The sequence below is a fragment of the Neoroseomonas lacus genome (assembly GCF_014644535.1).
Lineage (GTDB): Bacteria > Pseudomonadota > Alphaproteobacteria > Acetobacterales > Acetobacteraceae > Neoroseomonas > Neoroseomonas lacus.
In genome coordinates this window covers 1-113,262 of the sequence record NZ_BMKW01000001.1, presented here as the reverse complement: position 1 = coordinate 113,262, position 113,262 = coordinate 1, and the positions used below count along the sequence as shown (strand labels likewise).

107 protein-coding genes, 3 tRNA genes and 4 pseudogenes (1 of these 114 only partly in view) are annotated in these 113,262 nt (G+C 68.7%); 72 read left to right on the top strand and 42 right to left on the bottom strand.

Annotated elements, in window-relative coordinates:
* Nucleotides 1–606, bottom strand: the 5' portion of a protein-coding gene (locus IEY36_RS00565; protein WP_188964965.1) for an alanyl-tRNA editing protein. The gene continues 117 nt to the left of window position 1, outside the view; 606 of the gene's 723 nt are visible here — the first part of the coding sequence; its start codon is at nt 604–606; the stop codon falls past the left edge of the window.
* Nucleotides 606–1,247 (bottom strand): NUDIX domain-containing protein, encoded by a 642-nt coding sequence (locus IEY36_RS00560; protein ID WP_188964964.1) that lies wholly within the window; start codon nt 1,245–1,247, stop codon nt 606–608. Before IEY36_RS00560 ends, IEY36_RS00565 begins: the two co-directional genes overlap by 1 nt.
* A 121-nt stretch (nt 1,248–1,368) precedes the next feature.
* Here IEY36_RS00560 and IEY36_RS00555 point away from each other — a divergent pair, with 121 nt between their 5' ends.
* Nucleotides 1,369–2,277 carry a DMT family transporter gene (locus IEY36_RS00555; RefSeq protein ID WP_188964963.1) on the top strand — a complete coding sequence of 303 codons (909 nt, stop codon included), beginning with the start codon at nt 1,369–1,371 and terminating at the stop codon, nt 2,275–2,277.
* A 751-nt stretch (nt 2,278–3,028) separates the two neighbouring features.
* Here the strand turns inward: IEY36_RS00555 and IEY36_RS00550 are convergent.
* Genes IEY36_RS00550 through parA form a run of 3 tightly spaced genes read right to left on the bottom strand, consistent with a single transcriptional unit; the run spans nt 3,029 to nt 4,558 of the window.
* Nucleotides 3,029–3,466 (bottom strand): GNAT family N-acetyltransferase, encoded by a 438-nt coding sequence (locus IEY36_RS00550; RefSeq protein ID WP_188964962.1) that lies wholly within the window; start codon nt 3,464–3,466, stop codon nt 3,029–3,031.
* Nucleotides 3,463–3,924, bottom strand: coding sequence for a CopD family protein (locus tag IEY36_RS00545; protein ID WP_188964961.1), 462 nt, complete (start codon nt 3,922–3,924; stop codon nt 3,463–3,465). The genes IEY36_RS00550 and IEY36_RS00545 overlap by 4 nt, the downstream gene beginning before the upstream one ends.
* A gap of 1 nt (nt 3,925) precedes the next feature.
* Nucleotides 3,926–4,558 (bottom strand): ParA family partition ATPase, encoded by a 633-nt coding sequence (gene parA / locus IEY36_RS00540; protein WP_188964960.1) that lies wholly within the window; start codon nt 4,556–4,558, stop codon nt 3,926–3,928.
* Between the two features lie 99 nt (nt 4,559–4,657).
* On the opposite strand from parA, the gene IEY36_RS00535 reads away from it, so the two are divergent.
* The 3 genes from IEY36_RS00535 (at nt 4,658) to IEY36_RS00525 (ending at nt 8,369) form a co-directional block, all read left to right on the top strand.
* Nucleotides 4,658–6,103, top strand: coding sequence for an NAD(P)H-hydrate dehydratase (locus tag IEY36_RS00535; RefSeq protein ID WP_229680994.1), 1,446 nt, complete (start codon nt 4,658–4,660; stop codon nt 6,101–6,103).
* 217 nt (nt 6,104–6,320) lie between these two features.
* On the top strand, nt 6,321–6,830 hold the full coding sequence (locus IEY36_RS00530; RefSeq protein ID WP_188964959.1) for a hypothetical protein: 510 nt from the start codon (nt 6,321–6,323) through the stop codon (nt 6,828–6,830).
* A gap of 123 nt (nt 6,831–6,953) precedes the next feature.
* Nucleotides 6,954–8,369, top strand: a complete 1,416-nt coding sequence (locus IEY36_RS00525; RefSeq protein ID WP_188964958.1) for a malonyl-CoA decarboxylase — start codon at nt 6,954–6,956, stop codon at nt 8,367–8,369.
* Between the two features lie 153 nt (nt 8,370–8,522).
* Here the strand turns inward: IEY36_RS00525 and IEY36_RS00520 are convergent, their stop codons facing one another.
* Nucleotides 8,523–9,734: a polyhydroxyalkanoate depolymerase gene (locus IEY36_RS00520; RefSeq protein ID WP_188964957.1), complete on the bottom strand. Its 1,212-nt coding sequence runs from the start codon at nt 9,732–9,734 to the stop codon at nt 8,523–8,525.
* A gap of 107 nt (nt 9,735–9,841) precedes the next feature.
* On the opposite strand from IEY36_RS00520, the gene IEY36_RS00515 reads away from it, so the two are divergent.
* The gene (locus tag IEY36_RS00515; protein WP_188964956.1) at nt 9,842–10,498 is read left to right on the top strand and encodes a glutathione S-transferase; all 657 of its coding nucleotides are present in this window, start codon (nt 9,842–9,844) and stop codon (nt 10,496–10,498) included.
* 375 nt (nt 10,499–10,873) lie between these two features.
* Here the strand turns inward: IEY36_RS00515 and IEY36_RS00510 are convergent, their stop codons facing one another.
* Entirely contained in the window at nt 10,874–11,317 is a 444-nt protein-coding gene (locus IEY36_RS00510; RefSeq protein WP_188964955.1) for a cupin domain-containing protein, read from the bottom strand.
* Between the two features lie 418 nt (nt 11,318–11,735).
* Here IEY36_RS00510 and IEY36_RS00505 point away from each other — a divergent pair, with 418 nt between their 5' ends.
* On the top strand, nt 11,736–14,114 hold the full coding sequence (locus IEY36_RS00505) for a 1-deoxy-D-xylulose-5-phosphate synthase N-terminal domain-containing protein (protein WP_456307038.1): 2,379 nt from the start codon (nt 11,736–11,738) through the stop codon (nt 14,112–14,114).
* A gap of 44 nt (nt 14,115–14,158) precedes the next feature.
* On the opposite strand, the gene IEY36_RS00500 is transcribed toward IEY36_RS00505, so the two are convergent.
* Both IEY36_RS00500 and IEY36_RS00495 read right to left on the bottom strand, forming a co-directional pair.
* Nucleotides 14,159–14,509, bottom strand: coding sequence for a DUF2171 domain-containing protein (locus IEY36_RS00500; RefSeq protein WP_229680992.1), 351 nt, complete (start codon nt 14,507–14,509; stop codon nt 14,159–14,161).
* 58 nt (nt 14,510–14,567) lie between these two features.
* Entirely contained in the window at nt 14,568–14,756 is a 189-nt protein-coding gene (locus IEY36_RS00495) for a DUF3008 family protein (protein WP_188964954.1), read from the bottom strand.
* A gap of 150 nt (nt 14,757–14,906) precedes the next feature.
* On the opposite strand from IEY36_RS00495, the gene IEY36_RS00490 reads away from it, so the two are divergent.
* The 4 genes from IEY36_RS00490 (at nt 14,907) to IEY36_RS00475 (ending at nt 19,366) form a co-directional block, all read left to right on the top strand.
* The gene (locus IEY36_RS00490; protein ID WP_373290279.1) at nt 14,907–15,815 is read left to right on the top strand and encodes a DUF6502 family protein; all 909 of its coding nucleotides are present in this window, start codon (nt 14,907–14,909) and stop codon (nt 15,813–15,815) included.
* Nucleotides 15,816–15,927: 112 nt separating this feature from the next.
* Nucleotides 15,928–17,175: a DUF5666 domain-containing protein gene (locus IEY36_RS00485; RefSeq protein WP_188964953.1), complete on the top strand. Its 1,248-nt coding sequence runs from the start codon at nt 15,928–15,930 to the stop codon at nt 17,173–17,175.
* A 341-nt stretch (nt 17,176–17,516) separates the two neighbouring features.
* Nucleotides 17,517–18,734, top strand: coding sequence for a rhamnan synthesis F family protein (locus IEY36_RS00480; protein WP_188964952.1), 1,218 nt, complete (start codon nt 17,517–17,519; stop codon nt 18,732–18,734).
* 209 nt (nt 18,735–18,943) lie between these two features.
* Nucleotides 18,944–19,366 (top strand): YciI family protein, encoded by a 423-nt coding sequence (locus IEY36_RS00475; protein WP_188964951.1) that lies wholly within the window; start codon nt 18,944–18,946, stop codon nt 19,364–19,366.
* 159 nt (nt 19,367–19,525) lie between these two features.
* Here the strand turns inward: IEY36_RS00475 and IEY36_RS00470 are convergent, their stop codons facing one another.
* Nucleotides 19,526–19,939: a DUF1801 domain-containing protein gene (locus IEY36_RS00470; protein WP_188964950.1), complete on the bottom strand. Its 414-nt coding sequence runs from the start codon at nt 19,937–19,939 to the stop codon at nt 19,526–19,528.
* Nucleotides 19,940–20,150: 211 nt separating this feature from the next.
* On the opposite strand from IEY36_RS00470, the gene IEY36_RS00465 reads away from it, so the two are divergent.
* The 13 genes and pseudogenes from IEY36_RS00465 to IEY36_RS00405 all read left to right on the top strand — a co-directional run bounded on the left by IEY36_RS00465 (nt 20,151) and on the right by IEY36_RS00405 (nt 33,732).
* A complete protein-coding gene (locus IEY36_RS00465) occupies nt 20,151–21,350 on the top strand; it encodes an RNA polymerase sigma factor (RefSeq protein WP_188964949.1) in 1,200 nt (399 codons plus the stop codon).
* 176 nt (nt 21,351–21,526) lie between these two features.
* Nucleotides 21,527–21,611 (top strand) — tRNA-Leu (locus IEY36_RS00460).
* Nucleotides 21,612–21,657: 46 nt separating this feature from the next.
* Nucleotides 21,658–22,074 (top strand): annotated as a pseudogene (locus tag IEY36_RS00455) (trigger factor); the annotation flags it as partial.
* 636 nt (nt 22,075–22,710) lie between these two features.
* Nucleotides 22,711–23,505, top strand: a pseudogene (gene tig / locus IEY36_RS00450) (trigger factor); the annotation flags it as partial.
* Nucleotides 23,506–23,839: 334 nt separating this feature from the next.
* Nucleotides 23,840–24,610: an ABC transporter ATP-binding protein gene (locus IEY36_RS00445; RefSeq protein ID WP_229680988.1), complete on the top strand. Its 771-nt coding sequence runs from the start codon at nt 23,840–23,842 to the stop codon at nt 24,608–24,610.
* Nucleotides 24,603–25,346 carry an ABC transporter ATP-binding protein gene (locus IEY36_RS00440; protein ID WP_188964947.1) on the top strand — a complete coding sequence of 248 codons (744 nt, stop codon included), beginning with the start codon at nt 24,603–24,605 and terminating at the stop codon, nt 25,344–25,346. Before IEY36_RS00445 ends, IEY36_RS00440 begins: the two co-directional genes overlap by 8 nt.
* A 60-nt stretch (nt 25,347–25,406) precedes the next feature.
* Nucleotides 25,407–26,648 (top strand): ABC transporter substrate-binding protein, encoded by a 1,242-nt coding sequence (locus tag IEY36_RS00435; RefSeq protein WP_229680987.1) that lies wholly within the window; start codon nt 25,407–25,409, stop codon nt 26,646–26,648.
* A gap of 47 nt (nt 26,649–26,695) precedes the next feature.
* Nucleotides 26,696–27,934, top strand: a complete 1,239-nt coding sequence (locus tag IEY36_RS00430; RefSeq protein WP_188964945.1) for an ABC transporter substrate-binding protein — start codon at nt 26,696–26,698, stop codon at nt 27,932–27,934.
* Nucleotides 27,935–28,008: 74 nt separating this feature from the next.
* Nucleotides 28,009–29,235, top strand: coding sequence for an ABC transporter substrate-binding protein (locus IEY36_RS00425; RefSeq protein ID WP_188964944.1), 1,227 nt, complete (start codon nt 28,009–28,011; stop codon nt 29,233–29,235).
* Between the two features lie 63 nt (nt 29,236–29,298).
* Nucleotides 29,299–30,531: an ABC transporter substrate-binding protein gene (locus IEY36_RS00420; RefSeq protein ID WP_188964943.1), complete on the top strand. Its 1,233-nt coding sequence runs from the start codon at nt 29,299–29,301 to the stop codon at nt 30,529–30,531.
* A 76-nt stretch (nt 30,532–30,607) separates the two neighbouring features.
* Nucleotides 30,608–31,825: an ABC transporter substrate-binding protein gene (locus IEY36_RS00415; protein WP_188964942.1), complete on the top strand. Its 1,218-nt coding sequence runs from the start codon at nt 30,608–30,610 to the stop codon at nt 31,823–31,825.
* Between the two features lie 17 nt (nt 31,826–31,842).
* Nucleotides 31,843–32,739 (top strand): branched-chain amino acid ABC transporter permease, encoded by an 897-nt coding sequence (locus tag IEY36_RS00410; RefSeq protein WP_229680985.1) that lies wholly within the window; start codon nt 31,843–31,845, stop codon nt 32,737–32,739.
* A gap of 3 nt (nt 32,740–32,742) precedes the next feature.
* Nucleotides 32,743–33,732, top strand: coding sequence for a branched-chain amino acid ABC transporter permease (locus tag IEY36_RS00405; RefSeq protein WP_188964941.1), 990 nt, complete (start codon nt 32,743–32,745; stop codon nt 33,730–33,732).
* Nucleotides 33,733–33,763: 31 nt separating this feature from the next.
* Here the strand turns inward: IEY36_RS00405 and IEY36_RS00400 are convergent, their stop codons facing one another.
* Complete coding sequence (locus IEY36_RS00400) at nt 33,764–34,099, bottom strand: hypothetical protein (protein WP_188964940.1); 336 nt, start codon at nt 34,097–34,099, stop codon at nt 33,764–33,766.
* A 225-nt stretch (nt 34,100–34,324) separates the two neighbouring features.
* Between IEY36_RS00400 and IEY36_RS00395 the strand changes: the two genes are divergently transcribed.
* Nucleotides 34,325–35,632 carry an NtaA/DmoA family FMN-dependent monooxygenase gene (locus IEY36_RS00395; protein WP_188964939.1) on the top strand — a complete coding sequence of 436 codons (1,308 nt, stop codon included), beginning with the start codon at nt 34,325–34,327 and terminating at the stop codon, nt 35,630–35,632.
* Nucleotides 35,633–35,651: 19 nt separating this feature from the next.
* Here IEY36_RS00395 and IEY36_RS00390 read toward each other — a convergent pair whose 3' ends face one another.
* Nucleotides 35,652–36,125 (bottom strand): Lrp/AsnC family transcriptional regulator, encoded by a 474-nt coding sequence (locus tag IEY36_RS00390; RefSeq protein ID WP_229680984.1) that lies wholly within the window; start codon nt 36,123–36,125, stop codon nt 35,652–35,654.
* 114 nt (nt 36,126–36,239) lie between these two features.
* On the opposite strand from IEY36_RS00390, the gene hppD reads away from it, so the two are divergent.
* From hppD to IEY36_RS00350, 8 genes are all read left to right on the top strand, one after another.
* Complete coding sequence (hppD, locus tag IEY36_RS00385) at nt 36,240–37,340, top strand: 4-hydroxyphenylpyruvate dioxygenase (RefSeq protein ID WP_188964938.1); 1,101 nt, start codon at nt 36,240–36,242, stop codon at nt 37,338–37,340.
* A 145-nt stretch (nt 37,341–37,485) separates the two neighbouring features.
* Nucleotides 37,486–38,601: an ABC transporter ATP-binding protein gene (locus tag IEY36_RS00380; RefSeq protein WP_188964937.1), complete on the top strand. Its 1,116-nt coding sequence runs from the start codon at nt 37,486–37,488 to the stop codon at nt 38,599–38,601.
* Entirely contained in the window at nt 38,598–39,656 is a 1,059-nt protein-coding gene (locus tag IEY36_RS00375) for an ABC transporter ATP-binding protein (RefSeq protein ID WP_188964936.1), read from the top strand. Before IEY36_RS00380 ends, IEY36_RS00375 begins: the two co-directional genes overlap by 4 nt.
* The gene (locus IEY36_RS00370) at nt 39,653–41,176 is read left to right on the top strand and encodes an ABC transporter substrate-binding protein (RefSeq protein WP_188964935.1); all 1,524 of its coding nucleotides are present in this window, start codon (nt 39,653–39,655) and stop codon (nt 41,174–41,176) included. The genes IEY36_RS00375 and IEY36_RS00370 overlap by 4 nt, the downstream gene beginning before the upstream one ends.
* Nucleotides 41,176–42,123: an ABC transporter permease gene (locus IEY36_RS00365; protein WP_188964934.1), complete on the top strand. Its 948-nt coding sequence runs from the start codon at nt 41,176–41,178 to the stop codon at nt 42,121–42,123. The genes IEY36_RS00370 and IEY36_RS00365 overlap by 1 nt, the downstream gene beginning before the upstream one ends.
* 6 nt (nt 42,124–42,129) lie before the next feature.
* Nucleotides 42,130–42,738 carry a hypothetical protein gene (locus IEY36_RS00360; RefSeq protein ID WP_188964933.1) on the top strand — a complete coding sequence of 203 codons (609 nt, stop codon included), beginning with the start codon at nt 42,130–42,132 and terminating at the stop codon, nt 42,736–42,738.
* Nucleotides 42,735–43,610, top strand: coding sequence for an ABC transporter permease (locus IEY36_RS00355; protein ID WP_188964932.1), 876 nt, complete (start codon nt 42,735–42,737; stop codon nt 43,608–43,610). Before IEY36_RS00360 ends, IEY36_RS00355 begins: the two co-directional genes overlap by 4 nt.
* On the top strand, nt 43,607–44,320 hold the full coding sequence (locus IEY36_RS00350) for a metallophosphoesterase (protein WP_188964931.1): 714 nt from the start codon (nt 43,607–43,609) through the stop codon (nt 44,318–44,320). Before IEY36_RS00355 ends, IEY36_RS00350 begins: the two co-directional genes overlap by 4 nt.
* On the opposite strand, the gene IEY36_RS00345 is transcribed toward IEY36_RS00350, so the two are convergent.
* Entirely contained in the window at nt 44,321–45,064 is a 744-nt protein-coding gene (locus IEY36_RS00345; protein WP_188964930.1) for a DUF3592 domain-containing protein, read from the bottom strand.
* Nucleotides 45,065–45,577: 513 nt separating this feature from the next.
* On the opposite strand from IEY36_RS00345, the gene IEY36_RS00340 reads away from it, so the two are divergent.
* A complete protein-coding gene (locus IEY36_RS00340) occupies nt 45,578–46,552 on the top strand; it encodes a Bug family tripartite tricarboxylate transporter substrate binding protein (RefSeq protein WP_188964929.1) in 975 nt (324 codons plus the stop codon).
* 254 nt (nt 46,553–46,806) lie between these two features.
* Here IEY36_RS00340 and IEY36_RS00335 read toward each other — a convergent pair whose 3' ends face one another.
* Entirely contained in the window at nt 46,807–47,736 is a 930-nt protein-coding gene (locus IEY36_RS00335) for a 3-hydroxyacyl-CoA dehydrogenase (protein WP_188964928.1), read from the bottom strand.
* A gap of 63 nt (nt 47,737–47,799) precedes the next feature.
* Here IEY36_RS00335 and IEY36_RS00330 point away from each other — a divergent pair, with 63 nt between their 5' ends.
* From IEY36_RS00330 to IEY36_RS00295, 8 genes are all read left to right on the top strand, one after another.
* Nucleotides 47,800–47,955 (top strand): hypothetical protein, encoded by a 156-nt coding sequence (locus IEY36_RS00330; protein ID WP_188964927.1) that lies wholly within the window; start codon nt 47,800–47,802, stop codon nt 47,953–47,955.
* Complete coding sequence (locus tag IEY36_RS00325; protein ID WP_188964926.1) at nt 47,952–48,668, top strand: hypothetical protein; 717 nt, start codon at nt 47,952–47,954, stop codon at nt 48,666–48,668. The genes IEY36_RS00330 and IEY36_RS00325 overlap by 4 nt, the downstream gene beginning before the upstream one ends.
* 74 nt (nt 48,669–48,742) lie before the next feature.
* On the top strand, nt 48,743–49,279 hold the full coding sequence (locus IEY36_RS00320; protein WP_188964925.1) for a hypothetical protein: 537 nt from the start codon (nt 48,743–48,745) through the stop codon (nt 49,277–49,279).
* Nucleotides 49,280–49,840: 561 nt separating this feature from the next.
* A complete protein-coding gene (locus tag IEY36_RS00315; RefSeq protein ID WP_188964924.1) occupies nt 49,841–50,377 on the top strand; it encodes a hypothetical protein in 537 nt (178 codons plus the stop codon).
* A 40-nt stretch (nt 50,378–50,417) separates the two neighbouring features.
* The gene (locus IEY36_RS00310; RefSeq protein ID WP_229680983.1) at nt 50,418–50,687 is read left to right on the top strand and encodes a glycine zipper domain-containing protein; all 270 of its coding nucleotides are present in this window, start codon (nt 50,418–50,420) and stop codon (nt 50,685–50,687) included.
* A 58-nt stretch (nt 50,688–50,745) separates the two neighbouring features.
* A complete protein-coding gene (locus tag IEY36_RS00305; protein WP_188964923.1) occupies nt 50,746–51,543 on the top strand; it encodes an alpha/beta hydrolase in 798 nt (265 codons plus the stop codon).
* Between the two features lie 310 nt (nt 51,544–51,853).
* Nucleotides 51,854–52,387, top strand: coding sequence for a hypothetical protein (locus IEY36_RS00300; protein WP_188964922.1), 534 nt, complete (start codon nt 51,854–51,856; stop codon nt 52,385–52,387).
* A gap of 179 nt (nt 52,388–52,566) precedes the next feature.
* The gene (locus IEY36_RS00295) at nt 52,567–53,637 is read left to right on the top strand and encodes an alcohol dehydrogenase (protein WP_188964921.1); all 1,071 of its coding nucleotides are present in this window, start codon (nt 52,567–52,569) and stop codon (nt 53,635–53,637) included.
* A gap of 606 nt (nt 53,638–54,243) precedes the next feature.
* Here the strand turns inward: IEY36_RS00295 and IEY36_RS00290 are convergent.
* Nucleotides 54,244–54,747: a cupin domain-containing protein gene (locus tag IEY36_RS00290; RefSeq protein ID WP_188964920.1), complete on the bottom strand. Its 504-nt coding sequence runs from the start codon at nt 54,745–54,747 to the stop codon at nt 54,244–54,246.
* A gap of 69 nt (nt 54,748–54,816) precedes the next feature.
* Here IEY36_RS00290 and IEY36_RS00285 point away from each other — a divergent pair, with 69 nt between their 5' ends.
* A complete protein-coding gene (locus IEY36_RS00285) occupies nt 54,817–55,407 on the top strand; it encodes a cysteine dioxygenase family protein (RefSeq protein WP_188964919.1) in 591 nt (196 codons plus the stop codon).
* 60 nt (nt 55,408–55,467) lie between these two features.
* Here IEY36_RS00285 and IEY36_RS00280 read toward each other — a convergent pair whose 3' ends face one another.
* From IEY36_RS00280 to IEY36_RS00250, 7 genes are all read right to left on the bottom strand, one after another.
* Nucleotides 55,468–56,244, bottom strand: coding sequence for a CHAP domain-containing protein (locus tag IEY36_RS00280; protein ID WP_188964918.1), 777 nt, complete (start codon nt 56,242–56,244; stop codon nt 55,468–55,470).
* 331 nt (nt 56,245–56,575) lie between these two features.
* Nucleotides 56,576–56,926, bottom strand: coding sequence for a RidA family protein (locus IEY36_RS00275; RefSeq protein ID WP_188964917.1), 351 nt, complete (start codon nt 56,924–56,926; stop codon nt 56,576–56,578).
* Nucleotides 56,927–57,047: 121 nt separating this feature from the next.
* Nucleotides 57,048–57,275, bottom strand: a complete 228-nt coding sequence (locus IEY36_RS00270; protein ID WP_188964916.1) for a hypothetical protein — start codon at nt 57,273–57,275, stop codon at nt 57,048–57,050.
* Between the two features lie 76 nt (nt 57,276–57,351).
* The gene (locus tag IEY36_RS00265) at nt 57,352–58,392 is read right to left on the bottom strand and encodes a Gfo/Idh/MocA family protein (RefSeq protein ID WP_229680982.1); all 1,041 of its coding nucleotides are present in this window, start codon (nt 58,390–58,392) and stop codon (nt 57,352–57,354) included.
* A 10-nt stretch (nt 58,393–58,402) separates the two neighbouring features.
* The gene (locus IEY36_RS00260) at nt 58,403–59,656 is read right to left on the bottom strand and encodes an MFS transporter (protein WP_188964915.1); all 1,254 of its coding nucleotides are present in this window, start codon (nt 59,654–59,656) and stop codon (nt 58,403–58,405) included.
* 18 nt (nt 59,657–59,674) lie between these two features.
* Nucleotides 59,675–60,052 (bottom strand): hypothetical protein, encoded by a 378-nt coding sequence (locus tag IEY36_RS00255; RefSeq protein ID WP_188964914.1) that lies wholly within the window; start codon nt 60,050–60,052, stop codon nt 59,675–59,677.
* Nucleotides 60,049–60,543, bottom strand: coding sequence for a hypothetical protein (locus IEY36_RS00250; RefSeq protein ID WP_229680981.1), 495 nt, complete (start codon nt 60,541–60,543; stop codon nt 60,049–60,051). Before IEY36_RS00250 ends, IEY36_RS00255 begins: the two co-directional genes overlap by 4 nt.
* Nucleotides 60,544–60,914: 371 nt before the next feature.
* Here IEY36_RS00250 and IEY36_RS00245 point away from each other — a divergent pair, with 371 nt between their 5' ends.
* Nucleotides 60,915–62,174 carry an amidase gene (locus IEY36_RS00245; protein ID WP_188964913.1) on the top strand — a complete coding sequence of 420 codons (1,260 nt, stop codon included), beginning with the start codon at nt 60,915–60,917 and terminating at the stop codon, nt 62,172–62,174.
* Between the two features lie 487 nt (nt 62,175–62,661).
* On the opposite strand, the gene IEY36_RS00240 is transcribed toward IEY36_RS00245, so the two are convergent.
* From IEY36_RS00240 to IEY36_RS00215, 6 genes are all read right to left on the bottom strand, one after another.
* Nucleotides 62,662–64,314, bottom strand: a complete 1,653-nt coding sequence (locus IEY36_RS00240; RefSeq protein ID WP_188964912.1) for an NTP transferase domain-containing protein — start codon at nt 64,312–64,314, stop codon at nt 62,662–62,664.
* On the bottom strand, nt 64,311–65,051 hold the full coding sequence (locus IEY36_RS00235) for an XdhC family protein (protein ID WP_188964911.1): 741 nt from the start codon (nt 65,049–65,051) through the stop codon (nt 64,311–64,313). Before IEY36_RS00235 ends, IEY36_RS00240 begins: the two co-directional genes overlap by 4 nt.
* A complete protein-coding gene (locus IEY36_RS00230) occupies nt 65,048–65,380 on the bottom strand; it encodes an XdhC family protein (protein ID WP_188964910.1) in 333 nt (110 codons plus the stop codon). The genes IEY36_RS00235 and IEY36_RS00230 overlap by 4 nt, the downstream gene beginning before the upstream one ends.
* Complete coding sequence (locus tag IEY36_RS00225) at nt 65,377–66,630, bottom strand: vWA domain-containing protein (RefSeq protein ID WP_188964909.1); 1,254 nt, start codon at nt 66,628–66,630, stop codon at nt 65,377–65,379. The genes IEY36_RS00230 and IEY36_RS00225 overlap by 4 nt, the downstream gene beginning before the upstream one ends.
* 90 nt (nt 66,631–66,720) lie before the next feature.
* Nucleotides 66,721–67,602, bottom strand: coding sequence for an AAA family ATPase (locus IEY36_RS00220; protein ID WP_188965475.1), 882 nt, complete (start codon nt 67,600–67,602; stop codon nt 66,721–66,723).
* A gap of 2 nt (nt 67,603–67,604) precedes the next feature.
* Nucleotides 67,605–68,249 carry an SRPBCC family protein gene (locus IEY36_RS00215; protein WP_188964908.1) on the bottom strand — a complete coding sequence of 215 codons (645 nt, stop codon included), beginning with the start codon at nt 68,247–68,249 and terminating at the stop codon, nt 67,605–67,607.
* Nucleotides 68,250–68,420: 171 nt separating this feature from the next.
* Between IEY36_RS00215 and IEY36_RS00210 the strand changes: the two genes are divergently transcribed.
* From IEY36_RS00210 to IEY36_RS00200, 3 genes are all read left to right on the top strand, one after another.
* A complete protein-coding gene (locus IEY36_RS00210; RefSeq protein WP_229680979.1) occupies nt 68,421–69,803 on the top strand; it encodes a sodium:proton antiporter in 1,383 nt (460 codons plus the stop codon).
* A 10-nt stretch (nt 69,804–69,813) separates the two neighbouring features.
* On the top strand, nt 69,814–70,734 hold the full coding sequence (gene prpB, locus IEY36_RS00205) for a methylisocitrate lyase (protein ID WP_188964906.1): 921 nt from the start codon (nt 69,814–69,816) through the stop codon (nt 70,732–70,734).
* A 284-nt stretch (nt 70,735–71,018) separates the two neighbouring features.
* Nucleotides 71,019–72,104 carry an OmpA family protein gene (locus tag IEY36_RS00200; protein ID WP_188964905.1) on the top strand — a complete coding sequence of 362 codons (1,086 nt, stop codon included), beginning with the start codon at nt 71,019–71,021 and terminating at the stop codon, nt 72,102–72,104.
* A gap of 113 nt (nt 72,105–72,217) precedes the next feature.
* Here the strand turns inward: IEY36_RS00200 and IEY36_RS00195 are convergent, their stop codons facing one another.
* Entirely contained in the window at nt 72,218–73,630 is a 1,413-nt protein-coding gene (locus IEY36_RS00195) for an AAA family ATPase (RefSeq protein ID WP_188964904.1), read from the bottom strand.
* A gap of 172 nt (nt 73,631–73,802) precedes the next feature.
* On the opposite strand from IEY36_RS00195, the pseudogene IEY36_RS00190 reads away from it, so the two are divergent.
* The 3 genes and pseudogenes from IEY36_RS00190 to IEY36_RS00185 form a co-directional block, all read left to right on the top strand.
* A pseudogene (locus tag IEY36_RS00190) lies at nt 73,803–74,651 on the top strand (acetoin utilization protein AcuC); the annotation flags it as partial.
* Nucleotides 74,652–74,728: 77 nt separating this feature from the next.
* Nucleotides 74,729–74,929 (top strand): hypothetical protein, encoded by a 201-nt coding sequence (locus IEY36_RS30480; RefSeq protein WP_229680976.1) that lies wholly within the window; start codon nt 74,729–74,731, stop codon nt 74,927–74,929.
* Between the two features lie 8 nt (nt 74,930–74,937).
* Nucleotides 74,938–75,417, top strand: coding sequence for a DUF192 domain-containing protein (locus IEY36_RS00185; protein ID WP_229680974.1), 480 nt, complete (start codon nt 74,938–74,940; stop codon nt 75,415–75,417).
* A gap of 45 nt (nt 75,418–75,462) precedes the next feature.
* Here IEY36_RS00185 and IEY36_RS00180 read toward each other — a convergent pair whose 3' ends face one another.
* Nucleotides 75,463–76,086, bottom strand: coding sequence for a Hint domain-containing protein (locus IEY36_RS00180; RefSeq protein ID WP_229681066.1), 624 nt, complete (start codon nt 76,084–76,086; stop codon nt 75,463–75,465).
* 749 nt (nt 76,087–76,835) lie between these two features.
* Between IEY36_RS00180 and IEY36_RS00175 the strand changes: the two genes are divergently transcribed.
* From IEY36_RS00175 to IEY36_RS00145, 7 genes are all read left to right on the top strand, one after another.
* Nucleotides 76,836–76,909: transfer RNA gene (locus IEY36_RS00175), tRNA-Pro, on the top strand.
* Between the two features lie 23 nt (nt 76,910–76,932).
* Nucleotides 76,933–77,256 carry an ETC complex I subunit gene (locus tag IEY36_RS00170; RefSeq protein WP_188964901.1) on the top strand — a complete coding sequence of 108 codons (324 nt, stop codon included), beginning with the start codon at nt 76,933–76,935 and terminating at the stop codon, nt 77,254–77,256.
* 30 nt (nt 77,257–77,286) lie between these two features.
* Nucleotides 77,287–77,363, top strand: a tRNA-Arg gene (locus IEY36_RS00165).
* A gap of 151 nt (nt 77,364–77,514) precedes the next feature.
* The gene (locus IEY36_RS00160) at nt 77,515–78,618 is read left to right on the top strand and encodes a serine hydrolase domain-containing protein (RefSeq protein WP_229680972.1); all 1,104 of its coding nucleotides are present in this window, start codon (nt 77,515–77,517) and stop codon (nt 78,616–78,618) included.
* Nucleotides 78,619–78,986: 368 nt separating this feature from the next.
* A complete protein-coding gene (locus IEY36_RS00155) occupies nt 78,987–79,601 on the top strand; it encodes a Hint domain-containing protein (RefSeq protein ID WP_188964899.1) in 615 nt (204 codons plus the stop codon).
* Between the two features lie 45 nt (nt 79,602–79,646).
* On the top strand, nt 79,647–80,819 hold the full coding sequence (locus tag IEY36_RS00150; RefSeq protein WP_188964898.1) for an acetyl-CoA acetyltransferase: 1,173 nt from the start codon (nt 79,647–79,649) through the stop codon (nt 80,817–80,819).
* Nucleotides 80,820–81,014: 195 nt separating this feature from the next.
* Nucleotides 81,015–82,718, top strand: a complete 1,704-nt coding sequence (locus IEY36_RS00145; RefSeq protein WP_229680970.1) for a putative bifunctional diguanylate cyclase/phosphodiesterase — start codon at nt 81,015–81,017, stop codon at nt 82,716–82,718.
* A gap of 79 nt (nt 82,719–82,797) precedes the next feature.
* Here the strand turns inward: IEY36_RS00145 and IEY36_RS00140 are convergent, their stop codons facing one another.
* From IEY36_RS00140 to IEY36_RS00130, 3 genes are all read right to left on the bottom strand, one after another.
* Entirely contained in the window at nt 82,798–83,514 is a 717-nt protein-coding gene (locus IEY36_RS00140; RefSeq protein WP_188964896.1) for an HD-GYP domain-containing protein, read from the bottom strand.
* Nucleotides 83,515–83,628: 114 nt separating this feature from the next.
* Complete coding sequence (gene ispD / locus IEY36_RS00135; protein ID WP_188964895.1) at nt 83,629–84,780, bottom strand: 2-C-methyl-D-erythritol 4-phosphate cytidylyltransferase; 1,152 nt, start codon at nt 84,778–84,780, stop codon at nt 83,629–83,631.
* 36 nt (nt 84,781–84,816) lie between these two features.
* A complete protein-coding gene (locus IEY36_RS00130; RefSeq protein ID WP_188964894.1) occupies nt 84,817–85,206 on the bottom strand; it encodes a DoxX family protein in 390 nt (129 codons plus the stop codon).
* Nucleotides 85,207–85,348: 142 nt separating this feature from the next.
* Here IEY36_RS00130 and dusB point away from each other — a divergent pair, with 142 nt between their 5' ends.
* From dusB to greB, 12 genes are all read left to right on the top strand, one after another.
* Complete coding sequence (dusB, locus tag IEY36_RS00125) at nt 85,349–86,410, top strand: tRNA dihydrouridine synthase DusB (protein WP_188964893.1); 1,062 nt, start codon at nt 85,349–85,351, stop codon at nt 86,408–86,410.
* A gap of 53 nt (nt 86,411–86,463) precedes the next feature.
* Entirely contained in the window at nt 86,464–87,543 is a 1,080-nt protein-coding gene (locus tag IEY36_RS00120) for a two-component system sensor histidine kinase NtrB (RefSeq protein ID WP_229681065.1), read from the top strand.
* Nucleotides 87,540–88,982 (top strand): nitrogen regulation protein NR(I), encoded by a 1,443-nt coding sequence (gene ntrC / locus IEY36_RS00115; RefSeq protein ID WP_188964891.1) that lies wholly within the window; start codon nt 87,540–87,542, stop codon nt 88,980–88,982. The genes IEY36_RS00120 and ntrC overlap by 4 nt, the downstream gene beginning before the upstream one ends.
* Before the next feature lie 18 nt (nt 88,983–89,000).
* Nucleotides 89,001–91,352, top strand: a complete 2,352-nt coding sequence (locus IEY36_RS00110) for a sensor histidine kinase NtrY-like (RefSeq protein ID WP_229680968.1) — start codon at nt 89,001–89,003, stop codon at nt 91,350–91,352.
* Nucleotides 91,342–92,760: a nitrogen assimilation response regulator NtrX gene (ntrX, locus tag IEY36_RS00105; protein WP_188964890.1), complete on the top strand. Its 1,419-nt coding sequence runs from the start codon at nt 91,342–91,344 to the stop codon at nt 92,758–92,760. The genes IEY36_RS00110 and ntrX overlap by 11 nt, the downstream gene beginning before the upstream one ends.
* Nucleotides 92,761–92,770: 10 nt before the next feature.
* A complete protein-coding gene (locus IEY36_RS00100) occupies nt 92,771–93,643 on the top strand; it encodes a D-amino-acid transaminase (RefSeq protein ID WP_188964889.1) in 873 nt (290 codons plus the stop codon).
* Entirely contained in the window at nt 93,640–94,056 is a 417-nt protein-coding gene (locus tag IEY36_RS00095) for an ester cyclase (RefSeq protein ID WP_188964888.1), read from the top strand. Before IEY36_RS00100 ends, IEY36_RS00095 begins: the two co-directional genes overlap by 4 nt.
* Nucleotides 94,053–94,703 carry an HAD family hydrolase gene (locus tag IEY36_RS00090; RefSeq protein WP_188964887.1) on the top strand — a complete coding sequence of 217 codons (651 nt, stop codon included), beginning with the start codon at nt 94,053–94,055 and terminating at the stop codon, nt 94,701–94,703. Before IEY36_RS00095 ends, IEY36_RS00090 begins: the two co-directional genes overlap by 4 nt.
* Nucleotides 94,704–94,795: 92 nt before the next feature.
* Nucleotides 94,796–95,113: an RNA chaperone Hfq gene (gene hfq / locus IEY36_RS00085; RefSeq protein ID WP_188964886.1), complete on the top strand. Its 318-nt coding sequence runs from the start codon at nt 94,796–94,798 to the stop codon at nt 95,111–95,113.
* Nucleotides 95,085–96,416 carry a GTPase HflX gene (gene hflX / locus IEY36_RS00080; RefSeq protein ID WP_229680966.1) on the top strand — a complete coding sequence of 444 codons (1,332 nt, stop codon included), beginning with the start codon at nt 95,085–95,087 and terminating at the stop codon, nt 96,414–96,416. Before hfq ends, hflX begins: the two co-directional genes overlap by 29 nt.
* Nucleotides 96,413–97,240: an inositol monophosphatase family protein gene (locus tag IEY36_RS00075; RefSeq protein ID WP_188964885.1), complete on the top strand. Its 828-nt coding sequence runs from the start codon at nt 96,413–96,415 to the stop codon at nt 97,238–97,240. Before hflX ends, IEY36_RS00075 begins: the two co-directional genes overlap by 4 nt.
* Nucleotides 97,237–97,791: a transcription elongation factor GreB gene (gene greB, locus IEY36_RS00070; RefSeq protein WP_188964884.1), complete on the top strand. Its 555-nt coding sequence runs from the start codon at nt 97,237–97,239 to the stop codon at nt 97,789–97,791. Before IEY36_RS00075 ends, greB begins: the two co-directional genes overlap by 4 nt.
* An 18-nt stretch (nt 97,792–97,809) precedes the next feature.
* Here greB and IEY36_RS00065 read toward each other — a convergent pair whose 3' ends face one another.
* Genes IEY36_RS00065 through IEY36_RS00030 form a run of 8 tightly spaced genes read right to left on the bottom strand, consistent with a single transcriptional unit; the run spans nt 97,810 to nt 106,693 of the window.
* A complete protein-coding gene (locus tag IEY36_RS00065; protein WP_229680964.1) occupies nt 97,810–99,021 on the bottom strand; it encodes a TIGR03087 family PEP-CTERM/XrtA system glycosyltransferase in 1,212 nt (403 codons plus the stop codon).
* Nucleotides 99,014–100,060, bottom strand: a complete 1,047-nt coding sequence (locus IEY36_RS00060; RefSeq protein WP_188964883.1) for a FemAB family XrtA/PEP-CTERM system-associated protein — start codon at nt 100,058–100,060, stop codon at nt 99,014–99,016. Before IEY36_RS00060 ends, IEY36_RS00065 begins: the two co-directional genes overlap by 8 nt.
* A 2-nt stretch (nt 100,061–100,062) precedes the next feature.
* Nucleotides 100,063–100,935, bottom strand: a complete 873-nt coding sequence (locus tag IEY36_RS00055) for an XrtA system polysaccharide deacetylase (RefSeq protein ID WP_188964882.1) — start codon at nt 100,933–100,935, stop codon at nt 100,063–100,065.
* Nucleotides 100,932–101,918 carry an ExeA family protein gene (locus IEY36_RS00050; RefSeq protein ID WP_188964881.1) on the bottom strand — a complete coding sequence of 329 codons (987 nt, stop codon included), beginning with the start codon at nt 101,916–101,918 and terminating at the stop codon, nt 100,932–100,934. The genes IEY36_RS00055 and IEY36_RS00050 overlap by 4 nt, the downstream gene beginning before the upstream one ends.
* A gap of 8 nt (nt 101,919–101,926) precedes the next feature.
* Complete coding sequence (locus IEY36_RS00045) at nt 101,927–103,699, bottom strand: TIGR03016 family PEP-CTERM system-associated outer membrane protein (protein WP_188964880.1); 1,773 nt, start codon at nt 103,697–103,699, stop codon at nt 101,927–101,929.
* Complete coding sequence (locus IEY36_RS00040) at nt 103,656–104,594, bottom strand: P-loop NTPase family protein (protein WP_188964879.1); 939 nt, start codon at nt 104,592–104,594, stop codon at nt 103,656–103,658. The genes IEY36_RS00045 and IEY36_RS00040 overlap by 44 nt, the downstream gene beginning before the upstream one ends.
* Nucleotides 104,591–106,060 (bottom strand): XrtA system polysaccharide chain length determinant, encoded by a 1,470-nt coding sequence (locus tag IEY36_RS00035; RefSeq protein WP_188964878.1) that lies wholly within the window; start codon nt 106,058–106,060, stop codon nt 104,591–104,593. Before IEY36_RS00035 ends, IEY36_RS00040 begins: the two co-directional genes overlap by 4 nt.
* Nucleotides 106,061–106,063: 3 nt before the next feature.
* Nucleotides 106,064–106,693 (bottom strand): XrtA/PEP-CTERM system exopolysaccharide export protein, encoded by a 630-nt coding sequence (locus tag IEY36_RS00030; RefSeq protein WP_229680962.1) that lies wholly within the window; start codon nt 106,691–106,693, stop codon nt 106,064–106,066.
* Between the two features lie 463 nt (nt 106,694–107,156).
* On the opposite strand from IEY36_RS00030, the gene IEY36_RS31230 reads away from it, so the two are divergent.
* The 4 genes from IEY36_RS31230 to asnB all read left to right on the top strand — a co-directional run bounded on the left by IEY36_RS31230 (nt 107,157) and on the right by asnB (nt 112,659).
* Entirely contained in the window at nt 107,157–108,161 is a 1,005-nt protein-coding gene (locus IEY36_RS31230) for a sugar transferase (protein ID WP_188964877.1), read from the top strand.
* Nucleotides 108,158–109,432: a glycosyltransferase gene (locus tag IEY36_RS00020; protein WP_188964876.1), complete on the top strand. Its 1,275-nt coding sequence runs from the start codon at nt 108,158–108,160 to the stop codon at nt 109,430–109,432. Before IEY36_RS31230 ends, IEY36_RS00020 begins: the two co-directional genes overlap by 4 nt.
* A complete protein-coding gene (locus tag IEY36_RS00015; RefSeq protein WP_188964875.1) occupies nt 109,429–110,397 on the top strand; it encodes an NAD-dependent epimerase/dehydratase family protein in 969 nt (322 codons plus the stop codon). Before IEY36_RS00020 ends, IEY36_RS00015 begins: the two co-directional genes overlap by 4 nt.
* A gap of 102 nt (nt 110,398–110,499) precedes the next feature.
* Complete coding sequence (gene asnB / locus IEY36_RS00010) at nt 110,500–112,659, top strand: asparagine synthase (glutamine-hydrolyzing) (RefSeq protein ID WP_229680959.1); 2,160 nt, start codon at nt 110,500–110,502, stop codon at nt 112,657–112,659.
* A gap of 153 nt (nt 112,660–112,812) precedes the next feature.
* On the opposite strand, the pseudogene IEY36_RS00005 reads toward asnB, so the two are convergent.
* A pseudogene (locus tag IEY36_RS00005) lies at nt 112,813–113,180 on the bottom strand (transposase); the annotation flags it as partial.
* Nucleotides 113,181–113,262 lie beyond the last annotated feature (82 nt).

Sequence of the window (113,262 nt, the reverse complement as noted above, 5' to 3'; positions counted from 1 at the left end):
CTGCAGATCCACCGGCGCGCCATCGCCGCCAATGCGCACTAGGCGAATGCGCCCCGACCCGCGCGGCGGCTGCACCGACAGCGTGCGCACCATGCCCGGATTGGCATCCAACTCCGCGTCGGTGATCCAGTTGTCTGTCACCGGATGGTTGGCCGCGACCAGCGCGTTCAGCTTCTCGGTCAGGCTTTCCTTGGTCGGCGGTTCCGGCAGGTCGAAATCGAGCCGCGCCTTCTCCACCGCGATCTGCCCGCCCGTCACCCCGGCACCGGGGATCAGGCTGCACAGCAGATGCATCGTCGTGTGCAGGCGCATGAAGCGATACCGGCGCTCCCAATCGAGCACCGCGGTCACCTCGGCACCTTCCGGCGGCAGCGATGCGCCCGCGACGGGCACATGCAACACGGTGTCGTCCGGCCCCTTGATGGCCTCGCCCACGGCCATCTCGCCACCGGCCCAGCGCAATACGCCGGCATCGCCCGGCTGGCCGCCGGCGCGTGCATAGAACACGGTGCGGTCGAGTACGATGCCCTCGGCCGCGGCGGAGACGACGCGCGCGCCGATCTCCCGCGCATAGGCGTCGTCACGATAGGCGAGTTCCGTCGGCATCAGTCTCTCCACTCCTTCAGCAGGCCCGCGCGCCGACGGGCGAACTGCGCCAGACACAGCGCGCCGGTCGCATTGGCGATGCGGTTGTCGTCGAACATGGCGATCGCCTCATCGGCATCGAGCACCATCAGGCGGATGTCTTCATGCTCGCTCTGCAGGCCGTGGGTGCCGACATGGCCGGCTTCGCCCAGCCGCGTGCGAGCGAGGAACAGCGTGATCACCTCGTCGCTGTTGCCCTGGTTGAGGATGTAGCGGCCGATCCGCATCAGCCGGTCGGCGACGAGGCCGGTCTCCTCGGCCAATTCGCGCCGCGCCGCCTCGGCCGGGTCCTCATCGGCCTCGAGCAGGCCGGCCGGGCATTCGGTCATCACCGGATCCATCCCGGCGGCGAGCGCCGGCAGGCGGAATTGTTCGATCAGCGCGACGCGATCGGTCCAGGGGTCCCAGGGCAGGATCGCCACCGCCCCGCCGCGGCGAACCAATTCCCAGGTGAGCACGCCGCCTTCGTCGCCGTCGAAGCGACGGTGGCGGAAGCGGACGCGTTGCAGCGGAAACCGCCCGTCCCAGACCACCTCGTCCGCGAGAACCGTCAGGCCGGGAAAATCGGGGATGGGCTTCGCCTTGGGAGGTCTGGCGCTCATGAAGGCCGGACCCTAGCCTTGGCGGCCGAGTCCGTCCATGCACCGGACCGGTCCGGGAAGGGGTGCGGCGCGTGATAGAACAGGTCCGCCACGGCGGCCACGCCAGGACCCGGCGGCACCCATGAGCGATATCGGGGCGGACCCGCAGGCGCGCGCGCGTGCCCAGCGGCGGGGCATCATCCTGCTGCTGATCGCCTCGGCGACCTTCGCGCTGTCGGCCGCCTTCGCCAAGGCGATCGGCGGACGCATCCCGGTCGCCGAGGTCATCCTATTCCGCAATGCCTTCGCGCTGCCGGCCCTGTTGCCGGTGGTGCTGGCCAGCGGCGGCCTCGCCGGCCTGGCGACGCGTAACCCCATGAGCCACGCCGCGCGCACCTTGTTCGGGCTGATGGGCATGGTCGGCGCCTTCTACGGCTACGTTCACCTGCCGATCGCGACGGTCACCGCGCTCGGCTTCACCATGCCGCTGTTCCTCACCGTGCTCTCGGTGCCGCTGCTGAACGACAGGGTCGGCTGGCGGCGAGGCATGGCGGTGCTGGTCGGCTTCCTTGGCGTGGTCATGATGGTCCGCCCGGGCGGCGAGGGCATGCGCGATGCGGGTCTTGCCGTGACGCTCTGCCTGCTGGGCTCGGTCGGCTGGGCGCTGGCGATGATCACTATCCGCAAAATGGGCGAGGCTGGCGAGAGCGCGGTCGCCATCGTCTTCTGGTTCGCGGCGGGCTCGGCGGTGCTGGCCGGGATCGCCGCGGTGCCGGTCTGGGTCTGGCCGACGCCGGTCGAATGGGCGTTGCTGGCCGGCATCGGCCTGGTCTCGGCGCTGGCGCAGGTGCTGATGACGGTCGCCTATCGCACCGGGGAGACGACGCTGCTCGCCCCCTTCGAATACTCGGGCATTGTCTGGACCACCGCGCTCGGCGCCTTCATCTGGGCCGAATTGCCAGAGGGGTGGGACTTCGCCGGGATGGCGGTGCTGGTGGGCGCGGGCCTCTATATCTGGCACCGAGAGGTGACGCTGGGCGTGCGGCGATAGCCGCGCCGCCGCAAGGCCCGCTGCCGTCCGCGCAGGGGTCACGGGCCATCGCCCCGCATGTCGGTGCCCGGGTCCAGGAGCTCCGCCGGCGTGGCGGCCGGGATCGCCGTCACGGGCGCCCCGGAGATCGGACCGAGGCATGGGCACTGCTCGCCCGGTACGGTCGGGCGACGTGCTGGCTTTCGCCCTTTGGTGGCGCTTGGCGCATGTTCCCGCCGGAAGGCACCGGCTCGGCATAGGAAACGGGGGAAATGACATGAAAATTGAGACGATTTACGGCGTTTGCATGCAACCACGCGTCGCAAAGATGCCCATAGTATCGCTTTTGATGCAGTTTTGACGGACGGTTATTCCCCGAAGTGACGTATCCCTTCCGCCCATGGAAACCTCAAACGGATCAGGCCCAAATCTGAGCGGCGGCTCGTTCCCGTCGCCGAAATCCGTTCTGGCGACGGCGTCGGCAGAGCAGGCGGCTGCGTCACGGTGCAACGACGATGCCGATGAATTGGCGCGCTCGATGCATGCCGTCATCGCACTGCTGGACGGTCACCGGCACTGACTGACCTTGGCCTGCGGCTAGCGTACCGGTAGCGCCGCGCGCCTGCACCGATGCCGCGCGGCCTTGAGCGGCCCAGTTCCTGCACGAACGTCATTCACCGATGCGACGTCGCCTCCCCCGCTCGCTTGGGAGGGCGACGGGCCACGTTCACCGCGTCGGGCGACTGCGTGGCATGGATAGGACTCGCCCGGGCTATAGCACCTTGCGGAACCACACCCGCGCATGCCCCGCCGGCATGCCGTCGAGCCGGCCGAACTCCACATAGCCATTGCGCTGCCAGAAGCCCGGCGCCTGGAAGGAGAAGGTGTCCGTATAGGCGTTGGTGCAGCCACGCTCGCGCGCCACCGCCTCGGCGCGCAGCAGCAATTCGGCGCCGACCCCCTTGCCGCGCATCTCCGGCGCGAGCCACAGCCAGTCGATGAACAGCCAGCCCCAGAAGGTCAGGCCGAGCAGTCCGCCGAGCGACTTGCCCTCGGCATCCTGCACCAGCAGCGTCACCGGCTCGCGGTCATAGGGGCCGCCCATCGCCTGGTTGAAATCGTGCAGGCCGCGCTGGATCGCGCCCACCGCCTCGAATTCCGGGGCGGCGTCCTCGACGATCTCGATGCCATCGCGCAGTGCCGTGCTCATCCGCCGAAGCGTCCCCAGGTGGCGACGGCCACGGTCGCCAGTCCGATCACCATGTTCACCAACACACCTTTCCGTATCGTGTCGAGCGCCGCCGCCGCCGCCGGGCCATTGCCGGCCGCCAGCGCCGCCCTCATCCGACGCCACGGCACCAACGCGACGAAGACGAAGATGCCGGCCATCACCAGCCCGGTCGTATGCATCAAATGCACATGCCATATGCTGGCGCCGAAGCCCCAATACCAGCCGAACAGCATGCCCCAGCCGCTGAGCAGCACCAGCGGCACGACGTGCCACAGCAGGCGGAAGAAGCGGCGGAAGACGCCTTCCATCAGCGCCAGACGCTGCGGGCCTTCCAGCGCCGCATGCGCGGCTGGGCGCAGCACCGCCATGGCGAAGACCATCCCGCCGACCCAGACCACCACGCACAACACATGCGCGACATAGAGCAACGTCGCCATCTCAATCCCTTTTCAGGGCGGCTAGCGCCGCCGCCAGCGCGCGCGCCTCGCCCGCCGCCGCACCTTTCGGTGCCGATTCCACCGCGCCCAGCCCGGCCATGAAGGCCTGCGCGAAGGCGGTGCGGTTGCCCAGCACCGGGTCAAGCAACGGCAGGCCGCGTTCCTGGATCATCGCGGTGATTTGTTCGCGCAGCTTGCCCGCCGAGGGCACGCGGTTGAGCACCAGCGCGACCTGCCGCCCTTCTTTCTTGGCGAGGTCGAGCGTGCCGTCCATCGACCACAGATCGGCCGCGGAGGGTTGCAACGGCACCAGCACGAGGTCGGCCGAGCGGATCGCGACGCGCGCATCGGTGTCGTCATGCGGCGCGGTATCCAGCAGCACGATGTCCTGGTCGCGCCGCAGGCGGTCGAGCACGCCGGGCACCCGCCAGCCCGTCGGCGCCTCGAAATGCAGCGGCCTCGCCTTGGAAGACTGGCCGCGCAGCGCGTCCCATCGTTGCAGGGAATGCTGCGGGTCGATGTCGAGCAGCGCGACGCGGCGGCCTTCCTCGGCGAAGGCCGTGGCGAGGTTGGCGGCGATGGTGGACTTGCCCGCGCCGCCCTTGCGCTGCGCCACGGCGATCACATAGGCCATGCGCGACTCCTGAAATGCCGCATGAGCATAGCAGACCGCACTCCATCGCCATCCGTCTGATGCCTTGTTCACCGCCGCGCGGGCGCGGATGCTCCCGGCATGGAACCCGCCCCCGGCCATCTCGCCCTGCTGACCCCCGAGGAAATGGCCCGCGCCGACGCCGCCGCCATCGCCGCCGGCATCTCCGGCGAGCGCCTGATGGCCGCCGCCGGCCGCGCCGTCGCCCGCGCCGCGATGCGCCGGTTTCGCCCCTGCCGGACGCTGGTGCTGGCCGGGCCGGGCAATAATGGCGGGGATGGGTATGTCGCGGCGCGGCTGCTCAATCAGGCCGGCTGGCCGGTCGCGGTCGCCGCGCTGGCGCCGCCCCGGCCCGGCAGCGATGCGGCCGGTGCGGCGGCGCGCTGGGGCGGCGCGATGCTGCCCTTCGCCCCGGCCGAGGCCGCGCGCGCCGGCCTGGTGATCGACGCGGTGTTCGGCGCCGGACTCGCCCGGCCGGTCGAGGGGCTGGTGGCCGAGACGCTCGCCGCTGCCGGCGGGCCGGTGCTGGCGGTGGATGTGCCCTCGGGCCTCGACGGCGCGACCGGGCAGGTGAGGGGCTTCGCGCCCCACGCCGCGCTGACGGTCACCTTCTTTCGCGCCAAGCCGGGCCATTGGCTGATGCCCGGGCGCGAACGCTGCGGCGAGGTGCTGGTCGCCGATATCGGTCTGCCGGCGAGCGTTCTGGCGGGTGTGGCGCCGCGGTGCTGGGCGGCGGCGCCGGGCCTGTGGCGGCTGCCCGCACTTGGCCCCTCGGCGCACAAATACAGCCGCGGCCACGTCACCATCCTGGCCGGCGCGGGGATGACCGGGGCCGCACGTTTGGCCGGCGCCGGCGCGCGGCGGGCCGGGGCGGGGCTGGTGACGCTGCTCGCGCCCGACCGCGCCAGCGGCGATGTGTTGCGGGGCGGCGCACCGGGCCTGATCGTCAGCGAGGCCGGCTGCGCTGCGCTGCTGGCGGACCCGCGCCGCGCGGTCTGGGTGGTTGGCCCCGGCCTCCCGGCGGAGGCCGCGACGCTCGACACGCTGGCGATGATCCTCGCCGCCGGGCGCATGGTGGTCGCCGATGCCGGGGCGCTCGCCGCGGCGGCGGGCCAGCCGGTGCGGCTGCGCGGGGCCGCCGTGCTGACGCCGCATGAGGGCGAATTCACCCGGCTGTTTGGCGCGATCGGCGGAGACCGGCTGGCCGCCACCCGCCGCGCGGCTGCGCTGACCGGCGCGGTCGTGCTGCTGAAGGGCCCGGACACCGTGGTCGCCACGCCGGACGGCCGGGCGGCGATCAACCGCCATGCGCCAGCCTGGCTGGCCACGGCGGGCAGCGGGGATGTGCTGGCCGGCATCATTGCCGCGCTGCTGGCGGCCGGCATGCCGCCCTTCGAGGCCGCCGCCGCGGCTGCCTGGCTGCATGGCGAGGCGGCGTTCCGCTGTGGTGCCGGCCTGCTGGCCGAGGACCTGCCGGGGGCCATTCCCGCGGCGCTGGCGGTAGCTGCTACGGGTCAGTCGCATTAATAATCTCATGCTGCGTATTTTGGTGGTCGGCTCTGCCGATGGCGCGGGCCGCGGCCTACTGGAAGGTCCAGACGCGACAAGATATGGTAATTTCACACAACTCACGGGCACTAAATGCAGTAGTAGAGGAATTCTGAGATCTTTGGCGCATACTGTGTTGAATTCACTATTTCTGTAGACGTAACCTCCGGCCCAGCAAGGGGTGGTCGAGGGGTAATTGGGCAGCAATCTTGTTTCGGTACTCCACCTGGAGGAGCGTCCGATCGTCGCCGAGCTTCGCGCGTCGAAGGCGTTCCAGCGGCTTGAGGCCATTCGCCGGTTGCTGGCGCTGTATGACCCGCAGCCTTCGTTTGCCACCGGCCTCGACGCACCGCAGGGCGCCGAACCCGACCGAGCCAGCGGGGAGGTCATCCACCTAGCCAGCGCCGCCGCGCCGGCGCCGCTGACCACGCCCACCGCGGTTACCGCCAAGCCCGCCCCGACGGCCAGCACCATCGCGCTGGCCGGGCCGGCCCCGAAGCCGGCGCCCGCCCCGCGCGTCGCGGCCGTCGCCGAGGCCGCCGTCGCCAATGTGGCGATGCGCGCCCCGGCGCCCGCGCCGCGCAGTGAATCGGAAACCTCCAGCGTGGTATCGAGTGTACGCGCCGCCTTGCTGGGTATCGGCAAGGGCAGATTGGTCTTCCACGACGACCGGCGGCGGCCGGGCCGCCAGGGGGCATTGTCGTGACCGCGGCGGCGCCCTTTTCTCTCTGACCGACGAGCGGGTCACGCCTACGACAGCCCGCACGACGACACTGGCATTTCACCATCTGTTTCCGTAAGTTTCAGGCAGTCACGAACGGGGTGGGGTATGCAGGAAATCGCCGTCCAGGCCGGATTGCTCGATCGCGCATTGCGCCGCGTCTCGTCGTTGTGGCGCGACATGGCCTCCGTCGTTGGTTCGAACGGCGAGGTCGCCGACATCACCGCCCGGCTGCGCGACGCTCTCGACGCGCGCGGCGGCGAGGTCTCGGCCCGCAACCGCGCGGCGAGCCTTGCCGAGGCCTATCGCACCCTGGATGAGACCGGCCGCAGCGATTTCCTGCACGCGTTGGCCTCCTTCGACTCCGACCCGGCGGCCGTCGCCCAGGCGATGGAAGCGGTCGCCGCCGCCGCCGACGTGGCTGAGCGCGCCGTGGCTACCGCCCGCCTGCGTCGCGCGTTGGAACCACCGCGCATCCGCCTGCTGACCGCCTTCGCCGCCATTCCGGACGGCGTGAAGTTCCTCGTCGACATGCGCGCCGAGCTGATGGCCCGGCGCGACGACGACAAGCTGCTGCAAGCGCTGGAGACCGACCTCAAGGCGCTGCTCGCCGCCTGGTTCGATGTCGGCTTCCTCGAGTTGCGCCGGATCGACTGGCATTCTCCGGCGCTCCAACTCGAACGCCTGGTCGAATATGAGGCGGTGCATCGCATCCGCGGCTGGCGCGACCTCAAGAACCGGTTGAAGGCGGACCGTCGCTGCTACGCCTTCTTCCACCCGCGCATGCCGGACGAACCGCTGATCTTCGTCGAGGTCGCGCTGGTGCAGGGCATGGCCGACAGCGTGCAGCGGTTGCTCGACCAGAAGGCGCCGACGCTCGACCCCGCCAAATCTGATACCGCGGTGTTCTATTCCATCAACAACTGCCAGCGCGGGCTGGACGGCATCTCCTTCGGCAATTTCCTGATCAAGCGAGTGGTAACGCTTCTGGCCGATGAGTTTCGCAATATCAAGACGTTCTGCACATTGTCTCCCATTCCAGGTTATCGTCGCTGGCTCGAAGCCATTCTGGCAGGCACCGACAGCCCGCTGACGGATGAGGAACGCAAGACGCTGCGCGACGTCGCCCCGCTGCTGCCCGAAACCGTCCCCGGCGACGCGACTGCGGAGGAGATCCTGCGCGCCATGATCGCCCGGCGCGGCGTGCTGCGGGTTGAGGAAGCGCAGCGCGCGCTGGAGCCGATCCTGAGCCGCCTCTGCGCCCGCTACCTAGTGAAGGAGGAAGCCCCGGGTCGCCCCGGCCGCGCGCGTGACCCGGTGGCGCATTTCCACCTATCGAACGGCGCGCGTACCGAGCGGCTGAACTGGCGGGCGGACACCTCGGAGAACGGGTACAAGCAATCCTTCGGGCTGATGGTGAACTACCTCTACGATCCGGAGCGGATCGAGGAGAACCACGAGCTCTACATGGGCGAGGGCCGGCGCGCGGTCTCGCCGGCACTGCGCAAACTCGCGCGGGGATGAGGCGAATGACCCTCGACCCGATGCCTCGCATCGGGCCGGGAGCGCACGGCGCGTATGCACTCAGACCAGCAGTGGCTGCCAGCGTGACGGTGCGCGGCGCGCAGGCCAGGCAAGGCACGCCGATGCGTGCACCGGCGCTTGAGGCTCACGGAATTACCGGTATCCCTGCATCATCGCTCGCACCCGCGGGTAGATCTCGTGCTGCCAGCGCCGCCCAGCAAACACGCCGTAATGCCCGACGCCGGTCTGCAGGTGATGGCTGCGCATCGTCGTCGGCAGTGCCGAGCACAAGTCGAGCGCCGCCATCGTCTGGCCGATGCCGCAGATGTCGTCCTTCTCGCCTTCCACCGTCATCAGCCCCATACGGCGGATGGCGCGCGGCTGCACCGGCCGATCGCGATAGCGCAACGCGCCGGTCGGCAGGTCGTGGGTCTGGAACACACGCTCGACGGTCTCGAGGTAGAATTCTGCCGGCAGGTCCATCACCGCGAAATACTCGTCGTAGAAGCGTCGATGCGCCTCCGCCGCGTCGCGTTCCCCGCCGGCGAGGTTGCGCCAGTAGGTCTCATGCGCCGTGATATGCCGCGCAAGATTGAGCGACATGAAGGCGGTCAGCTGGGTGATGCCCGGATAGACCCGCCGCCCGGCGCCCCGGCTGCCGAAGGGCACGGTCGCAATCATGTTCTTCTCGAACCAGGCCATCGGCTTGCCCGAGGCGAGCTTGTTCACCTTGGTCGGGTTCAAGCGCGTGTCGATCGGCCCGGCCATCAGCGTGACCGATCGCGGCCGCGTGGGCTCGCGGTCCTCATGCATCAGCGCGGCCGCCGCCAGCACCGCAACCGAGGGCTGGCACACCGCGAGCAGGTGCACGCCATCGCCCGTGGCGCGCACGTACTGCATGATGTGCTCGACGAAATCGTCGAAGCCGAAGCGTCCGGCAGAGAGCGGCACGTCGCGCCCGTTGTGCCAGTCGGTCACGTGCAGGTCGAAATCGGGCAGCAGCGTCTCGGCGGTCTGCCGCAGCAGCGTGGCGAAATGGCCCGACATCGGCGCCACCAGCAGCAGAGGCGGCTGGCGCACCGGGCTGTCCTTGCGGAAGCGCAGCAGCGTGCCGAAGGGGGTGGTGAGCACCGCCTCCTCCTCGACCGCCACCACCTGGTTGCCCACCACCGTCCGCTCCAGGCCGAAGGAGGGCCGCTTGTGGGTGATGCGCGCGCTGGAGAACAGGTCGAGGCCCGCCATCAGCCGCCGCAGCGTGGGCGAAGCCTCGCCGCCGATGCCGCGCATCACCGCGGTAAGCCATTCCGCCTGGCCGCGGATGGGGGCGAGCGCGCGCGCATGGCTGTCGTACAACGTGTAGATCATCGTTCGAAGCCACCCCTATGCCGAATGGCTGGTCCGCCATCCGCGCATGGTACTAATGTTGCACCGCGATTTCGCATTGCAGCAACACCCAGTGCATGGAGCGCGGCATGGCCGAGGCGACTCTCCTGATCACCAGCCGCAATTATTCCTCCTGGTCGCTGCGGGGTTTCCTGCTGGCGCGCCTGTCGGGGCTGGATTTCGTGGCCGAAACCATCTCTCCCGACGACCCGGGCGCGCGGGAGGAATTGCTGCTGCGTTCCTCCTCCATCCGCTACCCCTGCCTGGTGCATGACGGGGTGCGCGTGTGGGACGTGCTGGCGATTGCCGAATACCTGAACGAGATCCGCCCCGAGGCGGGCATGTTGCCCAAGGAACGGCACGCGCGCGCGTTGTGCCGGTCGATCTCCGGCGAGATGCATTCGGGCTTCGCCGCGCTGCGTGCCTCGCTGCCGATGAACCTCAAGGCGCATCGGCCGGGCTTCGCCATCTGGTCCGGGCCGCGCGCCGATATCGATGCGATCGAGGCGATCTGGGATGACTGCCTGGAGCGCAGCGGCGGCCCCTGGCTGTTCGGCCGCGCGCCGACCATCGCCGATGCGATGTACGCCCCGGTCGCGACCAGGCTCCGCACCTATGATGTCAGCCTCGGCGCCAAGGCCACGGCCTATATGCGTCATGTGTTGGCCTGGCCGGACTTGGCCGAATGGACGCTCGAGGCGGCCGCCGAGCCGGAGGAGATCGCCGAGCTCGAAGTCGAGTTCTGAGAGCCCGTTTGGAATCGCGCCGTTTGGCGCGTTTTCCGGCCGGAGCCAGACGTTCCAAACGGCCTCCGAGACATGCCAACCGTCCGGCTGTCGGGAGTCTTTCCTGATTCCTTCGACCGGCCGGCTTATCGTGACGTGATACGCAGGCGCGACGGTGGGTGTGCGTGGCGCAATCGCGCCGTCGCACTCACGCATCGGGGCAGGGTTTCGCTCCAGCCGGCCGACCTTCGCGCCACGTACGGGCATACCCGCGGCGCCGGGTCGTCCTGGCGCCGTCGCGTAATCGCCCGCGCGGATCGAAGCCTCGCCTCGATCCACCCGGCCCAGCCATGCCATGCCCGGTACCGGCGCACCCAGCGGTGGCACCGGCGCGCGTCAGCCGACCTTCGCCCCTTCCGGCCAGGGCTCGGGGGCCGGCACCGCGCAGGGGCCTTCCGCATCAGCGCTGCCGAAATTCGCCGGCCCGACGACTTCGAGATATTCCATGTCGGGCGAGTAATCGTACAGGTAATGCACGATCCCCGGGCGCTGATGGACACAGTCCCCGGCTTCGACCAGCGTTACCTGGTCCTCGTACATGAACTTGGCCCAGCCCTTGGTCATCAGCACGATGTGGAAATCGGCCTGGTGGGTGTGCCAGCCGGTGCCTTTCTCCGGCGCCTCATTGGCGCGCACCAGATGGGCGATGACGCGCCCCCCGGTCGCCGCCGCGATGCCGAGGTCGCGATAGGCGAAGAAGGAGCGGAGCCCATCGGTCCGCCACGGCACATCGCCGGATTTCACATGGGAAAACAGATTGACGACGGGCGCATCGAGCATGGCGCGGCTCTCCTGCTGGGCGCCTGGCCATCTGGCCGGGACGCCGGGGAATTGTGCCGTCGATTGGCTCTTCCTCGCGGCATGCAGTGTCGCGCTCGGTACGACCAGATCGCAAGCATTTTGCCGCGTTGCGCAACAGGATGGCAGTTCGCGAGGGGGGGTGATCCACCGCACCGCGGCCGCTGGCGCCATGGCGCATCCTGCCGGGACCCGAGACCGACGGATCAAGCCCGCCATGATCGAGTTCCTGCTGCTGCTATCCGCCTTGCTCGCGCTGTTCCTGCGCGCGACGCATCGCCCGGCCGCGGCGCGGCGTGTCGACCCGCGGCACCGCCCGCGCTGACAGGCCGGCCTTCTCTCCGCAGGCCGGAAACGCCATAGTCCGGACCAGAATGCGTGGGAGCGTCCGGAGATGAGCGTGCAGGGAAAAGCCAAGCGGCAGGACACGCCCGACGCGGCGCGCCGCGTCGAGATGCTGCACGCGATCGAGCGCAAGCTGCTCTGGCTGTCGGCCTGGATGATCCACCATGCCAACCACATCCGCCCCAACCGGGACGGGCTGAAGGTGGGCGGGCACCAGGCGTCCTGCGCGTCGTCGGTGTCGATCCTGACGGCGCTGTATTTCTCAATCCTGCGCCCGGCCGACCGCGTCGCGGTGAAGCCGCATGCCGGGCCGGTCTTCCACGCCATCAACTACCTGTTCGGCCGCCAGGAGCGGGACAAGCTGTCCACGCTGCGCGCCTTCCACGGCATCCAGCCCTATCCGTCGCGGGTGAAGGACGGGCCCGAGGTGGATTTCTCCACCGGTTCGGTCGGCCTCGGCGTAGCACTCGCCTCTTTCGGCTCGCTGGTGCAGGACTATGTCCATCTGCACAATCTCGCCCCAGAAGGCCTGCCCGCCGGCCGGCACGTCGCCGTGGTGGGCGACGCCGAACTCGACGAGGGCAACATCTACGAGGCCCTGCTGGAAGGCTGGAAGCACGACATCCGCAATGTCTGGTGGGTGATCGACTACAATCGCCAATCGCTCGATTCCGTCGTCCCCGACCGGCTCTTCGGCCGCATCGAGGGGCTGTTCCGCGACATGGGCTGGAACGTCGTCACCATCAAATATGGCCGCAAGCTGGAAGCCGCCTTTGCGCGGCCCGACGGTGAGCATCTGCGCCGCTGGATCGATGATTGCCCCAACAGCCTCTATGCCGCGCTGACCTTCCAGGGCGGTGCCGCCTGGCGCTCCGCGGTGCTCGCCGAACTCGGCCGCATCCCGGGCATCCGCGCCATCATCGACCCGCTGACCGATGACGAACTCGGCACGCTGATGACCAATCTCGGCGGCCACGACATCGAGACGCTGACCGATGCCTTCCGCGCCCAGGATGCCGAGGGCGACCAGCCGACCTGCTTCATCGCCTATACCGTGAAGGGCATGGGCCTGCCCTTCGCAGGCCACAAGGACAACCATTCCGGCCTGATGACCAAGGAGCAGATGGGCAGCTTCCGCGAGCTGATGTCCATCCGCCCCGGCCATGAATGGGATTTGTTCGAGGGCCTCGACATCCCCGAGGCGGAACTGCGGGACTTCATCGCCGCCGTTCCCTTCGCCGAGAAACTGACCCCGGAAGGCCGCTGCCTGGTTTCGCCGACCATCCCTGTGCCGGCGACCTTCACCGCGCCGAAGGTGGGGGAGGGCCGCAAGCAATCCACCCAGGCTGCCTTCGGCGATATCCTAGCCGAGATCGGCCGCGGCCAGGGCGAATTCGCCGAACTGTCCAAGCGCATCGTCACCACCAGCCCCGATGTGACGGTCTCGACCAATCTCGGCCCCTGGGTGAACCGGCGCGGCATCTTCGACCGCCACAAGAAGAACGACGTGTTCCGCGACGCCAAGCTCGCCTCCGCGCAGCGCTGGGGCATGTCGCCGGAGGGCCAGCATGTCGAACTCGGCATCGCCGAGCAGAACCTGTTCCTGGTTCTGGCCGGGCTTGGCCTGGCCGACCGGCTCTATGGCGCGCGACTGCTGCCGATCGGTACGGTCTATGACCCCTTCGTCAACCGGGGCCTCGATGCGCTGATCTACGCCTGCTACCAGGATGCGAGATTCCTTCTGGTTTCAACGCCATCCGGGCTGACTCTCGCACCGGAAGGCGGCCAACACCAATCGGTCAACACGCCGCTGATCGGCATGGCGGCGGATCGTCTGGCCAGTTTCGAGCCGGCCCACGCCGACGAACTCGCCATCCTGCTGCGCCATGCCTTCGACCATATGCAGAAGCCCGATGGCTCGGCGGTCTGGCTGCGCCTGTCCACCCGCGGGCTGGAACAGCCGGCCCGCGCACTCGACCCCGCGGCGGTGATCGCCGGCGCCCATTGGGTGGTGCCGCCGGCGCCGGGGGCGCGCATCGCCATCGCCTATCAGGGCGCCGTGGCCCCCGAGGCAGTCGCCGCCTTCGAGGAATTGCGCAGCGAGGAACCGACGGCTGGCCTGCTCGCCATCACCAGCCCGGACCGGATGCATGCCGAATGGCTGGCGGCGCGGCGCGGTGTGCGCAGCGGCGCGCCTCGCCTGTCGCATATCGAGACCATCCTCGCCCCGCTCTCACGCGACGCGGCCCTGGTCACCGTGCTGGACGGCCACCCGGCGGCGCATGCCTGGATGGGCGCCGTGCGAGGCCAGCGGGTGGTGCCGCTCGGCGTCGACCGCTTCGGCCAGGCGGGGGACCTGCCCGACCTCTACCGGGAATACGGCCTCGACAGCGACGCCATCCTCGATGCCTGCGCGGAGGCGCTGCTGGGCTGAACGGCCAAGGGGGGCGCGACCTGCCGGGCTGCGCCCCGTCCGGCTCAATGCCTGCGGTGCGGTGTGCCGGCGGCGTCGCCCGCCACCAGCGTGGACGTGTTCCGGGCCCGCGCCGCCGACATGGTCAACCGGACCTTGTCCCCCGACACGGCTTCCACCGCCTTGAGCGGCAGGAAGTGATGGTCGCGGCCGGTGCCGCTGGGGTCGTCGCCCTTCACCAGCCTGATCTGGTCGCCTTCGACCCTGTCCACTGTGCCGACATGGCCGCCGTCATTGCCGACGATTTCCATGTGTTCGCGAATGGCCGGTGCCTGTGCGCTCATCCGTCGTTCTCCTTGGTTGAAGCCCTTGCCGGGCCCGTCGAATGAACGCTTCGGCGGGCCGAACGGCTGCACGGCGGGGCACTGCCGCCGTCTCACGTCCCGGTGTGAGGGCGGCCGGGCGCGACGTCGCTCAGTCCCCGCCGGCGTATTTCGGCAGCTTCCTGCGGCTGACGCTCGCCATCTTCTCCAACTCGGCCTCGGTCATCGATTCCGCCATGCTCTTCGACGCGCCCTTGAGCGCCGATTTGGGCGTCTCCCCGCGCTTGGCGGACAGCGCCGCGCCGGCGGCCTTCTGCTGCTGCTGCGATTTGGCTGGCATGGTTCGGCTCCTCCCTTGCCCTGTTCCGTGATGCCGTAACGCCTGAAGGACACGGAAGGCTGCGCGTCTCGGCCAGCACCGCCGTCGCCCGGCCTGAGTGTGGCGGCGCGACCACGGAACGGCGATTTTCACCGTGGGCGCTTTTCCCACTTGGGCGTAAGCTTATATGCTTCAAGGCATCGTCACACCCAGGACCCCCTCATTCCCGCCACCCCACCTGACCCCGGCCAGCCGCCGCCCCCCCAGCTTCTGCTCACCGCTCTGGCGCGGATGTTGCGGCCGCTGGTGCGCCTGCAGATCCGCAGCGGCGTCACCTTCCCGGTCCTCGCCGACCTGCTGCGCGGCCTCTATGTCGAGGTCGCGCGCGACGACCTGTTGCCCGACCCGCGCAGTCGCACCGACAGCCGCATCAGCCTGATGACCGGCGTCCATCGCAAGGAACTGCGCCGCCAGCGCGGCCCGCAGCCGGCCGAAGAGCCGGCCATCGTCACGCTGAACAGCCAGGTCCTCGCCTTGTGGCTTGGCGCGCCCGACTACACCGACGCCGCCGGCAAGCCCCTGCCGCTGCCGCGCAATGGCCCGGCGCCCTCCTTCGACACCCTGGTCGCCACGGTCACCCGCGACGTCCGCCCGCGTGCCGTGCTCGATGACTTGCTGGCGCAGGGGTTTGTGACGCTCGACGCCGAGGGCATCGTCCGTCTCAAGGCCGAGGCCTTCCTGCCGCGCGAGGGCAGCGAGGCCCAGCTGTTCTATTTCGCCCGCAACCTGCACGACCATGTCGCGGCGGCCTCGGCCAATGTGGCCGGGCAGGGGGTGCGGCCCTTCCTCGACCGCAGCGTGCATTACGACCGCCTCGGCACCGAGGCTGCCGCCGCCCTCGAAGCCGTGGCACGCGAGGCGGCGCAGCGCCTGCTGATCGAGGTCAACCGCCAGGCACTGGCCATCGCCGAACGGGATGAGGCCGAGGCCGCCGCCAACCCCGACCGGCCGACGCGCCGCGTCAATCTCGGCGTCTATCTCTACGCCGAGGATGAAGCGCCCGATGCGCCCAAGGCATAGGGCGCTTTCCGCCCTGCCGCCGGCGGCTCCCAACCGGTCGCCCCAGGGCACGCCGCCGGATGGTGGTGTGGGCCGCTCGCCTCGGCTCGGGCGATGGTCCGGGGCCATGGGCTTGGCCGGCCTGCTCCTGCTGGGTGCCTGCGCCGCCAGCGTGCCGCCACCGATGACGACCACGGCGGGCCTGTGCCGGCTCGGCCCCGATGACGGCCCGCCGCTCGCCGATCGCGGCATTGGCGGCACCGGGGCGCCGATTGCCATCGCCGACCGCGGGATCGGCGGCACCGGCGCGCCCGCGCGGATCGCCGACCGTGGCATCGGCGGTACCGGCATCGTCGCCGTCATCACCGGCTTTGCCAGCATCTGCCTGGGTGGGGTGGAGGTGGCGCTGGACCCCGCCGTGCCGGTGACGCTGGACGGCCAGCCCATTGCCCCCAGCGCGCTGCGGGCCGGCCAGCTCGCCGTCATCGATGCCGCAGGCAGCGGCATGGCGCTGGCCGCGCGCAGTGTCGAATTGCGCCAGGAGGTCTCCGGTCCGGTCGAGGCGGTCGGCACCGATGGCCGGCTGCGCGTCGCCGGCCAGCCGGTGCAGCTTGCCGCCACGACCCTGGGCGAGCGGCACCCGGTGGTCGGCCAATGGCTCTCGGTCAGCGGCCTGCGCGGGCCGGATGGCGTGGTGCAGGCCACGAGGCTGGACCGACGCGCGCCGGGGGAGGTGCTGGTGCGCGGCCAGGCGACGTTGCGCGACGGCCGGCTGCGGATCGGCGGCCTGGACCTGCAGCCCAACGGGCCGGTCGAGGCGAGCGGCTTCGCCACCGCCACCGGCCGCTACCGCGCCGGCGCGCTGGCCGATGCCCGATTGCAACCCGACCGGCTGGCGAGCGACCCGGCGGCGGCCTTCCCGGCGACGACCCGGCGGATCCTCGTTGAATCCTATGCGGTGGCGGTGGCGGGCGGGGTACGGCTCGGGGCCGGCCCGCTGTTGCCGGGCGAGGCGGGCCTTGGTGCGGCGGCGCCGCGGCGCGCCGTAGTGGAATTCGAGCGCCAACCCGGCGGTGGCTTCCGCGCCACCGGCCTGCGGCGGGAAGGACCTGGCCCGGCGCTTTCCATGGGGGCGGACCGGAGCGGCGGCCCCGGCGGAATGCCTGGTCATGCGGGCCAACCCGCCCCGGTGCCGGGCAGCGGGCCGATCCGTGATGGCGGTCGCGGCGCAGCGGCGCCGGGCAGTGGCCGCGGCGCATTGCCGATGGGGCGTGGGAACCGGCCTTCCCGGTCCGGCGACGCGCCCTCCTTCCCGCCACTCCAGCCCAGCGGTGGCGGCCTGTCCCTGCCGCCCGGTGGAGCGGCCCCGCCACCGCGCTGACACCACGGCGCGCATTGGCCCCGCTGCCGGGCCAAGTCATTGTCCGACCGGGCAGCACCGGCGCGCCCCAGCCCGACGGGCCGATCGGCGACATCGTGCCGGTTCGGCGGCCCGATTGCCTGTGAACCGGTGCCGGACCTCTCAAGCAGCCTCCCCCGACAGTGGCCTCGCACGAATGCCGTGCAGCGTAACGCGCGCCATCCGGGCGGCCTGAGCGGCGCCGTGTCCGCCTGCGCCGAAGGGTTACGAAGTGTGAGCGGCGCGCCTGTTCAATAGACGTGGGAAAAAGTCCCACGTATAACAACCTCGCTCCCTGACAGATCGAGGCCCCTTCGATGGACATGCCGACCAGCTCCCTCTTCAGCACCGCGGACCGCCTGCCCTGGGCTGAGCCGCTGCCGCTCGCCGACGGGTCGGCGCTCCCGAAACGCGGCCTCTCGCCCGTGGTCGACCGTCCCGACCGCCGCATCTCCCCCTGGCTGCGGGCGCGCTCCTTCCTGCGGCGGCCGCGCTTCGAGGGCTCGGTGCTGCGTGCCGGTCTCGCCGCGCTGCGCGAGGAGCTCGCGGCCCTGCGCGCCGACCTCGCCGAGGCGGTCAACGACACGCCGCGACTGCTCGCCATCCACAACGGCGCGCCGGGGCTCGCCCGGGCCCCGTCGGTCGCGGCCTTCGTGCATTACGCCCCGGTCGCCGCGGTCAGCGGCATGGTCCTGCGGCGGATCGAGCAACTGCGCGCCAACGGATTTGCTGTGGTCTTCATCAGCTCGGCGCCGGGCGTCCCGCCAGTGGCGCTGGCGCGGCTGCGCGCGCTTTGCGCGCTGGTGGTGGTGCGGCGCAATCACGGGCTCGATTTCGGTGCTTGGCACGACGTGGCGCCGCTGCTGCGCCGGACCGCGCCAATGATGCAGGAGCTGCTGCTGGCGAATGACAGCGTCTGCGGCCCGTTCCGCGACAAGGCGCCAATACTCGCCGCCATGCGCGCGGCCGGCCACGGCCTGTTCGGCCTGACCGAGAACCTGGCGCCGCGGCCGCATCTTCAGTCCTACTTTCTGCTCGCCCGCGGGCGGCCGGTGGTGGCCGACCTGCTGCGCTTCCTCGACGGCTGCACCGTCACGGCCAGCAAGCGCCGCACCATCCGCAATGGCGAGGTGCGCCTCAGCGCCTGGATGCGTCGCCGGGGCCATGCGGTGGCGGCCTGGTGCGGCTATGAGACGATCGAGCGTGCCGCCTTGCAGCAGGATTCGGCTCGGCGCCGGCTCCGCGCGCTCTACCCCTTCCTGTTCCGCGACATCCCGCGCGACAGCCCGGCCGAGGCGGCAATGATGGGCTGGGCGCTGCACCGGCGGCCAGTCAATGCCACCCACGCGTTCTGGCGCGAATTGGTCGAGGAGATGGGCTTCCCCTACCTCAAGACCGACCTGTTGCTGCGCAACTCGATTATCGAGGATGCCGCGGGCTGGCGCCGCCTGCTGGCCGACCGCGACGAGGCGATGAATGTCGTCATCTCCTCCCACCTCGCGACCATGTCGGTTGCGCGGCGCCGGGATCCCGGCGCGTGATGGCGGTGGATGTGATGCTGTGGCGCTGCGCCGGGATGGCGCTTCGGCAGTTGCTAGGCCTCGGGGCGGCCTGCCTGCGGTCGCGGCGCCCCGGATCGGCCAGCACGGGCCGTTGATTCTTTTCGTCCCGGCTGTCGATCCGGCCGCCCGCCATTCGTCGTGTGGGCAGGACGGCCGTGGCGGCCGCCCGCCGACAAGGAGACACCCCGATGCGTGTGATGGTGATGGTGAAGGCGACGACCGACAGCGAGGCGGGCATGATGCCCTCGACCGACCTGCTCGAGGCGATGGGCCGCTTCAACGAGGAGCTGGCCAAGGCCGGCCTCATGCTGGCCGGCGACGGTCTGAAGCCGAGCGGGCAGGGAAAGCGCGTGGCCTTCGACGGGCCTGCACGCCGGGTCATCGACGGGCCCTTCGCCGAGACCCGCGAATTGGTGGCCGGTTACTGGATCTGGGAGGTCAAGGACATGGCCGAGGCGGTCGAATGGGTGAAGCGCTGCCCCAACCCGATGCCCGGCCCGAGCGAGATCGAGATCCGCCCGCTCTACGAAATGGCCGATTTCAGCGAGGCGCTGACGCCCGAGGTCGCCGAGATCCACGACCGCGCCCGCGATTCCATCGCCCGGCGTTGACCGGGGCACGGCGCGCATGCGTCGCCCCGTGTGTCGCTTCCGACCTCCGGGCGACCCCCCCGACGCCCGGAGGTGGGCGATCGCCGGTCCCGCTGCCTGCGGGACTGACGGCGCCCGTGTCGCGGCCGGGCAGGGTAGCCCGGCCGGCCCCGCCGCGATTCACCGCTTCGGCTTCGCCAGGTTCAGCGCGATGGCGGCGCGGACCAGCGCCTGCAACGCCTCCTCATTGATCGAATCGACCTCACGGAGGTCTATTGCGCGCCGGGTGTTGCCCTCCAGGCTGGCATTGAACAGCCCGGACGGGTCCTCCAGTGACGCGCCCTTGGCGAAGGTCAGCTTCACGACGGCCTTGTAGGTCTCGCCGGTGCAGATGATCCCTGCGCGCGACCAGACCGGCACGCCGCGCCACTTCCACTCCTCGACCACGGCCGGGTCGGCCTGCCTGATGAGCCGGCGCACCCGCGCGAGCATCGCGCCCCGCCAGTCGCCCAGTTCCCTGATCCGGGCATCGATCAGGTCGGAGGGGGAGGCGATCGGCCCCGATTCCGGCGCCTCGGTCGTCCTCGCTGTCATGCTGGCCTCGCCTTCATGGGTGTTGAACCCCGCAGGGTGGGAATTGCTGCACCCGTGGCGTCCGTCCTGTCATCTCACCCCGCCGTGACTCGCCGGAAGCGGGCCTGGGCGCGGTGCCGCGTCAGCGAAAATGGGCTAAACCGGCGGCGTGGCGGAGACGGATATCCAACAAGCCATCGAGGCGGTCTTCCGAATCGAGCGTGCGAGGTTCATGGGCGGCCTCGTTCGCTTGGTCCGCAGCCTCGACCTCGCCGAGGAACTGGCCCAGGACGCGCTGGTGACGGCGCTCGCCGAATGGCCGCGCAGCGGCGTTCCGGACCGGCCCGGGGCTTGGTTGATGGCCGCGGCCAAGCGCCGCGCCATCGACCGCCTTCGCCGGCAGCGCATGCTGGTACGCAAACATGCCGAGATCGCCCGCGACATCGAACAGGAGCGCGACACCACTACTGAGGCGATGGAAGCAGCCCTGGACGACGACTATGGCGACGAGCTGCTCGCGCTGGTCTTCACCGCCTGCCATCCGCTGCTCGCCGCCGAGGCGCGCGCGGCCCTCACCCTGCGCTTGGTTGGCGGGCTCACCACGGCGGAGATCGCCCGCGCCTTCCTCTCGAACGAGGCGACGATCGCCCAGCGCATCGTGCGGGCGAAACGGACGCTCGCCGACGCGGGCCTGCGCTATGCGGTGCCGCGCGGCCAGGAGCGCCACGGCCGCCTCGCCTCGGTGCTTGAGGTGCTCTACCTGATTTTCAACGAAGGCTACGCCGCGACGGCGGGCGACGACCTGATCCGCCCGGCGCTGTGTGCCGAGGCGGCCCGGTTGGGTCGCATCCTGGCCGGCCTCATGCCGGAGGAACCGGAGGTCTTCGGCCTGCTCGCCCTGATGGAGTTGCAGGCGTCGCGCCTGCCGGCGCGAACGGCGGCCGATGGCGCGCTGGTGCCGCTGCCGGCGCAGAATCGCACCCGCTGGGACCGGCCGCTGATCAGCCATGGCCTGGCCGCGCTCGACCGCGCCGAGGCGCTGGGCGGCGGGGAGGGGCCTTATGCCCTGCAAGCCGCGCTTGCCGCCTGCCACGCCAGGGCGGCGAGTGCCGAGGCGACCGACTGGTCGCGCATTGCCGGCCTCTATGACCGGCTGGCGGTGGCGATGCCCTCGCCAGTGGTCGACCTGAACCGGGCCATTGCCCACAGCATGGCCTTCGGCCCGCCGGCCGGGCTGGCCTTGCTGGCGGCGATCGAGGCGGAGGGCTCGTTGCGCGACTACGCACCGCTGCCCGCCGCAAAAGGCGACTTCCTGTTCCGTGCGGGCCGCTTCGCGGAGGCCCGGGCCTCGTTCAGCCGTGCCGCCGGCCTGACCCGCAATGCGCGCGAACGGGCCTATCTGGAGCAGCGTGCCGCGGCCTGCTGCGGTTGAACGCCACGCCGCGCCGAGGGTGTGTCAGGCTCCGTTCCGGCGCGAATGCGGCCCGGCGCCCGGTCTCGGCAGGGGGCCGGCGAGGCCTTTTGGGCTGTCATCGTGCAGCCATGCCTTGGAAAGCCGAGCGTCCTGCGCTACATCCCGCGCCTCTCCGCCGCGCGGCGCCTCCGTGGGCGGGCGTGGTGGAACTGGTAGACACGCTGGATTTAGGTTCCAGTGGCGCAAGCCGTGGGGGTTCGACTCCCTTCGCCCGCACCAATCGGCGCCGCTGGTTTTCTCTAGCCTTTTGGATGGACGTCCCTCGATGCAGGTCACCGAGCTCGCGAATGACGGGCTGAAGCGCGCCTACTCCGTCACTGTCACCGCGGCGGATATTTCCGCCTCGCGCGACAAGCGGCTCGCCGAGATCGCCAAAACGGTCACCATGCCCGGGTTCCGCCCCGGCAAGGTGCCGATGTCGGTGGTCAAGCAGCGCTATGGCTCCGCCGTGCTGGGGGAGGTGCTGGAGCAGTCTGTCACCGACACCTCGCGTCAGGTGGTCACCGATCGTGGCCTCAAGCCCGCGATGCAGCCGAAGATCGAACTGACGAACTTCGCCGAGGGCGCCGACCTTGAATACCGCATGGATCTCGAGGTCCTGCCGGATGTGCCGATGCCCGATTTCTCCGGTATCGCGCTCGAGCGCCTGAAGGCCGAGCCGACCGACGAGGTGATCGACAAGACCCTCGCCACCATCGCCGAGCGTAATGGCGAGCTGGCCGATGCCGAGCCGCGCCCGGCCACTACCGGTGACGTGCTGGTCTGCGACTTCACCGGCCGCCTGCCGGCCGACCTGCTGAAGAACGGCCCCGGCCTTGGCGCGCGTCCCGGCAAGCCCGGCGAGGTGCCGACCGGCTGGACGCTCGAGGTCACCAGCGGCCTCGAGAGCGAGATCGCGGCGATCGGCAGCGAGGCCGGGCGTCCCTATTTCGACGTGAAAGTGACGGGCACGCCCGATGAGAAGGGTGTCCTGCGCCTGCGGCCCGGCAGCGCCACCGATGTGCCGGTCAAGGCCGCCGACGTGCTGACCATGGTGACGCGGCTGCGGATCGTCGACGGCGCGCTGCCGGCGGCGGGCGTCGTCCGCTTCGGCTTCAACGAGGCCGCCGAAGGGTGCGACGTCGTCTATCACCACAAGAAGTCGGCGCTCGGCAGCGACGATGACGGCATCACGGCGACGCTCGCCGACGGGCCGGCCCCGGTGCAGGTGCAGCCGATCATCATCGCGCAGCTGCCGGCCGGCGTGCCGGTCGACATGACGCTGCGCGTCGGCCCGGTCCGGGTCTTCGCCGGCGCCGAGGAGCCCGAGGCGCGCATCTTCGCCGGCGGCACGGCCACCGACATGCCCATCGAGGTCGGCGGCCAGGGCTTCATCCCCGGCTTCACCGAGCAGATGGACGGCATGGCGCCGGGCGAATCGCGCGACATCAATGTGGTGTTCCCGGGCGACTACGGCTCGGCCGAACTGGCCGGCAAGCATGCCCGCTTCACCATCGACGCCAAGGCGCTCAAGACCCGCACCCCGCGCGCGGTCGACGACGAGCTGGCCAAGACCGTCGGCATGGCCGACCTCGCCGCGCTGAAGGAGGCGATCCGCTCCTCGCTGCAGCGCGAATATGACGGCCTGGCGCGGCTGAAGCTGAAGCGCGCCCTGCTCGACAGCCTGGCCGAGAAGGCCAGCTTCCCGGTGCCTGAGAGCATGGTGGAGGCCGAGTTCACCCAGATCTGGCAGCGCGTCGAGGCCGACCTCAAGGCCGGCCGCCTCGACGAGGACGACAAGGGCAAGGACGAGGAGACGCTGAAGGCGGAATACCGCACGATCGCCGAGCGTCGTATCCGCCTGGGGCTGATGCTGTCGGAGATCGGCCGCACCAACAATGTCCAGGTCGGCCAGGAAGAGATGCAGCGTGCTGTGTTCCAGGAAGCCTCGCGCTATCCGGGCCAGGAGCAGCAGGTGCTGGAGTTCTTCCGCAAAAACCCGCAGGCCGCCGAGAATCTCCGCGCCCCGCTGTTCGAGGAAAAGGTCGTCGATTTCATGATCGAACTGGCCAAGGTCACCGACCGCCAGGTGACCGCCGAGGAACTGAACGCCGAGGCGACCGCGGCCGCGTAAATGCCGGTCGGAGAAGGCGCCATCGGGCGCGTTCTCCGGCGCCGGCCGGGTCGGACGCCGGACTGATCTAGCGGCCACTGAACTCTCGCCAGGCGCCGGTGTACGCTTGGCCCGATAAGCCGGGGATCTCCCGGCCGCTGATTCGACAGGGGTAGCCCACCAGGCTGCCCCTTTTTCATGCATTTCGCCCGCCATTCATTCTCCGACCAGCGGTAACGCAGGAAAAGTGCGGCTTTCATCTCGCCCGCCTTGCGCGCTCCACCGCGCCTCGCCTACATCGACGAACAGAACACGAGCGGCCAGCCGGACCGCCGATATGGGGAGAGGTTCAAGGGTGTCTGATGCCATCCTGCAGACAGTCGGACTGACGAAGGAGTTTCGCGGCTTCGTGGCCGTGAACGACGTCAACCTGTCGATCCGCCGCGGCACGATTCACGGCCTCATCGGCCCGAACGGTGCCGGCAAGACCACCTGCTTCAATCTGCTGACCAAGTTCCTGCAGCCGACCCGCGGGAGCATCCGTTACGATGGGCGCGACATCACCGGCATGAAGCCGGCCGAGGTGGCGCGGCTCGGCCTCGTGCGGTCGTTCCAGATCTCGGCGGTATTCCCGCATCTGAGCGTGCTCGAGAATGTCCGCGTCGCCCTGCAGCGCCAGCGCGGCGGGTCGTTCGATTTTTGGCGCTCGGATTCGCTGCTGCGGCAGTATGACGCCCGTGCGCGCGAACTGCTCGAGGATGTCGGCCTGACCGCCTATGCCGGCCTGACGGCGGGCGAACTGCCCTATGGCCGCAAGCGGGCGCTGGAAATCGCAACAACCCTCGCGCTCGACCCGGTAATGATGCTGCTCGACGAACCGACCGCGGGCATGACGCATGACGATGTCGGGCGCATCGTGCAGTTGATCCGTCGCGTCTCGGCCGGCCGCACCGTGCTGCTCGTCGAACACAACCTCACCGTCGTCTCCGGCCTGTGCGATTTCATCACCGTGCTGGCCCGCGGCAGCGTGTTGGCCGAGGGTGACTATGCAACCGTCGCGCGCAACCCCGATGTCATCGCCGCCTATCTCGGTGACGAAGCGTCCACGGAGGCCGCCCATGGCTGAGACCCTCACCGATCGGCCGGCCACGGGGCAGGGGGGCGCGCCGCTGCTGACTGTCCGAGGGCTCCAGGCCTGGTACGGCGAAAGCCATGTGCTGCACGGCGTCGACATCGACATCCATGCCGGCGAGGTGGTCACCCTGCTCGGCCGCAACGGCGCGGGCAAGACGACGACGCTGCGCTCGATCATGGGCGTAGTCGGGCGGCGCAGCGGCTCGATCACCTATGGAGGGCGCGAGCTGGTCGATGCGCGCTCGGACGTCATCGCCCGCGCCGGCATCGCCTGGTGCCCGGAGGAACGCGGCATCTTCGCCTCGCTCGACGTCACCGAAAATCTGATGCTGCCGCCGGTCGTGCTGCCCGGTGGCCTGCCGATCGAGGAAATCTACACGCTGTTCCCCAACCTCAAGGAACGTGCGCGCAGCCAGGGAACCAAGCTGTCGGGCGGCGAGCAGCAGATGCTCGCCATCGCGCGCATCCTGCGCACCGGGGCGAAGTTGCTGCTGCTCGACGAACCTTCGGAAGGCCTCGCCCCGGTCATCGTGCAGCAGATCGGCCACACCATCCGCGCGCTGAAGCAGCGCGGCTTCACCGTGCTGCTGGTCGAGCAGAATTTCCGCTTCGCCCAGACTGTCGCCGACCGGCACTACGTCATGGAACACGGCAAGGTCGTGGACATGGTCCGCAATGATGAACTCGCCGGATCGATGGGCCGCCTGCACGAATATCTCGGCGTCTGACCGCATCAATGACGACCGCCGCGCCAGGACGTGGCGCGACGGTTCCACAGGAGGATGAACATGACCGAAACATCTCGCCGCGGTGTTCTCGCCGGCGCCGCCGCCGCCGCGACCTGGGGTGCCCTGCCGATCGCGCGCGCCCGCGCCCAGGCCGCCAACACCATCAAGATCGGTGTGCTCGGCGATGCCTCGGGCACCTATCGTGACCTTGGCGGGCCCGGTTCGACCATTTGCGTGCGCCAGGCGGTCCAGGAATTCGGCGCCCAGGGCTTCAATGTCGAAGTCGTCGAAGCCGACCACCAGAACAAGCCGGACGTCGGCTCGACCATCGCGCGCCAGTGGTTCGACCGTGATGGCGTCGACATGATCACGGACGCGACCACCTCCTCGGTCGCGCTGGCGTTGAACCAGCTGGTCAAGGAAAAGAACAAGGTCATGCTGAATTCGGGGGCCGCGACCTCCGACCTGACCGGCGCGGCCTGCACCGCCAACACCATCCACTGGACCTACGACACCTGGATGCTGGCACACAGCACCGGCGCGGCGATGGTGCGCGCGGGCGGCGACACCTGGTACTTCATCACCGCCGACTACGCCTTCGGCCACGCGCTGGAACGCGACACCTCGGAATTCGTGCGCGCCGCCGGCGGGCGGGTGCTGGGCAATGTCCGTACGCCATTTCCGGGGACGACGGATTTCTCCTCCTTCCTGCTGCAGGCGCAGACCTCGCGCGCCAAGGTGATCGGCCTCGCCAATGCGGGGGCGGACACCACGAATTGCATCAAGCAGGCGGCGGAATTCGGCATCACCTCGCGCGGAGTGAAGCTTGCCGGCCTGCTGGTCTTCATCACCGACGTGCATGCGCTTGGCCTGCAAACGGCCAAGGGTCTGGTGATGACCGAGACCTTCTACTGGGACCTGAACGACAAGACCCGCGCCTTCACCGGCCGCGTGCGGCCGCGCATGCCGGCGAATGCGCCGCCCTCCATGGTGCAGGCCGGCTGCTACTCCGCCTCGCTGCATTACCTCAAGGCGGTCAAGGAGATGGGCGCCGCCGCCGCCAAGGCCGATGGCGCCGCGACGGTCGCGCGCATGAAGGCGATGCCGGTGGTCGACGACGCCTTCGGCGACACCTCGATCCGCGCCGATGGCCGCCGCATCACCCCGGCCTATCTGTTCGAGGTCAAGGCACCGGCCGAGAGCCGCGCGCCCTACGACTACTACAAGCTGCTTCAGACCACCCCGGCGGATGAGGCCTTCCGTCCGATGGCCGCCGGCGGCTGCCCGCTCGTGCGCAGCTGACAGCGCGGAACCACACCGGATCGACAAGCATGAGCAGGGAGACAGGAATGACCGGAATTCATCGTCGCGGCCTTCTCGCCGCCGGGGCCGCCCTCGGCGCGCTGCCGCTGCATCGCGCGCGCGCGCAGGCGACCAATACCGTCAAGATCGGCGTGCTGAACGACCAGTCCGGCCTGTACCGGGACGTGAATGGCCCGGGCTCGGTGGCCTGCGTGCGCCAGGCCATCGCCGACCTGGGTGCCACGCTGCGCGGGTTGAATGTGGAAGTGGTGGTCGCTGACCACCAGAACCGCCCCGATGTCGGGGTGAACATCGCGCGGCAGTGGCTCGACCGCGACGGCGTGGACATGATCATCGACGTGCCGACCTCCTCGGTCGCACTCGCCGTGAACCAGGTCGTGCGGGAGAAGAACAAGGTCTACATCAACTCCTCGGGCGCCACCTCGGATCTCACGGGGTCAGCCTGCTCGCCCAACACCATCCACTGGACCTACGACACCTACATGCTCGCCAAGAGCACGGGTGGTGCGATGGTTCGCGCGGGCGGCGACACCTGGTTCTTCATCACCGCCGACTACGCCTTCGGCCATGCGCTGGAACGCGACACCGGCAATTTCGTGAAGGCGGCCGGCGGGCGTGTGCTCGGCCAGGTGCGCACGCCGTTCCCCGGCACGAGCGATTTCAGCAGCTTCCTGGTGCAGGCGCAGGCCTCGCGCGCCAAGGTCGTCGGCCTCGCCAATGCCGGCGGCGATACCATCAATTGCATCAAGCAGGCGGCGGAATTCGGGCTGACCCGCCGCGGCGTTAAGCTTGCGGCCCTGCTGATGTTCATCTCCGACGTCCACGCGCTGGGGCTGCAAACCGCCCAGGGCCTTGTCTGCACCGAGACCTTCTACTGGGATCTCAACGACAACACGCGCGCCTTCACCGCCCGCGTGCTGCCGAACATGCCGCAGCAGCTGCGCCCGGGCATGGCGCAGGCGGGCTGCTATTCGGGGGCGATGCACTACATCAAGGCGGTGCTGGAACTGGGGGCCGAGGCGGCCAAGGCCGATGGCGTGGCAACCGTCGCGCGCATGAAGGCGATGCCGGTGCAGGACGACGCCTTCGGCGCCACCTCGATCCGCGCCGATGGGCGCCGGATCATGCCGGCCTACCTGATGGAGGTGAAGGCGCCAGGCGAGAGCCGCGGCGCCTGGGACTACTACAAGGTGCTGCAGACGACGCCGGCGGACGAGGCCTTCCGCCCGCTGTCCGAAGGCGGCTGCCCGCTCGTGCGCGCCTGATCCGAATACCCCCGGCGGGGCAACGACCCCCGCCCGGCAACGACAAGCAAACCAATGATGGAGGATTTCGCCCGATGGAATTGACCCGACGCTCCGTGCTCGCTGGCGCTGCCGCCGCTACCGCCATCGCGCCGTTGTCGCGTGCGCGCGCGCAGGCCAACACCATCAAGATCGGCGTGCTGACCGACATGTCCGGCACCTATCGCGACAACACCGGGCCGACTTCGGTTGCTGCGACGAGGGAAGCGGTCGCCGAATTCGGCACCAGCCACGGCTTCACCGTCGAGGTGCTGGACGCCGACCACCAGAACAAGCCCGACGTCGGCTCCAACATCGCACGGCAATGGTATGACCAGGGCGTCGACCTGATCCTCGACGTGCCGACCTCCTCCGTCGGGCTCGCGGTCAACCAGATCGCCAAGGAGAAGAACAAGGCCTACATCAATGTCGGCTCCGCCACCGCCGACCTGACCGGCGCGCAATGCGCCGCGACCACGATCCACTGGGCCTACGACACCTACATGCTGGCGAAGTCCACCGGCGGCGCGATGGTGCGCGCAGGCGGCGACAGCTGGTACTTCATCACCGCCGACTACGCCTTCGGCCATGCGCTGGAGCGCGACACTATGGCCTTCGTGCGCGCCGCCGGTGGGCGCATCCTGGGCAATGTCCGCACGCCCTTCCCGGGCACCTCGGACTTCTCCTCCTTCCTGCTCCAGGCGCAGGCCGCGCGGCCGAAGGTGATCGGCTTGGCCAATGCCGGCGGTGACACCGCCAATTGCGTGAAGCAGGCAGCGGAATTCGGCATCACCCGCGGCGGCATCAAGCTCGCCGCGCTGCTGCTGTTCATCAACGACATCAACGGCATCGGCCTGCAGACCGCCAAGGGCCTGATCTGCACCGAGACATTCTATTGGACGATGAACGACAAGACGCGCGCCTGGACCCAGCGCGTGGTGCGTCGCACGCCGACCAACTACCCGAACATGATCCATGCCGGCTGCTATTCGGGCGCGCTGCACTTCCTCAAGACCGTCGCCGACATGGGCGTGCCGGCCGCCAAGGCTTCGGGCGTCGACCTGGTCAACCGCATGAAGGCGCGCCCGTCGGAGGACGACCTGTTCGGCCGCTGCGAGATCCGCGCGGATGGTCGCCGCCTGCTGCCCTCCTACCTGCTCGAGGTGAAGTCGCCCGAGGAGAGCACCGGCCCGTGGGACTACTACAAGGTGGCCCAGACCACCCCGGCGAACGAGGCCTTCCGCCCGCTCGCCGAAGGCAATTGCCCGCTGGTACGCGGCTGAGGTCGCTGCCGACCACCCAGCGCGCAACAAGACGCGTCAACAACGATAGGGGAGGTACAAAGAATGACAGAGATCAGCCGCCGTAGCGTCCTTGCCGCCGGTGCCGGGTTTGGTGCGATGCCTTTTTCGCAGGCCCGGGCACAGGCGGCGAATACGATCAAGATCGCCCTGCTGTGCGATTTCTCCGGCACCTATCGCGACGTCACGGGCCCGAACGAACTGGCCTGCGTCCGCCAGGCCGCGGCCGAATTCGCCAATCGCGGCTTCAATATCGAGGTCGTCTACGCCGACAACCAGAACCGCGCCGATGTCGGTTCCAACGTCACGCGCGCCTGGTTCGACCGCGACGGGGTCGATGTGGTGGTCGATGGCGGCGCCTCCTCCGTCGCGCTCGCGGTCAATGACGTCGTGCGCGACAAGAACAAGGTCTTCCTGAACTCATCCTCGGCGACCTCGGACCTCACCGGGAGGGCCTGTTCGCCGAACCTGGTCCATTGGACCTACGACACCTTCATGCTGGCGAAGTCGACCGGTGGGGCGACAGTTCGCGCCGGTGGCGACAGTTGGTATTTCATCACCGCGGACTACGCCTTCGGTCATGCGCTGGAACGCGACACGGCGAATTTCGTCCGCGCAGCCGGCGGGCAAGTGCTGGGTCAGGCGCGCACGCCTTTCCCGGGAACCACCGACTTCTCGGCCTTCCTACTCCAGGCGCAGGCGGCGCGGCCCAAGGTGATCGGCCTCGCCAACGCCGGCAGCGACACCATCAATTGTATCAAGCAGGCCTCCGAATTCGGGCTTATCCGGCGCGGTATCAAGCTCGCCTCGCTGCTGATGTTCATGCCGGATGTGCATTCCCTCGGTCTTGCCACCACGCAGGGGCTGATCTGCACCGAGACTTTCTACTGGGACCTCAATGACCGGACGCGCGCCTTCACCCGCCGCGTCCAATCCGAACTGCAGCCGAATGTGCCGCTCTGCATGAACCATGCTGGCGGTTATGCATCGGTGGTCCACTACCTGAAGGCGGTCGCCGACATGGGCGTCGCGCGTGCCAAGGCCAACGGCGCCGAGGTCGTCGCCCGGATGAAGGCGATGCCCTGCGACGACGACTGCTTCGGCCCTGGGCGCATCCGCGAGGACGGGCGGAAACTGCACCCCGCCTATCTTTTCGAGGTGAAGACACCGGCCGAAAGCACCGGCCGGTACGATTACTATAAACTGCTGCAGACAACCGCCGGCGACGAGGCGTTCCGCCCCCTCGCCGAGGGCAATTGTCCGCTGGTGCGTGGCTGAACCAGGCCGGCGGCCGGCGGGACGGGGAAACGCCCCCGCCCGCCGATCGCCCTACGCCGACAAGGAGAATGGGGACATGGAAATCAATCGCCGTAGCCTTCTCGCCGCCAGCTCCCTTGCCGCGGTCGCGCCGCTCTCGCGCGCCCGCGCGCAGGGGCAGACCATTCGCCTCGGCGTGCTGACCGACATGTCCGGTCCGTACCGTGACAGCACCGGCCCCGCCAGCCTGCTGATGACCCAGGTCGCCGCCGAGGAATTCGCGGGTCGCGGCTTCACCGTCGAGGTGATCGGCGCCGACCACCAGAACAAGCCTGATGTCGGCGCCAACATCGCCCGCCAATGGTACGACCAGGGGATGGACGCGATCGTCGATGTGCCGACCTCCTCGGTCGCCTTCGCCGTCAACCAGATCGCCAAGGAAAAGAACAAGGTCTTCCTGAATTCAGGCGCGGCATCCTCCGACCTCACCGGGTCGCAATGCAGCCCGAACACGGTGCACTGGACCTACGACACCTACATGCTGGCCAAGGGCACCGGCGGCGCCATCGTGCGCAATGGCGGCGACACCTGGTACTTCGTCACCGCCGACTACGCCTTCGGCCACGCCCTGCAACGCGACACCTCGCGCTTCGTGGAGGCCGCCGGCGGACGCGTGCTTGGCGCCTCGCGCTATCCCTTCCCGCAGACCACCGATTTTTCCGCCTTCGTGCTGCAGGCCCAGGCCTCGCGCGCCAAGGTGCTCGGCATGGCCAATGCGTCGGGCGATACCATCAACACCATCAAGGCGGCGCGCGAATTCGGCCTGCACCGCACGATGAAGCTCGCCGCCCTGCTGATGAGCAGCACCGACATCCACGCCCTCGGCCTCGATGCCGGGCAGGGGCTGCTGCTGACCGAGGCCTTCTATTGGGACCTCAACGACCGCACCCGGGCGCTGTCCAGCCGCGTGCGCGCCCGCAACCAGGACCGCCCGCCCAGCCAGGTGCCGGCGGGCTGCTACGGCGCGGCGCTGCACTACCTCAAGGCCGTCGCCGACATGGGCGCCGCCGCGGCGAAGGCCGATGGCCGCGCCGCCGTCGCCCGCATGAAGGCGATGCCGACCGATGACGACGCCTTCGGCCCCGGCCGCATCCGCGAGGACGGGCGCAAGCTGCACCCCGTCTATCTGTTCGAGGTGAAGACACCGGCCGAATCCTCCGGCCCGTGGGACTACTACAAGGTCGCCGCCACCACCCCGGCGGAGGAGGCCTTCCGCCCCCTCGCCGAGGGCGGCTGCCCCTTCGTGCATTCGTGACAAGGACCTGATCGTCAATGCTCGAACTCATCGAGACCATAACCGGCGTCCCGGCGCCGCTGCTGTTCGGGCAGGTTCTGCTCGGGCTGATCAACGGCGCCTTCTACGCGATGCTCTCGCTGGGCCTCGCGGTGATCTTCGGGCTGCTCAACATCATCAACTTCACCCATGGCGCCCAGTTCATGATGGGCGCCTTCGTGGCGTGGATGCTGCTCGCCTGGGCCGGGCTCGGCTATTGGTGGGCGCTGATCCTCGCTCCGCTGATCGTCGGCTTCACCGGCGTCGTCATCGAGCGTTTGATGATCAGCCGGCTGTACAAGCTCGACCACCTCTACGGCCTGCTGCTGACCTTCGGCATCGGCCTGATCATCGAGGGCGTCTTCCGCAACCAGTTCGGCTCATCGGGCCTGCCCTACCGCATTCCGCCTGAACTCTCCGGGGCGTGGGATCTCGGCTTCATGTTCATGCCGGTCTATCGCGGCTGGGTGGTGATCTCCTCGCTCGTCGTCTGCCTGGCGACCTGGCTGGTGATCGAGAAGACCCGCCTGGGCGCCTATCTGCGCGCCGCCACCGAAAATGCCGCCCTGGTGCAGGCCTTCGGCGTCAACGTGCCGCGCATGATCACACTCACCTACGGCGCGGGCGTCGCACTCGCCGCCCTCGGCGGCGTGCTGGCCGCCCCCATCTACTCGGTCAATCCGCAGATGGGTACGAACCTGATCATCGTCGTCTTCGCTGTCGTCGTCATCGGCGGCATGGGTTCGATCCTCGGTTCCATCATCACCGGGTTCGGCCTCGGCATCGTCGAGGGCCTGACCAAGGTCTATTGGCCAGAGGCTTCGGCCACCGTGATTTTCGTCATCATGGCGATCGTGTTGCTGACACGACCCGCCGGTCTGTTCGGGAGGGCTTGAGCCATGGCATCCGAGTCCACCGCCGGGCCGATGCCGGCCGCCATCGCCGAGGCACAGGGCATGTGGGGCTACAGCCGAGCGCAATTCGTCGCGCTGATCATCCTGGTCGCCGCGCTGATCGTCGGGCCGTATTTCCTCTACCCCGTCTTCCTGATGAAACTGCTGTGCTTCGCGCTGTTCGCCTGCGCCTTCAACCTGCTGATCGGCTATGTCGGCCTGCTCTCCTTCGGCCATGCCGCCTATTTCGGCATGGGCGGCTACATCGCCGGCTATACCGCCAAGGCCTGGGGCTTCACGCCCGAGGTCGCGGTCATCGCCGGTGCCGTCATCGCCGGCCTGCAAGGCTGGGTGTTTGGCTGGATCGCCATTCGCCGGCAGGGCATCTACTTCGCCATGATCACGCTGGCGCTGGCGCAGATGGTCTATTTCGTCTGCGTCCAGGCGCCCTTCACCGGCGGCGAGGACGGCATCCAGGCGATCCCGCGCGGCCGCCTGCTCGGCATGTTCGACTTGAACGAGGACATGGCGATGTACTGGTTCGTCGCCGCCGTCTTCCTGGCTGGCTTCCTGATGATCCACCGCATCATCCATTCCCCCTACGGCCAGGTGCTCAAGGCGATCCGCGAGAACGAGCCGCGCGCGACCTCGCTCGGCTACCGCACCGACGACTACAAGCTGGTGGCCTTCATCCTTTCGGCGACGCTCGCCGGCGTGGCGGGTGGCGTGAAGTCGCTGGTCTTCGGCATCGCGACGCTGACCGACGTGCATTGGTCGATGTCGGGTGAGGTGGTGCTGATGACGCTGGTCGGTGGCCTCGGCACGGTGTTCGGGCCGGTGGTGGGCGCCGCCGTCATCGTCGCCATGCAGAACTACCTGGCCGAGATGGGCGCCTGGGTCACCGTGATCCAGGGTGCCATCTTCGTCACCGTGGTGCTCGCCTTCCGCCGCGGCCTGGTGGGCGAGATCGCCAACCTGCTGAAGGTGAAGCTGTAAGGAACGGGGAGGGGGCGCTCGCCCCCTCCGCCTACCGCCGCGCCAGCACGATGGTGGCGGCGGCGTGATACAGGATGGCCGGCCATAGCAGCGGCCCGCCAAGCGCGGTGAACAGCGCCACACCCACCAGCGGCACCGCCACCAAGGGTTGAAGCAACCACATCGCGCGCCGCCCAACCGGCTCCGACCAGCGCCAGCAGGCGATGGCGAAGCCGATAAGCGCAACCCCCGCGATCCGCGCAGCCCCCGCGCCGGCCGGTGTGGCGTCCTGGCCAAGCAGCAGCCAGGCGACGAGGTTCGGGCACGCCGCCATTGCCAAGCCTGTCAGCAGTTCCACGGCGATGGCGGGGAAGAACATCCGGGTCACCGATGGCCTCGTTTCGGGGTGAGCGGCGGCAGTGTCGCCCGTCGCGGCACGGCCTGGGCGTCGCCGCTCCGGCCGATGATGCTGCCATCGCTACCCCGGGCGTGTCACATACTGCCTTCGCGGCGGGCAATGCCGGGTTCCGGGGCGCACAAATCGGCCCCAGCCCGCCTTGCCCAATCCGCCCCCCCGCGCGAGCCTGCGCAAAGCACTGATCGTGGGGCACACATGGCGCGTCAATTCCACCTCGGCTGGTTCCTGCAGGGCTCCTCCGCCCAGGCATGGGGCGAACCCTGGACCGGCAATATCGGCACCGAATGGATGGTGCCCGACTTCTTCATCGAGATGACGAAGAACCTCGAACGCGCCTGCTTCGACTATGTGCTGCTCGAGGACAGTTCGTATATCGGCGAATCCTACGGCGGCTCGCGCGAGATCTACCTTCATCACGGCCTGTCCACGCCGCGCCAGGACCCTTCCATCGTCGCCGCCCTGCTGGCGCGCGAGACCAAGCGCATCGGCATTGTCACCACGCTCGGGACCTTCGCCTACCCGCCCTATCTGCTCGCCCGCCAAATCGCGTCGCTGGACCAGATCTCCTCCGGCCGCATCGGCTGGAACGCCGTCACCGGCTCGTCGGATTACGCCGCGCGCAATTTTGGCCTGGATGGCATGCCGCCGCATGACGAGCGCTACGACATCGCTGACGAATACATGGAAGTCGTGCGCAAGCTGTGGGGCTCCTGGGAACCCGGCGCCATCATCGCCAACCGCGACACCGGCGTGCTGGTCGACCACACCAAGGTCCACGCCATCGACCATGTCGGCAAGCACTTCAAGGTGCGCGGCCCGCTCAACTCCGGCCCCTGCGTGCAGGGCACGCCAGTCATCGCTCAGGCCGGCGGTTCGCCGCGTGGCCGTGCCTTCGCCTCGCAGCACGCGGACACCATCGTCGCGATGGTGAAGGGCACGGCGGGGATGAAGGCCTATCGCGACGACATCCGCGCCCGCATGGTCGCGCACGGCCGCAACCCTGATGACTGCAAGGTGCTCTTCCTGGTCTCCCCCGTCCTCGGCGATACCGAGGAGGAAGCGCGCGCCAAGCACAAGCGCCGCCTCGCCACGACCGAGGACAAGATCGCCGTCCGCCTCGCGCATCTGTCGAAGATCACCAACCTCGATTTCGGCGCCCTGCCGCTCGACGAACCGCTCGGCAAGCTGACCACCAACGGCCACCAGCAGTCGCTCGACGAGTTCCTCAAGAAGGCCGGCAACAAGACGCTGCGCGAGGCCGCCGAGATCTATTCCGATGCCGGCTCCATCCCGCTGGTCGGCACGCCCGACCAAGTCGCCGACCAGATGGGCGCGGCGATGGAGGAGATCGGCGGCGACGGCTTCCTCATCACCACCAACGAGACCTCGCGCCGCATCATCGCCGAGATTGCCGACGGTTTGGTGCCGGCCTTGCAGCAGCGCGGCCTGACGCGCCGCTCCTACGAACACGCGATGTTCCGGGAGAACCTGCTGGCGTTCTGAACTCTCGCCGGCGGGGCCGCTACACCGGCAACCCCGCCGGCGGCTTCACCGTCCGCAGCACGAAGGCGCTCTTCGTATCCTTCACCCCCGGCAACCGCAGCAGCCGCCTGGTCGCGAATTCGCCATAGGCCTCAAGGTCAGTCGCGACGACCTGCAGCAGATAATCCGTCTCCCCGCTCATCGCCCAGGCCGCGAGCACTTCCGGCATCCGCCCGATCGCCGCGTGGAATGCTTCCACCGTCTCCTCCGAGCGCGACGCCAGGCTGACCTCGACGAAGGCGGTCAGCCCCAGCCCCAGCCGCGGCGCGTCCAACACCGCGCCATAGCCGGCGATGATGCCGGCCTCCTCCATCCGTTTCAGCCGTCGCTGGCAGGGCGTCGCCGACAGCCCGACCCGTTCGGCCAACGCCACCACCGAGGCACGCCCGTCGCGCTGCACCTCGCGCAACAGCTTGCGGTCGATCGCATCCAGATCAATGGCGGAATTTGTCATGCGGAAACCACTCCGTAGCGGAATCCCCTCAGCATACGGCATCTCAGGCCACACTTCGCCGAAAGTCCCCCGCCGCCCGAGGCGATCCTTCTCCCCTCGCAGGAGTAACGCGCCATGGATGTCCCGCCCGACCGCACCGCCATCGCCGGCGCCATCTCGGACGCCAACCCGATGGGCACTGACGGCTTCGAATTCGTCGAGTTCGCCGGCCCCGACATAGCCCATCTCGAAGCGGTCTTCACCAGCCTCGGCTTCATCCCCGTCGCCCGCCACCGCTCCAAGCAGGTGACGCTGTGGCGCCAGGGCGACGTGAATTTCGTGCTGAATGCCGAACCGACGTCCTTCGCACAGGGTTTCGCCCGCGTTCACGGCCCCGGCGCCTGCGCCATGGCCTTCCGCGTCGCCGACGCCGCCGCCGCCTTCGAGCGCGCCATCAGCCTCGGCGCGCGCCCTTTCCATGGCCGCGTCGGCCCGATGGAACTCAACATCCCCGCCATCGAGGGCATCGGCGGCAGCCTGATCTACCTGGTCGACCGCTACGGCGCGCAGGGCTCCATCTGGGACATCGATTTCCGCTGGATCGAGGGCGTCGAGCACAACCCCAAGGGTGCCGGCCTCACCGTCATCGACCACTTGACCCACAACGTCCATCGCGGCCGCATGGATGCCTGGTCGGGCTTCTACGAGCGCCTCTTCAACTTCCGCGAAATCCGCTACTTCGACATCGAGGGCAAGCTGACCGGCCTGAAGTCCAGGGCCATGACCAGCCCCTGCGGCCAGATCCGTATCCCGATCAACGAAAGCAGCGACGACCGCTCGCAGATCGAGGAATACCTGCGCGCCTACAATGGCGAGGGCATCCAACACATCGCCATGGGCACCAACGACATCCATGCCAGCGTGGAGGGCCTCGCCGCCAACGGCGTCCGCTTCCTCGACACACCCGACACCTATTACGAACTCCTCCCCCAGCGCCTGCCCGACACCGGCGAGGACATGGCCCGCCTCCAGCGCAACCACATCCTGATGGATGGCTCGCCCACCGGCGGGCGGCTGCTGCAGATCTTCACCAACACGGTGATCGGCCCGATCTTCTTCGAACTCATCCAGCGCAAGGGCGACCAGGGTTTCGGCGAGGGCAATTTCCGCGCGCTCTTCGAATCCATCGAGCTCGACCAGCTGCGCCGCGGCGTCCTCAAGCCGGCCGCCGAATAGCGTCCCCAGGCGGCGCCGCACAACCCGCCGCCTGACCATCCGCGCGCCAGCACTGCGCAGCATTTGTGCAGGCCGCAGCCAAACGGTGCCGTTCCGTCCTGCCTTCCCCCTTGCGCCACCGCACCCGGCGCGGGTTACTGCCGCCATGGCATCAGGAACCGTCACAGCGCTGGCCGCACCGGACCCATCCTCCGTACCCGCCCTCGAAGTCGTCGGCCTCACCCTCGACTTTCGCCAGGACGGCCGCCAGATCCGCGTCCTCGACGGCGTCTCCTTCCGCGTCCACCCCGGCCGCACCCTCGCCATCGTCGGCGAATCCGGCTGCGGCAAATCTGTCACCTCCCTCGCCATCATGGGCCTGCTGCCCGCCACCGCGACCATCGGCGGCGCCATCCGCCTGGCCGGCCGCGAACTCACCGCCATCTCCGCCGAGGAACGCCGCAAGCTCCGCGGCGGTGAGATGGCGATGATCTTCCAGGAACCCATGACCAGCCTGAACCCGGCCTTCACCGCCGGCGAACAGGTCGCAGAAGCCCTCCGCCTGCATCAATCCCTCGACCACGCCGCGGCCTTCGCTGAAGCCACCCGCATGCTCGACCGCGTCCGCATCCCCGACGCCGCCCGCCGCGCCCGCCAATACCCGCACCAGCTCTCCGGTGGCATGCGCCAGCGTGTGATGATCGCCATGGCGCTCGCCTGCAAACCCAAGCTGCTCATCGCCGACGAACCCACCACCGCACTCGACGTCACCGTCCAGGCGCAAATCCTCTCCCTGCTCGACGACATGAAGCGCGAGACCGGTACCGCCGTCATCCTCGTCACCCACGACCTCGGAATCGTCGCCGACCACGCCGACGACGTCGCCGTCATGTACGCCGGCCGCATCGCCGAACAGGCCCCGGCCGCCACCCTCTTCGCCATACCCGAACACCCCTACACCGCCGGCCTGCTCGGCGCGGCACCAGGGGAGGGGACTCCGGGCGAGCGCCTCGCCAGCATCGACGGCACCGTCCCGGACCTACGCAACCCACCCCCGGGCTGCCGCTTCGAACCGCGCTGCCCCTTCACCATCGCGCGCTGCGCCACAGAGGCCCCGCCACTCGCCGAGGTCGCGCCCAGTCACCTTTCCGCTTGCTGGCGCGCGCCGCTCGACAGCGTGCTGAAGGAAGAAGCGGGGGAGGGAACTCTCCCGGACCCCCTCCTTCTTTCGTCTGTCAGCCGGACAACGCCGGCCCAAAGCGCCGGCCCATCAAGCCGATGAGCGAACCGCTGCTCCAACTCGACGGCCTGACCAAGAAATTCCCGGTCAGGGACGCCCTCGGCCGCAAGGCCGGCGCCGTGCACGCCGTAGACGGCGTCTCCCTCTCCATCACCGAAGGCGAGACGCTCGCCATCGTCGGCGAATCAGGCTGCGGCAAATCTACCCTCGGCCGCCTGATGCTCAACCTCATCACCCCCGACACCGGCACCGTCCGCTTCGCCGGGCAGGACCTCACCAAACTCTCCGCCTCCGCCCTGCGCGCCCGCCGCCGCGACATGCAGCTCATCTTCCAGGACCCCTTCGCCAGCCTCGACCCGCGCATGACGGTCGAACAGGCCGTCGCCGAACCCCTCCGCCTGCACTCCATCGTCCCCCGCAGCGAGGAACGCGCCCGCGTCGCCGACCTGCTCTCCCGCGTCGGCCTGCGCCCCGAACTCGCCCGCCGCTGGCCCCACGAATTCTCCGGCGGCCAGCGCCAGCGCATCGCCATCGCCCGCGCGCTCGCCTCCCAACCGAAACTCATCATCGGCGACGAACCCGTCTCCGCGCTCGACGTCAGCGTACAGGCCCAGGTGGTGAACCTGCTCTCGGACCTAATCCGCGACCTCGGCCTGACCTTCGTGCTGATCAGCCATGACCTCGGCGTGGTCCGCCACATCGCCGACCGCGTCGCCGTCATGTATCTCGGCCGCATCGTCGAACTCGGCCCGGCCGCCGACGTCCTGTCGGCGCCGAAGCACCCCTACACCCGCGCCCTGCTCGCCGCCGTCCCTGGCCACGGCACCAAGGCCCCGCCCATCGAGGGCGACGTGCCATCGCCCATCTCGCCGCCCTCGGGCTGCCGCTTCCACACCCGCTGCCCCTTCGTGGAAGACCGCTGCCGCGTCACCTCGCCCGACCTCGGCAGCGCCGCTCACGCCGTCGCCTGTCATCTGGACGGCCGCCTGCCGCCCGCCACCCCGGCGCCCGACCGCCTGGCCGGTGGGCAAAGGCTGCGCCGCCTGCAATCCTTCTTCCGGGCCCCGAGCCCCCAACCGGGAGTGCCACAACAATGAAGACGACGATCCGCACGGTCATCGCCGCCGCCGCGCTGCTGATCCCCGCCATGGCCCCCATGGGGTCTGCCCAAGCCCAGAACCTGCGCATCGGCCTGCGCGAGGACCCCGACATCCTCGACCCGACCCTCTCGCGCACCTATGTCGGCCGCATCGTCTACATGGCGATCTGCGACAAGCTCTTCGACATCAACGAACGGCTGGAGGTCGTCCCGCAACTCGCCACCGCCCATCGCTGGGAAAACCCGACCACCCTCATCATCACGCTCCGCGACGGCGTCCGCTTTCACGACGGCGAGCCGATGGATGCCGAGGCCGTCCGCTATTCCATCAACCGCCATCTCACGATGCAGGGCAGCTTCCGCCGCTCCGAAATCTCCGAGATCGACCGCGTCGAGGTGGTGGACCCGCGCACCGTCCGCATCATCCTCAAGACCCCCTCGGCCTCCTTCCTCTCCGCGCTGACCGACCGCGCCGGCATGATCGTCAGCCCCAAGGCCGCCGAGGCCGCCGGCCGCAATTTCGGCAACCGCCCGGTCTGCGCCGGCCCCTTCCGCTTCGTCGAGCGCGTCGCCCAGGAACGCATCGTCGTCGAACGCTTCCGCGAATACTGGGACGCCGCCAACATCCACTTCGACCGCGTCACCTACCTGCCCATCCCGGACAACACGGTGCGTCTGGCCAACCTGCAATCCGGCGCCGTCGAATTCGTCGAGCGCATGGAACCCGACGACATGGCCACCATCGGCCGCACGCGGAACCTGCGCGCCATCGCGGTGGATGAACTCGGCTACCAAGGCATCACCATCAACAACGGCAATGGCGAACGCGCCAACACCCCGCTCGGCCGTGACGCGCGGGTGCGCCAGGCGCTCGAACTCGCCATCGACCGCGCCGCCATCAACCAGGTGGTCTATGAGGGCATGTACACCCCTACGCGGCAGCCTTTCCCGCCCGCCAACCCCTTCCATGTCAGCGACTTCCCGCCCACCGAGCGCAATGTGGACCGCGCTCGCGCCCTGCTGCGCGAGGCCGGCGTCACCACGCCCTTCCCGGTGGAACTGACCGTCCCCAACAACCCCGACCTGCGCCAGGTCGGCGAGGTGATCCAGTCCATGGCCGCCGAGGCCGGCTTCGCCGTCACCCTGCGCGCGATGGAATTCGCCTCCTCCCTCCAGGCCGCGACGCGCGGCGAGTTCCAGACCTACCTGGTCGGCTGGTCCGGCCGCGTCGACCCGGACGGCAACATCTTCACCTTCACCCGCACCGGCGGCGGCCAGAATGACGGCCGCTACTCCAACCCGGAGGTCGACCGCCTGCTCGATGCCGCCCGCATCGAACTCGACGTCGAAAAGCGCCGCGACCTCTACGCACAGGCGGTGCGCCTCGCCTTCGGCCAGGATGTCAGCCGCATCTACCTGTGGCATCGCAAGAACATCATGGCGCATGCGGCGCGGCTGACCGGCTACCGGCCCGTCTCCGACGGCATGATCCGCCTGCAGGGCATGCGGTTCCAGTAATGGGCATCTGGCTGCTGCGCCGGGTGGGGCAGATCATCCCCACCCTGCTGATCCTCTCGATCCTGATTTTCGGGTTGCAGCAGCTCATGCCCGGCGATCCGGCCGAGATCATGGCCGGCGAGGAACGCGGCGACCCGCAGGTCATCGCCCAGATCCGCGCCGAACTCGGCCTCGACCGCTCCATCCCCGAACAATACCTGCGCTGGATCGGCAAGGTCGTGACCGGGGATTTCGGCTTCTCCTGGCGCATCCGCGTGCCGGTCACCGAGCTCATCCTCACCAAGCTGCCGGTGACCTTCCAACTCGCCTCGATGGCCTTCATCATCGCCATCCTGATCGGCGTGCCGCTCGGCATCATCTCCGCGGTGCGCAAGGACACGCCGGCCGACTGGGCGGCCAATGGCGCGGCGCTGTTCGGCATCTCCACGCCGAATTTCTGGCTCGGCATCATGATGATCCTGTTCTTCAGCGTCGAACTCGGCTGGCTGCCGCCCTCCGGCTACGTGCCGCTGCTCGAAGACCCGGTGCAGTCGCTGGCGACCACCATCATGCCGGCCTTCGTGCTTGGCACCGGCGTCGCCTCTGTGCTGATGCGGCACACCCGCGCGGCGATGCTGACGGCGCTGTCGCAGGACTACGTTCGCACCGCCCGCGCCAAGGGGCTGAAGGACCGCGTCGTCATCTGGAAACACGCGCTGCGCAACGCGCTGATCCCGGTCGTCACCCTCGGCGCCATCGAATTCGGCCGCCTGCTCGCCGGCGCCGTGCTGACCGAGCAGATCTTCACCATCCCCGGCTTCGGCAAGCTGATCGTCGATGCCGTGTTCAATCGCGACTACCCGGTGGTGCAGGGGGTGGTGATGGCGACCGCGCTGATCTTTGTCGTACTGAGCCTGCTCACCGACCTGCTCTACATGATGATCAATCCGCGGCTGCGGCAGGCCTAGGCACGCATGTCCCTCCTTGGCCCCAGCTTCACCGCCCGCATGCCGCGTTCGCTGCGCCAATCGGGCTTCCACGGCGCGACGGTGACGGTCGTGCTCACCGGCGACCTGGTCGGTCTGGTCGGCGCCGAGGGCGGCGACCGGCCTGTCCCGATCGGCCACATCGCCGGCCTGCGCGCCGGATTCGGCCAGACCGGGCGCGGGCTCCATCCCGAACTCCGCTTGTTCCTCACCGATGGCAGCACGCTGCGCCTCGACCCGATGGCGGATCCGGGGGACGCCGCGGCCGCGCGGCGCTCCTACCCTGACTTCGTGCGCAGCCTCGCGGCGCGGCTGGCCGGGGCAGGGCGGCTTGCCGGCATCGAGATCGGCGTCAGCCGAGGCTGGACCGCCATCTTCACCGCTCTGCTCGCGCTGCCAGCCCTGGCCATGGCGACGATCGCCGCCTGGGTCTGGCTGGACCCGCCGCGCGATGTTGTCGAGCGCTGGATCGCCCGCGCCTTCACCAGCCTTCTTGCGCTGCTGCTGGTTGCCTTCGTCGGCTGGTTCTGGCGGGCGCAATGGCCGCGCGGCGTCGCTGACCTCGCCGCGCTCGAAGCCGGGCTGCCGCGCCGATGAGTGCGAACGCCACCGCCATCCCCATCGGCGAAAGCCCGACCCGCCGCGCCATCAAGCGCTTCCTGCGTCATCGCCTCGCCGTCTTCGGCCTGTTCGTCGTCGTGTTGTTCATCCTGGTCGCGATCCTCGCCCCGCTGATCGCCCCGCACGACCCGCTGCAAACGTCCTGGACGCGCATCCGCAAGCCGCCCTCCTGGGGTTTCTGGATGGGCACGGACGAGAACGGTCGCGACGTCCTCTCCCGCGTTATCTGGGGCGCGCGCGCCTCGCTGATGGCCGGCGTGGTCTCGGTGATGGGCGCGCTGATCCTCGGCGTCCCGCTCGGCCTGCTCGCCGGCCTGGCCGGCGGCTGGACCGACACCATCATCTCCCGCGTCGCCGACGCGATGCTCTCCGTGCCCTTCCTGATCCTCGCGATCGCCCTCGCCGCCTTCCTCGGCCCAGCGCTGGAAAACGCGATGCTCGCCATCGCCATCACCGCCTCGCCGGTCTTCGTGCGCCTCGCGCGCGGCATGGCGCTCGACGCCAAATCCACCGATTGGATCGAGGCCGCCCGCGCCCTCGGCAACCCCGCCTGGCGCATCGCATTCGTCCATGTCCTGCCCAACATCATCCCGCCATTGCTGGTGCAGGCGACTCTCGCCATCGCCGAGGCCATCATCGCCGAGGCCGCGCTCTCCTTCCTCGGCCTCGGCATGCAGCCGCCCAACCCGTCCTGGGGGTCGATGCTCAATTCCTCGCAGCGCTTCCTGACCCAGGCACCCTGGCTGTCGGTCTTCCCCGGCGTTACCATCATGGTCGTGGTCCTCTCCTTCAACCTGATGGGCGACGGGTTGCGCGACGCGCTCGACCCCCGCGCCGAGAAAACATGATCGAACTCCGGCAAGCCCCCGGCACGCTGCCGCGCGGCCGACGCATCTACGTCATCGGCGACATTCACGGCTCCATCGGCAAACTGCGCGACCTGCACGGCCAGATCGCCGCCGACCTCAAGGCCCGCCCGGTCGCCTCCGCCCTGCTGCTCCATCTCGGCGACTTCGTGGACAAGGGCGGCGACAGCCGCGCCGTACTCGACTACCTGATCGAGCGGGACCCGGTCCCCGGCATCGAGATGCTGAACCTCACCGGCAACCACGAGGAAACCATGCTGGCCGCCCTCGACGGCGACGGCGCCGCGGCGGCCGACTGGCTCTGGGGTGGCGGCCGCGCAACGCTCGACGCCTGGGGCGTGCCCGCCGACGCCCCGCGCGAAGCCTGGCTGGAACACTTCGCCCCGCAGCATCTGCGCTTCCTGCGCCGGCTGCACCTGCATCACCAGGAAGGTGGCTACCTCTTCGTCCATGCCGGCATCCGCCCCGGCATCGCGCTGGAGGACCAGTCGCGCGAGGACCTCATCCGCATCCGCCACGACTTCCTCGGCTCCGAGCGCGACCATGGCGTGGTCGTCGTCCACGGCCACACGGCCGGCTTCCAGCCGGTGGTGCGCGACAACCGCATCTGCCTCGACACCGCCGCCTGGTCGGGCGGCCCGCTCACCTGCGGCGTGTTCGAGGCCGACCGCCTCGGCTTCCTGCAGGCCTGATCAGCCCCGCCGCACTGGACCCGCTGATGGCGCCGGCGCGGCCGCCGGCGCCACCAGGAAGGAAAGGTCCATCGCATAGGCGCTGGCCGGGTCGCCCGGGTCGAAGGTCACGTTCACGCTCGTCATGCTGCGCATCTGGGGCACCGGGTCGAAGGGAATGGCCGGGCTTTCGAACAGCCGCTGCACGCCGCTGCGCGGGTCCGACCAGCGCGCCTGCAGGACCCACCCCATCGCGTCCCGCCGTAACCCCACCAGTGGCACCTGGAACGTCATCGCATTGGCCGGGGCGGCGATCGGCCCGCCGGCCACCACCACGCCACCGGGCCGCCCAAAGCCCCAGATCGCCTTGCTGACCAGCGCGAACACCAGCCCCATCCCGCCCAACAGCGTCGCGACGAACCAGCTTTCCATGAAGCCGGTCATCTGGGCGTGCTCGGGCGCCTCGGGCCGGTAGCGGATGCGGATCGTCTCGCCCACCGTGCAACACGGCGGGTTGGACGCCACGCCGCCCTCGACCCGCCGCTTCGTCCCATCCGGCAGGGTAAACACGAAGACCGGGACGTAGGTGTAGCTGGTGGTCCGGCGATCGCGGTCGCGGCTCGACCGGGTGAGCATCTCGACCACCTGGGCATCGGTCTCCACCGCGCCGCGGCGGAAGTTGACCTCCGACCAGATGGCGAATCCCGACCCGGCGAGCAGCGCCAGGCCAATCAGCAGGAACAACGCGGGAAGGATGCGGCGCATCGCCTATCGCCCCCGAACCATGGCTCGATCGCCGCCGATGCCCGTCATGCCGCATTCTCCCATCCCAGCCGCAGCATCGCCCAGCCCGGGGCGTTCGATCCAGCCCGCATCATGGTTTTTCGACCTGGCCGCCAAACCGCGACCCCAACCCGACGGGGCGACCGCCAAGCTCCATCGGCACGCCTCGGCCGGCCGATATGTCCCCGGCCCGCACGACGCAGTGCGGCGAGGTGCGGTCGATGCGCATCGCGCGCGGGAGGCGGCAACCCGAGTGGCACGCCTCGACCTCGACGCATCGGCCTGGCCCTTGGCCATCGGAACTCGGCCGCGTCGCTTCTGACCCATAAAGCGCAAGGAGCCGGCCCGTCCCGACGCAAAGCGAGCCGCGGATACGGCCCTGGCGCCCTTCGGCGGAGGGGCTGAACGGTTCGGCGCCGCAACTCCGTGCTTGCGTACCGATGCGGGACCGGCCTGAATTCCGGGCAGAGAAAAACAACCAGGGAGGCCCGTATCATGGACCGTCGCGGATTGCTGCTCTCCGCTCCGGCAGTCGCCGCCGCGCTCGCCTCCGCCCCCGCCCGGGCGCAGGCATGGCCAAGCCGGCCGATCCGCCTGATCGTGCCTTTCCCGCCCGGCGGGCCGAATGACATCATCGCCAGGCTCTACGCACCGCAACTCACCGCGCTGCTGGGCCAGCCGGTCGTCGTCGAGAACCGTGCGGGCGGCGGCGGCGTCGTCGGCACCGACGCCGCGGTGCGTGCGGCCCCCGACGGCTACACGCTGGTCATCACCAACGGCGGCTCCCTCGTCATCAGCCCGCATGTCAGCGCCAACGTGCCCTACAAGGTCCCGGACGACACCGGGCTGATCAGCATCGTCACGCGGGTGCCGGAGGCGCTCGTGGCGTATCCCGGCCTCGGCGTGCGGACGCTGCCCGAATTGCTGGATCTGGCGCGCCGCCGGCCCGGCCAGCTCAATATCGGCACCGCCGGCGCCGCGGGGCTGTCGCACCTCACCGCGGAACTCTTCAAGGCACAGACCGGCCTCGACGTGGTGGTGGTGCCCTATCGCGGCGCCGCGCCTTCGGTAACCGACCTGGTCGGCGGCCAGATCCAGCTGCTGTTCGCCGACCTTCCCGTGCTGATGCCGCATATCCGTGGCGGCACGCTCACCGCGCTGGCGATGGCGAGCGCGCGGCGCAGCCCGGCGCTGCCCGACCTGCCGACGACAGGAGAGTTGGGCCTCCCCGAGCTGCTGGCGGACAACTGGTACTGCCTGGTCGGCCCGGCGGGATTGTCGGCGCCGATTGTCACGCGGCTGAACGAAGCCGCCCGGCGGGCTTCGGAAGCGCCGGAGGTGCGCGACGGCCTCGCGGCCCAGGGGGCCGAGGCAACCGCGACCACACCCGAGGAATTCGCCACCTTCGTCAGGATGGAGTCGGAGAAGTGGCGGCGCGTCGCCGAGGCCGCCGGGGTGCGCGTCGACTGACGGCCGCCGTATGGCCTGATCCGGGAGCGTCCGATCGGCGCCTCCCGGCCTCGCCTCCAACGGCTTGCCGGCGAGCGCCCACCCATGCCCATCGGGCACGCGTCGCGGACAGGACGCCTGGGGCGAGATTGGCCTGCGTCACACGGCGGCGGCGCAGACCGCTCCAATCCTTGTAAGGTCGAGCATCGTCACGCGCCTGACCAAGGAACCTCAGGCGCGATCCGCCCCAAACGGATGGATCCGCCGCGCTGAACTCAGCGCGGCTGCGCCTTCTTGTGCACCGCCAGCGCCATCAGCCGCCGGTCCCGCCAGGCCGACCGCTCGGCGATCGCGCCCTGCGCCAGCGCCCCGCGCCGCGCCTCGGTCACCCGCTCGACCGTCGGCGCGTCATATCGGTACGGCGTCTGCTCCTCCGTGATCCCGCCCATCAGCGGCCCGAACCGCTCGACGTAGTCCGCCACACCGCCGGGCGCATTCAGGTCGATCGTCTCGAACGGCCCCATGAAGGACCAGCGCAGCCCGAGCCCTTCCTTCACACACGCATCGACATCCTCGACCGACATCACCCCGTCGCGCACCAGCCGGAAGCCCTCGGCGACCAGCGCCGCCTGCAACCGGTTCAGCACGAAGCCGCGCGTCTCCTTCAGCGCCACGACCGGCACCTGGCCGACGCCATCCATCAGCACCCGCGTGCGCGCCACCGCCGCCGGGTCGGTCCAGGGCGCCCCGACCAATTCGACCAGCGGCACCAGATAGGGTGGGTTAACCGGATGCGCGACAAGACACCGCGCCCGCCCCGCCAACCCCTCGGTGAACGCGCTCGCCGGAATGCCCGAGGTTGACGACGCCAGCACCACCGCCGCCCCGCAAAGCGCATCGAGCCTGGCGAAGGTCTCCCGCTTCACCTCGACGCGTTCCGGCCCGTTCTCCTGCACATGCGCGGCGCCATCGAGGCAATCCTCCAGCGTCGCCGCCACCGAGACGCGCGCGGCCACCACCTCCGCGGTTTCGCTGATCAACCCGGCGGCATGCAGGTCGGCCAACCGCGCCCGCACCACCTCCATCACCGCCTCGGAAGCCCCCGCCGCCGGGTCCCAGATCCGCACCGGATGCCCCGCCCGGGCGAACACCATCGCCCAGGCGCTGCCGATCAGCCCCGCACCCACCACCGCAATCCGTTGCATCCGGCCGTCCTTCCCATCGCCGGCGCCTTGAACGCGCCGGTCCCTTGAGCGATCTAAGTCCCCGTGAGCGAACACCGCAACGCACCCTACGTCGCCCCGCCGACCACGCCGCCGCCGCTCGGCTCGCGCATGCTCGGCTTCTTCCTGCTGGGCGGCACCATGTGGGTGGCCGGGCTGCTCGCGCTGTTCCGCGCCATCTTCGCCCTGGTGAAGCCGTGATCTCGGCCTTCTGGCGGCGCTGGCTGCTACCCTTCACCGCCCTGCCGCTGCTGCCGGCAACCCTGGTCAACCTCTTCGCCGGGCGCGAATGGGCGCTGCTCGGCTGCGTCGCCGGCATCGTCCTGCCGATGGCCGCGACCTGGCTGATGCGCCGCGGCCGGGCAGGGGATGCGCAACTCGCCGCCGCCGCGATGGGTGCCGCCGCCATGCTGGTCACCTTCCTCGGCGCCGATGCCGGCCCGGTCGCCGCCCTGCTGCTCGGCGCTGGCGCCTGGGGCGGCACGCGCCTCCTCTATACCGGCGTCATCGAGGCCGCCCCGCCACCACCGCCGCCCGAACCGCTGCCTCCCGGCCCGCTCGACGATGCCCGCACCCGGCTCGTGGCCATCATCGACACCGCTCGCCGTGTCGAGCAGCCGCGGCTGATCCCCGTCGCCGTCGCGATCGGCGCCGTGCTCGACGAATTCGAACGACGCCCCGAACGCCTCGCCGAGGCACGCCGCTTCCTCGGCGTGAACCTCGACGGTCTGGAACGCATCGCCGGCCGCCTGTCCGCCGGCGCCGAAGCCCCGCCCGGCCTGCCCGCGCTGCTGCGCGACATGGAGGAAGCCGCCCGCGACCTGCGCACCCGTCTGCGCGAACAGGAAAGCGCGGCCCTCGCCGTACAGGTGAAAGTGCTTGGCGACCGGCTGCGGCAGGAAGGCTACGGTTGACATGGCGCAAAGCAGCCCGTTCCGCATATGTTATCAAAATGTAATATGAGGCATTTCCATCGGAGAACGCGTCCATGATCCGCCGCTCCGCCATCCTCCTCACGCTCCTCGCGACGGCTGCCTGCACCCAGCCCGAACGCACCACCCTGCCTGAAGGGCTGGGCCCGCAGGGCGCCGTTTCACGCGATCCCTCCGTCGCGGTGGGCCAGGAAATCGTTGACTTCTTCCGCACCCCCCAGCCGAACCAGCCCGCCGCCGCCGCGCGTGCCATCGCCGAGCTCGAATGGCTCGCCGATACCCTGCCGAGCAACCCTCGCTACCAGACCGCGAGCGCCACCGGCTTGAACGAGCTCGCGCAGGCGCGCTCGGAAGCCCGCACCGCGCTCGGCATCCCGCGTGCTGCATCGAACCAAGCGGTGATCAACGGCCTCGCCGGCGCGGCTCGGGCCATCGAGGCCGGCAACCAGCAGGCGCTGGCTGCGGCCTTGCCGCGCAACGTCTTCACACTCGGTCCGCAGGCGACGGTGCAGCGCCTGTCGCAGCCGCCTTCCGTACCGAGCGTCATGCACGCATATTGGGCGCTTTCCGGCGGCGCCATGCAGCGTCACTGAACGCCATGATCCAGTCCGATGGGCTGGCGAACGATGAGCCATGAGTGGCGTCATGGCGCCGCCGGCATCGTGTCCTGGCGGGTTTCTGCGGGGGAGGGCGGCGGGTCGCACGCTCCCTCCCCGATCACGCGGCCGCCGATGCCCTGATTGGAGCGACATCTGCGACCCTGCCAGTGCCGTGACGGAGAAAGGATCGCCGACCGGCGATCGGTGCGACCACAGCCCGATCGATACCGGAGCCGTCGAAGACGCCCCCGCCGAACCGAGCCAGCGCGATCAGGCCAACGGCGCCCATATTCGTCTGGTCGCGTTCATCAATTAACCGCGCCGCGTCGCCGAACCGCTTCCCCCGGCCTGCCCGCCCCGCCCCGCGGCTTGCAAGCCGCCACCCGGAAACCGCGCGCATGCGTCCACAGGAGAGATGCTGGCCTTGTCATTCAACTAAAAGTGCTTGGCGATGGCCCATGGACGGCCAGCCGCCCCTGACGCTGGGCCACGCCAGCCGGGCGAATCTGTGGTTTTATCGGGCTAGATACGTAACAGTATTGGGAGACGACGCCGATGATCCGCCGTTCAGCCATCTTGCTCGCCCTCGTGGTTGGGGCGTGCGCACCTCAAGGTCCGCCGCCGACCCTGCCCGGCGCCTCCAACGCCATGGTCGGGCGCGACCCGATCGTCGTGGTCGGTCAGAGTGTCGTCGGCTTCTTCCGCCAGCCACAGGCCAATCAGCCGGCCGCCGCCGCCCAGGCCATCGCCGAACTCGAATGGCTGGCCGACACAATGCCGCGCAACCCGCGCTGGCAGACGGCAAGCGCCACCGGCCTGAACGACCTCGCCCAGGCCCGCTGGGAAGCCCGCCGCGCGCTGGGCATTCCCCAGAACGCGCCGGCCCAGGGGGTGATCAACGGCCTGTCCGCGGCGTCCACCGCGATTTCGGCGAACAACCAGACCGCCCTCGCCGCCGCCCTGCCGCGCAACATCTTCACGCTCGGCCCGGCCGCAACGGTGCAGAAACTCTCCGAACCACCCTCGGTGCCGAGCGTGATGCAGGCGGCCTGGGCGTTGTCGGGTGGCGCCACCCCGGGCAATCGCCGCTGACGACCACGTTCCGGCCCGATTGCTGGGCGAGCATCAGGCCATGCGCTTGGTCCTGATGCTGCCGCCCCTGCTGATCGCCCTCGCGGGCTGCGTCGTCGTGCAGCCCGTGCCGCTCGCCATCCCAGCCACGCCGGTCTGCGAGGACCCGGGCGCCGCCGCGGCCTATGGCGCGGCGATCGGTGCCGGGATCGGCGCCCTTGCCGGCTCCGCCAGCGCCGATGCCGGGCGAGGGGCCCTGATCGGCGCCGGGGTCGGCGCTCTCGCCGGCGCGGCGATCGGCACGCAACCGTGCGACGGCGGGCCGAAATGAGCACGGCACACGCCGCCCCAATATCCCTGGACGGTGTCGCGCAATCCATGCCGAAGCCATGCGCTGGGTGTTGATCCTGCTCGGGCTGGCCATGGCCGTGCCGATTCTGGTCGGCGGCAGCATCTGGGCCAGGCAGGAACACTTGATCTTCCGCCCCGCCGGCGGCCCCATCGTCGCGCCGCCCGGCTGGTCGCGCGAGACGTTCCGCAGCACGGACGGTCTGGAACTCGCCATGCTGGTCGCGACGGGGGCGACGGGAAGGCCGATCATCCTGCATTTCCATGGCAATGGCGGCAGCGCCGAGGACCGCATCCATCTTGGCGTCGTCTTGAACAACGCGGGCTATGGCGTTGTTCTTGCAGAATATCGGGGCTACGGCGGCAATCCCGGTAGCCCTGCCGAAACCGCCTTCGCCCGCGATGCCGCCACGCTGCTCGCCTGGATCCATCAGCGCTTCCCGGACTGCCCGGTCGTGCTATGGGGCGAGAGCATCGGCACCGGTGTCGTCACCCGCCTCGCCGAGGGCCGGCCCGACGTCGCTGCTGTGATCCTGGAAAGCCCCTTCACCTCGGTCGCCGCCCTGGCCGCCGAAGCTTATCCCTGGCTACCGACCGATTGGCTGCTGCGCCACCGCTTCGAGAACCTGGCCCGCATGCCGGCGATTACCGTCCCGGTGCTGGTCATCGCCAGCGAGGGCGACCGCCTGACCACGGCGACCCAGGCCCGGCGTGTTGCCGCCGGCGCGCCCGATGCAAGGATCGTCCTGCTGCCGGGCGGCCGGCATCCGGCCGTGCTGAACGACGAGAGCGGGCAGGGCATGCCGGTGGTGCTGCGGTTCCTCGCTGCGCTGCCCTGATCGGCAGGCGACGCGCCGCCGGCTCGATCCGCGCGGATCAACCGGGCGGCGGCGCTCACGCGGCCACCCCCGCGAAATCCCCTCCAGGCCATGGTTCTGTCGCACAGCGTCACCGGATCGGCCGATTCCACCGGATGGCATTTGCTGCGGCCGACCCGATCGCGGCCCATCGCGGAATGCCGCTCCGGGCGTCGGCCGGTGCGCCATTCTCACGGCGCTCTCACTCCCGGGTAGCATTGACCATGCTAGGCTCGCCGCCACGCGGCGGTCGCGCGGGCCGAAGCGTCACCGACATCAAAAGGAGTACGCCATGCACCGACGTTCCGCCCTTCTGCTGGTCCTGCTGACCGCCGCCTGCGCACCGCAGTCACCGGCGCCGACCCTGCCCGGCACCACCGCCGCCGGTGCCGCCGACCCGGTCGTGCCGGTCGGCCAGGCCATGGTCGCCTTCTTCCGCAGCCCGCAGCCCAACCAGCCGGCCGTGGCCGCGCGCGCCATCGCCGACCTCGAATGGCTGGCCGACAGCCTGCCGCGCAATCCGCGCTGGAACCAGGCGAGCAGCGTCGGCCTGAACGGCCTGCAGCAGGCGCGCTGGGAAGCACGCCGGGCCCTTGGAATTCCCGAACGCGCGGCCGCCCAGGCGGTGATCAACGGGCTGTCGGCGGCGGCCCAGGCGATCGAGGCGAATGACCAGGCGGCGCTGGCCCGCGCCCTACCGCGCAGCGTCTTCCCGGTCGGCCCGCGGGAGATGGTCAGCCGCCTGTCGGCGCCACCGCAGATCAGCGGCGTGGTCTCGGCCTATGAGTCGGTCGCCAATGACCGGGTGCAGGGCATGGTGCACTGACCTGGGCGCGCCGCTGCGCCAGGGCAGGGGCGTTCCCCTCCTGACGTGGCGGCCCTTGGGACCGCCGGCTTCGGCCGGCCCGCCCGGGTGAACGCTGGGTCATCTCGTCCCGCCACACCTTGACCCCGCCGCCACCCCTTGGTCCGATGCGCCACACGGACCAAACCGGAGGAACCACCATGCGCGCCTGGGCAGTCATCGAAACCGGCAAGCCCCTTCAGGAAATCGAGCTGCCGACGCCCGAACCCACGGGCAAGCAGGTTCTCCTCGAAATCACCCATGCCGGCGTCTGCCATTCGGACCTGCATATCTGGGAAGGCGAATACGACCTCGGCAGCCGCGGCAAGATGCGCCTGACCGACCGCGGCGTCGTGCTGCCGCTCGCTATGGGCCACGAAATCGTCGGCAAAGTGCTTAAATGGGGCCCGGAGGCGAATTCCGCCGGCCTCAAGGTCGGCGACCACATGATTGTCTTCCCCTGGGTCGGCTGCGGCAAATGCGCCGAATGCCTGGCCGATGAGGACAATATGTGCCGGGTCAAGCCGGCCTCGCTCGGCGTCTACCAGAATGGCGGCTACGCGACCCACGTCGTCGCCCCCGAGCCACGCCACCTCGTGCCGCTGGGCGGCCTCGACCCATCGCTGGCGGCGACCTACGCCTGCTCGGGCATCACGGTGTTCAGCGCCATCAACAAGGTGATGCCGATGCCGGCCGATGAGCCGATCGTCATCGTCGGCGCCGGCGGCCTCGGGCTGAACGCCATCGCCGTGCTGAAGGCCAAGGGCCACAAGCGGATCGTTGTGGTCGATGTCGCGCAGGGCAAGCTCGACGCGGCGATGAAGGAGGGCGCCTCCGACACGGTGCTCGCCGACGGCCCCGATACCGCCAAGCGCATCATCGAGGTCGCCGGCGGCCAGGTCGGCGCCATCGTCGACCTGGTGAATGGCACCGACACTGCGCGCTTCGCCTTCGACGCGCTGCGCAAGGGCGGCAAGCTGGTGCAGGTCGGGCTGTTCGGCGGCGAGATGAACATCCCGCTGCCGCTGATGCCGATCCGCGCCCTGACGATCCAGGGCAGCTATGTCGGCAATGTGAAGGAGCTGCGGGAACTGGTGAAGATCGCCCAATCCGGCGCGCTGCCGGCGATCCCGATCACCAACATGCCGTTCAACCAGGCCGATGCCGCGCTGAATCGGCTGAAGGACGGCAAGGTGGTCGGGCGCATCGTGCTGTCGGCCACCGCGGCCTGAGGCGAGGGCGCCGTCTACTGGCGCGCGGGGTTGAGGGGCATTGCTCCTCCAATCCACCCCACCAAAGGCCCCAGGGGGGCCTTTGGAAACCAATACTTGGCGCCTGGCATCAGTCCCACGGCATGGGGCTGTGACTCACGCCGAGGGCGCGACTGCGGTCCGCCGACACGCCGGAGGCCTGCATGCCGCATGACGCGTTTGATGGCACGGAGACGTGCACACCGGCGGTCGCGAACATTATGCGTTGGTAACAGAGCAGATCGCGCCTGACTGGAATCAGGCAGACGCGTGACGACGCTCGATCAGACAATGGCCTACAGCGATTTGCGTGAGCGCAGTCGCACGCAACCCCCCCAAGGTCACGACAGGCGCCGGGAGCCGGTTCCGTGCCCATGGTTTCGCAGGGCGGTCCCTCCAACGCCGAGTGACGGACTCGAGAGGCACGTTCGCCTGATACGACGAGCGGCCATGCGCGAGCCGCCCAGCCGCGTCTGCAAGACGAAGGCGCGCATCACGGCGCCCGATGCCCATCGAAGGCGTTCCAAGGTGCCCGGCACCTTGGCGGGGTGGTCCGGAGAGGGGCGGCGCCCCTCCGGCCTGTGCCCCTCAACCGGCCGGATACGCCCCGCCCGAGACCGGATCCGTCAGCGGGTCCGCCGTCGCCGCAATCGCGCGCAGCGCCCGCTCCACTTCCTCCGGCGCCCCATGCAACTGGTCCGGTGGCGCGGACCCTTCAGGATAGGCGCCCACCACCAGCAAGCCATCCTCCGCGCCGAGGTTCCGATGCCCGCTCCCGGCCGGCAGCACGACCACGTCGCCTGCCGACAGCTCCACCTGCGGACCGGACTCGCCGCCGAGTTGCACGCGCACCGCGCCGTCGATGATGGCGAGCGCCTCATGCGCATTGGAATGATAGTGGTGCCAGTCATGGATGCCGTTGCGCCATGCAGGTCGCCATCCATGGCGCCGGAATAATGCCTCGGCGGCGGCGGCGTCGCAGGGGGTGACCGCGCCGCGATGCAGCAGTACGGGCAGTCGCGGATTGTTGGGGATGGCATCTCCGGCAGGGAGAAAAATCAACTCCGCGCCATCGCGACGGTGCTCATGCATGCTGTGGTGACCTTGTTCGCTGGAATCTCTTTGCCCATCATGCGTGAACGGTGCGGAGGACCCCAGCATATGACCGACATCACCCCGTTGCGCGATTTCATTCGCGACATGACACGCCTGGCCAATGAGGGCGCGACCGAATCGCGCTGGCTGACCGAGGGTGCCGGCCTGCTGCGTCGGCTCGTCGCCACCGATGGTTGGCTGCCGGAAGCCTATGCCGAGGCCGGACCGCGCTATCGCCAATACCTGCTGCATTGCGACCCGCTGGAACGCTTCTGCGTCGTCTCCTTCGTCTGGGGCCCGGGGCAACGCACGCCGATCCACAACCACACGGTCTGGGGCCTGGTTGGCATGCTGCGCGGCGAGGAAATCTCGACCGAGATGCGCGCCGGCGCCCCGATGCTGCCCGGCCAGGTGGACCGGCTGCGGGAAGGGGAGGTGGTGGCGGTCAGCGCCGACACCTACGACATCCATGTGGTTGAGAACGCGCTGGCCGACCGCGCCAGCATCAGCATCCATGTCTATGGCGGCAATATCGGCGCTATTGCGCGCTCGGTCTTCGACGGCGAGACCGGCGCCACGAAGCGCTTCATCTCGGGCTACGACAATGAAGCGGTGCCCAACCTGTGGGACCGCAGCAAGGAAATGGTGGCGGCCTAAACGCGAAAGGGCCGCCCCAATCGGGACGGCCCTTCGCAACCCCGCCGCTGGTCCGGCCGTTCAGCGACGCGCGCGGCGGCCGGCAGCCGGGGCCTCGGCCACTTCCTCGAGCGCGAGGGACGCCGCCTGTGCCGCGCCACCGCGCAGCTGCGTCCCGGCGAACATCGCCCCGCCGGTCGTGTCCGGGCGGTTGTGGATGAAGCCGTAGGTCGAATAGGTGCGGCCGTAATTCTCATTGCTGTAGCCGACCTGCACGCGCACCTGCGTCCAGTCATTGTTCGGCGAAGCGTCGACCACAGAAACACCGCGCATGATCGAACCACGGCGGATCCCCGGCCCACCCCAGTTGGCGTGGTGGATCAGCACCTCGCGCGAGGAGATCACGCGCTCGACCACCGCGACATGGCCGGCACGCATGCCACCCGAGCTGCGGAAGGCCATCACGGCGCCGGGCTCTGGCCGGTTGTCGCGGGCGTAGAGACCGGCGGCATTGTACCACCACTCACCGCCATTGCCGCTGATCGCCATGCCGGTCGCCTGGCGGGCATAGGGCACGCAGGAAATGCCGCCGCCGTAGCCGCCGGCATAGGACCGGCCGCCACCGCGCCGGTCGCGACCGCCACGCGAGGCGACCGCGCTGCGCGCCCCCGTCGCGTCACGGCGCTGGTTGGCACTGCGCTGCGTGGCGTTGTTGCCGCGGGAATGTGTTGCCGCGGCTGCCCGTGTCGTCGAAGCCGGCGCAGCCGCGCGCGTCGTCGGTTTGGCATGGCGATTGTCGGGAACCCTGGCTTCAGCGCCCTGCGCCAGCACACCAAGCCCGCCAAACAGGATCGCCATGGCGATCGCAGCCCCCGTTGCCCTCATATGCCCCCACTGCCCCCTGGAAACGCTGTAGCGGAGTTTTCAACCCGCGTTGAAATCTTGGGTAACAATGGGGTGGGGGTGCCGCAAGCCGATCAACGCGTGACCAGGGTCACGAGGTGTGATTTGCCGATGGCCATGCCGTTTCAAGAGGCAGAACCGGACTATTTTCTTACGAATACGGCGAGAATTGGAACAAGCCACAGTGTGGTGGCCGGAAAACAACAACGCCCGACACATCGTGCCGGGCGTTGCGGGTAGAGTCGATGAAACATTTCCTGTCCGACATCTTGCCGGACATCATGATTCAGCGGCAGGCGGTGACCATGATCTCAACCAGGTGGCGAGGATCAGCCATGTTCGCCTCAACGCAGGCGCGCGCCGGGGCGGCACCGGGCGCCAGCCACGGGGTCCACAGCTCGTTCATCGCGCCGCGATCGGCGATGTGCTTCACCCAGATGGTCGCCGTCAGCAGGCGGGTCTTGTCGGTGCCATTGGCTTCCAGCGCGGCGTCGATCTTGGCGAGCACCTCTGCCGTCTGGCCCTTGATGTCCTTCGACAGGTCGTCGGCGGTGATGCCGGCGAGGTAGACGAAGTTGTGATACTCGACCGAGGTCGAGAGGATCGCATTGGTGCCCTGGCGGGTGATCTTGCTCATTGCGGCCGCTCCTTGAGATTCCGCGCCGCTGGCGCGGGCGCTGCTATCGCGCCTGTGGCGCGGCCCGGTTCTAGAACAGGATCGACAGGTCGGGAATGACCCCCGGCCGGTCAGGCCGGCGTCACTTGTCGCCCATCAGCCGGTTCATGCCGCCGCAGAACGGGCAGCGCGACCCGGTGGCGAGCGGCAGCATGTCGCGCAACGCCTCGCAGGCGATGAAGCTGCCACCCGGATCGCCGCAATTGCGCGTCGCCGGCGCCGGCGTCGCCACGGCGGTGGCAAGGCCCGCCGCGCGCGGCAGCGCCATCATGGGCACGATGGCAATGGGCAGCAGGCGGCGCGTCAGCATGGGCGACCCCTCGTTTCCACCGCGCAGCCTAACCGGACATTCGCGCGACCGAAATGTACCGATTCGTGACACCGCGTCAGGCGACGCGATAGGTGCTGCCCGACGCCGCCGCCCCGATCATCGCCTCATAGACCGCGACCCCATGGATCGCCTCCTCGAGCGGCAGCGGATAGGGCGCGCCGCCGGCCACCGCGGTGGCGAAGGCGGTCAGCTCAGCCGCCTCGATATCCGTTACCGGGAACATCCGTGTCTCCGGCGTGCCGTCGCGCGGGCACACGGTCAGCGATTCATGCCCATGCAGCACCGCCCAGGCATCGGTGCCGAACAGCCCGACCCGCCAGAAGCGCGGCGCCAGCGCCAGGGTGGCGAAATTCGCCGTCGCCCCGCTCTCGAAGCGGAACAGCCCGGCGGTGGTGTCGTCGAGCCCGTTGTCCAGCACCCGCGCATGCGACTGCACCGTCACCTCGGCGATCCGCCCGGCCAGGTTGATGAACATGTCCACCATGTGGATGCCCATCCCGCCCATGCCGCCGAGCGGGCTCTCGGCCCGGTTCGCCCGCCACATCCCTGGCGTATAGCCGGCCGCCCCCGGCCCGCTGAACTGCCCCTCGACATGCAACAGCGTCCCCAGCCGCCCATCGGCCAGCATCGCCTTCATCTCGGCGATGGCGGGCAGGAAACGTCGGTTATGGCCGAGCGCCATCACCACCCCGGCGGCGCGGCAGGCAGCCACCGCGGCCTCCGCACTGGCCTTGGTCATGGTGAAGGGCTTCTCGATGAAAACGTGCTTGCCGGCGCGCGCCGCGGCCATCACCTGCTCGGCATGCATCTGATGCGGGGAGGCGATGACCACCGCCTTCACCGCCGGGTCCGCCAGCACGGCCGCGAAGTCGGGCAGGATACGGATGCCCTGCCGCGCGGCCCAGTCGGCGGCGCGCTCCGGCCGGCCGGTGCAGCCGGCGACGAAGCGCAGGCCAGCCGGCGCCAGATGACCGGAGGGTGCAGCCCGGAGGTCTGAATCGGACGCCCCTTCAAAGGAGTTCTTCCCCTGGACGCTGTCCACCAGCGTCCGGCCCCACTTCCCCATTCCCACGATCGCGGTGTCGAGCATCGTCATTCCTGCATCTTCAACGGTTGGTATGGTCCGGCGGGGGGCCTTCGAGCACCGCCGCGATACGATCGAGCCTGGCAAGCCCCCAGGCAACCACGAGCAGCGACAGCAGCACTGCCAGCAATGTCGGCCAGCGCAGCCCGAACAATTCGGCCCCCGCGCCCAGCAGCAGCGCGCCAAGCGCCGGGCAAGCGCGGGTGATCAACCCCCACAGGCTCAATACCCGCCCGCGCATCGCGGGCTCCGACGCGCTCTGCGCCAGCATCTGCACGCCGATCCCATGCACCGACCCGGCCGCCCCCATCAGCGCCGCACAGAATACACCGAAGGGAAACCAATTGGTCGCCGCGAACCCCGCCGTCGAGACCGCCAGCGCGCCCACGCCCAGGATCGACAGCCGCGTCGTGCCGGCCAGCCGCCCGCGCGCGGCCACCGCCAGCCCGGCGACCAGCGCGCCGACGCCGAACGCCGCCGTCAGCACCGCGAGCGATTCCGCCCCGCGCCCGAAGGCCCGCTCGACATAGGGCGGCAGGATCTCCTGCACGCCGCGCAGCAGCACCGCCGACACCGCCGAAAACCAAAGGATTGGGCCCAGCCCCGGATGGCGCGCCGCATAGCGCACGCCGTCCAGCACCTCGCCCCACAGGCTGGCCGTCGCCGCATGGCCGCGCCGCTCCGTCGCGTCGATCACCAACATCGGCGTCGTCACCGTGGCGAACAGGTAGGCGAGGGCATTGAGGGCGATCACCGGCCAGACCCCGGCCAGGGCGATGATCGGCCCGGCGATCGCCGGCCCGATGAAGCGCGCCACGTTGAAGGTCAGCGAATTCAGCGCCACCGCCGCCGGCAGGTCGGCCGCCGGCACCAGCCCCGGCATGAACGACTGCCGCGCCGGCTGCGCGAAGGAGGCCGCGATGCCGCCCAGCACGCTCAGCACCAACAGGATGCCGATGGTCATCATCTCGGTCGCCACCAGCGCCGCGGTGGCGGCCGCGAGCAACCCGATCGCCGCCTGGCTCTGCATGGTCATGCGCAGCCGGTCCGACCGGTCGGCCACCGCACCGGCGATCGGGCTGACGATGACCGCGGGCGCGAGGTCGCAAAACGCCAGCGCGCCGACCCACAACGCGCTGCCGGTCAATTCCCAGGCGAGCCAGGAGACCGCGATGCGCTGCATCCACAGCCCCGTCCAGGAGGTCAGCGAGGCGCCAAAGAAGATCTTGGAGTTACGGTGCGACAGCGCCCGTGTCAGCGTCGAGAGCGAGGCCATGGCGCGCGACGCGCGCCGTCAGTTCCCGCGACCGCTCGTGGTCCGCCTGGCCGCGGCAGCGTCCTGCGGTCGCGGCCCGGCCTGGGCGGCGCGGATGCATTCGCGCGCCAGCTCCTCGCGCTGCGAGCGCGCATTGTAGGCGTCGGACTGCACCCGCAGCGTCGGGATGTTGTTGGTCGCATCCGTCATGAACATCGCATCGTCGTCGCGCACCGCCTGGCCGCGATTGCGGAACACGACGACGCGCTCGGCCTCGTCGATGCAGCGCTGCCGCAGGATGCTGTCCGGCCCGGCACCCGCGGTCGCCGCGCGCATCGAGGTCGGCGCATCGGCATTGGCGCAGGCCCCGAGCATCAGTGCGGCAAGGAGTGTCAGCCTGGAGGCCTGGCGGATCATGCGGAAGCTCCGGAAGGAATCGAGCGCGACAATAGGCGCTTCAACCCCGTTTCGTCGAACCGCGCCGCCGCGTCCAGCGGCATCGCCGCCGCCGCGCGCAACAGCGTGGGGTGCAGCTCGATCCCCTGCGGTGTCATCGCATACAACCCCGCCAGCCAGCGCGCCCGCGACATCACCTCGACCAGGGCGAGAAGCCGCAGGCACAGCGACAGCCCGCCCAGCGTGCCGAGGTCATGCATCCCGTCGACCGCCTCCGCCCAGCAGGCAGCATCGACATCGGCGAGCAGCATTTCCTGCGGGCTGCCGTCGTCGCGGCGGAACACCAGACGGCGCGGCGGGCCCCAGCGCTCCGACGCGGCGGCGTCGCGGGCACGGTCCCAGGCGAATTCGAGGTCGCGCGGGGCGACCGGGGGCAGGGTCTCGGGCGGCAGCGGGATGGCATAGGCGACGACGCCATCCGGGCTGCGCGCGACCCGGATCGGTTCAGGCATCGGGGCAAAATGGGGCGTCGCGGCCCCGAACGCCAGCCTTGCGACGGCACGCGTCGGCCGAAAACAGCCTTGGTTCGGAAGCATGGGCCCCATGCCACCGCTCCTGTTGGTTGACCTGCCGGTGGAAGAATGGAGGGGCGCCGCCCCTCCAAATGACAGTGTCATTTGGAAAGCCTTCTCTTGGTGCCGGGCGGTGAGCGTATGCCGTGTCCGCTCGGCGCGCTTCGTGCGCAAGGTCGGATCTCGGCGCTTATCCTGGCCGCGGCCGGGTCCGCCCGTGCGCGCGACGATGCTGGCGACACCATGGCACCGGCGCAGCAGCCGCGACCGGGCGCTTGACCGGCACCCGGCAACGCGCCGTCATACCCCCCATGACCGACACCGCCGACCTCACAGCCACCGAGGCCCTCGCCGCGATCCGCGCCGGGCGCCTGACCGCCACCGATTACCGCGATGCCTGCCTTGATCGCATCGCCGAACGCGAAGGCATCATCCACGCCTTTGCCTGGTTCGACGAGGCCGGGGTGCGCCGCACCACGCCGGCCGAGGGGCCGCTCGCCGGCATGCCGATCGGCGTGAAGGACGTGATCGACACCGCCGACCTGCCGTCGCAATACGGCTCATCGGCCTGGGCGGGGCACCGGCCGCGCTCGGATGCCGCCTGCGTCGCCGCCGCGCGCGCCGCTGGCGCGGTGGTGATGGGCAAAACCGTCACCACCGAATTCGCCACCCGCCACCCCGGCCCGACCGCCAATCCAGCGAACCCGAAGCACACCCCGGGCGGCTCCTCCTCCGGTTCCGCCGCCGGCGTCGGCGCCGGCTTCTTCCCCGTGGCCTTCGGCACCCAGACGGCCGGCAGCATCATCCGCCCGGCGGCCTATTGCGGCGTGGTCGGCTTCAAGCCGTCCTACGGCACGCTGCACCGGGCGGGCATGAAGGTGATGAGCGAAAGCCTCGACACCATCGGCGTCATGGCGCGCTCGGTCGCCGATTGCGCCCTGGCGATGGGGGCGATGTCGGGCCTCGACTACGGCACCCCCGATGCCAAGGCGCCGCGCGCGCCGCGCCTCGCCCTGGTGATGGGCCCGACCGCCGACCAGGCCGCGCCCGAGACCCTGGCGTTGATCGAGCGCGTCGCCGAGGCCTGCCGCCGCGCCGGCGCGACCGTCACGCCGATCAGCCTTCCCGCCGTCTTCGCCGCCGCCTACGAAGCCCATGCCTATGTCATGAACATGGAATCGGCCGAGGCGCTGGGCTGGGAAATGGCCCATGCCCGCGCGCAGATCTCCCCGGTATTGCAGGAACGCATGGACTGGGGGCGCAGCCAGCCGCGCGCCAGGCTGGTGGAAGGCCGCGCCGCCTTCGCCGCCGCCCGCGCCGCGCTGCCTGGCGCCATCGAGGGTTTCGACGCCGTGCTGTGCCCCGCCGCGCCGGGGGAAGCGCCGGAAGGCCTCGGTTGGACGGGCGACCCAGCCTTCAACAGCCTGTGGACGCTGCTGCACGGGCCCTGCGTGACGGTGCCGGCCGGCAGCGGGCCGAAGGGGCTTCCCCTCGGCGTGCAACTTGCCGGGCGGGTCGCGGACGATGCGGCGGTGCTCGGTTGGGCGGCTTGGGTGCGCGCGGCGCTGTAGCAGCCGGGGCGTCGGCCCATACGCGCGAGGCGACCGATGGTGGAGCCGGAGAGGGCCTTGCCCCCCTCCGGACCACCCGCACCAAAGGCAGGGGGCCTTTTGGAATGCCGGCCCCGGGCGCCGGCCATGGCAGGTGCGCGCGACGTGAAATGATGGATCGGGGGCCCTCGTTCGTGATACGTTCCCACCACGGTGCGGAGACGTGCGTCCGCGGGAAAGATCCGGGCAACACGGATCTGCATGAGCAAAAATAACGCAAGAACAATGCATTGCGGGCAGTTTCGCGGCAAATTGGCCGCGCGCCCCGGCCGCCGTGGCCCAGTAAAATCCTAAAATCCTAAAATCTTAAAGTTCATAAAATCAGCCGCTTAGGTCATCTGCCGGGCCGCCCTTCGGCTACCCGCACGCCTTCGGTGCCCGGCGCTACGTCAAGGTATCCAGAGGCCCCTGGGGCTTTGGAGGGGCAGAGCCCCTCCAACGTCCAACCTCACACCTTCACTGTCTTCGGCAACCCCTTCAGCGCATCCGTCGTGTCGAAATCCCGCAACACGGCGTCATCGGCCATCTCGACTTCCACCATCCGGTCGGCGTGCTTGCCCACCAGGTGCCGCGCGCCGACATCGCCCGTGATGGTCAGGATCTCCGCCAGGAATTCCCGGCTCCAGAGCATCGGGTTGCCCTGCTTGCCGCGGAAGGTCGGCATGACGATGGCGCGGCCTTCCTCAGGGTCGAAGGCGGCGATCAGCCGGTCCAGCATCGGCCCGGCGACCAGTGGCATGTCGCCCAGGCAGACCAGAAAGCCCTCGACATCTGTCGGCAGCGCCGCGAGTCCGGCCTTGAGCGATGCGGACAACCCCTCGGCATAGTCATCGGCATGGGCGATCAGCACCGGCCGGTTCGCCAGCGCTTCCTCGACCCGGTCGCGTTCATGCCCGGTCACCACCACGACGGGGCGCGCGTGGCTCGCGAGCACATTGTCGATGACGCGCGCGACCATCGCCACGCCCTGGGTATCGGCCACCAGCAGCTTGTTCAGCGGCGCCATCCGGCGAGACCGCCCGGCGGCCAGCACCACCGCGGCGACGCGTCGGGCGCGGCGTGGCGCGAGGGCGGGTGGCGGCATCCGCGGCGCCTGTTCGCGCGGCAGCGGGCGGACCTCGATCTCCTTCAGCAGCCCGCCAACGCCCATCGCCATGATGTCGTCGCCGGTGACGGTCAGCCCGGCGAAGACGCGTTGCAGTACCCAGTCGAAGCCGTTGAGCTTGGGGCTGCGCGCGCAGCCGGGCAGCACCATGGCCGGGATGTCCCCGATCCGCCCAAGGCACAACAAGTTCCCTGGATCGACCGGCATGCCGAAATGGGTGATGACGCCGCCGGCGCGCACGATCGCGGCCGGGCCGACATCGCGCCGGTCCACCACGGCCGAGGCGCCGGCGATCAGCAGCACCTCCGCCCCGGCGCGCTTCAGCCGGCCGAGCGCCTCGGCAACCGGGCCTTCCTCATGGCGGGCGCGCTCGACCGGCAGCATGGTCCCGCACAGAGCCTCGACGCGGGTGGCGGTGGCCTCCACCGCGCCTTCCATGACGCTTTCCTTGTCCTTGATGCCCGGAATCTCGGTAAGCACCAGCCCGACCTTCAGGGCACGAAAGGGATGGATGGCGAAGGGCGGGCCGGCGCGCCGCGCCACGGCCTCGGCCACGCCCAGCACCGGGCCAGGCACCGCGAAGGGGATGATCTTGATGGTCGCGACCATTTCCTTCGCCGTCACCACGCTGTGGTTGGGCAGGGTGGCGACGGTGACGCTCTCATCGACCGCGTTGATCTGGTCGATACGTTTCGCGTCGATCACCAGCAGCCCGGCGGTCTCGGCGAGCAGGTTGACCCGCCCGGTCGCCGCGCGGGATTTGGCGAGATGCGTCGCCAGGAGCGCCTGAGCGAGGCGTTCGGCCGCCTCGTCCTCGGGCACGTCGCCGGCTTGGAGGCGGGCGGTGATCACGTCGCGCTTGCCGGACTCGCGGATCGCGGCAATCGCCTCGTCGTCGAGCACCGTGCCCTTCTTGAGCACCTTTCCGGTGAGCCGGAGCGAATGGGCGAGAACGGCGCCCTTGGCTTCATCGATCGGCGTCGGGCCAAAGATCATGCGGAGATGCCAATGCTGACGCGGCCTTCGGCCGGCGCGGGGAGGGGGCGCGGGGCGCCGAGCGTGGCGCCGCGTCGCGCGGCGACGATCTCGGCCATGACCGACAGCGCGATCTCAGGCGCGGTGACCGCCTCGATGTCGAGCCCCACCGGGGCGTGGATGCGCGCGATTGCCGCCCCACCATGGCCCAGCTCGTTCAGGCGGGCGACGCGCTTGGCGTGCGTCCGACGGCTGCCCAGCGCGCCGATGTAGAATGCGTCCGACTTCAGCGCGGCATCGAGCGCGGGGTCATCGAGCTTTGGATCATGCGTCAACGTTACCACGGCAGTGCGCGCATCGGGCTTCAGCGTCGCCATGGCTTCATCCGGCCAGTCGGTGTTCAGCGAGACGCCGGGCAGGCGTTCCTCCGTCGCGAAGGCGCGGCGCGGGTCGACCACGATCATCTGGAAGCCGAGCGGGGCGGCCATCGGCGCCATCGCCTGAGCGATATGCACCGCGCCGACCACGATGATGCGCAGCGGCGGGTTATGCGGGTGGATGAACCAAGGCTCGCCATCGACGCTGACGGAACCGGCTTTCTCCGAGCCGAGCGCGGCGTGGGCGGCCTCGGCCAGCGCCTCGGGTACGGTATCCTGCGGCCACAGATGCTCGGCCCCATCGGTCAGCCGCGTCAGCAGCACGACGGGGCGTTGCGCGGCGCGCTCGGCCTGCAGCCGGGCCAGGGTTTCCGCCTTCACGCGAGCGGCTCCACGAACACCTTCACCTTGCCGCCACAGGACAGCCCAACCTCCCAGGCGCGCTCATCCGAGACGCCGAAATCGAGCAATTGCGGCGTGCCCGAGGCCATCGCCTGCTTCGCCGCATCGGCCACCGCCCCCTCGATGCAGCCGCCCGAGACCGAGCCGGCCAGCCGCCCCGAGGCGGTCACCGCCAGGCGCGAGCCCGCCGGCCGCGGGCTGCTGCCCCAGGTCTCGACCACCGTCGCGATCGCCACGCTCTCGCCGGCCGCCTTCCAGGCCGCCGCGGTGGCGAGGATGTCCTCGGAATTCGTGGTGTCGGTCGTCATGCCGCCATCCTCCCGCGCTGCGCGCCGTGCCTCTCGGAAAGCGAGGCCACCAGGTCACGCAGGCTGTTCAGGTTATGCACCGGGCGGAAATCGTCCACATGGGGCAACATCGCCCGGATGCCTTGCGATTTGGGCTGGAAGCCCGCGAATCTCAACAGCGGATTCAGCCAAATGAGCCGCCGGCACGAACCGCGCAGCCGCCCGGTCGCCTCGGCCAGGCCCTTGGCACCCTCTCGGTCGAGCCCGTCGGTGATCAGCAGCACCACGGCGCCCTGGCCCAGCACCCGCTTGCCCCATTGCCGGTTGAACAGGTCGAGGCTCTCGCCGATGCGCGTGCCGCCCGACCAGTCCGGCACGATGTGGGAGATCATCTCGAAGGCGACCTCCGGGTCGCGATGCCTGAGCTGCCGCGTCACATTCGTCAGCCGCGTGCCAAACAGGAACGTGTGCACGCGGTCCCGGTCATTGGCGACCGCGTGTAGGAAATGCAGCATGATCTGCGCGTAGCGCGACATGCTGCCACTGATGTCGCACAACACCACCAGCGGCGGCGGCCGCGTGATGCGCCGCCGGCGCGCGAGGTCGAGAATCTCGCCGCCCGTCCGCAGCGACTGCCGCACCGTCGCCCGCAAATCCGCCACCGGCCCCAGCGGGTCCGGCCGGAAGCGCCGCGTGCGCCGCTCGTCGAGCGGCAGGACCAGTCGCTTGATCTCCTGCTTCGCCTCGGCGATCTCGGCCGCCGACATCGCCTCGAAATCCATCTCGCTCAGCCGCTCGCGCTCGCTGACCGTGAAGGTCATGTCGTGCTGCGGCGGCGGCTCGTCGGCCAGCTTCGGCTTCGGCTTGTTCTCCTGCATCGCCTCGGCGAGGCGACGGGAGGCCGGCGGCGGCTTCTCGTCCTTCGGCTTGTTGGCGTCCATCAGCGCCATGGCGGCGGCATGGGCTGCCGCCTCCGGGTCGCGCCAGAACAGCTGAAAGGCCTGGTCGAACATCTCGAAATGCTCGCGCTTGTGCACCATCACGGCGCGCAGCGCGGCATGGACCTGGCGGCGTTCGGCGAGGTCGATCTCGGTCAGCGCCTCGAGCCCGGCGATCGCCTCGCCGGGGCCGAGCGGCAGGCCCGTCCGGCGCAGCAGGCGGGTGAAGGCCAGCAGATTGTCGGCGAAGTGACCGCCGGGGGCCGCCGATGCACCAGCGGCGCGCGCCTGGGCTGCACCGATGATGCGGGCGGCGTCGCGGTCAGGAAACATGGGGAAAGGCCAGGGGAGGAAGACCTCCCCCGGACCCCCTCCCTTTTTTGTCTGTCACCAGGGCAGGGCCGACGCGACAGACCGGGCCCATCACGGCGCGGCCACCTCTGAAAGGAGGCGCGCGGCCTCGGCGCCCCGCAGCTTCGCGATGTCGTCCTGGTATTTCAGCAGCACGCCCAGGGTCTCATCGACGGCACCGGGCTCAAGCTCCTTGGCGTCCAATGCCGAGAGCGCCTGCGACCAGTCGATCGTCTCCGCGACGCCGGGCAGCTTGAAGTAATCGCCTTCACGGACCTTCTGCACGAAGGCGACGATCTGCGCCGACAGTTTCTCGGGCAGGCCCGGCGCCCGCACCCGCAGGATGGCGCGTTCGCGCACCGCATCAGGGTAATCAACCCAGTGATACAGGCAGCGCCGACGCACCGCGTCATGCACTTCCCGCGTGCGGTTCGACGTGATGATCACAACAGGCGGCGTCTCCGCCCGCACCGTGCCAAGTTCGGGGATGCTGATCTGGAAGTCGCCCAGGATCTCCAGCAGGAAGGCCTCGAAGGGCTCGTCCGCCCGGTCGAGCTCATCGATCAGCAGAACCGAGGGTTCGCCTTCCAGGGCCTGCAACAACGGGCGGGCTTGCAGGAAACGACGGTCATAGATGCCGCGCTCCAGCGCATCACGGTCTGTCTCCCCTGCGGCCTCCGCCAGGCGGATCGCCATGAGCTGCCTCGCATGGTTCCACTCATAGGCCGCCGCCGACAGGTCCAGCCCGTCATAGCACTGCAACCGCACCAAGTGCCGCGGCAGCATCTTCGCCAGGACCTTGGCGATCTCGGTCTTCCCAGTGCCCGGTTCGCCTTCGAGGAACAGCGGCCGGCCCATGCGGAGCGCGAGATGCACCGTCGTCGCCAGCGCCCGGTCGGCGATGTAGCCGCCAGCCGCCAGCAGCGCCTGCGTCTCCTCGACGCTGTGGGGCATGGTCACAGGAACATCAGCACCAGGATGACCAGCCAGATCACCGTGCCTGCCCAGGCGAGCAACGGAATGCCCAGCGGCGCCTCGGGCAGCAGATCGAAGATCGAGATTCCCGCCGGTGCGGGCGGCAGCGCACGCGGTGCGGCGGCGGCAGGTGCCGCATGGCCTGCCATCGCGGCGGCCGGGGCGAGTTCCTCGGCCGGCGGCGGCGGGGCGACGGCGGCGGCGAAGCGATCGAAGAACTGGTCGGACATCTGCTTGGCCGTGCTGTCAATCAGGCGGGCGCCCAACTGCGCCATCTTGCCGCCGACCTGCGCCTTCACCGAATACTTCAGCAGCGTCTCATCGGCGCTGATCTCCTCCAGCGCCACATCTGCGCCGCCCTTGGCGAAGCCCATCGCCCCGCCATTGCCCTCACCGGTGATGGTGTAGGAGATCGGCGCGTTGATGTTCTCGAGCTTAACCTTGCCGCCGAACTTCGCGGCCATCGGCCCGATCTTCAGCGACACCTTGGCCTCGAAGGCATCCTCGGCCGTACGGGTGACGGATTCGCAACCCGGGATCGAGGCACGCAACATCTCGGGGTCGTTCAGCGCGTCCCAGACCCGCTGGCGCGATGCTTGGATGTGGCGTTCGCCGCTCATGTCCATGGGGTGGTCTCCTGTCTGTCGGGCAAACTAGGGCCGGGGGCGGGGGCGGAAAAGGGGGGCGCCCCTCTTGTGGTGGTGGCGCGCGTCCTGCAAGGACGGCGAACGGGGTGCCGCCCCCGGGGCAACATGGGGGATCGAGCAACGATGCGTCTGGCCAGAGCCGTTCCCGCAATGATGCTGCCCGTCCTGCTGGCCGCGACGCCGGCGGCGGCGGCGGAGGCGGAGGCGAGCGGGGCCGATCTCTCCCTGTTCTGGGCGATACCCTTCGCCGGCATGCTGCTTTCGATCGCACTGATGCCGCTGCTCGCCGGGCATGTCTGGCATCACCATTACGGGAAGATCTCGGCCGGCTGGGCGGCGTTGCTGGTGCTGCCCTTCGCGGTCGTCTTTGGGCCCGAAAGGGCGGCCGGAGACGTCTGGCACATCGTCCTGCAGGAATACATCCCGTTCATCGCGCTGTTGCTCGCCCTGTATGTCACGGGCGGCGGGGTGCTGCTGAAGGGTTCGCTGGTCGGCACGCCCCTGACCAATGTGGCGCTGCTTGCCCTGGGGACAGTGATCGCCTCGATCATGGGCACGACCGGCGCCTCGATGCTGCTGATCCGCCCGGTGCTGCGCGCCAATGCCTTCCGCAGGCGCAAGACCCACACCTTCGTGTTCTTTATCTTCCTGGTCAGCAATATCGGCGGGTCGCTGACGCCGCTGGGTGATCCGCCACTTTATCTCGGCTTCCTCAAGGGCGTGTCGTTCTTCTGGACGACGACGCATCTCTTTCACGAATTTCTGTTCTGCGCGGTGTTGCTGCTTGGCGTCTATTACGTGTTGGATTCGATCGCCTGGGCGAAGGAGAAGGCCCATGCGCCAGCCCCTGGGGCGCGGGAGCCGCTGCGCCTCGAGGGGACGGTCAACCTCGCCCTGATTGGTGGCGTGGTGGCGATGGTGCTGCTGCAGGGCGCCTGGCAGCCGGGCGAGGTGACGCTGTTCGGCCAGCATATCGGCAGTGAGCGGTTGCTCGGCGTGGCGGTGTTCCTGGCCATCACCTATGCGTCGATCCGCCTCACACCGCCGGCACTGCGGGAGGCGAACGGCTTCGCCTGGGGCGCCATCCTGGAGGTAGCCAAGCTGTTCGCGGCGATTTTCGTCACCATGGCCCCTGTGCTGGCGATCCTGCGCGCGGGCATGGAGGGGGCGGCCGCACCGCTGGTGGCACTCACCACCAATGACGCCGGGGAGCCGGTGCCGTGGGTGTTCTTCTGGTTGTCGGGGTTGCTCTCCTCCTTCCTCGACAACGCGCCGACCTACCTCGTCTTCTTCAACCTGGCCGGTGGCGACCCCGTGCATCTGATGAACGAGGGGGCGCTGACGCTGACGGCGATTTCCTGTGGGGCGGTGTTCATGGGGGCCAATTCGTATATCGGCAACGCACCGAACTTCATGGTGAAGGCGATCGCCGAGGAGAATGGCGAGCGCATGCCCTCCTTCTTCGGCTATTGCGCCTGGGCGGTGGCGTTCCTGATCCCGCTGTTTATTCTTGTAACGCTGATCTTCTTCTGAGGAGGGCCGCATGCCCTACGTGATCGCCGACGACATCCCCGACGAACCCGCGGGCGTGCGGTTCCGCCGCCTGCTCGACCGTCCCAAGATCCTGCAGATGCCCGGGGCGCACCTGGGCATCGCGGCGCTGCTGGCGAAGAAGCAGGGGTTCGAGGCGCTGTACATGTCCGGCGCCGCCATGTCGGCGACCATGGGCCTGCCCGATCTCGGCATGATCACGGTCGATGACGTCGCCTGGCATATCCGCCAAGTGGTGCGCGCCTCGGCGCTGCCGGTGCTGGTCGATGGCGACACCGGCTATGGCGAGGCGCTGAACGTCATGCACATGGTCCGCTGCTTCGAGGAAGCCGGGGCAGGGGCGGTGCATCTCGAGGATCAGCTGCTGCCGAAGAAGTGCGGGCATCTGAACGACAAGAAGCTGGCCAGCGCGGATGACATGGCGGCCAAGGTCGCCGCGGCCCGCAAGGCGCGCAAGAACCTCGTCATCATCGCCCGCACCGACGCGGCGGCGAGCGAGGGCATGGACGGTGCCGTCACCCGCGCGCAGCGCTACCTCGATGCCGGCGCCGATGCGATCTTCCCCGAGGCGCTGACGACGAAGGAGATGTTCGTCGAATTCGCCAGGCGCATGCCGGGGGTGAAGCTGCTCGCGAACATGACCGAGTTCGGCCGCACGCCCTTCTTCACCGCCGCTGAGTTCCAGGCGATGGGCTATGCGATGGTGATCTGGCCTGTGAGCCATCTGCGGGTCGCCGCGAAGGCGATGGAGGACCTGTATGGCGCCATCACGCGCGACGGCGGCACGCAGAAGATGATCGACCGCATGCAGACGCGCGCCGAGCTGTACGAGACGATCCATTACCACGCGTATGAATCGCTCGATGCCAGCCTGATCCGGACCATCGTGCCCGAGGGTATGCCGCAGGTCTGAATGCCCGATCGCCGGCCGTCCCGTCCACGTCAGTCTACTGACCGGGATGGGTGGCGGTGCCCCTGGCGCCCGAAGGAAGGTGGCGGGCGCCGTGCGGGACGAGCACGGCTTGGCGTCTGCCCTGCCGGAGGGATCGCGGCGTGGCCCGCGTCATCCAAGCGTCGGCGGTAGTAAATTTTTCATGAATGAGACGAAACCCTGACGCAGACGACACGTTGGCGGGTTACAGGAGGTGCCGTACCGCCTCCGGAACACCTATGCAGCAGTCAGCCGAAGGAAATCTCATGCGCAATTTGCTCCTCACAACAGCGGCACTGGTTGGCGTCAGTGGCGCGGCTTCGGCTCAACATGTCACCGGTCTGTATGTCGGCGGCGGCGCCATGCTGAACTTCCTCCAGAGCAGTGACATCACGCTCGGGGCCGGTCTGAATGGCAGTGCGGCGACGACCGGCATGGGCAGCAGTGGTACGGTCGATTTCAACCTCGGCTATGGCGGTGCGATCGCCGTGGGCTACGGCTTCGGCAACGGGCTGCGCGCCGAACTCGAAGGCAGCTTCCGCTACAATGAGGTGGACGGTATGTCCGGCTTCGGCGGCGGCAGTTTCGGCCAGTTCCGCGGCAGCCAGCGCACCTATGGCGTAATGGCGAACCTTCTTTATGAGTTCGCGGTCAGCCCGCATTTCCGTCCTTATCTCGGCGCCGGTGCCGGATACATGTGGACCGAATGGCATGCCGTGCGCGGCACCAATTCCATCGCGCGCATCGGCTCGGATGATACCGACAGCAATTTCGCCTATCAGCTGATCGCTGGCTTCGCGGTGCCGCTCAACGAACGCTGGGCGCTAACCCTCGACTACCGCTTCATGCAGGTGATCGACCCCGAACTCGATGGCCTAGCGGCCCGCGTGGCCCAGCCGACGGCAGTCTCGCGCGGCAAGTTCAGCTCGGACAGCTTCAACCATTCGATCCTGCTTGGCGTGCGGTACTCCTTCGGCGTCGCCCCACCGGCCGCGCCGCCGCCCGCCGCGGCGCCCGCGCCGGCACGCACCTTCTTGGTGTTCTTTGACTGGAATCGCGCCGACCTCAACGATCGCGCACGCCAGATCATCGGCGAGGCGGCGCAGGCGCGCACCAGCCAGGCGGTAACCCGCATCGAGGTGAATGGCTATACCGACACGTCGGGTTCGGCGCAGTACAATCAGGGACTGTCCGTGCGGCGAGCCAATGCGGTTGCGGCGGAACTCGTGCGGCTAGGCGTGCCACGCAACGAGATCGTCGCCCAGGGCTTCGGCGAGACCAACCTGCTGGTGGCAACCCCCGACAACACGCGGGAGCCGCAGAACCGGCGCGTCGAGATCATTCTTCGCTGATCGCACCGGCGCGAACGCCTCTCCCCGGTTCGGCGCTAGGCGCCGGGCCGGGGTATCCTGTGCAGCTGCGCTCGGTCAGCGGGCAGACTGCGCCCGATGGCGGGCGCGTAGCGTCACTCGACCAGCAGATTGCCCAGGGCGAAGCTGATCGACGCGTCGTCGGCGACCAGCGGCCGGCCGACGAACTGGCAGAGATCGGCGATCTGCTGCGGGATCTCGCTCGCCTGATAGTAGGCCAGCGGCGTGCCGTGCTCCATGATCGACTGGATCGTCGAGACGATCGCGGCCTCGGGATAGTCGATGCCGAGGTCCTCCGCCTTGGCGCGCAACAGCACGGCGAAGTCCGCGGTGCTCGGGCCTTGGACGTGGATCTTGTAGGGCAGCCGGCGCAGGAAGGCTGGGTCCATCAGGTCGCGCGGCGAGAGATTGGTGGAGAACACCAGCAGCTGATCGAATGGAATCTGGAAGGACTGCCCGGTGTGCAGCTTGAGGAAGTCGATGCGCCGGTCCATCGGCACGACCCAGCGATTGAGCAGCGCTTCCGGCCGCGCCAACTGGCGACCGAAATCGTCGATCAGCAGCACGCCGTTCATCGCCTTCACATGCAGGGGGGCTTCGTAGAAGCGGGCCGTTTCCTCGAATTTCAGGTCGAGCATGTCGAGGCTGAGCTCGCCGCCGGCCGAGACGAAGGGCCGCCGGCAGGGCACCCAGCGAGGGTCGAATTCGTCCGCGAAAAGGCTTGATACCGTGCCGCGGCTGCTCTCGGCACCCAAACGGCGATGCACCGACGGGTCGAAGACCTTGACGATCTGCCCGCTGACCTCGAAGCAATGCGGCACCAGCACCATCGCCCCGAAGGCCTTGACCATGCGTTCGGCGATCGAGGTCTTACCGTTGCCGGGCGCGCCATAGAGCAGGATGGATCGACCCGCATTGGCGGCGATGCCAACTTTGGCGAGCAGGCTTTCCTCCACCACCAGGGGGTCCATCGCCGCTGCGACCGCCTGTGCGGTCACCAATTCCGAGCTGATCTTCTGGCGCAGCACACGGCGCGAATACTCATCGAGCGAGACGGGCAGGGGGCCGATATAGGCGTTGTTGGCGAAGGCTTCGACCGCCATGGAACGCCCGCGCGGGGTCAGGTCCACGCGCAACTCGCCGGCAACGATGCCAGGCTTGAGCTCGACCACCCCTTGCGCGCGGGCGGTCTCGATCAACACGGTGGCGAGGCGCCGCGAGATGGCGAGCACCTCGGCGATCGAGGCGGTGCTGCCCTGGCCGGTATTGCTGAGATACTTCACCAGCATGTCGAGCACGATGCGCATATCGATGCCGAGCTGCGCGATGCTGTCTGGCGGCGCTGGCAGGCCTTCCTGCAGATTGGCCACGGTGCTGGCGTTGAGCAGGCCCATTTCGACCAGCACGTCACCGAGTGGGCGGCCTGAGCGCGATTGCATCTCCAGAGCGTCATTGACGTCGTGGCGCGACAGCAGTTCGAGAGCGACGAGAAGGTCACTGAAGCGCAAGACGTCTCTCCGAGCATAATGCCGGGCGAGTCACGGCATTGTGTGGACGCTATCCGCGGCGGGCGCTCCGGTCTATCGTCAAGGCTCGGCCGGGTTGTGGCGTGGCGTTGATCGGCGCGGGCGATGGGGGCTTGCGCCGGAGCGGCGGCGGACCCATCCCTGCACGGCGCGCATGCTTCCCGTCCTGATCGGTTCCGAGATCTACCGTCGCTCCAGCTTCGGGCCCAAGCACCCGCTGGCGATCCCGCGCGTGTCGGTGACGCTCGACCTGATCCGCGCGCTCGGCTGGCTGCCCGAGGCGCAGTACCGCGACAGCCCGATTGCGAGCCTCGATGACCTCGCCCGGTTCCACGCGCCGGCGTATCTCGCGGCGCTGCAGCGGGCCGAGGCGACCCTGACGGTCAGCCCCGAGGAGCGCGAGCGCTTCCGCCTCGGCGCCGATGGCAACCCGATCTATCGCGAGATGTTCCGCCGCCCCGCCACCAGCGCCGGCGGCACGATGCTCGCCGCCCGGCTGACCGGCCAGGGCGGCGTGGTCCATGTGCCGGGTGGCGGCACCCATCACGGCCGGCCCGATCGGGCGAGCGGGTTCTGCTTCGTTAATGACGCCGTGCTTGGGCTGCTCGAATGGCTCGGCCTGGGGCTGACGCGCATCCTTTATCTCGACATCGACGCCCATCATGGCGATGGCGTCCAGGACGCCTTCCACGATGACCCACGCGTCTTCACCCTGTCGGTGCATGAGGATGGCCGCTGGCCCTTCACCGGCGCCGTGGGGGACCACGCCGGGGGGCATGCGCGCAACATCCCCGTGCCGCCGGGGTTCAATGACAGCGAGATGCTGTGGGTGCTGCATGAGGCGATCCTGCCGATCGCGCGCCATCTGCGCCCCCAAGCCATCATGCTGCAATGCGGGGCCGATGCGCTGGAGGAAGACCCGCTGGCCAGGCTGGCGCTGTCGAACAACGCGCATCGGGCGGTCGTCGCGGCGGTGGGGGCGCTGGCGCCGCGGCTGATCGTGCTCGGTGGCGGCGGGTACAATCCGTGGACGGTCGCGCGCTGCTGGGCCGGGGTGTGGGCACGCTCACCGGGCAGGCCATGCCCGAGCGCCTGCCTCCGGCGGCCGAGGCGGTGTTGCGCGGTCTCACCTTTTCCCGTGCGGCGGGGCGCAACCCGCCCGAGGCCTGGTTCACCACTCTCGTGGACCCGCCGCGTAGCGGCGTGGTGCGCGCAGTGGTGCGTCGTGCGGCGGCCGCGGCCATGGTGGACCTTCCCGCCCCACCACCTGACGTGGCATGAGTCCGCGCATGATGCTCCGCCGCGCCATGCTGGCCGCCCTTCTCGCCGCTCCCGCCATCGCCCTCGCCCAACCCGGCGTGGATCAACCGCAGGCGCGCCTGCCGACCGAGCCGCTGGTCATCCTGACCCGCGACGGACGGCGGCTGACCTTCACCGTCGAGATGGCGATCCGGCCGGAGCAGCAGATGATCGGCCTGATGTTCCGCCCCGAGGTGAAGGACGACGAGGGCATGCTGTTCGACTGGGGCAGCCCGCGCGAGAGCAGCATGTGGATGCGCAACACCATTTCATCGCTGGACATGGTGTTCATCGCGGAGGACGGGCGTATCCATCGCATCGCCGAACGCACCGTGCCGCAGTCGCTGGCGACCGTCTCGAGCCACGGGCCGGTGCGCGCGACGCTGGAACTTGCTGCCGGGGTGACGGAACGAATGAACATCCGCGTCGGCGACCGGGTGTTGCACCCGTTGTTCGGGACCGGCCCTTGATCCAGGCTTGAGGGCCTCGCCGCTACAAGATTGCTGCGGCCATGGTCAATGCATCGGGTTGGAGCCGCGGGCGAGCAGAGCCAGCCGCTGCTGGATCAACTGGAGTTCGGGCCCCTCGGTCAGCAGGGGCACGCAGCGTTGCGGCGGTTCGGCACCGCTGCCGCGTGGGGCGGGCGACAGGGAAGTAACGTTGGCAGCATCGTTGTAGTCGCGCTGCCAATCGTCGTTAAAGCTGCTCTCCGCAAGCGTGCCGTCGGCGATCAGAAGGGCATGCGCCTCCATCCACACGTAGTAATAAGCCACGCGCTCAAGGTCGACTTCCTGGACGATCGTCGTTCCGTTCACGAGCAGTCGCGCCGGTACCAGGCGGCCGTCAAGGAGGATGCCTTCGCCGGGGCTGACGCGCAGGTCGCGAATGGGCGAGCCCTTCATCAGGGCGCCGGCCCGGATGAGCACCGGGGCAACGGCAGTCGGATCCGGTAGTTGCGCCAGGTCGATGCGGCTGCGCCCGATTCGTAGCAGCGGCTGGCGGCACGGCATCTCATGCATGTCCATCATTAACTCGCCGGGCTGCAGAGTTTCGACCGGCATTTCACCACGCGCCGTCACGATCATAGTCCCGCCGACGAAGCAGGTGATGGCGGCGCTCGTCGCCTTGTTGTCGGCCACCGGCAAGGAAGGACTGCTACGCGTGGCCTCGGCGGGTCGACGGGGGTCGCGCGCCTGGCCGATGGATGCGAGTGGCTGGCCGGATGGCTTCAACTTGAACCTGCGCATTCTGACGCTTTCGCAATTTGGTTTGGTATCGCGGCGATGGGCGTCGCCTTGGCGGCGGCCTGCTTCGGCAAACACGCTCGCTGGGAGCTGCCCCAGGACAGCATTGATGCACCAGATCTAGCACCACAGGTTGTGCGGCCAAATCAAATTATACTGTGGCGCGAATGCCGGAAGATTTGATCACGCAGCAACACGGCACCGGTGCCGGCCGATCTTCCGGCATAGCTTGCTGCATGCAGCCCAGGCCTTTGGCCAGGTTGGTCATATCCTGTCGCGGAATGGTGAGTATGGATCTCATACCGATGGTCGACGTTACTGACCATCGGCGATCGCATTTTCCTGCCCTCAAACGCCGGGCGCGAATCTCCGGTTCACCTGGCTGCGTGCCACCGGCACGCGTTCGGTATGACCGCCGTACGCCCGGCGGGCCGCATTCGCGGCGGCGGCACGCATCAAGGTCCCGTGCCGTTGGTATCATTCGTCGCCGACTTGTTCTGCAGGCCGATGGAGCGCTTCGGCATGGGGAGCACGGTGCGACAACCGGGCCGATGCCGCCCGTGCCCGGGCGAAGCCGGAGATTCTGCGGCAACGCCGCCGCACCGCTTGCCCCCGGGCCGCCCCTTCCATAGGGTGCGCCGCGACGGGGCGTAGCGCAGTCTGGTAGCGCACTTGGTTTGGGACCAAGGGGTCGCTGGTTCGAATCCAGTCGCCCCGATTCGTTTTCCGAGGACGGCAAGCATGTCGCAGCACAAGGGCTTGGCCCGCATCTTCCAGCCGCCGAAGTCGGCGATGCAGTCGGGCAGGGGCAACTCGCATGGCTGGCTGCTGGAATACGCCCCGGCCGAGGCGAAGGTACTCGACCCGCTGACCGGCTGGGTCGGCTCGGGTGACATGAATCGGCAGATCCGCCTGCAGTTCGCCACGCGCGAGCAGGCGCTCGCCTACGCCGAGGCGCAGGGCATCGCCTATGAGGTGGAGGTCCCGGCCACGTCGGCTGCGATGAAACCCAAGGTCTATGCGGACAACTTCCGCTTCGGCCGCGCCGAGAACTGGTCGCACTGACCGCGCTTGCCCGTGTTGGGGTAAGGACGGGCGCCCTTAGCTCAGTTGGATAGAGCATCGACCTTCTAAGTCGAATGTCGGGGGTTCGAATCCCTCAGGGCGCGCCAATTTCCCTTCGACCGCCCTCTGTGGGACTCCGCCGAAATCCGTCGGGAGTTGGCCGATGCCGCATTCATGTCCGCGCCGCGCCGACGGGTTTCGCCGATGAGCGGCGTCCTCGCCCAGGCCCAACGCCACCTCCCTGCCGGAGAAGACTTCTTGCTGCTGCCGCCCGCCCAGCAGCCGGTCGCCTATGCCAATGTCGATGCCATATTCGCGACCCGCACGATCCGGCGCGGTGCGCGCTCCCGAGAATTGGCGCGCGGGGCGGAAATCGCGCCGCGCTACAAGGTCGGCGAGCGCGACTACGGCGTGTCCGACTATCTGAACCGCGGCCAGGTTGCCGGGCTGCTGGTGTTGCATGACGGCACCATCCGGTTCGAACGCTATGCGCTGGGCCTGGCCGAGGCGACGCGTTGGACCAGCATGTCCACGGTCAAGTCGCTGACCGCGATGCTGGTCGGCGTCGCCATGGCCGAAGGCCGGATCGGCAGCCTCGATGAAACCGTTTCGGCCCATCTGCCGGCGCTGCGGGGGTCGGCTTACGACGCGGTCACGATCCGCCACCTGCTGACCATGTCATCGGGCGTCCGCTGGTCCGAGGATTACACGGACCGCCAGTCCGAGGTGAACCGCTACAGCAAGTCGCTTGGCGACAAAGTGCCGGGTGGGGTGCTGGCGCTGATGCGCTCCCTGCCGGCGGAGGCCCCGCCAGGCAGCCGCTTCGCCTATTGCACAGGCGATACCTATGTCCTCGGCTGCCTGGTCAGCGCGGTGATGGGAGAGGGGCTGTCGGCCACCATGTCACGCGCCATCTGGAGCCCGGCGGGGATGGAGTTCGACGCCTTCTACACACTTGAATCCGATGGTGGGCAGGAGATCGGCGGCAGCCGCGCCGGCTTGGCCTTGCGCGATTTCGGCCGCTTCGGGCAGTTCATCCTCGAGGATGGCATCGTCGGCGATCGCCGCATCCTGCCGGAAGGATGGGTCGCGCAATGTGGCCGCCGCCATTTCGCGCTTGACCCCTCGGCCAATGGGTACGGTGCCGATGGCTATGGCTACAGCTGGTGGATCGACCCGGATGGCTCGATGGTGGCCGTCGGCTTTGCCGGGCAGAGCATCTACGTGAACCACGCGGCGCGGACCGTCATCGTCACGTTATCGTGCTGGCCGCAGCCGCCATTCGCCGCGGCCCATGGAATAGATTTCCGGACCGAGCGTCGGGCCTTCCATGCGGGCGTCCTCGCCGCCCTCGTCCGTTGAGCGGCTGGTTGAGCATGCGCGAGGGCGGAGGCTCCGCGAGACGAGCCGGCGTGCCACTTTCATCCGAGTCTTGAGGACAACGCGCCTCTGCGCGGCCCGGAAGTATGTCCGTCGGCATCGGTTCCCTCGTGCCGAAGACGCACGGGTTGCATGCTGAAAAGACATACATCCGATGGGCAGACAGAGGTCGGACAGTGCTGGCCAGTTGCAGCCCTATCATCATATTGTTCGATTATTGTAAGAATGCAGACATAGACCGCTCGGCTGCCTCGCAAATCAACTTTTTGGTTCAGGTTTCAGGGTCAATTTTTGCCGAGCCAGCCATGCCTGAGCCAATTGCACGCGACACTACGGGATGAGGAACGCTTGTGAACAAGACTTCGCCCGAATGCGGCCTTCCGGTCGGCACGATGGTGCTGACGCCGGCCGGCCAGGTGCCGGTCGAGACGCTGGCCCCTGGCGCCATGCTGCTGGCCATGTCGGGAAGTTCGGCCCCGTTCCAGGCGGTGGTGGCAGTACGTAGGCTTCGCTGGGATGGCCCGCTGATCAGGATACGGGCCGAAGCGCTGGACGACGGCGCCCCGCAGGACGACCTGTTGCTACCGCCGGGCCACGGCGTGTTGCTTGAAGGTGCGCTCGTCGCCGCCGGTTCACTCGTGGATGGCCTCGGGGTCGTGGCAGAACCTGCCGGGACGCCGGTCGAGATCGTGCAGATCGTCCTCGGAGGCCATGACGCCATCCTCGCCTTTGGCGCGGCTGTGGAATCAGTGCGACCGCACCCTGACGCACCCGACTGCGCGCCCCGCCGGAGCCCTGATGCCACGCTGCGCGCCCTGCTGTCCTGGCGGGCCGAGCATATGGGTTGGGTGCTGCGACAATCGACCGAGACCAGGCCGGAATTCGGCACGCTGCGTGACCGCCTCGAGGCCTTCCCGTTCACCTCCGCCGTACCGATAGTGCCCCCATTCCGGGATCCCGAATGACCCGGGTGCGGTGTAGACTGCCGCTACACGACCAGAGGATCCGCCATGACCGAACCGTGCATCGTCGGCTGGGCGCATAGCCCGTTCGGCAAGCTTGAGGACGCGCCCGATCTCGAAACGCTGATCGCGCGCGTGGCGCGTGCCGCCATCGAGGATGCCGGCATCGGCCCCGAGGAGATCGACGCCGGCTTCGTCGGGGTCTTCGGCGAGGGGTTCACGCCGCAGGGCTTCCCGGCCTCGCTGGTGCTGCAATCCTTGCCGGAACTGCGCTTCAAGCCGATCACCCGCTACGAGAATGCCTGCGCGACTGGCTCGGCGGCGATCCATGGCGCACGCGACTTCATCGCCGCGGGGCGCGGTCGCCTGGCGCTGGTGGTCGGGGCCGAGAAGATGACCTCGACCCCTGGGCCCAAGGTTGGCGACATCCTACTGACCGCCTCCTATCGCAAGACCGAGCAGGATATCGAGGGAGGTTTCGCGGGCGTCTTCGGGCGCATCGCCGAGGCCTATTTCCAGCGTCATGGCGACCAATCGGACGCGCTCGCCGCCATTGCCGCCAAGAACCACAAGAACGGCGTCGACAATCCCTGGGCGCAGATGCGCAAGGATCTCGGCTACGAATTCTGCCGCACCGAAAGCGAGAAGAACCCCTATGTCGCGCGCCCGCTGAAGCGGACCGACTGCTCGCTGGTCTCCGATGGCGCGGCGGCCCTGGTGCTCGCGGATGCCGAGACCGCGAAGGCCATGGGCAAGGCGGTGCGCTTCCGCGCGGCGGTGCAGGTCAACGACTTCCTGCCGATCGCCGCGCGCGACATCGTCCGCTTCGAAGGCGCGAAGGAAGCCTGGGCGCGCGCCTATGCTCAGGCCGGCATCACCGTGGCCGACCTCTCCTTCGTCGAGACGCATGACTGCTTCACCATCGCCGAACTGATCGAATACGAAGCGATGGGCCTGGCCGCGGAAGGCAAGGGCGGGCGTGCCGCGCTGGAAGGCTGGACGGCTGCCGGCGGCAGGTTGCCGGTCAATCGTTCGGGCGGGCTGAAGTCCAAGGGCCACCCGATCGGGGCAACCGGGGTGTCGATGCATGTGCTGGCATCGATGCAGCTGACCGGCGCGGCGGGCGCGATGCAGTTGCCCAAGGCCGATCTCGCCGGCGTCTTCAACATGGGCGGAGCGGCGGTCGCGAACTACGTCTCGGTACTCGAACGCGCGCGCTGACCATCCAACCTGACGGCCGTCAGGGCGACCCCGTCCCTGACGGCCGGCACGTCGACGGAAGCAGGTGCGCCGCCGGCCCCTGAGCCGCATCCACACTTCCTTCACCTTCGCCCGCTAAGACCGTTGATCCTGGGGTTGTCTCTGCGCCGAACGGCGCGGCCCCGATCCACCGCGATGCAAGACAGGCGGGACAATATGGATGGGATGACGGAGTCCGAAGCCGGCCGCGGGCGGGAGGCGGACCCCAAGGGTTCCAGGCCTGGCGAGACCGAAGGCATGGTCAGCTTCGACTCGGAACTGCATGTCGGCCTTGTTTGCGGCCGCGCCGTCGCATTGCTCGGGCTGTCGCGCACCGGGCGCCAGGCCCATGGCCTGATTGACCTGCTGGAGGCGAGCCCGCGCCTCGACCGCGATGCGGTGGCGGGGCTGTTGTCGGCCTGCCTTGCCGCCACGCTGCCCAGTGGCGAGGAGGCCGTGGGCCTGCAGTGGCCGGGCGCGCCCGGGCTACGCTTCGGCATTCGCCGCGCCTCGGCCGTTTCCTGGGTTCTCTCGGTGTTCTCCGACGACCGGCTCGCCAATGGCATGGCAGGCTTCGACCCGCTGACCGGCCTCGCGGATCGAGCGATGTTCGAGGCGCGGCTTGCCGCGGTGCTCGACGGGCCGCCGCGCCGGCGCGCCGGCAGCGCCGTACTGCTGTGCGACATCGAAGGCATCCGCGCGGTCAACCAGGTGCTGGGCCATGCGATCGGGGAGGATCTGCTGCGCGCCGCCGCGCGGCGGCTGCAGGCCGCGGTGCGCGACGCCGACCTCGTCGCGCGCATGGCCGGGGAAGAATTCGCCATCCTGCAAAGCGAGGTGGAGGAGCCCAACCAGGCCGCGGCGCTGGGCGAGCGGCTGGTGGCGCTGCTCGGGCGACCCTACCTGATCGCGGGGGAGGCGATCGTCGTCACCCCGCGCATCGGCATAGCCATCGCGCCGGCCGATGGGCGCAGCAAGGGTGAATTGGTGCGCCGGGCGGCAATGGCCCTGAACGAGACCGACGCCGAGGGCCCAGGGGGCTTCCGTCGCTTCAGCCCGGAAATGGACCGCCGCTGGCAGGAGACGCGGGCGCTGGAGGCCGCGCTGCGCCAGGCTGTCCAGGAAGGCACCGCCTTTGAACTGCACTACCAGCCCCAGATCGCTCTGCCACACGGCCGCCTGACCGGGTTCGAGGCGCTGATCCGTTGGCGTCACCCCGAACGCGGCTTGGTCTCGCCGGCGGAGTTCCTGCCGGTCGCCGAGCGGCTAGGAGTCATGCACCAGATCGGCACCTGGGTCCTTCAGGAAGCCTGTCGTGCCGCGGCTGCCTGGCCGGCGCCGCTCACCGTGGCGGTGAACATCGCTCCTGCCCAGCTCGAGAGCGGCCGCCTGAACGAGGATGTGGCCGAGGCGTTGCACCTGTCCGGCCTGACGGCCGCGCGGCTGGAACTGGAAGTGACCGAGACCGTCCTGCTGGCCAGTGCCGATTCGGCCCTGCGCCAGTTGGTGGCCTTGCGCGAGAGTGGCGTCCGCATCGCCATGGACGATTTCGGCACCGGCCATTCCTCGCTGACCCAGCTGCGGGTTTTCGCGTTTGACCGGTTGAAGATCGACCGATCCTTCGTTCAGGACCTTCCGGCCGGCGAGGATTCCGCGGCGATCGTTCGCGCGGTTGCGGGGCTTGGCCACAGCCTGGGCATAGCGGTGACGGCCGAAGGCGTGGAAACCCAGGAACAACTCGAACAGCTCTGCGCCGAAGGGTGTGATGCCGCGCAGGGCTTCTTCTTTGGCCGCCCGGTGCCGCTGGCCAAGGTGCGTGAGATGATTGAACGCTTTGGGCAGTCCGCCCGGCCGCCAGCCACCGCGCAGGCGCTGACGTGACTTTGGTGGCGGCAGGGGTCCGGCTCTCGCAGGCGCGGGGTCGCACTGGCCGAACGTGAGCCTTGCCGTGCAGAGCGCCTTAGCCCCGATAGGCTATCCTGGATGGCCGCGGCACGTCCTGTCGCGGCACATCCGCGATCTCAGCCTCGCGCTGACGCAACGCATCGAGCACGTGAGGATCGAACTGCACCGGGCTGATCCGGGCGTCGCCCTCCAGGATACGCGCCAGCGCTTGTGCGTGGTCCTGGGCATCCTTGTAGGGCCGGTCCGATCGCAGCGCGTCATAGACATCAGCCACCGCGACCAGACGGGCGGCGAGCGGGATATCCTCGCCGGCGAGCCCGATCGGGTAGCCACTGCCGTCCCAGCGTTCGTGATGCATCAGGGCAATGACGGCGGCGAGCTTCATCCATGGCGTGCGGACATGGGCCAGGATACCGGCACCGAGCAGCGTGTGGCGTTCCATCTGCCGGCGTGCTTCGGGGTCCAGCACATGGCGATGGCCGAGCACGCCCTCGGGCAGTGACATCTTGCCGATGTCGTGCAGCGCGGCGGCGCGGATCAGCAGTTCCTGCAGATCGAGCGGCAAGCCGATCTCGGCGGCGAGAATCCCGGCGATCTGACCGACCCGCTTCGGATGGTCGGGCCCCTCCGGGTCGGACAGCGAGGCTCGCGCGACGAGCCCTTCCAGAGCCACGTCATGGGCATCGCAGATGCATGGCAGGCGCCCGGCAAGGCTTCCCTGCGCCGCCGCATGCTGCGTGCAGGCCGAACAGGCCAGAGCCCCTTCGGGCAAGGGTGAGATAAGCCGCTCCATTCTCACCACCATAGGCGCCGACATAGCGTGATGGTTAACGTAAGATGTGAAGGCGTCTCGGAACAGGGCACCCATCGAAAAATCGACACAATACTAACGGCCATACGGTAGCAGCACGACGACGGCCGCTTGTGCGGCGATCCCTTCGCCCCGCCCTGCGAAGCCCAGCCGTTCCGTCGTCGTCGCCTTTACCGAAATCGCATCGACCGGCGCGCCGAGCAGGTCAGCCAGACGCGCCCGCATCGCCTCGGCATGGGGGGCGATCTTGGGGCGCTCACAGATCAGGGTAATGTCGGCATTGCCGAGCACCCCGCCACGGGCGGCGATCCGCCCGGCGGCATGGCGCAGGAAGCGGGCACTGTCGGCATCCTTCCATTCTGCCTCGGTGGGCGGGAACCAGCGGCCGATATCCCCTTCGGCCAGGGCGCCGTAAATCGCGTCGCACAGCGCATGGATGCCGACATCGGCATCCGAATGGCCCGACAGGCCGAGCGGGGAGGCAATGGTCACCCCGCAAAGCACCAGCGGCCGGCCCAATTCCAGGCGATGTACGTCGAAACCGGTGCCCATGCGCGGGACCAGGCGGGCGACGAGATGGGCTTCCACGCGGGCAAGGTCCTCGGGCCAGGTGATCTTGATATTGACCTCGCCGCCCGGCACCAGCGCCACGGGCAGGCCGTCCGCTTCGAGCAGCGCGGCGTCATCGGTCGCCCCGCCATCACCGTCGCGATGCGCCGCGAGAAGCGCATCGAACCGGAAGGCCTGCGGCGTTTGCGCGCGGAACAGGCCATCACGCGGCACGGTAGCGAGGATGGTGCCCTCGGCGCCGCGCTTCAGCGTGTCGGTGACCGGTTGGGCCGGGATCGCGCCGGGTGCCGTCTCCAACGCGGTTCGCAGGGCGGCGACGGTTCCCGGCGGGATGATCGGCCTGGCGGCGTCATGAACCAGCACGAGTCGCGGCGGATCGGCGGCCAGCGCTTCGAGCCCGGCGCGGACGCTCTCTGCCCGCGTCGTGCCACCCGCGACGGGCGGCATGATGGGCAGACCTTCGAGCAAAGCGGCGACACGCGCCTCGTCGCCGGCGCCGACGACCGGCAGGATGCGCCTGACCAGGCCCTCGCGCAGCAGGGCCTCCGCAGCATGGCGCATCACGGGGCGGCCGAGCAGCGACAGGTACTGCTTCGCCACCGGTGCGCCGAAACGGCTGCCGGCCCCGGCGGCCATCAGCAGGGCATCCATCGTCATTCGTGGCTCCGGCCCCGGAAGGGGGCGGCGCATAGACTACTTCCGGCGGTTGTCCAAGGCGAAGGCTCCGCCGCCGGCGAAGACAAAATTGAGGAAAATGAAGCAGTAGAGGATGGCCGCATCGCCCCCGTTGGCCACCGGGAACATGCTGCGCGGCGCATGGGCGATCCAGTAGGCGGAGGCCATCATGCCAGAGAGCACAAGGGCGACCGGCCGGACCTGGAACCCAACGAGCAGCAAGGCGCCGCCCACCAGTTCCAGCAGGCCGGCGACGCCGTACATGGAGAGCAATTCGGGCGCGGCTCCACCGTCGGCGCGGGCCGGGACGCCAAACAGCTTCTGCGTGCCGTGTTCGAAGAAGATCAGTGCCGCGACGACGCGCAGCAGGCCGAGCGCGTAGGGCGCCCAACGGTCGAGAAAGGTCATCAATTGTGTCCGGTACTGCTTCGGGCCCGCGGCGTGCCGAAATTGCCACTTAATGACAATTCACGGATTGGTGCGCGGTTGCATGGCAGAGTCCGTGGATGCTGTTGCCGAAAAGGCGAGCAGCGCCTAGTCTGCCCAAATCATGAGCAACCCTCGCGCGAACAGCCTGGCGCCGATACATCTCGGCGGCGTCGATATCGACACGCCGGTGATCCTGGCCCCGATGTCCGGGGTGACCGATCTGCCATATCGCCGGCTGGCCCGGGCGCTCGGCGCGCCGATGGTGGTCAGCGAGATGATCGCTTCACAAGCGATGATCCGGACCAACCGGCAGACCTTGAAGATGGCTGAGGTCGATGGTTTCGGCGGTCCGGCCTCGGTGCAACTCGCCGGCTGCGATCCCGAGGCGATGGCCGAGGCGGCGCGCCTGGTCGTCGATCGCGGCGCGGCGGTGGTCGACATCAATTTCGGTTGCCCGGTGAAGAAGGTCGCGGTCGGGCAGGCGGCCGGTTCGGCGCTGATGCGTGACGAGGTCGCCGCCGCGCGCATCCTGGAAGCGACGGTCCGGGCGGTGAGCGTGCCCGTCACGCTCAAGATGCGCATGGGCTGGGACCACAACAGCCTGAACGCGCCGCGGCTCGCGCGGATCGCCGAGGAATCCGGCATCCGCATGGTCACGGTGCATGGTCGCACCCGGCAGATGTTCTACACCGGCACGGCGGATTGGGACTTCATCCGCGAGGTGAAGGACGCCGTCTCGATCCCGGTCATCGCCAATGGCGACATCCTGACCGTCGATGATGCCGAGGAGGCGCTGCGCCGCTCCGGCGCCGATGGCGTGATGATCGGGCGCGGCTGCTATGGCCGCCCGTGGTTCCCCGCCGTGGTCGCCGCCCGCCTGCGCGGCGAGGACGCCGCCGAGCCCGGCATCGAGGAACAGAAGCGCATCCTGCTCGCCCATTACGAGGACATGCTGGAGCATCACGGCCGCCATCCGGGCGTGCGCCTCGCGCGCAAGCATGTCGCCTGGTATTCCAAGGGCCTGCCCGGCTCGGCCGAATTCCGCGTCGAGGTGAACCGCTGCGAGACCGCCGAGGCCGTCACGGATCTCGTCCATGCCTTCTACGACCCGTTGATCGAGCGGGGCGTGGAGGCTGTGCGCGACGCTTTCCGCGAGGCAGGCGAGGAGCAGATGGCAGCATGAAGGCCGGGTTGCTGCGCCGCGCCGTGCGCCCGATCGGCTGGAAGGGGCGCGCCATGCCTGAATCCGCGGCCATCCTCAGCGCCTTGCCGATGCCCGTGGTGGTGCTCGATGCCGAGAACCGCTTTGTCAGTGCGAATGCGGCGGCGGAGCAGTTCTTCCAGACCTCAACCGCGTCGCTGGAGCAGATGCGGCTGTCGGACCTGTTGCCGGAGGATGGGCGCATCTTCGCGCTGATCGCCCAGGTGCGACATTCGGATGCGCGCATCTCCGACCACGACCTGCTGCTGGAAAGCCCGCGCATGGCGCGCCGCGGCGTGACCGTGCATGCCGCGCCGCTGCCGGAACTGCCCGGCGGCGTGGTGTTGACGCTCGAGGATGGCTCGACGGCGCAGATGCTGGACCGGCAGCTCAATTTCCGCGGTGCGGCGCGCGGCGCCTCGGCGATGGCGGCGATGCTGGCGCATGAGGTGAAGAACCCGCTCTCGGGCATCCGTGGTGCGGCTCAGCTGCTCGAACAGAATGCCGGGGAGGGCGACCGGGAGCTGTGCCAGCTCATTCAGGACGAGGCCGACCGGATTCGCGGGCTGGTCGACCGCTTCGACATGTTCTCCGACCGCCCGACGGAACTCGCCGCGGTGAATATCCATCGCGTGCTGGACCATGTGCGGCGGATCGCGGTGACGGGCTTCGCCTCCCACATCCGGGTGGTGGAGGATTACGATCCCTCGCTGCCGCCGGTCTGGGGCAATCGCGATCTCCTTGTTCAGATTCTGCTCAATCTGGTTAAGAATGCGGCAGAAGCGGTCGATCCGGTCCATGGTGAGATTTCGCTCTCCACCGCCTACCACCATGGCGTGCGCATTGCCGTGCCGGGCTCTACCGACCGAGTGCACCTGCCATTGCAGGTGAGCGTCCGCGACAATGGCCCCGGAATCGCGGAAGAAGTGCGCGGCACGCTTTTTGAACCCTTCGTCTCCACGAAGCGGGGGGGACAAGGGCTCGGCCTCGCGCTCGCGGCGAAACTTGTGGCGGACCAGGGCGGGCTGATCGAATGCGACAGCCGTCCCGGACGCACCGTGTTCCGTCTTTCCATGCCTGCGCCCCCGCCGGGAAGCCTCGGAACTGCTCAATGACTGAACCGCGCACCATCCTTATTGCCGATGACGATCGCGCCATCCGCACCGTGCTCAGCCAGGCGCTCGCGCGCTCAGGCTATCAGGTGAGGGCGACGTCCTCGGCTGCCACGCTCTGGCGTTGGGTCGAGGATGGGGAAGGGGACCTTGTCATCACCGACGTGGTGATGCCCGACGAGAATGGCCTCGACCTCGTGCCGCGCATCAAGCGCATCCGCCCGGAATTGCGCGTGGTGGTGATGAGCGCGCAGTCGACCTTCGCGACCGCGATGAAGGCGACCCAGCGCGGTGCCTTCGAATACCTGCCCAAGCCCTTCGATCTGAAGGAATTGCTCTCGGTGGTGGAGCGCGCGCTCGCCGCCCCGGCCGAGCCCGCGGTGATCGACGAGAACGACCAGGGCGAGAAGTTGCCGCTGGTCGGCCGCTCGGCGGCGATGCAGGAAATCTACCGCACCGTCGCACGGCTCACGACCACCGACCTCACGGTGATGATCACGGGCGAGAGCGGCACCGGCAAGGAACTGGTCGCCCGCGCGTTGCATGACTACGGCAAGCGCCGTTCGGGGCCGTTCGTCGCCATCAACATGGCGGCGATACCGCGCGAGTTGATCGAGGCCGACTTGTTCGGCCATGAGCGCGGTGCCTTCACAGGCGCGCTCAACCGGGGCATCGGACGCTTCGAGCAGGCCGCTGGCGGCACGCTGTTCCTCGACGAGATCGGCGACATGCCGCCCGAGGCGCAGACCCGCTTGCTGCGCGTGCTGCAGGAGGGCGAGTTCACCACGGTGGGTGGCCGCCAGCCGATCAAGGCGAATGTGCGCATCGTCGCCGCGACGCATCGCGACCTGCGCCAGCTGATCCGCCAGGGCATGTTCCGCGAGGATCTGTTCTACCGCCTCAACGTCGTGCCGATCCGCCTGCCGCCGCTGCGCGAGCGGATCGAGGACATCCCGCTGCTGGCGCGCCATTTCCTCGACCGCGCCCGCGCCTCCGGCCTACCGAGCAAGCAGCTCTCGCCCGAGGCGCTGGATGGCCTCAAGGCGCATGCCTGGCCCGGCAATGCACGGGAACTCGAAAACCTGATGCGTCGCCTGGCCGCGCTCTACACGCAGGAAGTGATCGGCGGCGATGCCGTGGCCGCCGAACTGGCCGAAGCCGTGCAACCGGCCGGTCCGGACGGGCAATCCCAGCCGGCGACGCTCGAACAGGCGGTGGAGCGGCACCTGCAGACCTTCATGGCCGCGCACAAGGACGGCATGCCGGTACGCGATCTGTATGAACGCGTGCTCTCCGAGGTCGAACGGCCGCTGCTCCGACTCGCTCTGGGTGCTACAAGGGGCAACCAGATCAAGGCGGCGGCGATGCTCGGCCTCAATCGCAATACCCTGCGCAAGAAGATCCGCGAGCTCGAGCTGCCCGTGGTGCGTGGCCTGACCTGACGATGTACGGGCCCTGACATGATGGGCCTGTTCCGGCGTCGCGCCGGCGCGCGACCGGCCGCGCGGGCGCTGCCCGCCGGTGGCGAGCCGCCCCCCGAAACCCCGCACCGCTCCTGGGCCGGGCGCGCAGCGCAGTTGCTGCAGGGTGGCGGCATCACCATCGGCCTGGCGATCGTCGCCCTGGTGTTGGGGTTGGCCACCTTCATGCTGCTGTCCGGTGGGACGCCGCTGGGGCCGACGGGGCCGGGCGAGGTGGTCGGCATCATCCTAGCCAACCTGTCCATCCTGCTGCTGCTCGCGGCCTCGCTGGCGGCGCGGGTGGTCGGGATGTGGGTGGAGCGGCGGCGCGGCTCGGCCGGGGCGCGGCTCCATGTGCGTCTGGTGCTTCTCTTCGGCGTCGTCGCGGTGGTGCCGGCTATCTTCGTGGCCGGCTTCTCGGCGGTGTTCTTTAACCTCGGCATCCAGTCCTGGTTCAGTGACCGGGTGCGCAACACGCTCGAGGCCTCGCTGGTCGCCTCGCGGGCCTATCTCGAGGAGCACCGCAATACCATCCGCGCCGACATCCTGGCCATCGCCAATGACCTCAACCGCGCCGGGCCGCAGCTGCTACCCGACAACGGGCTCGCCTTCGCGCGGCTGCTGGCCACCCATACGGCGATCCGCGGGCTGACCGAATCGCTGGTGGTCGAACCGACTCTCGGACAGGTGATCGCCTCGGCGGGGCTGACCACCGGATCGGTGGTGGATGCGCCGCCCTCCTGGGCGATCGAGCAGGCCCGGAACGGCGAAGTGGTGGTGTTCCCCGGCGAGGGTGGGGAGGGACGTGTGCGCGCTCTGGTCGCGCTCAACTTCCCGCCGGTGCCGAACGTGCCACCCGGGCTGATGCTGATGATCAGCCGCCCGGTCGATCCTGGCGTGCTGGAACACATGCGCACCACGGAACTGGCCTTCCAGGAGTATGATCGGCTGGACCGCAACCAAGGTGACCTGCAGATCACCTTCGCGCTGATCTTTGGCATCGCGACCCTGTTGGTGCTGTTGGCCGCCGTTCTGCTGGGCCTGTTGATCGCGAACCGCATCGCCGGGCCGATCTCCCGCCTGATCACCGCAGCCGAACGCGTGCGCGCCGGAGACCTGTCCACCCGCGTGCAGGAAGGCAATGCGGATGACGAGGTCGCCTCGCTGTCGCGCGCCTTCAACCGCATGACCAGCCAGCTCGGTGCCCAGCGCGGCGAACTGATGGAAGCCTATCGCCAGATCGATGAGCGCCGCCGCTTTACCGAGACGGTGCTCTCCGGTGTTTCGGCCGGGGTGATCGGCCTCGATGCCGAGGGGCGGGTGAACCTGCCGAACCGATCCTCCTCGGCGCTGCTCGGGGTCGATCTCGATGCCGCGATCGGGTTGCCGCTGGCGGGGGTGGCACCGGAATTCGCCGCGCTGATCGCGGCCGTGCGCGCCCAGCCCGAACGCGCGCAGACGGCCGAGATCCGCTCCGGCCCGCCCTCGGCCCGGCGCACACTGATCGTCCGTCTCGGCGCCGAGATGCAGGGCGGGCGCGTCGACGGCTTCGTGCTGACCTTCGACGACGTGACGGAGCTCGTCTCGGCCCAGCGGAAGGCGGCCTGGGCCGATGTTGCCCGGCGCATCGCGCATGAGATCAAGAACCCGCTGACGCCGATCCAGCTGAGCGCGGAACGACTGAAGCGTCGCTACCTCAAGCAGATCACCGACGACCCCGACACCTTCCGCCAATGCACCGACACGATTGTCCGCCAGGTCGGCGACATCGGGCGAATGGTCGATGAATTCTCAGCCTTCGCGCGCATGCCGCAGCCAGTGATCAAGCCGGAGGATGCCAACCAGTTGCTGCGCGAGGCGCTGGTGCTGCAGCGCGACGCGCATCCCGAGATCGCCTACGAGACTACCTATGCCGAGTCCTCGCCGGTGATGGCCTGCGACCGCCGGCAGATCAGCCAGGCGCTGACCAACCTGCTGCAGAACGCCGCCGATGCGGTGGCGATGCGGGCGGAGGAGGGGGCGGGCCGTATCGCCGCCCGCGTCGAATCGGCGCCGGGCGAGGTTCGCTTCGTCGTCGAGGATGACGGAGTCGGGCTGCCCAAGGAAGAGGATCGCGACCGCCTGACCGAGCCCTATGTCACGCACAAGACCAAGGGAACCGGGCTTGGCCTTGCCATCGTGAAGAAGATCATGGAGGACCACGGGGGCAGGCTGGCCTTGGAAGATCGCGAAGACGGCCCCGGCGCGCGAGTGGCCCTGATTTTCCCCATCAGGACCGCGGCCGAGGGTCCGGACTCGGGGCGTGATTCGACCCGGGCCGCCGAGGGAGCGAAGGTTGCGCATGGCGCATGAGATCCTGATCGTCGACGATGAGCCGGACATCCGGACCCTGATCGAGGGGATCCTGTCGGATGAAGGCTATGAGACGCGGCAGGCGCACAATTCCGACACGGCGATCGCTGCCTTCCGGCAGCGGCGGCCGTCGCTCGTCGTGCTCGATATCTGGCTGCAGAATTCGCGCCTCGACGGACTTGGCATCCTCGAGGCCCTGCATGTCGAGGAACCGCAGGTTCCGGTGGTCATGATCTCCGGCCACGGCACGATCGAGACCGCCGTACAGGCGATCCAGCAGGGCGCCTACGATTTCATCGAGAAACCGTTCAAGTCCGACCGCCTGCTGCTGATCGTCTCGCGCGCGCTCGAAGCCGCTAAGCTGCGGCGCGAGAACAGCGAATTGCGCCTGCGCGCCGGGCCGGAGACCGAGCTCGTCGGCGGTTCGGGGCCACTCGCCCAGCTGCGCGGGGCGATCGAGAAGGTCGCGCCCACCGGATCGCGGGTGCTGATCACCGGCCCGGCCGGCGCGGGCAAGGAAGTCGCCGCCCGCATGATCCATGCGCGCTCGCGCCGCGCCGATGGTCCGTTCCTGATGCTGAACTGTGCCACGCTGAACCCGGCGCGTTTCGAGGAGGAATTGTTCGGCGTCGAGTCCGGCGCCGACCCGGCGACGCAGCCGCGTCGCGCCGGCGTACTGGAACGTGCCCATGGCGGCACGCTGCTGCTCGACGAAGTGGCGGACATGCCGCTCGAGACCCAAGGCAAGATCGTCCGGGCCCTGCAGGAGCAGGGGTTCGAACGCATCGGCGGCGGCACCCGCGTGAAGGTGGATGTGCGCGTGCTGTCCACGACCAATCGGGACCTGGCGTCCGAGATCGCCGCCGGGCGGTTCCGCGAGGACCTGTTCTATCGCCTCGCCGTGGTGCCTTTGCGTGTGCCAGCCCTGCGCGAGCGGCGGGAGGACGTGCCGGTGTTGGCGCGTCATTTCATGGGCCGTTCGGCCGAAACCACCGGCATGGCGTCGCGGGAGCTGTCCGAGGACGCGCTCGCCGCGATGCAGGCCTATGACTGGCCGGGCAATGTGCGTGAGCTGCGCAACCTGATCGACTGGCTGCTGATCATGGCGCCGGGCGATGCGAAGGAAGGGATCCGCCCCGACATGTTGCCGCCGCAGGTGGGCGCGGCCGCGCCGGCCGTGCTGAAGCTCGACCGCTCATCGGAGATCATGACCCTGCCGCTGCGCGAGGCGCGAGAATTGTTCGAGCGCCAGTATCTCGAGGCGCAGCTGCTGCGCTTCGGCGGCAATATCAGCCGCACCGCGAATTTCGTCGGCATGGAGCGCAGCGCGCTGCACCGGAAACTGAAATTCCTCGGCGTCCAGGCCGAGGACCGCGCCAGCCCGCCCGCCCCCGTTGGCAACGCCTGAAGGCCTACCCATGTCCCGCATTGCATACGTCAACGGGCGCTACCTGCCGCAGCCCGACGCCAGCGTGAACATCGAAGACCGCGGCTACCAGTTCGGCGATGGCATCTACGAAGTCGTCCACCTTTATCGCGGGCGCACGGTCGATGAGGACCGCCATCTCGACCGGCTGGAACGCTCGCTGCGCGAAATTCGCCTGCCCATGCCGATGACGCGCGACGCGCTGCGGTTGGTGCTGCGCGAGGTTGCCCGACGCAACCGGGTAACCGAGGGGCTGATCTACATGCAGGTGACGCGCGGCGTGTCGCGGCGCGACCATGCCTTCCCGAAGGTGCCGGTGCCGCCGGCGCTGGTCGTCACGGTCAAGCGCATCCCGCCCTATCCAGCCAGTGTCGACCGTTGGGGCGGTGCCGCGATCACCCAGCCCGACCTGCGCTGGGCACGCTGCGACATCAAGACCGTGAACCTGCTGCCCAATTGCCTGGCTCGCCAGGCGGCGCGCGAACAGGGCGCGATCGAGGCGGTGCTGTTTAACCCCGATACCGGCATGGTGACGGAAGGGGCCGCGACCTCCTTCTGGATCGTCGATGAGCATGGCCTGATCCGCACGCCGCCGCTCGACTACACGATCCTGCCGGGCTGCACGCGCGCCGCGTTGCTCGCCGAACTGGCCGAGGCCGGCATCGGCGTCGACCACCGGCCGTTCAGCCTCGATGAGATGCGTCGCGCGCGGGAGGCCTTCATCACCTCCGCCACCTCCTTCGTGAAGCCGATCCTGCAAATCGATGGACAGGTAGTGGGCGATGGCACGGTGGGGCCGGTCGTGCGCCGGCTCTTCGACATCTTCGCCCGCCATGTGCAGGGCGGATTGAAGAACGCGGCGTGAGCCCCGCCGAGGAAGCCAATGCCGCCGCGATCCGCGCCTTCTATGCGGAGTTGTGGGAGCAGGGGGACCTGAGCCGCCTGCCGGCACTGATGCATGAGGAAGTCGCCTTCCAGGGCACCTTCGGGCAGGTGATGCGCGGCCATGATGCCTTCGCCGCCTATGTCCGAAGCGTCCGCCTCGCCTTTTCCGAATATCGCTGCGACGTGCGTGACCTGCTCGCGCAGGATGACCGGGTGGCCGCGCGCGTCGGCTTCTCCGGCCGCCATGAAGCTGGGCCGTTCCTCGATTTTCCGCCGACCGGGCGCAACCTCACCTGGGAAGGGGTCGGTTTTTTCCGGCTGGAAGCCGGACGCATCCGCCATCTGTGGGTGATGGGGGACATGCTCGGCCTGCTCGGACAACTCAAGGGATGACGCCACCCGCTGCGGTCCTGTGGGACTGGGACAACACGCTGGTCGATGGCTGGGCGGCGATCGAATCGGGGCTTGCCGCCACCTTCCGGGCCTTCGACATGCCGGTGTGGGACCGCCGGCAGGTGCTGGCCAATGTGCGCGGGTCGTTGCGCGATACCTTCCCCGGGATGTTCGGCGACGAATGGGAACGCGCGCGGGACATCTTCTACGCCGAGGTGAAGGCCTGCCATCTCGGTGTCGTTGCCCCGATGCCCGGGGCTGTCGCGGCCATCGCGGCCGCCGGCCGGGTGGCGCCGCAGGGCGTCGTGTCCAACAAGCAGGGGCCGCTGCTGCGCGCGGAGGCCGCCCATCTTGGCTGGGCAGGGCGGTTCGGCGCGCTGGTGGGTGCCGGCGACGCCGCGGCCGACAAGCCCGACCCGGCGCCGATGCTGATGGCGCTGGACGCCATGCACGTGCAGCCCTCGCCGGCAATCTGGTACGTCGGCGACACGGCGCTCGACATGCAGGCGGCGCGGCGTGCGGGCTTCGTCGCCGTGCTGCTGGGCGATGCGGCGCATGATGGCGGCATTGCCACAGCCGCCCCGGACTTGCACTTCGCCGATGGCGATGTTCTCGCCGGGGCCCTGCTTTCGCTTGCCAAGGGCTGACGGGGCGGCGAAAACGGCGGGGCCGGCGGCCGGAAATGGTTTTCGCCGGACCGCTGTCTGGTCGGTGACCAGCAAAAAGAAGGACCGGTCCCATGGCCGCCGAGAAGTCCCAGAACGTGCAGGACGTGTTCCTGAATCATGTTCGCAAATCCAAAACCCCCGTGACGATCTTCCTGGTGAACGGCGTCAAGCTGCAGGGGATCATCACTTGGTTCGACAATTTTTCGGTGCTGCTGCGCCGGGATGGTCATACCCAGCTCGTCTACAAGCACGCGATCAGCACCGTGATGCCAGGTGCGCCGATCATGTTGTTCGACGCGACGGCGCAGGCCGGGGCGCAGGCCGCGGCACCCGCCTCGGAGACGCGCATGACCCTGGCTCGTGAGGTGCCCCCTGCCGGCACCGAGTGACGAACCCGGCGGCCAGCCCACCCGCGCGGCCGTCATCCTGCCATTCGAGAAGCCGAACCGCGTCGCCATTGGCGACGCGGGCGGCCATCGCGCGGCGGAGGCGCGTCTGGCGGAGGCCGTCGGCCTCACCGCCTCGATTGGCGTCACCGTCGTCCATTCCGCCGTCCACCCGCTGCGCGAACGCCGCCCCGCCACGCTGATGGGCGAGGGCCAGGTCGAGATGGTCGGCCGGGCGCTGAAGGAACAGGAAGTCGGTCTCGTCGTCGTCGATGCCGCGCTGAGCCCGGTGCAGCAGCGCAACCTCGAACGCACCTGGGACTGCAAGGTCATCGACCGTACCGGCCTGATCCTGGAGATTTTCGGCGAGCGCGCGCGCACCAAGGAAGGCGCGCTGCAGGTCGAACTCGCCCATCTGGACTATCAGCGCACGCGGCTGGTGCGATCCTGGACCCACCTCGAACGGCAGCGCGGCGGCTTCGGCTTCCTCGGTGGGCCCGGCGAGTCGCAAATCGAGATCGATCGCCGATTGATCGGCGACCGCATGGTCCGGCTGCGCAAGGAGCTCGACCAGGTACGACGCACCCGCGGCCTGCATCGCCGCGCGCGCGAACGCGTGCCGTATCCGGTGGTCGCGCTGGTCGGCTACACGAATGCCGGCAAATCCACCTTGTTCAACGAACTGACCGGCGCCGGCGTCTATGCGCAGGACCAGCTGTTCGCAACGCTCGACCCCACCATGCGAGCGGTTCGGCTGCCATCCGGGCGCACCGCGATCCTGTCGGATACGGTGGGGTTCATCTCCGACCTGCCGACCCAGCTGGTGGAAGCCTTCCGCGCGACGCTCGAAGAGGTGGCCGCGGCCGACATCATCCTGCATGTGCGCGACATCGCGCATCCGGACAGCGCCGCGCAACGCGCCGATGTGCTTGGCGTGATGGAGGAGATGTCCGAGGGCCCGCATGCCAGCCTCGAACCAGGCTGGCAGGACCGCATCATCGAGGTGTTGAACAAGGCCGACCTGTTGGGCGGGGTCGAGGCCGTGGCGCGGCGCGCACCCGGGGCCATCCCGGTCTCCGCCCTGACGGGGGAGGGGCTGGAGGAACTGCGCAGCGCCATCGATGCGCGACTGTCCGCCGGCATGGAGACGATCGAATTGACGGTTCCCGGCAGTGACGGGGCGGCGCTCGCCTGGCTGTACCAGCATGGCGAGGTGCTCGCCCGCGATGACGGTGATGAGGGCGTGCGTCTGACGGTGCGCCTCTCACCGGCCGACCGTGCGCGTTTTGAAGGCCGTGAGACATGATCAGCGCGAGCCGCGCCGTTGACGTTGCGACCCTGTTGCGGCAGGCGGCGCGCGCCGAGATCCTGCCGCGCTTCCGCCGCTTGGCGCTGGGGGCGGTGCGGACCAAATCCGGCCCGCTCGACCTCGTCACCGATGCCGACGAGGGCGCCGAGCGCCTGATCGAAGCAGGCCTGCGGCGCCTGTTTCCCGGTTGTGTGGTGGTGGGGGAGGAGGCGGCGGAGGCCGATCCGTCGGTGATGGACCGGCTGGCCGATGCCGACCTCGCCTTCGTGGTCGATCCGGTGGATGGCACGGCCAATTTCGCCGCCGGCCTGCCGTTGTTCGCCTGCATGGCGGCGGCGGTGGTGAAGGGCGAGGTGGTCGGCGGCTGGATACATGATCCGCTCGGCGACGACACCGCCATCGCGCTGCGCGGGGAAGGGGCCTGGATCGCCGACCCGGAAGGCCGTGCCGTGGCGGATCTGCGCGTCGCCGCGCCGGTGCCGATCGAGCAGATGGTCGGCGCGATCTCCTGGGCCTATCTGCCGCAGCCGCTGAAGGGCCAGGTCGCCGCGCGCCTGCCGCGCTTCGCCGGGGTGGTCGCCTATCGCTGCGCCGCGCATGAATATCGCTGGGCGGCGGGAGGGCATGGCCACGCGCTGTTCTACAACCGGTTGATGCCGTGGGATCACCTGCCGGGCTGGCTGCTGCATCGCGAGGCGGGCGGGTATTCGGCGCGCTTCGATGGCAGCGAGTACCGGCCCGTCCATCGTGACGGCGGGTTGATCTGCGCGCCGAACCGCGACAGCTGGGAGGCGGTCCGTCACGCGCTGCTCGACCCGTGAGCGAGGATGATGACGAAGGGGAGGATGGCCCGCCCGGCCTGCCCCCCGGCACGCCCTTCTACATGACCCCCGCCGGCGCCGCCGCGCTGCGCGAGGAGATACGTACCCTTTGGGAGGATGAGCGGCCCAAGGTGGTCGAGGTCGTCTCCTGGGCGGCCGCTCTCGGCGACCGGTCGGAGAATGCGGACTACCAGTACGGCAAGCGGCGTCTGCGCCAGATCGACGGCCGGGTGCGCTTCCTGCGCAAGCGGCTCGACCGCGTGCAGGTGGTGGATCCGGCGGCGCAGGCCAGGCGCGACCGGGTGTTCTTCGGGGCGACCGTGACCTATGCCCGGATGTCGGACGACGCCGAGGTGACCATCCGCATCGTCGGCGTGGACGAGGCCGATGCCGACCGCGGCGATGTGTCGTGGGTGGCGCCCGTCGCGCGTGCATTGTTGGGCGCGCAGTTGGGCGACCTTCGGACCGTCCGTACACCGGGAGGCGTCGAGCAGGTGGAGATCATTGGCATCTCCTATCCCGATGCTCAGGGACCGGCCGGCGATCCCTGATCGGCGCGTAGGCGTCTCTCATGCGTCCAGTAGGATGCGGTCCAGGCGGCTCAGCTTTCCTTCCCAGTCATGCCCGGCGATGACTGCCGCCCGGCCTGCCGGGCCGAGGCCCGGCGCTTCGCCTGCCAGCACCTTTGCCACCGCCGCCGCCATCGCTTCCGCCCCGTCGGCGACCAGCAGATCCTGGCCCGCCAGTGCGTGCACGCCCTCATGCGCTTCGGGCGAAGCGACCACCGGACGGCCCATCGCCAACGCCTCCAGCACCTTGTTCTGGATGCCGCGGGCAATGCGAAGCGGCGCGACCGCGACCGCGGCGTGGGCGAGGAAGGGCCGGACATCCGGCACGGTACCAACGACGCGGACGCCCGGAAGGTCCGCCAGCGCGCGAACCGCAGGGGCCGGATTGGCACCGACGATGTGGAAATGCGGCGCCGGCGTGAGCGAAGCGAGAAGCGGCATGACCTCCCGCGCGAAGAAGGTCACGGCTTCAACATTCGGGCGGTAGTCCATGGTGCCGGTGAATACGATGGCCGGGTTTCCCGCCTCGAAGGGATCCGGCCAGGACAAGGCGGGATCGAAGCGCGTGAGGTCGACGCCATTCTCGACCCAGTCGATGCGGTCGGCGACCTCGGGAGCCAGCTTGGCGAAGGTTGCCGCCTCCTGGGGGGAGACGAACAGCGTGCGGTCGAAGGCTGCGGCGGCGCGGCGTTCGAAGGCGAGCAGCGTGCGGGCCTCCCGGGCCCAGAGCAGGCCCTTCGGCCCCTTAGTGGCGCCATAAGCGCGCCACTTCTCCGAATCGACATCCACCATGTCGAGCACGCGGAACGGTCCCCCGGCGCGGGCGGGCAGATAGGCCGCCATGGCGGAGGAATAGGCGAGCACGGCGTCGTATCGTTGCTCCGCGAGGCCTCGTCGTACCCAACGCGCCAGGCCGGGTTCGTGGAACCACGACAGGCTCAGCGGCCGGCCCGGCCGCAGGCCCAGCAGCGTTCGCGCCATACGGCCGCTTCGCGTGACCCGTGCTGCGTGAACACGCTCGCAGACCCTCTCCAGCACGGGCAGATGCGCGATATCCGCCGGATCGTCGACCAGGCAACCAAGGTCCACGCGCCAATGGCGCGAAAGGTGTTCAAGCATATGCCATGACCGGATCTTCTCCCCCTTGTCGGGCGGATAGGGGATCCGGTGGGCGAGGAACAACAACCGCTTGGCCGGCACAGGCTCAGCCAAGACCGCGCACCAGATACGGGCCGATCGCGTTCGCAACCGGCAACGGCAGGCGCTTCCAGCCGGCGATGAAGTAGCGGTATTTCGGGTTGTTGGGGTTATTGTCCGGCACTGCCGCACCGGGCGCGAGGCGGTAGCAGTAATGAAGCTGCTCCGGCTCGAAGCCCCAATTCTTCTTGAAAGAGAAGGCGCCGGTGCCGGATTTGCTACGGCCGAAATCGAAGCTGGTCGCGCCGCGATCCTGCCCCGCCCGGCGCATCACCTCCCAATACATCACATCGGCGGCCGCGAGGCCGCGCGCCTGCCGTGTACCGCCACCGTAATAGGGCAGGACCTCCTGCTTGAAATGGAACGACAGAACCGACGAGACCGGTCGGCCTTCGTGCATCACAGTCGTGACGTCGGATTCCTCGGGGAAGGCATCAAGCAGAGAGCGGAAATACCGCTTCGGGAAAACCGGGCTGCCAAGATTGCGCACGCTTTCCGCATAGACGGCGAACAGCGCGTCGACATCCCGGTCGGTTCGGGTGACAAGGCCGTGCTTCGCCGCCTTGCGCACCTCCGCGCGCTGCTTGCGCGGGATGTTGGCGGCCATGTCCTTGCCCTCATCCCCCGTGATCGCGACGATCGGCTTGCGAAAGGTGTAGTAGAGGGCCGGCCGCTCGACCCAGCCTGGATCGGCCACGCCGAGCCTGCGGTATTCGAGGCAGGGCACGCGCAGCTTCGCCTGCAGGTTGATGGCGTGCGCTTCGAGTGCCTCGGCCGCTTCGACCGAGGCGGCGATCGCGCCGCCATAGACGCAGTATGGCGTGGAAGCGAGCAGATCCCCGAACAGCATGGTCTTCATGCGCACGAGCGGCAACACGCCGACCACGGCGCCATCCTGCTCCGCGAAGGCGTAGTGGGTGGCGTGGCCGAAGCTCTCCGCAATCACCCGCGCCCAGGCCGACAGATGGAAGAAGCTGCCCTCGGGGACGCGGCGCACGAAGGCGTCCCAGGCTGGTGCAGTTGCGGCGTCCAGCGGGCGGATCCGAACCGTCACGATCAGGCCGCCGCGGGCAGGGGGGCTGCAATGACAGCGCCGAATACCTCATCCATGCGGCCCCAGCGGAATTCCGCGAGCAGGCGGACCAGCCGCGCTTCCATCCCGCGCAGCCCGGTGTAGTGGCGGAAGCGTGACAGCCGCCCGGCGCCTTCAGCGCGTGGCTGGTCGGGGTCAATTTCCCAGGGGTGAAAATAGAATACGCCGGGTTGACCTTCGGTACCGTTGACGCGGCCGAGACCGGCTCGCGTCAAACCATAGGGTAGAAGCCGAAACCAGCCACCCCCGGCGCAGGGAAGGCTACGGCCGAAGGCGCGGACGGTCGTCATCGGTATCTCCGTGACGCCATCAGGATGCGGCAGATAGGGCCGCCGCGGCGCGGATGGGTCGCCATACAGATCGTGGCGCACCGGAAAGACCGAGGATGAGTAGAGGTAGCCTTCCTCGGCGAGGATGGGATGCGCCCATGGCGTGTGCCGGGCGCTGATCGAGAAGGTGGGAGCGCGGTAGCCGACGACGCGCACGCCGCCGGCCTGCTCGAGGATCGCACGCGCGCGTCGGATGTCGGCGCGGAACGCAGCCTCGCCAATGACATGAACCTGCTGGTGCCCATGGCCATGGCTGGCCAGCTCATGACCTTCCTTGACGATGCGCCGGATCAGGGCGGGGTGCCGTTCAGCGACCCAGCCAAGGGTGAAGAACGTGCCCCGCATCTGGGCCGCGGCGAAGAGGTCAAGCACACGGTGGGTGTTGGCCTCCACGCGGCGTTCGCAACTCTCCCAATTCTCGCGGGGAATGACGCTGGCGAAGGCCTGGACCTGGAACCAGTCCTCGACGTCGACCGACATGGCGTTGCGGATGGGTGTGCCGGTCATGAGCGCCTTCGAGCCTCCGTCACCTGTTCCACGAGATCCTGCAGACGGCGCAACATGCGCTCCCGCCGCTCGACTGCCTGTTCCAGCGCGCCGACCCGTTCGGTCAGGCCGCGAAGAGCGGTGATTGTATTATCTTCGGGTGGCGATCGCTCTTCCGTGGCGCAGATCACGCCGAGATCCTGTTCGAGCTCCTCGGCGGTCGCTTCGACCAGTTCCGTGCCCAGCACCGCGGCATGTTCGAGCGAACCGCCGAGCAATATGCGGGCGCAGAGCCGGTTGATTCGGCGCGGAATGCCGGCGCTGAACTGATGCACGAGATTGAGCGCCTCAACATCCCATGCCGGATGGCCGGTCCAGCCCACCGAGGTCATGCGGTGGCGGACGTACAGATGCGTCTCCTCCCGCGTCAGGCCGGCGAGATGGTAGGCGGCGAGGATGCGCTGTCGCAGCTGGTCGAGATCGGGTCGCGCCAGGGTGTGCCTGAGTTGCGGCTGGCCCATCAGCACGACCTGCACCAGCGCCTGTTCGCCCTGCGTGACGTTGGAGAGCATACGCAACTCCTCGAGCGCGGCGACCGGCAGCGCCTGCGCCTCATCCACGATCAGCACATGGCGCAGACCCTTCTCGACGATGCCGTGCCGCAGGGCGGCGACGACCGCTTGCAGCACCTCGGCCTTGCTGCCCTCCGGCGATGCGCCGAATGACATGGCCACTAGGCGGAGCAAGTCATCGGCGTTGACCTGTGTCGTCATCACGCGGGCGACGGCATGCCCTTTCGGGGCGATCTCGGCGCAGAGCCGTTCGATCAGGGTCGTTTTGCCGGCACCGACCTCCCCGGTGACGACGACAAAGCCTTCGCGCTGCGACAACCCGTAGAGCAGGTGGGCATAAGCGCGGCTGTGGACAGTGCTCGGGAAGAACAGACGCGGGTCGGGCGTCATCTGGAATGGAGGCTCGCGGAAGCCGTAGATATCGATGTCCATGGCGGCGCCTAGAAGGTCCTGCGGAGGGCGGCGCGCAGGACGGTCTGAGTATAGCCCACTGGCCCTTCCGCGGTGTTGCGGGTCCAGCCGAGCTGCGCGCTGGCCGTGAGGTTGTCGGTCAGCCGGTGCAGCAGGGTCAGGCTTACGGCATAGATATCCTGGTTCGTCGAGGAGATCTGGTCCTGCGACAGCCGGCCATATTGCAGCGTCGTGATGCCGGTCGTGCGGGGGCTGAACTCATGTGCCCAGCCGAAGGTTCCATAGATACCGGATTGCGGTGAGGCCGGGTCGCCGAACGCCGAGGACACCGGCTCACTGTCCTGCCAGGTCGCCGACAAGGTGAAGCTGTCACGTGGCCAACGATACTGCAGTGTGGCCGTGCCAAGCCGCGTGCGGTACAGCGCGGACGACACTGCGAGAAACGGATTGACGAGGATCACAGGCGCGCCGCTTCGGCTGTCGACCGGGTTGCCGAGCGCGTCGAAGGTGATGGTCTCCAGCAGGTCCTGCGACTCGCTCAGGCCGGTGGAGAGTTTCTCGCTGTAGGTGGCGTAGACGTTTGTCCGCGCGCCGAGCGCGACGCCAGCATTGAGCATGACAGAATTGAAGCCGTCATGCCGTCCATAGCGGACGACGATGATCGAATCAGGACCAGGCGTCAGCCTTGTCCCGATCGACCAGGTTGCCCCTTCGATAGTCGCGGCGTTGGTGCCGCCGTATTCGATGTTCTCGTAGCCGATCTCAGCCAGCACCGCGACGCTTGGCAGGATCGCATAGCGGCCTTCCACGGAGGTGACGAAGCGGTGGGCCCCGTCATAGACGCCTCCGCCGATGAAACTTGTGCCGTCAATGCGGCCCTGCAGCGCGAGCCGGCCGAAATCCTCGCCGCTGCGCAGGATCGCGAAGCCGCGATTCGCCGTGTAGGACTGCGCCGACAGGTTTGTCCCTTGGTTACGTCCAGACGCCCAGTCCTGCTGGGAATACTGGTAGGAGTAGCCGAGCTGGGCGGTAGCCGCGGTGCCGAAGCGGTGGATCAGGAAGGGCGTGATCTGCGCGTTGAAGGTCTGGGTTGTGTTCAGCCCTTCGACCAACTGCGCGCTGCCGGGAATGACCCCGCCACTCTGCGGCTGGACGCTCGCCGAACCGCGGATGTCCACATAGAACAGGTCCGGGACGACGGCGACGAGCAACTGTCCGCCGCCGATCTGGTCCACGGCGTTCTGGCTCGAATAGGTCCCGTACAAGCGCAGCGCCGGCGTGTAGGTCAGCGAACCCAGCAGGCGCGACGTGCTCACAGCGGCGGCAATGCTCGGCGCGATGGTGGTGACGATGTCGCTGCGCGCGTCCTGGCGGGTTTGGAACAGGTTGTTGGTGCCAAGGACCTCGACGCCGATGGCGGGGCGGATCGCATAGGGCCGGTCAGTGAGGCTGAGCGGTACCTGTCCGAAATCAAACAGGCCGAGCCCGCTTCCCGAGCCGGCATAGGTGCCAATTCTGATGGGGTCGGCGGTCCGCCGCGTCAGCCCTGGATCGACGTCAGCGAGCGTGCCAAGCGCCGGGGAAACGAGCGTAGGCGTCGTGGCGCTCGGCGCGCTGCCTGTCTCTGGCGATGCAGCAGGCGCTGTAGCGGTCGCCGGCGCCGCGGGTGTCGAGACCGTTCCACCGCCGCCGGCCGATTGCCCAGTCGCCGGGGAGGCGAACAGCGCCGCGGCTGCGATCCCCATCGCCCACGCTGCGTCAGCCTTGCCCACGAGCCGCCGCGTATTCTGTGTGTTGGTCACGTCCCCCGAAACTGCTGCTGACCTTGAGCGTCAGGAGATTGAGCAGAAGCTGGAGGTTCGGGCAGGCATCGACGATATCGAGCGCGGCCTCCACCTCGGCGCGCTGCGTCCGCTCCGCACGCACCACCATCACGACCTGGCCCGCCACCGCGGCAAGCAGCCCGGCCGTGCTGGCCTCCAGACAGGCAGGGGTGTCCAGGACGAATACGTGCTGCGGCAAACGCGTGGCGAGGCGAAGCAGCCCGGCCGCGATCGCGTCGGCCTGCGCCGGCCCGGACCGCCCGCGCGGCAGGACGGAGAGGCCATGCACGGCCGTTGGCAACGTCAGCGCGGCCGGGTCTGCGCCTGCCATAGCCTGAAGCGCCTCAAGGCCTGGTGCTTCCTCCAGGTCCAACAGCGCGGTCAGCGAGCCGGCACCACCTTCGGTATCAATAAGGATGACCTGGCGGCCGGCGCCTTCCGCCATGCTGGCGGCGATATTCAGGGCGGCGAAGGATTTGCCCTCGCCGGCACGCGCACTCGTCACCAGCACGATCCGCCCGTCGCGACCGGGGGCCGGCGCGGTTGCCTCCACGGTGCGCAACACCTGCTCCCGAACCAGTGCGATCTCCTCGCGCGGCATGCGACGCGTCTGCGCCTGGCCAACAAGGCCAGCTCGCTCAAGCGTGTCGCGCCCGATCGGAGGCGCTTCCTCCCGAAGAGGCAGCGTGGCGAGTGGTACGCGGGTGGGTGCCGATGCGTCGAGCAGTTGCCCAGCGCCGTCTGAGTCATAAGGGTCGAGTGGTACCGTCGTGAATTGGGGCCGCTGCGCCTGCCGCGCGGCGGCGGCAGCCGTGCGCGCTGCATCGACGACGCGCTCGGCGAGATGCGGGCGGCGGGGCGACGTGATGTTCATGCGGCGAACCTCGCGACGATATTAAGCGGACCCACGGCGGCGACGACGAATGCGAATGGTAGCGGCAGCAGGCAAAGGAGAAGCAACATCAAATCACCGGTGCGCAGCCGTGGGGTCGCTGTCGTGAAGGCGCCGAGCACGGGTAGCCCGATCTGGTGCAGTTCCCGTAGCGCATAGAAGGACTTGTCCAGCTGGACGCGAATGAAGATCACCGCGCCGCCAGCGCCGAGCGCCAGCAACAGCACGCCCGCCGCAAGCATGAGGCGGTTTGGACCAGCCGGTTGCATCGGCATGGTTGGCGGGTCGACGACTTCAAGCGTGACGCGATCGGAGCCGGTTCGCGCTGCCTCGGCGATATTCACCGCCTCGCGCCGGGACAGCAATTCCTCATAGTTGCGGCGGATGACGTTGTAGTCGCGGTCAAGATTGGCGAATTGCGCCTGCACTTCAGGCGCGGTGCGCGCCATCTCCTCGAGCCTTGCGCTCTCCGCCTCGGTGTCGCGGATCTGGCGTTCCAGCGACGCGATCTGCGATTCGATCTCGACGAATCGGAATACCAACTGCTCCCGCGCAGGGTTGGCACGCGGGGCGGATGCCGGGGTGCGGCCACTCACGGAACGCGCGGCGGAAAGTGCCGCGCGCGCGGCCGCCACTTCCGGGTGCTGCTCGGTATAGCGTTGCCGCAGGACGAGGAGGCGCTGCTCGGCTTCGACAACAGCGGTGGTGTTGCCCGGGACCGGCACCCTCTCTGGTGACTCGCTGATCTGGTCGCGCAGCAGATCCCGGTGGCTGATCGCATCGGCAAGCTCGCCGCGCAGGACCTGCTTGCGCTGGCGGACAGCATCAAGGCGAGACGAGCTGCCATTGAGCGCGAGCAGGTCCTGGTATCGTGTCGTGAACTCGGCGCGGCGCTGCTCGGCTTCCCGCAACTGCTGTTCGTAGACCGTGAGCTGCTGGATGAGGAAGGCACGCGCGCCTTCTATCTGCCGGCGATCGGAGCCGCTGGCGAGCTCGAAAAACAGAGTCACCACCTGCGCTACAACGTCATGAGCGACCTGCCGATCCTTGTCATTGTATTCTACTGTGAAGAGATTCCGCCCCTGCGTCGCAAATCGAAGGTTGCTGGTGAGAGTCTTGATCAGAGCCTCGCGATCCTCCCCGGCGGCAACGCGATCGGCGAGTTTCGTCCGATCCACGATGCGCTCGAGGTTCGGCCTGCTAAGCAGTGTGCGCTGGAGGATTTCGACCTGGCCGGCGGGAGACGTGTCGATGGCGATGCCGCGCAGCAGCATGCCTAGTACGGCGTCCGCATCCGCATAGATGCGCGCGGTGGACAGATACCGGTCCGGCAGCATGCGCACCCCGGTCCAGCCGACCAGCGCGACCAGCCAGATGACGGCGACGGCCAACCAGCGATGCCGCCAGCCCGCCGCACCGTATCGACGGACGAGGTCGAGAACCAACATGGCTCAGAACCATCCCTGGGGAATGACGAGAGTGTCGCCGGGCCGCATGCGGACATCCTGGCTGATGTCACCGCCGCGAAGCAGGTCGTCGAGGCGGACAGGGACCTTGGTCACCGGACCGCCGGGGGCATCGCGGCGAATGATCTCGGCCCGGTTGCCCGCGGCATAGCGCGTGAGGCCGCGAGCCTCGATGATGACATCGAGCACGGTTATCCCTTCGCGATAGGGCATCGCGCGCGGCTGCGCCGCCTCTCCGATGACGCGGATCTGCTGCGACGGCGCGCCGACAAAGCCGCGCACCAGGATTGTGACATTCGGCTCAATCACATAGCGCCGCAACTGCCCCGCGACCTCGCTGGCGAGTTCGCTCGGCGTCCGCCCCGCCGCCACGACGTCCGGCACGAGAGGCAGCGAAATGCGGCCGTCGGGACGCACCGGCAGGGCCGAGGCGCTGAGTTCCGGCGCAAGGTAGACAAAGACGTCGAGCGTGTCGCCCGGTCCGATCACGTAGGCGGGAGCGCTGCTGCCGGTGGGGGGCGCGGCCTCGGGTAGCTGGGTCGGTGCCGCGGCGCAGGCGGTAACCGCCAGAATCAGCAACATCGCCATGCAGTGCAGGGTGCCACGCAGTTTCATTGGCCCAATTCTCCCGCAGTCCCGGTGCACATTGTCTCGTGGTGCAAGCGCGTCATTTAGGGGCAAAGTCGACCGCCATTTGTTTAATCTACCTGCAAGCAAGCGCATCGTGCAACGCAATATGTGACGAGAAATTATGTCCCGGTCGAATATTTTGCATCGACGATGCTCTTATAAATTGCATGCCACCGAAGGCCGGGAAGCCGTGACTGGTTGTGCTCGTAAAACGGGTAAACGCTAATGTTGATACAACAAAGGATATAATTGAAAAACACGAACCCGTGATAGCATATTTTCACCTTGATTACGGCGTCCAAATGGTGCCAATTTCGCGCTGAGACGAATGTATTAATTTTGTGACGGCAAAAATGTGACGCCAGAGCAAAATTTGAGACGAAGCATCCGTCTGGCCCGCATCGTCGGTGCGCCCGGATAGGAGTTCGTTTTTGTCGAGGAATGCAGAATGATCCGACGGCAGCATACACTTTCTAGCCATGCCCCCGCCGGGTTCCGCAGTGCAGGCGGATCCGCTTCGGGTATCACGATGTGCGTGGCGATCGCTGGTGCATTGAGCGTCCTTTATCTGTGCGCTCTCCAGGAAGCCTATTTCGTTGTCTGTGGGGCGATGCTGGTGGCAACGCAGATGCTTGCCTCCGGCCCTCTCGCATCCCCTATCCATGTTGCTGCAGCCGCCGGCCGGGCTCTGGGAGAGGGGCGGCCGATCCTGTGGGCAATGGAAGGGCAAACCCCCGCCTATCCCGGAACCGGCGGCATTTCCCCCGAAACCCTCGGATCGGAACCGCCCCCGAAGGATCGCCTGGTCCCTGAATATTTGCCGGAGGACTGGCTCAGCAGCACCCGGGCGGTCCGACAGGGCGCGTGGGAAAATGCGCTGCATCGCGGCCTGGATATTGTCGCAAGCTTGGCTTTGCTGGTGCTGGTGTTGCCGCTGCTGCTTCTCGTTGCGCTGGCAATCAAGTTGGATTCACGCGGGCCCATCTTCTACTGTCAGGAGAGGGTGGGGCGCGACAATCGCGTCTTTAGCATCCTGAAATTCCGCAGCATGACAGTCGATGCTGAGAAGCCAGGGACGGCGGTGTGGGCGAGCGTGCAGGACAGTCGGGTGACCTGGGTCGGGCGTCTCATCCGGCACTACCGCATCGACGAGATCCCGCAGACCATCAACATCCTGCGCGGTGACATGAGCTTCGTGGGGCCGCGGCCCGAGCGCCCCAACTTCGTGACGCAACTCACCGCTGCCATTCCACACTACGCGGACCGCGCCGCCGTTCGGCCTGGGCTGACCGGCTGGGCGCAGGTGCGATACCCGTACGGTGCATCAATCGAGGATGCGCGGAACAAGCTGGCGTTCGACCTGTGGTATATTCAAGAACGTAGCATCTGGCTGGACTTGCGGATCATGCTCGCGACCGTGCGGGTCGTACTGGGTCAGGTCGGCGCGCGATGACGGCCACGACGGCCGTGATCGAGGCACCGGCCCGCCTGCCACGGCCCGCGGCCGGAGGTGGCCGTCGCGCTTCCGATTTACCTATCCGACTGCTGACCTTCAGCACCCTGTTCCCCAACGCGGCGCAGCCGACGCACGGTGTCTTCGTTGAGAACCGGTTGCGGCACCTGCTGGCATCAGGGCGCGCCACAAGCACGGTGATCGCGCCCATCCCTTGGTTTCCGTCGCGCAATCGCCGCTTCGGGGCGTGGGCAAACTACGCCGCTGTGCCGTCGGAAGAAGTTCGGCACGGGATCCGCGTGCTGCATCCACGCTTCGCGGCACCGCCGAAGATTGGCATGTATACAGGTCCCTGGACGTTGCTGAGGGCTGCGCGCGACGCGTTCAAGCGACTGCACGACGAAGGGGCGCGCTTCGATGCGATCGATGCGCATTACCTCTATCCGGATGGCGTCGCCGCGGTCTGGCTGGGGCGCGAGGTCGGTCTGCCCGTCGTCATCACCGCTCGCGGATCGGACACGAGCCTGCTGCCGCGCTTCGTCCTGCCGCGCCGATTGATCAAAGGGGCATTGGACGGCGCGGAGGCGGTGATCGCGGTCAGTGCCGGCCTGGCTGAGGGATTGCCGCCACTTGGTGCGACGCCCGGCAAGGTGACGGTATTGCGCAATGGCGTCGATCTTGCCGCCTTCCGGATGCCGAAGGACCGGGCGGGCCTGCGCGCGAAATTCGGTCTGACGGGCCCGGCGCTGCTGTCGGTCGGTCACCTGATCGAACGGAAAGGACATCATCATGTCATCGCCGCGCTTCGGCATCTGCCCGGTATCCAGTTGCTGATTGCCGGCGAGGGGCCGGAGCGTGGCGCGCTCATGGCCCTCGCGGCGCGGCTCGGTGTCACGGACAGGGTCAGGTTGCTTGGTTCCCTTCCGCACCATGCGTTGGCGGAGCTCTATGGGGCGGCGGATGCCCTGGTGCTCGCCTCGACGCGCGAGGGCTGGGCGAATGTGATGCTCGAATCCCTGGCCTGCGGCACACCGGTTGTGGCGGGGCCGGCCTGGGGCAGCCGGGAAGCGATCTCCGCGCCGGAGGCCGGTATCGTGCTCGATGAGGTCACGCCGGAGGCCATCGCGGCGGCCGTGACGCGTCTGCTGGCTGAGCGGCCGCCCCGCATGGCGACCCGCGCCCATGCCGAGCGGTTCAGCTGGGACGAAACGACGCGGGGACAACTGGACCTCTTTGCCGGTGTCCTGGCGAACCGAGGCGGTTTGAGATGAGCGCACAGCCTCTTTGGCTCGTGACTGGCGGTTGTGGCTTCATCGGCTCGCATCTGTGCGCCGCCCTGATCGCAGCGGGCCAGCACGTGCGGGTGTTGGATGATCTTTCCACGGGTCGGCGGGAGAATCTTGCCCCGGGCGCGACGCTGATGGTCGGCGACGTCGGCGATCCTTCGCTGCTTGCCGCCGCCATGGAGGGGGTCTCGGGCTGCTTTCACCTCGCGGCCATCGCCTCGGTTGAACGCGCGACGCGGGAGTGGCGCGAGGCGCACAGGGTTAACCTCTCCGCCTTCGTCGCCGTGCTTGACGCAGCGTGCGCCGCGGGGCGCGTACCGGTCGTCTATGCCTCATCGGCCGCCGTGTATGGCAGCAATGCCGACCTACCATTGGGCGAGACCGCCGCGACGCGGCCGCTCTCGGCCTATGGTGCTGACAAGCTAGGCTGTGAACTTCATGCGCGCGTGGCTGGCGTTGTCCACGGCCTGCCGACCCTTGGGCTGCGCTTCTTCAATGTCTATGGCGCACGGCAGGATCCAGCCTCGCCGTATTCGGGCGTGATCTCGATCTTCGCCGACCGACTGTTGCGCGGGGAACCGATCGCCATCTTCGGCGATGGATTGCAGAGCAGGGACTTCGTGCCGGTATCGGACGTGGTTGCCGCCCTTCGTGCAGCGATGATGGCTGCTGACTTGGAAGGGCGGGCTTTCAATGTCTGCTCAGGACGGGCGACCACGGTCCTGGAACTGGCCCGAACCCTCGCCGATACCTGTGGGGGCAATACGGCGATAAGGCATCTGCCCGCCCGTGCCGGCGAGGTGCGCCATTCGCTTGGTGACCCGACGGCATCGCGTACTGCATTGGGACTGACGGCGCCCAGGGAACTCGCCGACGGGCTTCGCGACGTTATGTCGTGGATGCGGGCAGGGCGCCCGCTGCTTGCGCCGGCGCTAACCGATCGCGACTGAGAAAATGGCCACTACCACACCCCAGAGTGCGAGCGACACGCCAAGGATGGTCAGAGCCGCACGCGGCCACGCGACTCGCGACCCGAACGCGCTTTCGGATCCATGCATGACCACGTCGTGGGTCTCGCCGATCTTTTTTGCAACGTTCACGCAACGCTCCCTTCGGGAATTACGGTTCGGCATTGCACGGATGAAGTGCCGTTTGCCTTCCGCATATCTACCGGCGCGTTGGTGTCAAGAGCAAGCAGTTTCGGCAAGTGTAGGTTGTCCCGCGCTCGCCGTTCACGACTTAAACGGAAAAATAACGATTTCCTGCACGGAGGCGGATGCATGTGCGGCGTAGCAGGGCTCTTTCATCCCATTAATCCGGCCGTGCCCGCGGCGTCAGCCCTGCGCGCCATGACGGACGCGCAGCGGCATCGCGGCCCAGATGGGGAGGGCTTTCATGCCGAGCCACACGTTGGATTCGGCCATCGAAGGCTCGCCATCGTTGATCTCGCGGGCGGCGCACAGCCTATGGCCACCGATGACGGCGCAATCGTCGTGACGTTCAATGGCGAGATCTACAACCATGAGTCGCTGCGGCGGGAACTCGTTGCCCTGGGCCATGTCTTCCGCACCCGGTCGGACACCGAGGTGCTGCTGCATGGTTGGCGCGCCTGGGGGCCCGACTTGCCGGCCAGGCTCGTGGGCATGTTTGCGTTCGCGCTATGGGACCGTTGTGGGAGGCGGTTGTTTCTCGCGCGGGATCCGCTGGGCGAGAAGCCGCTGCACTACGCCTGGATGCCGGATGGCAGCCTTGCTTTCGCCTCCGAGATCGGTGGCCTGACCGCATTGCCGGCATTGCCGCGTGGACTCGATCCGGTTGCCCTGGATGACTTCCTGGCGCTTGGCTATGTGCCCGAACCGGCAACAATCCACGCCGCGATCCGGCGGCTGCCGCCGGCGCACATGATGCTCCTCAAGGTGGGAGAACCCGCCGGGGCGGCGGTGCCTTTGCGCTTCTGGTCGCCGCCGCGGGAGGTGGGGCAGGGCGGAGCGGACGCCATGGAGACGTTGCGCGATCGCCTCGACGCTGCCGTACAGGCGCGCATGATGGCCGATGTACCGCTCGGGGCCTTCCTCTCGGGCGGTATCGATTCCGGTGTGGTGACGGGGCTCGCGGCCCGCGCGGCCGGGCAGCCTCTCGCAACCTTCACCATGGGTTTCGCAGGGGCGGCGGACGAACGCGCGGATGCCGCGCTGGTGGCAGCACTATACCACACGCGGCACGTCGCCGAGAATGGTGCGGCGGTGGATTATCTCGCCATGGCGCGCGAGATACCACGCATCTTCGGCGAGCCTTTCGGCGACCATTCCGCAGTGCCTACCCTGGCCGTTTCAACCCTGGCGCGCCGCCATGTGACCGTTGCGCTGTCCGGCGATGGCGGCGACGAGGTTTTCGCCGGCTATCGCCGATACCGCTTCCATGCGCTGGCCGAGGCGACACGGCGCCTGCTGCCGGCCGGGCTGCGGCGTGGCGCCTTCGGCGCGCTGGCGCGCGCTTACCCGAAGCTCGACCGCGCGCCGCGCTGGCTGCGAGCCAAGACGACGCTTACCGAGATCAGCCTCGACAGCGCGATGGGCTATTACGGCACGGTCTGCAAGCTCGCGGCGGACCGGCGGCGCGGATTGCTGGCTCCGACGCTCCGCGCTCGGCTATCCGGCTACGATCCATCCTCGCGCTTCGCCACGCTGATGGCCGAGTGCGATCCGGAGGAACCACTGCTCCAGGCGCAATACGCCGATCTTCATACCTATTTGCCGGGCGACATCCTCGCCAAGGTGGATCGCACCAGCATGGCGGTTTCCCTCGAGGTCCGGCCGCCATTGCTCGATCCTGATCTCGTATGTTGGGGACTGGCACTGCCCGCCCGGATGAAATTGCGCGGCGGCGTCGGCAAGCGCGTCTTGCGAGAGGTGGCGCAGACGCTATTGCCGGATGAGTTAATGCAGCGCGCCAAGCGCGGTTTCGCGGATGACCTCAGCGGCCGGTTCAGAGCCGATGGTCAGCGCATCCGACAGCGCCTCACCGGCGAAGCGATGGCCGACAGTGGGTTGTTCGATCTTCGCGCCATCACGGCGCTGGTTGATCAGCACGAAGCTGGAATCTTCAACCATACGCAGGCGCTGTGGCACCTGCTCGTCGTCGAGGGCTTCCTCGCCGGCGCAGCGACGTTGCCTCAAGAAACTACCCCCACGGTTGCGCAACGCATTGCCTGACGGGACATTGATTTGCGCGAGTTCATCGCGCCGAGGGCGTCGCACGACGGTGCCGGGACGGCAACCAATCGAATAGGGCGCGAATGAGCCGGTGAGCTGGCCCCCAACCTTTGGACAGTTTTCCGGCCTGGCTAAGCTCGGTCCTGGTTGTTGTCAGGCCGCCAATCGCATCACGTCGTCCACCCCATACGCCTCGTCGGGATTCGCCCGCCGATCCCGCTATGGGGTCACCCTGCATGGTAGTAGCCGATCCACTTTACCAGCCCGGTCCGCAGTTCCGAGCCGCTCTCGAAGGCGTGCAGGTAGACGCATTCGTGCTTCGGGCTGCGCCACAGCCGCTCGATGAACACATTGTCCATCCACCGCCCGCGGCCATCCATCGAGATGCGCACGCCAGCCGCCTGCAGCACGCCGGTGAACCGCGGAGAGGTGAACTGGCTGCCCTGATCCGTATTGAAGATCTCCGGCCGAGCGAACCGCGCCAATGCCTCCTCCAGCACCTCGAGGCAGAATTCCACATCTGGCCTGCTGCCGGTTTGGTGGACACGGAGATAAGGTTTTCCAACCCTATCGAACGTCCCCATGCAGCGACGGGTATTCAGT

Coding starts and splice junctions, on each gene's coding strand:
- IEY36_RS00380 (WP_188964937.1), top strand. CDS start 37,486: ATGGCATCAGGAACCGTCACAGCGCTGGCCGCACCGGACCCATCCTCC.
- IEY36_RS00315 (WP_188964924.1), top strand. CDS start 49,841: ATGATCCGCCGTTCAGCCATCTTGCTCGCCCTCGTGGTTGGGGCGTGC.
- IEY36_RS00350 (WP_188964931.1), top strand. CDS start 43,607: ATGATCGAACTCCGGCAAGCCCCCGGCACGCTGCCGCGCGGCCGACGC.
- IEY36_RS00425 (WP_188964944.1), top strand. CDS start 28,009: ATGGAATTGACCCGACGCTCCGTGCTCGCTGGCGCTGCCGCCGCTACC.
- IEY36_RS00420 (WP_188964943.1), top strand. CDS start 29,299: ATGACAGAGATCAGCCGCCGTAGCGTCCTTGCCGCCGGTGCCGGGTTT.
- parA (WP_188964960.1), bottom strand. CDS start 4,558: ATGGCCTATGTGATCGCCGTGGCGCAGCGCAAGGGCGGCGCGGGCAAG.
- IEY36_RS00015 (WP_188964875.1), top strand. CDS start 109,429: ATGAGCGCACAGCCTCTTTGGCTCGTGACTGGCGGTTGTGGCTTCATC.
- IEY36_RS00120 (WP_229681065.1), top strand. CDS start 86,464: ATGCCTGAATCCGCGGCCATCCTCAGCGCCTTGCCGATGCCCGTGGTG.
- IEY36_RS00560 (WP_188964964.1), bottom strand. CDS start 1,247: ATGAGCGCCAGACCTCCCAAGGCGAAGCCCATCCCCGATTTTCCCGGC.
- IEY36_RS00395 (WP_188964939.1), top strand. CDS start 34,325: ATGGCGCGTCAATTCCACCTCGGCTGGTTCCTGCAGGGCTCCTCCGCC.
- IEY36_RS00055 (WP_188964882.1), bottom strand. CDS start 100,935: ATGACCGGCACACCCATCCGCAACGCCATGTCGGTCGACGTCGAGGAC.
- IEY36_RS00515 (WP_188964956.1), top strand. CDS start 9,842: ATGGCCGAGGCGACTCTCCTGATCACCAGCCGCAATTATTCCTCCTGG.
- IEY36_RS00495 (WP_188964954.1), bottom strand. CDS start 14,756: ATGCCAGCCAAATCGCAGCAGCAGCAGAAGGCCGCCGGCGCGGCGCTG.
- IEY36_RS00100 (WP_188964889.1), top strand. CDS start 92,771: ATGTCCCGCATTGCATACGTCAACGGGCGCTACCTGCCGCAGCCCGAC.
- IEY36_RS31230 (WP_188964877.1), top strand. CDS start 107,157: ATGATCCGACGGCAGCATACACTTTCTAGCCATGCCCCCGCCGGGTTC.
- hfq (WP_188964886.1), top strand. CDS start 94,796: ATGGCCGCCGAGAAGTCCCAGAACGTGCAGGACGTGTTCCTGAATCAT.
- IEY36_RS00145 (WP_229680970.1), top strand. CDS start 81,015: ATGGATGGGATGACGGAGTCCGAAGCCGGCCGCGGGCGGGAGGCGGAC.
- IEY36_RS00130 (WP_188964894.1), bottom strand. CDS start 85,206: ATGACCTTTCTCGACCGTTGGGCGCCCTACGCGCTCGGCCTGCTGCGC.
- IEY36_RS00295 (WP_188964921.1), top strand. CDS start 52,567: ATGCGCGCCTGGGCAGTCATCGAAACCGGCAAGCCCCTTCAGGAAATC.
- IEY36_RS00520 (WP_188964957.1), bottom strand. CDS start 9,734: ATGATCTACACGTTGTACGACAGCCATGCGCGCGCGCTCGCCCCCATC.
- IEY36_RS00215 (WP_188964908.1), bottom strand. CDS start 68,249: ATGGACATGAGCGGCGAACGCCACATCCAAGCATCGCGCCAGCGGGTC.
- IEY36_RS00510 (WP_188964955.1), bottom strand. CDS start 11,317: ATGCTCGATGCGCCCGTCGTCAATCTGTTTTCCCATGTGAAATCCGGC.
- IEY36_RS00020 (WP_188964876.1), top strand. CDS start 108,158: ATGACGGCCACGACGGCCGTGATCGAGGCACCGGCCCGCCTGCCACGG.
- IEY36_RS00225 (WP_188964909.1), bottom strand. CDS start 66,630: ATGTTTCCTGACCGCGACGCCGCCCGCATCATCGGTGCAGCCCAGGCG.
- IEY36_RS00285 (WP_188964919.1), top strand. CDS start 54,817: ATGACCGACATCACCCCGTTGCGCGATTTCATTCGCGACATGACACGC.
- IEY36_RS00415 (WP_188964942.1), top strand. CDS start 30,608: ATGGAAATCAATCGCCGTAGCCTTCTCGCCGCCAGCTCCCTTGCCGCG.
- IEY36_RS00185 (WP_229680974.1), top strand. CDS start 74,938: ATGATGCTCCGCCGCGCCATGCTGGCCGCCCTTCTCGCCGCTCCCGCC.
- IEY36_RS00075 (WP_188964885.1), top strand. CDS start 96,413: ATGATCAGCGCGAGCCGCGCCGTTGACGTTGCGACCCTGTTGCGGCAG.
- IEY36_RS00355 (WP_188964932.1), top strand. CDS start 42,735: ATGAGTGCGAACGCCACCGCCATCCCCATCGGCGAAAGCCCGACCCGC.
- IEY36_RS00465 (WP_188964949.1), top strand. CDS start 20,151: ATGGGCGGCCTCGTTCGCTTGGTCCGCAGCCTCGACCTCGCCGAGGAA.
- asnB (WP_229680959.1), top strand. CDS start 110,500: ATGCATGACCACGTCGTGGGTCTCGCCGATCTTTTTTGCAACGTTCAC.
- ispD (WP_188964895.1), bottom strand. CDS start 84,780: ATGACGATGGATGCCCTGCTGATGGCCGCCGGGGCCGGCAGCCGTTTC.
- IEY36_RS00440 (WP_188964947.1), top strand. CDS start 24,603: ATGGCTGAGACCCTCACCGATCGGCCGGCCACGGGGCAGGGGGGCGCG.
- IEY36_RS00210 (WP_229680979.1), top strand. CDS start 68,421: ATGATGCTGCCCGTCCTGCTGGCCGCGACGCCGGCGGCGGCGGCGGAG.
- IEY36_RS00280 (WP_188964918.1), bottom strand. CDS start 56,244: ATGGCGATCCTGTTTGGCGGGCTTGGTGTGCTGGCGCAGGGCGCTGAA.
- IEY36_RS00035 (WP_188964878.1), bottom strand. CDS start 106,060: ATGTTGGTTCTCGACCTCGTCCGTCGATACGGTGCGGCGGGCTGGCGG.
- IEY36_RS00265 (WP_229680982.1), bottom strand. CDS start 58,392: ATGACGATGCTCGACACCGCGATCGTGGGAATGGGGAAGTGGGGCCGG.
- IEY36_RS00335 (WP_188964928.1), bottom strand. CDS start 47,736: ATGCAACGGATTGCGGTGGTGGGTGCGGGGCTGATCGGCAGCGCCTGG.
- IEY36_RS00370 (WP_188964935.1), top strand. CDS start 39,653: ATGAAGACGACGATCCGCACGGTCATCGCCGCCGCCGCGCTGCTGATC.
- IEY36_RS00405 (WP_188964941.1), top strand. CDS start 32,743: ATGGCATCCGAGTCCACCGCCGGGCCGATGCCGGCCGCCATCGCCGAG.
- IEY36_RS00545 (WP_188964961.1), bottom strand. CDS start 3,924: ATGGCGACGTTGCTCTATGTCGCGCATGTGTTGTGCGTGGTGGTCTGG.
- IEY36_RS00435 (WP_229680987.1), top strand. CDS start 25,407: ATGACCGAAACATCTCGCCGCGGTGTTCTCGCCGGCGCCGCCGCCGCC.
- IEY36_RS00200 (WP_188964905.1), top strand. CDS start 71,019: ATGCGCAATTTGCTCCTCACAACAGCGGCACTGGTTGGCGTCAGTGGC.
- IEY36_RS00525 (WP_188964958.1), top strand. CDS start 6,954: ATGCAGGAAATCGCCGTCCAGGCCGGATTGCTCGATCGCGCATTGCGC.
- IEY36_RS00365 (WP_188964934.1), top strand. CDS start 41,176: ATGGGCATCTGGCTGCTGCGCCGGGTGGGGCAGATCATCCCCACCCTG.
- IEY36_RS00090 (WP_188964887.1), top strand. CDS start 94,053: ATGACGCCACCCGCTGCGGTCCTGTGGGACTGGGACAACACGCTGGTC.
- dusB (WP_188964893.1), top strand. CDS start 85,349: ATGAGCAACCCTCGCGCGAACAGCCTGGCGCCGATACATCTCGGCGGC.
- IEY36_RS00255 (WP_188964914.1), bottom strand. CDS start 60,052: ATGATCCGCCAGGCCTCCAGGCTGACACTCCTTGCCGCACTGATGCTC.
- IEY36_RS00390 (WP_229680984.1), bottom strand. CDS start 36,125: ATGACAAATTCCGCCATTGATCTGGATGCGATCGACCGCAAGCTGTTG.
- IEY36_RS00250 (WP_229680981.1), bottom strand. CDS start 60,543: ATGCCTGAACCGATCCGGGTCGCGCGCAGCCCGGATGGCGTCGTCGCC.
- prpB (WP_188964906.1), top strand. CDS start 69,814: ATGCCCTACGTGATCGCCGACGACATCCCCGACGAACCCGCGGGCGTG.
- IEY36_RS00375 (WP_188964936.1), top strand. CDS start 38,598: ATGAGCGAACCGCTGCTCCAACTCGACGGCCTGACCAAGAAATTCCCG.
- IEY36_RS00300 (WP_188964922.1), top strand. CDS start 51,854: ATGCACCGACGTTCCGCCCTTCTGCTGGTCCTGCTGACCGCCGCCTGC.
- IEY36_RS00110 (WP_229680968.1), top strand. CDS start 89,001: ATGATGGGCCTGTTCCGGCGTCGCGCCGGCGCGCGACCGGCCGCGCGG.
- IEY36_RS00535 (WP_229680994.1), top strand. CDS start 4,658: ATGGAACCCGCCCCCGGCCATCTCGCCCTGCTGACCCCCGAGGAAATG.
- ntrC (WP_188964891.1), top strand. CDS start 87,540: ATGACTGAACCGCGCACCATCCTTATTGCCGATGACGATCGCGCCATC.
- IEY36_RS00410 (WP_229680985.1), top strand. CDS start 31,843: ATGCTCGAACTCATCGAGACCATAACCGGCGTCCCGGCGCCGCTGCTG.
- IEY36_RS00345 (WP_188964930.1), bottom strand. CDS start 45,064: ATGCGCCGCATCCTTCCCGCGTTGTTCCTGCTGATTGGCCTGGCGCTG.
- hppD (WP_188964938.1), top strand. CDS start 36,240: ATGGATGTCCCGCCCGACCGCACCGCCATCGCCGGCGCCATCTCGGAC.
- IEY36_RS00290 (WP_188964920.1), bottom strand. CDS start 54,747: ATGCATGAGCACCGTCGCGATGGCGCGGAGTTGATTTTTCTCCCTGCC.
- IEY36_RS00040 (WP_188964879.1), bottom strand. CDS start 104,594: ATGAACATCACGTCGCCCCGCCGCCCGCATCTCGCCGAGCGCGTCGTC.
- IEY36_RS00555 (WP_188964963.1), top strand. CDS start 1,369: ATGAGCGATATCGGGGCGGACCCGCAGGCGCGCGCGCGTGCCCAGCGG.
- IEY36_RS00050 (WP_188964881.1), bottom strand. CDS start 101,918: ATGGACATCGATATCTACGGCTTCCGCGAGCCTCCATTCCAGATGACG.
- IEY36_RS00230 (WP_188964910.1), bottom strand. CDS start 65,380: ATGACGACCGACACCACGAATTCCGAGGACATCCTCGCCACCGCGGCG.
- IEY36_RS00305 (WP_188964923.1), top strand. CDS start 50,746: ATGCGCTGGGTGTTGATCCTGCTCGGGCTGGCCATGGCCGTGCCGATT.
- IEY36_RS00245 (WP_188964913.1), top strand. CDS start 60,915: ATGACCGACACCGCCGACCTCACAGCCACCGAGGCCCTCGCCGCGATC.
- IEY36_RS00220 (WP_188965475.1), bottom strand. CDS start 67,602: ATGCCCCACAGCGTCGAGGAGACGCAGGCGCTGCTGGCGGCTGGCGGC.
- IEY36_RS00310 (WP_229680983.1), top strand. CDS start 50,418: ATGCGCTTGGTCCTGATGCTGCCGCCCCTGCTGATCGCCCTCGCGGGC.
- IEY36_RS00150 (WP_188964898.1), top strand. CDS start 79,647: ATGACCGAACCGTGCATCGTCGGCTGGGCGCATAGCCCGTTCGGCAAG.
- IEY36_RS00470 (WP_188964950.1), bottom strand. CDS start 19,939: ATGACAGCGAGGACGACCGAGGCGCCGGAATCGGGGCCGATCGCCTCC.
- IEY36_RS00340 (WP_188964929.1), top strand. CDS start 45,578: ATGGACCGTCGCGGATTGCTGCTCTCCGCTCCGGCAGTCGCCGCCGCG.
- IEY36_RS00270 (WP_188964916.1), bottom strand. CDS start 57,275: ATGCTGACGCGCCGCCTGCTGCCCATTGCCATCGTGCCCATGATGGCG.
- IEY36_RS00030 (WP_229680962.1), bottom strand. CDS start 106,693: ATGAAACTGCGTGGCACCCTGCACTGCATGGCGATGTTGCTGATTCTG.
- IEY36_RS00360 (WP_188964933.1), top strand. CDS start 42,130: ATGTCCCTCCTTGGCCCCAGCTTCACCGCCCGCATGCCGCGTTCGCTG.
- IEY36_RS00430 (WP_188964945.1), top strand. CDS start 26,696: ATGACCGGAATTCATCGTCGCGGCCTTCTCGCCGCCGGGGCCGCCCTC.
- IEY36_RS30480 (WP_229680976.1), top strand. CDS start 74,729: ATGCCCGAGCGCCTGCCTCCGGCGGCCGAGGCGGTGTTGCGCGGTCTC.
- IEY36_RS00170 (WP_188964901.1), top strand. CDS start 76,933: ATGTCGCAGCACAAGGGCTTGGCCCGCATCTTCCAGCCGCCGAAGTCG.
- IEY36_RS00550 (WP_188964962.1), bottom strand. CDS start 3,466: ATGAGCACGGCACTGCGCGATGGCATCGAGATCGTCGAGGACGCCGCC.
- IEY36_RS00480 (WP_188964952.1), top strand. CDS start 17,517: ATGCCGACCAGCTCCCTCTTCAGCACCGCGGACCGCCTGCCCTGGGCT.
- IEY36_RS00260 (WP_188964915.1), bottom strand. CDS start 59,656: ATGGCCTCGCTCTCGACGCTGACACGGGCGCTGTCGCACCGTAACTCC.
- IEY36_RS00275 (WP_188964917.1), bottom strand. CDS start 56,926: ATGAGCAAGATCACCCGCCAGGGCACCAATGCGATCCTCTCGACCTCG.
- ntrX (WP_188964890.1), top strand. CDS start 91,342: ATGGCGCATGAGATCCTGATCGTCGACGATGAGCCGGACATCCGGACC.
- IEY36_RS00320 (WP_188964925.1), top strand. CDS start 48,743: ATGATCCGCCGCTCCGCCATCCTCCTCACGCTCCTCGCGACGGCTGCC.
- IEY36_RS00475 (WP_188964951.1), top strand. CDS start 18,944: ATGCGTGTGATGGTGATGGTGAAGGCGACGACCGACAGCGAGGCGGGC.
- IEY36_RS00240 (WP_188964912.1), bottom strand. CDS start 64,314: ATGATCTTTGGCCCGACGCCGATCGATGAAGCCAAGGGCGCCGTTCTC.